Consider the following 114,078-nt stretch of genomic DNA (forward strand, 5'->3'; position numbering starts at 1 on the left):
ACCAGGAAGGCTTCAGTGGCGATCTCCTTGAACTTGTCGCTGCGGTAGTTGCGGAAGCCGTCGGCGATCGGTTCGAGCGCGGCGAAGGACTCGACATCGGTCTGTTCCTGCGTTGCATCCATGCGGCCCGGTGTGAACGGTACCTCCAGCGGGTGGCCGGCGTCCTTCGCGGCTTTCTCGACGGCCGCGCAACCGCCCAGCACGATCAAGTCGGCAAATGATACCTGCTTGCCGGCGGGCGCCATCTTGTTGAAGTCCGCCCTGATGCCTTCCAACGTCTGCAACACCTTCGCCAGTTGCCCCGGCTGGTTGACCTCCCAGTCTCGTTGCGGCGCAAGACGGATGCGCGCACCATTGGCACCGCCGCGCTTGTCCGAACCACGGAAGGTCGAGGCCGCGGACCAGGCGGTGTACACCAGTTCCCGCACCGACAGATCCGACCCCAGCAGCCGCTTCTTGATCGCACTGATTTCGTGGTCGCCGATCAGCTTGTGGTTGACCTTGGGAATCGGGTCCTGCCAGATCAGGTCTTCGGCCGGCACTTCCGGGCCGATGTAGCGCGCCTTCGGTCCCATATCGCGGTGGGTGAGCTTGAACCAGCCGCGGGCAAAGGCATCGGCGAACTCTTCCGGATGCTTGTGGAAGTGACGCGAGATCTTCTCGTACTCGGGGTCGTAGCGCAGCGCCATGTCGGCGTCGGTCATCATGATCGGCACCTTCTTGGAGGCGTTGTGTGCGGCAGGCGCCATGTTGCTGTTGGTGTTCTCTTTCGGCACCCACTGCTTGGCGCCGGCGGGGCTCTTGGCCTGCACCCATTCGTTGCCGAACAGCACATCGAAGTAGCTCATGTCCCATGTGACTGGCGTGGGCGTCCACGAGCCTTCGAGGCCGCTGCCGATCGCATCATCGCCCTTGCCGCTGCGGAAGCTGCTCTGCCAGCCGAGGCCCTGGGCCTCGATGCCCGCCGCTTCCGGCGCGGGCCCGACGTGCGTTGCACTGCCGGCGCCATGGGCTTTGCCGAAGGTGTGTCCGCCGGCGGTGATCGCCACGGTTTCATAGTCATTCATCGCCATGCGCGCGAAGGTTTCGCGCACTTCCTTGGCGGTCTGGATGGGGTCCTGATTGCCGCCCGGGCCCTCGGGATTCACGTAGATCAGACCCATCTGCACGGCCGCAAGCGGATTCTCCAGGTCGTTGCGACTGTTGCGCTTGTCGTCCATCCATTCCTTTTCAGAGCCCCAGTACACCGACTCGTCGGGCTCGTACACATCGGCGCGCCCGCCGCCGAAGCCAAAGGTCTTGAAGCCCATCGTCTCCAGGCCGCAGTTGCCGGCCAGCACGATCAGGTCGGCCCACGACAGCTGGTTGCCGTACTTCTTTTTGATCGGCCAGAGCAGGCGGCGCGCACGATCCAGCAGGACGTTGTCCGGCCAACTGTTCAGCGGCGCGAAGCGCTGCTGGGCCATGCCGGCGCCGCCACGGCCATCGCCGGTGCGGTAGGTGCCCGCCGCATGCCAGGCCATGCGCAGGAACAGCGGGCCGTAGTTGCCGTAGTCGGCCGGCCACCAGTCCTGCGATTCGGTCATCAGCGCATGGAGGTCCTTCTTCAGGGCCTTGTAGTCGATCTTCCTGAAGGCTTCGGCGTAGTTGAACGACGGCGCCATCGGGCTGGTTGCCGGCGCGTACTGGTGCAGGATCTTGAGGTTCAGTTGATTGGGCCACCATTCGCGGTTGGACTTCACTTCACTCGCCGCGGCGGTGGGTTGGGCAAACGGACATTTCGGTTGGGCGGACATCGGCTTTTTTCCTCGGATCAGGGGTTGTCCCTTGCGGGAACCCCACTGTGCGCGCCCCGGCCTGATATTCCCAAGACATTGTCTGTATGAATTTGATAACCTCGCCTTATGACCACAAACCGATCAACGACGCCGCGGCGACGGGCTGGCGCCAAGCGTTGCCCAGTGCCGACATGCCTCCACTTTTCCAGGTCGCACGGATAGCGCCGGCGGGCCACCCTACATGGCGAAGCCGGGGATCGGCACGCCGGCTGCACCGAGCAGGAGCACGCCGTTCAGCCCCAGCACGATGGCGGCGCCGGCCGCGGCGGTGAGCCGCAGTGGCCAGCCGATCGCGAACTCGCCCATCACCGCGCGGCGTGAGGCAAACCACAGCAGCGCCAACATCGGCACCGGCAGGGCCACCGACAGCACCACCTGACTCAGCACCAGTGCGCGTGTGGCATCGACGCCCCAGGCGACGACGGCAAACGCCGGCAGCATCGTCACCGCGCGGCGCAGCCAGATCGGGATGCGCCGGTGCACGAAGCCCTGCATGATGAGCTGCCCGGCCATCGTTCCGACCACCGAGCTGGAAATGCCCGATGCGATCAGGGACACCAGGAACGCGCCGGCCGCAAGACTGCCCAGCAGCGGCGTGAGCGAGTGATAGGCGGCCTCGATCCGGTCCACGTCGGGGTGGCCGAGATGGAAGGCCGCGGCGGCCATGATCACCATCGCCATGTTGACCATCCCGGCGACGCCAAGCGCGCCTACCACTTCGAGGTTGGAATAGCGCAGCAGCTTGCGCTTCTCGGCCGGCGTCGCATGCGGCACGCGTTCGGCCGCGAGGCCGGAATGCAGAAACAGCGCGTGCGGCATGATGGTCGCGCCGATGATGCCGACCGCGATCACCAGGGCGCCGAGATCGGCCAGCTTCGGCGTCACCATCCCCCGGCCCGCCGCCGCCCAGTCGACCGGCGCGATGAACACCTCGAGCAGATAGCACAGGCTGATGACGACGACGAAGCTGCCGATCATCCTCTCCATCGGCCGAAAGCCGCGGCTGCCGAGCACCAGGAGGAGGTAGGTGACGATCGCCGTCACCAGCATGGCCCAGACCAGCGGCAGCCCGGACAGCAGCGCGAAGCCCAGCGCGCCGCCGAGAAACTCGGCGAGGTCGGTCGCCATCGCCGCGACTTCGGAGATCAGCCACATGGCCCAGACCAGCCGGCGCGGCAGCCGGTCGCGGCTCACCTCGGCCAGGTTCTTGCCGGTGGCGATGCCCAGCCGCGCCGACAGCGCCTGGAACAGCATCGCGATCAGATTGGCGGCGATGACGACCCACAGCAGGCTGAAACCGTAACGCGCGCCGGCCTGGATGTTGGTCGCATAGTTGCCCGGGTCGAGGTAGGCAATCGAGGCGATCACCGCCGGGCCGAGAAACAGCAGCCGCGAGCGCAGCCCGCCGCGACCGGCGAGCGCGCTGCGGATGCGCGCCGAGGTGCGGGCGTTCGACGCCGTGTCCGGCGCGGCGGCGGCCGGCGCGAAAGCGCCGCGGATCGCATGTTCCAGCGCGGTCATGGTTCAAGGCCCGGCAAGGCTTGCACCCGTCCCGCGCGCGTCACGCGTGATCGGAATAGCCCGGATCTTGCACCCGGATCCACACGCCGCCGCGCAACCACGAGCCGGCCTTGGCGTGCGTGTCTGGCCCGCACGGCATCACTTCTCCAGCAGCGCGCGCAGCATCCATGCCGTCTTTTCGTGCGCCGCGAGGCGCTGGGTCAGCAGGTCGGCCGTGGCCTCGTCGCCCGCCTGGTCGGCGCGCGGAAAAAGTTCGCGCGCGGTGCGCGCCACCGACTCGTGGCCTTCAACCAGGATGCGCACCATGTCGAGCGCTTTCGGCGGTTCGGCGGGCACGTCGGGCAGTGACGACAGTTTGCTGAAGTCCGCATAGGACCCGGGCGCCACATGGCCCAGCGCGCGGATGCGTTCGGCGATCTGGTCGACCGTCGCCCAAAGCTCGGTGTACTGCGCCATGAACATCTCGTGCAGGGTGTTGAACATCGGGCCGGTGACGTTCCAGTGGAAGTTGTGGGTGGTCAGGTACAGTGTGTAGGTGTCGGCCAACAGGCGCGACAGGCCTTCGGCGATGGCGGCACGCTGGACCTCGCCGATGCCCATGTCGATGCGCGGCGCAGCGCCGATGGCCGAGGGTTTGAGATGAGCGGACATGATGTTTCCTCCTCTTTCGCGCCTCCACTGTGCGCGCCCTGGGCTGATATTCCCAAGACATTGTCTGTATGAATTTGATAACCTTGCCTTATGGAAATCGTTTCGCATCACCTGACCCTGCGGCAACTCCAGTACGCGGTTGCCGTCGCCGATTCGCTCAGCTTCCGCAAGGCCGCCGAGGGCTGTTTCGTCTCGCAGCCGGCGCTGAGTGCGCAGCTCGCGCAAATGGAGCAGGCACTGGGCGTACGGCTGTTCGAACGCGATCGGCGGCGCGTCATCCTCACCGGCCCCGGGCGGGAAATCATCGAACGCGCCCGGCTCATCCTGCGTGAAACCGGTGACCTCGAGGTGCTCGCGCAGCGCTCTGCCGATCCGCTTTCAGGCACCTTGCGCATCGGGGTCATCCCGACCGTTTCGCCGTACCTGCTGCCGCGCCTGAACACCGCGCTGCGCAAGACCTACCGGCGCCTGACCCTGCTCTGGACCGAAGAGAAGACCGCGCTGCTGGTGCAGCGCCTCGAAGAGGGTTCGCTCGATGCCGCGCTGCTGGCGCTCGAAGCCGAGATCGGCGACGTCGAATACGAGACCATCGGCACGGATCCGTTTGTGCTGGCGACGCCTGTGGGCCACCTGCTTGGGGCGAAGAAGGGTCTCGCCAAACCCTCGGAGTTGAAGAACGAGTGCGTGCTCCTGCTCGATGACGGGCACTGCTTCCGCCAGCAATCGCTCGCGTTCTGCTCGAGTGCGCAAGCCCGCGAACTCGCGTTCCGGGCCACGAGCCTTTCGACACTGGCGCAGATGGTCGCGACGGGCACAGGCGTGACGCTGCTGCCCGAGCTTGCCGTCGCCACCGAGGCGAAACACGCCGCGCTCTCGATCCGGCGCTTTGTCGCGCCCGCGCCCAAACGGACCATCGGGCTCATCTGGCGCAAGCGCTCGCCGCTGGCCCCGGCGCTTCGGGAGATCGCGGCCACGGCGCGTGAGGCGTACGACCAAGCGGCGGTGCCGAGCACGGGCAAGAGGCGCTTGCGCAAACGGGAAACGTCGCGTCGAGCCAGTTCAACTTCCGCTGCGCAACGCGCCGAATGACGTGAGGACACCATGTGATCTGGTCTGGTTTCCGCAGCATCCGCTTCGTGCGGATGGTGCCCTATACGCACTTGTATGGTATGCCGGCCATTCGCTGTGAAGGTCACGTGGCTAGACAGCGAATTCCTCGTTGCCCGCAACGAGCCCCGGTTGGCACAGATTTCGTCGTCCGGTCTGGGAGGCTGTCGAAGCAAAGGTAGACTCAGGCCAGTTAGCTACACAGCCATGAATTCAAATGCCACCGTCGAACGCATTCCAACCTACAGTCAAATCCGGATGCCCGCGGAAAACCCGTGTCGGGCAGCCGGCACGGGTTCTCTGCGATGTGACGTGAGGCTTTACGCGGCGACCACGCGCACCATCTCCAGGCACTTGTTCGAGTAGCCCCACTCGTTGTCGTACCAGCTGACCAGCTTGACGAAGCTGTCGTCCAGCGCGATGCCGGCATCGGCGTCGAAGATCGAGGTGCGCGCGTCGCCGCGGAAGTCGGTGGCCACCACCTTGTCCTCCGTGTAGCCCAGGATGCCCCTGAGGGCGCCTTCGCTCTGCGCCTTCATCTCGGCCTTGATTTCCTCGTAGGTCGCAGGCTTCTCCAGCTCCACGGTGAGGTCGACCACCGACACGTCGGAGGTCGGCACGCGGAAGCTCATGCCGGTGAGTTTCTTGTTGAGCTCGGGGATCACCACGCCGACCGCCTTGGCCGCGCCGGTGGAGGACGGGATGATGTTCTCCAGGATGCCGCGGCCGCCGCGCCAGTCCTTGTTGCTGGGGCCGTCCACGGTTTTCTGGGTGGCGGTGGCGGCGTGCACCGTGGTCATCAGGCCGCGCTTGATGCCCCACTTGTCGTTGAGCACCTTGGCCACCGGCGCCAGGCAGTTGGTGGTGCAGCTGGCGTTGGAGATGATCGCTTCGCCCTTGTAGGTCTTGTCGTTGACGCCGTAGACGAACATCGGCGTGGCGTCCTTCGACGGCGCGGACAGGATCACCTTCTTCGCGCCGGCGTCGATGTGTTTCTGCGCCGATTCCTTGGTCAGGAACAGGCCGGTGGATTCGATCACCACTTCGGCGTTCACCTCGTTCCACTTCAGGTTGGCCGGGTCGCGCTCCTGGGTCAGGCGGATGCGCTTGCCGTTGACCACCAGATGGTTGCCGTCGACCTTCACGTCGCCATCGAAGCGGCCGTGCACGGAGTCGTGCTTCAGCATGTAGGCCAGGTAATCGGGCTCCAGCAGGTCGTTGATCGCCACGATCTCGATGTCGTTGCCGAAGTTCTCCACGGCGGCGCGCAGCACGTTGCGACCGATGCGGCCGAAGCCGTTGATGCCGACCTTGATGGTCATGAGGGAACGTCCTCCTGAAGGATGCCGCGAGCGCGGCGGAAAGAACGCCGATTTTACCGCCATTTCCGGGTGCCTGCCTGCCCCGCGGGCCGTGGTGCGCGCCGGCGGCGGCAAAAAGCCGCAGTGCTCTGTGGCAGACTGCGGCGATCCCTCCCTTGCCGGAATGACTCGCATGAGCTTCGCCCGTCGCGCCACCACCGCCGTGCTCGCCTGCCTGCTGGTTACGCCGGCGCTGGCGTGGGGGCCGCTCGGCCACAGCGTGGTCGCCGAGCTGGCGCAGCGGCACTTGAGCCCCGCTGCGGAAGCCGAGGTCCAGCGCCTGCTGGCGCCGGAGCATACCGATTCGCTGGGCGACGTCGCCAACTGGGCCGACCAGATGCAGGACGATCCGGCCATGGCGAATCTGTGGAAGCAGACACGCAGCCAGCACTACATCAATTTCCGCGGTGGCCCCTCGTGCGACTACGTGCCGCCGCGCGATTGCCGCGACGGTCGCTGCGTGGTGGCGGCGCTGCAGTACTACGTGGGTGTGCTGGGCGACCGCAGCAAGCCGGACGCCGTGCGCCGCCGGGCGCTGAAGTTCGTGGTGCATTTCGTCGGCGACGTCCACCAGCCCTTGCATGCCGGCTATCGCGAGGACAAGGGCGGCAACACCTATCAGGTGCAGTTCGACGGCAAGGGCAGCAACCTACACCGGGTGTGGGACTCCGGCATGCTCTACACCCGTGGCCTGGACTGGCAGCAGTACGCGCAGCGCCTGGATTCGGCGGTGCCGGTGCCGTTGCCAGCGCCGAGTGCGCCGCTGGACAACCCCTACGCGCAGTGGGCGCAGGAGTCGTGCCGGATCACCGCCGAGGCCGGCTTCTACCCCGCCGGCCACAAGATCACCCCGGGCTACGTGTCCACCTGGCTGCCTGTGGCCGACCGCCGCCTGCGCGAAGCCGGCCGTCGCCTCGCGCAAGTGCTCAACCTGGCGCTCGGCGCCGGTTCCGCTGCGCGTTGAGCGTGGACCGGCGGCGCGGCGTGACGATTCTGCTAGGCTCAGCTGATGCTCATTTCCAAAATCCGCCGCACCAAGATCGTCGCCACCCTCGGCCCGGCCACTGACGCACCGGGCGCGCTGCGCAAGCTCATCGACGAAGGCGTCGACGTCGTGCGCCTCAACCTCTCGCACGGCGCGCCCGATGATCACCGCGCCCGCGCGCGGGCGGTGCGCGAAGCGGCCGAGGCTGCGGGCCGCGAGGTCGGCGTGCTGGCCGATCTGCAGGGGCCGAAGATTCGCATCGAGACCTTCGCCGACGGCCCGGTGCAGTTGGTCGAAGGCGCCGACTTCGTGCTCGATTGCCGCCCCGGCGTGCCGCCCGGCGACGCCACCCGCGTGGGCGTGAGCTATTACGGTTTGCCCGATGACGTGAGCGCCGGTGACGTGCTGTTGCTGGACGACGGCCTGGTGGGGCTCACCGTGCGCGAGGTGGTCGGCAGCGAAGTGCGCTGCGAGGTGCTGGTGGCCGGCAAGCTGTCCAACCGCAAGGGGCTCAACCGGCAGGGCGGCGGGCTTTCCGTCGACGCGCTGTCGGACAAGGACAAGGCGGACATCCAGCTGGCCGCCGAGATCGGCGCGGATTTCCTCGCCGTGTCCTTCGTGCGTTCGGCCGACGACATGCACCAGGCCCGCCGCCTGCTCAAGCTGGCCGGCGGGCGTGCCGCGCTGGTGGCCAAGATCGAGCGCGCCGACGCCATTCCGGTACTGGGCGAGATCATCGACGCCTCCGACGTGGTGATGGTGGCGCGCGGCGACCTGGGCGTGGAGATCGGCGATGCCGAGCTGCCCGGCCTGCAGAAGAAGATCATCCGCGAGGCAGTGCAGCGCAATCGCGCGGTGATCACCGCCACCCAGATGCTGCAGTCGATGGTGCGCTCGCCGATCCCGACCCGCGCCGAAGTGCTCGACGTGGCCAATGCCGTGATCGACGGCACCGATGCGGTGATGCTGTCGGAGGAAACCGCCGCCGGCGCGCATCCGGACAAGGCGGTGGCCGCGATGACGCGGATCTGCCTCGGCGCCGAGCGCCAGTTCGAGCCCAAGGACGACCTCTCCGCCGGCGGCCACCGGCTCGACCGCACCGACCAGGCGATCGCGCTGGCCGCGATGATGCTGGCCGGCCAGCTCGGCGTGCGGGCGATCGTGGCATTGACCGAATCCGGCGCCACCGCGCAATGGCTGTCGCGCTACCGCAGCGCGGTGCCGATCTACGGCATGTCGCCGTCGGCCTCCGCACGGCGGCGCATGCAGCTGCTGCGCGACGTGCAGCCGGTGGAGTTCAGCCACGGCGAGAAGCAGAGCATGGCCGCTTCCACCCGCGCCGCGGTGCGCCTGCTGTTCGAACAGGACAGGCTGGTCCAGGGTGACAGCGTGGTGATCACCTACGGCGACCGCGTCGGCCACGTCGGCGGCACCAACACGCTGAAGCTGCTCGCAGTCGGCCCCGACGGCACCATCGACAGCCTGCGCGACCTGTGAAGCCTGAACCGGCCGCGTCGCCGCGACATCGTTGACGCTGGCGCGGCATGCAGGCAGCTACACTGTGGCCATCGACACGTTGCCGGAGCCTGCCATGAACACCCCGTTTTCCTCCGTGTGCCGCGGCGTGCTGTTCGCGCTCGCCCTGGGCGTCGCAGCGCCGGTGCTGGCGCAGACGGTCAAGATCGACCAGCAGGACTTGTACCGCTACTGGATCCTGCTCAACACCCAGGTGCAGATGGATGCGCCCAACAGCGGCCTCAACCTGGACAAGCCCGGTTGCGTGGCGGTGACCTACACCATCGGTTCCGATGGCGTGCCGATGGACGTGCAGGTGGCCAAGGTGGAGCCGAAGAGCGACCTCGGCCCGATGGCGCGCAGCGCAGTGGCCAATTTCCGCTACGGCCCGTCGCTGAACAACAACATCCACCAGCCCGTGGCCACGTATTACATCGTGGTGTTCAACGGTCCCAAGGACCCGGCCGCGCGCGCCCAGCTGATGGCCCCGTGCAAGCTGCCCGGCTACCCGGCCTGAGCTGAGCCGGCAGTGCCTGCGGGGTGCGGCGTCGTTTCGGCCCGTCGTGGCCCCGATCTGGCCTATAATCGGCGTTTTTCACCATGCCGCTTCGTTCTCGAGGCGGCGCCCACCATGGGTGGCCGGGCATCGCCCCCACCATCGCGGAGTCACCAATGAGCATTGAAGATCTCGAAAGCGTCGCCCTGGCGATGGTTGCGCCCGGCAAGGGCATCATCGCGATCGACGAGTCGACCAACACCATCCGCAAGCGCTTCGAGGCCGTCGGCATCGAGAACACCGAAGAGAACCGGCGCGCCTACCGCGAGTTGCTGCTGACCACGCCGGGCCTGTCCGAGCACATCTCCGGCGCGATCCTGTTCGACGAGACGATCCGCCAGTCCACCAAGGACGGCGTGCCGTTCACCCAGGTGATGAAGAAGAACGGCATCATCCCCGGCATCAAGGTCGACAAGGGCCCGCAGCCGCTGGCCGGTTTCCCCGGCGACGTGGTCACCGAAGGCCTCGACGGCCTGCGCGAACGCCTGCAGGAATACGCGAAGCTGGGCGCCCAGTTCGCCAAGTGGCGCGCGGTGATCAACATCTCCGAGGAAAACCCCAGCTCCACCGCGATCGAGGCGAACTGCCACGTGCTGGCTCGTTACGCCGCGCTGTGCCAGGAGGCCGGCCTGGTGCCGATGGTCGAGCCCGAAGTGATCATGGACGGCGACCACACCATCGAAGTCAGCTACGAAGTGCACGAAGCCGTGCTGCGCAGCCTGTTCAATGCGCTGTACGAGCAGAACGTGATGCTGGAAGGCACCATCCTGAAGGTCAGCATGGTCATCCCCGGCAAGGATTGCGAGGAGCAGGCCGAGGTCGGTGAAGTAGCCGAGGCCACCGTGCGCGTGCTCAAGTCCACCGTGCCGGCAGCGCTGCCGGGCATCGTGTTCCTTTCCGGTGGCCAGAGCGACCAGCAGTCCACCGCACACCTCAACGCGATGAACCAGATCGGCCCGCACCCGTGGCCGCTGTCGTTCTCCTACGGCCGCGCGATGCAGCAGGCCGCGCTGCAGTTGTGGTCGAAGGACCTGAAGGGCAACGTCGCCGACGCGCAGAAGATCGTTCATGCCCGCGCCAGGGACAATGGCCTGGCGGCGCTGGGGCAGTGGAACGGCTGATTGCCCGGCCCGGGATTCGGGATTCCGGATTCGGGATTCGGAAAAGTGTAAAGAAATGGGCGCCGCGAGGCGCCCATTTCTGTTTCGAGTGGCGGGGCTTCAGAAGCGGTACTCGGCGCTCACCGTGTAGATGCGGTTGCCGATGTCCAGGCCCTGCTTGGAGATGCTGTAGTAATCGAAGTTGGCGCCGATGCTCCAGCTCTTGTTGATGTCGTAGCCGGTGCCGACGCCGGCATACCAGCCCAGCGACTGCCTGCTGGCCTTCTCGTTGAACGAGTTGGCCGGATCGCTGGACTGCGCCGTGCCGTGCAACTTCCACACGAAGGCGCCGCCGCGCGCGGAGATGTACCAGGCGTCGGTCGGGTTGAAGTGACCGTTGATGCCTGCGGTCCAGCCGTCACCCGAGAGCTTGGCGTAGGTGGTGCCATCGCGGCTGCTGATGCTGCCGAGGTCGGTGTAGCCCGCCTCGAAGCCGATGAACTGGGTGCGGTAGCCGGCATTGAGAATGACGGCCGTGCCGTGTTCGCTGCCGAGGTCGTAGTTGTCGAACGTGGCATGGTAGCTCACGCGACCGGCGCCGAGGTTGACGAAACCGCCGGTGAGATCCTTTGCCTGCACGCTGGCCGTGGCCAACGTCGCACCGGCCAGAGCGGCCAGCGTCAAGAGTGAGTTTTTCATTTGAAGTCCCCTGTTGTGGTGTTTCCCGATCTTTCCTGTCGCAGTCCTGCGCGTCGGGACGCAAGGCGCCAACCACGTATTTTATATGTGGCGCAGTTCGCATAAAGAAAGAGAGCGCCCTCAGGCGCCCTCTTCTTGTAGGTGAACATCCCGACGCGATGTCGGAATGGACCTCTGCAGATCAGAAGCGGTATTCCGCGCTGGCCGAGACCATGTCCGTGCTGAGGTTCACGTGGTCCTTGCTGGCGTCGAAGTAGTCGTAGTTCACGCCCACGCTGAGCTGCGGGGTGATGTTGTAGCCGATGCCTGCGCCGGCGTACCAGCTGTTGTCGTCCAGGCTCTTGCGGATCGGGTTCACGTCGTTGTTCATGCCGTGACCGGTCCAGCTGTACAGGCCCGCGCGACCGCTGAGGTACCAGTTCGGGGTCATGTCCAGCCGGGCGTTGGCGCCCACCGTCCAGCCGTGCAGCTGCGACTTGTTGTCGGCGATCACCGGGTCGCTGTTGAAGATGTTCTTGGCGTGGATGTTGCCCAGGTCGTTGTAGCCCACCTCGGCGCCCAGCGCGAAGTTCGGCGCCAGCGACCAACGGTAGCCGCCGTTCAAGGCATAGCCGGTGTCGTGGCCGTCGTACGGCCCATGGTTGATCGCGGTGCGGCCGATGTTGCCGTTGACGAACCAGCCGGCGTTGTCGGCGGGCGCGTTCTGCGCGAAGGCGGCGGGGACGGCCACCAGGCCGGCAGAGACGAGAGCGAGGGCGAGCAGTGTTTTCTTGGTTTTCATGGATGAGGCTCCAATGGTCAGGACAGTTGGCCCCGGATGGGGAGGGCCGTTTGTCGAATGCGCCCCGCCCAAGACGGGCGGCGACACGAAGACTTAGATGGGTGGTGCCCCGAAAGATTCAATACTCATTAGTTCAGTATTAAGCGCAGATTAAGCCGGCCGAATGCGGGCCGTGCCCCGGGCCGTGTCCGGCGCGCGACACCGCGCGACCGGATCGGCGACAATGGGCGCTTTTGCACCCTCCGGAGACGCCCGATGACCACCCGCCGCGAACTCGCCAACGCCGTGCGAGCCCTTGCCATGGACGCCGTGGAAGCGGCCAAGTCCGGTCATCCGGGCATGCCGATGGGCATGGCCGACCTCGCCGAGGTGCTGTGGAACGACTTCCTGCAGTTCAATCCGGCCAACCCGAAGTGGCCCAACCGCGACCGCTTCGTGCTGTCCAACGGCCACGGCTCGATGCTGCAGTACGCGCTGCTGCACCTGACCGGTTTCGACCTGCCGATGGACCAGCTCAAGCGCTTCCGCCAGCTGCATTCGAAGACCGCCGGCCACCCGGAAGCCAGCGAAACGCCGGGAGTGGAGACCACCACCGGTCCGCTCGGCCAGGGCCTGGCGAATGCGGTCGGCTTCGCGCTGGCCGAGAAGGTACTGGCGGCGCATTTCAACCGTCCGGGCCACGATGTGGTCGATCACCACACCTACGTCTTCCTCGGCGACGGCTGCCTGATGGAAGGCATCTCGCACGAAGTCGCCTCGCTGGCCGGCACCTGGGGCTTGGGCAAGCTGGTGGCGATCTACGACGACAACGGCATCTCGATCGACGGTGAAGTCCATGGCTGGTTCACCGACGACACCCCGGCGCGCTTCGAGGCGTACGGCTGGAACGTGATCCGCGGCGTGGACGGGCACGATGCCGAGGCGATCAAACAGGCGATCGCCAAGGCCACCACGCAGCACGACAAGCCCACCCTGATCTGCGCGAAAACCGTCATCGGCTTCGGTGCGCCGCACAAGCAGGGCAAGGAGGAAAGCCACGGCGCGCCGCTGGGCAAGGACGAGATCGCCGCCGCGCGCGAGCAGCTGGGCTGGAAGTACGCACCGTTCGAGATCCCGGCCGAGATCTATGCCGGTTGGGATCACAAGGCCAAGGGCGCCGCCGCCGAACAGGCCTGGAACGATGTGTTCGCCAAGTACGCCGCCGCGCATCCGGAACTGGCCGCCGAGTTCAAGCGCCGCATGCGCGGCGAACTGCCGGCCGACTGGGCCGCGAAGTCGCAGGCGTTCATCGACAAGCTGCAGGCCGACGGTCCCGAAGTGGCCTCGCGCAAGGCTTCGCAGATGAGCATCGAGGCGTTTGCGCCGTTGCTGCCGGAGCTGATCGGCGGCTCGGCCGACCTGGCCGGCTCCAACCTGACCAAGTGGAAGGGCAGCCTCGACGCCGGCAACGGCGACAGCGCCGGCGGCAAGGGCAACTACGTCTACTACGGCGTGCGCGAGTTCGGCATGACCGCGATCGCGAATGGTCTGGCCCTGCACGGCGGCTTCATCCCGTACGACGCGACCTTCCTGGTGTTCTCCGACTATGCGCGCAACGCGGTGCGCATGAGCGCGCTGATCCCGGCGCACGCGATCCACGTCTATACGCACGACTCGATCGGCCTGGGCGAGGACGGTCCGACCCACCAGCCGGTCGAGCACATGGCCAGCCTGCGCTACATCCCGAACAACCAGTTGTGGCGTCCGTGCGACGCGGTGGAATCGGCCGCGTCGTGGAAGGCGGCGATCGAGCGCAGGGGCGCGCCGTCCTGCCTGATCTTCTCGCGGCAGAACCTCAGGCACCAGCAGCGCAGCGCGCAGCAGGTCGCCGACATCCTGCGCGGCGGCTACGTGCTGTCCGATCCGCTGGACACGAAGTTCCAGGCGATCCTGATCGCCACCGGTTCGGAAGTGGAACTGGCGATGGAAGCCTCGCGCGCGCTGGCGCAACAGGGCGTGGCCGTGCGCGTGGTGTCGATGCCGTGCACCGAGGTGTTCGACGCGCAGCCGCTGGAATACCGCGAAGGCGTGCTGCCGCTCTGGTGCCGCGCGCGCGTGGCGGTGGAAGCGGCCACCGCCGACTTCTGGCGCAAGTACGTGGGCCTGGACGGCGAAGTGGTCGGCATGACCACGTTCGGCGCCTCCGCTCCTGCGCCGCAGCTGTTCGAGCACTTCGGCTTCACCGTGGCGCATGTGATCGATGCGGTGAAGCGCGTTATCCACTGAAACGCGTGTTGTTGTAGGAGCCCGCTCGCGGGCGATGCTTTTGCTCTGGATCTCTCAACCACTAGAGCAAAACATCGCCAGCGAGCGGGCTCCTACGCGATGCGCGGGCCGAGTATCAGTCGAGCAGTCCGGCCAGTTCGTCCGGCGTTGCCGCAATGGCGTGGGCGCCGGCCTGTTCCAGTTCCGCGCGGCTGCCGAAACCCCAGAGCACACCGAAGCCACGCACGCGGTTGGCGACGGCGCCGTCGATGTCGAAGTGGCGGTCGCCAATCATCACCGTGTCGGCAGGATCGGCACCGAAGTCCGCCAGTGCCTCGGCGATCATCGTGGCCTTCTCGCTGTGCGCGCTGTCCGGGTGCGGGCCGTACAGGCGCAGGAACGCGTCGCCGAACGGCAGGTGGGCGAGGATCGGCGCGGCGTGGCGGTGCGGCTTGCTGGTGACCACGGCGAGCTGGTGGCCGGCGCCGCGCAGCCGCTCGATCAGCAGCTCGATGCCCGGATAGATCTCGTGCTCGCGCCAGCCGAGCGTGTTGAAGCGCTCGTGGTAGTACGCCACCGCCGCCTCGATCCGTTCGGCGTCGTGATCCAGCAGCGGCGCGAAGCTGTGCCGCAGCGGCGGGCCGATCCAGCGGCGCAGTTCCGCATGTGCCGGCGCCGGCACGTCCAGCCGCGCCAGCGCATGCTTCACGCAGGCGGTGATGCCGTGCTCGGAATCGATCAGGGTGCCGTCGAGGTCGAACAGGCAGAGCATTACTTCGCGGCTCGCGCCTTCAGTGCGGTGACCGCCGGCAGTTCCTTGCCTTCGAGGAATTCCAGGAACGCGCCGCCGCCGGTGGAGATGTAGGAGACCTGGTCGGCGATGCCGTACTTGTCGACCGCGGCCAGCGTGTCGCCGCCGCCGGCGATCGAGAACGCGTTCGACGCCGCGATCGCGCGCGCCAGCGTTTCGGTGCCCTTGCCGAACGCGTCGAACTCGAACACGCCGACCGGGCCGTTCCACACCACCGTGCCGGCCTTGGCGATCAGGGCGGCGTAGAGTTCGGCGGTCTGCGGGCCGATGTCGAGGATCATCTCGTCCGCACCGACCTGGTCGACCGGCTTGATCGTGGCCGGGGCCTGCGCGGAGAACGCCGGCGCCACCACCACGTCGATCGGCATCGGCACTTCGGCGCCGCGTCGTTTGGCGTCGGCCAGCACCTTCTTCGCCGCGTCGAGCAGATCCATTTCCACCAGCGAGTTGCCGACCGAGTGTCCCATCGCGGCGATGAAGGTGTTGGCGATGCCGCCGCCGACGATGAGCTGGTCGACCTTGCCGATCAGGTTGTCCAGCAGGGTCAGCTTGGTCGACACCTTGGAGCCGGCCACGATCGCCAGCAGCGGATGCGCCGGGTGCTCCAGCGCCTTGCCCAGCGCATCCAGCTCGGCGCACAGCAACGGGCCGGCGGCGGCGACCGGGGCGTACCTGATCACGCCGTGGGTCGAGGCTTGTGCGCGATGCGCGGTGCCGAACGCGTCCATCACGAAGATGTCGCACAGCGCGGCATATTTCTTCGCCAGCGTGTCGTCGTCCTTGCCCTCGCCGACGTTCATGCGGCAGTTTTCCAGCAGCACCACCTCGCCGGCGGCCACCTCGACACCGTTGACCAGGTAGTCGGCCACCAGCCGCACCGGCTGGTCGAGTTTGCTGCTCAGCCACAGCGCCACCGGCGCCAGCGAGGATTCGGCGTCGAACTGGCCTTCCTTGGGCCGGCCCAGGTGCGACATCGCCATCACCTTCGCGCCGGCGTCGCGGGCGGCCAGGATCGTCGGGAGGGCGGCGTCGAGGCGCTGGGTCGAGGTGATCCGGCCCTGTTCGTCGATCGGCACGTTGAGATCTTCGCGGATCAGCACGCGCTGGTTGCGCAGGTCGAGGTCGCTCATGCGGATGACGGACACGGCACAACTCCGTTGGATGGTGGGGGCTAGCCAGAATCGGCTGCAACCGCCTATTGTCCGGTGGCCGCGGCAGTGATGCAAACGCGGCCTGGCGAGGCACGCCGGGCCGACGACACGCGGGCGCGCGCAACGGCTGCACTTGTGGCTAAACTGCAGGCTATCCACGCAGGGGGAGACCGCTCATGGCGACCGGCTTGGTGCTCTACAGCTACTGGCGTTCCAGTGCTGCCTATCGCGTGCGCATCGCGCTGAACCTGAAGGGCCTGGACTACGAGACGCGTCCGGTGCACCTCGTGCGCGACGGCGGCGAGCAGCACACGGCGCAATACCAGGCGCTGAACCCGCTCGAATCCGTGCCGGTGCTGTGCGACGGCGACCGTGTGCTGACCCAGTCACTGGCGATCATGGAATACCTGGACGAGATGCACCCGGAGCTGGAAACCGCGCTGCTGCCGGTCGACGCCCGCGGCCGCGCCCAGGTGCGCGCGCTGGCCATGGCGGTGTGCTGCGACATTCACCCGCTGGGCAACCTGCGCGTGCTGCAGCATCTGGAGAAGGACTTCGGCGCCAGCGAGGAGCAGCGGGCAGCCTGGTCGCGGCACTGGATCGATGCCGGCTTCAAGGCGATCGAGGCCATGCTGGCGGAGAGCGCCGCCACCGGCCGCTACTGCCACGGCGAAACCCCGAGCATGGCCGATGCCTGCCTGATCCCGCAGGTCTACAACGCCATTCGCTGGAAACTGCCGCTCGACGACTACCCCACCATTACGCGCATCCACGCCGCCTGCAACGAGCTGGAAGCGTTTCAGCGTGCGGCGCCGGAGGCGCAACCCGACGCACCGTAAGCCGGGAATAGGGAATGGGGAATAGGGAATAGGAACTGCAAGAGCAGGAGCCGCGCTCCGCGCTTGGTTTTTCCGATTCCCGATTCCCGATTCCCTATTCCCGATTCCCTATTCCCGATTCCCGATTCCCTATTCCCGATTCCCTATTCCCGGCCCTTCAGAACCCCATCCCGTACGGGTCGTTGCCGGCCAGTTCGGCGCTGCTGTTGCCGCCTTCGGCGAGGCGGATCTTGAGGGCGAGGCCATCGCGGGAGTCGGATTTGCTGAGGGCCTCGTCCAGTTCCACGCGGCCCTCCTTGTACAGCTTGTACAGCGACTGGTCGAAGGTCTGCATGCCTTCCTGCAGGCTGCGATCCATGGCGTCCTTGATCTCGTGGATCTGGCCGCGGCGGATCATGTCGCGGATCAGCGGCGTGTTCAGCAGCACCTCGGCGGCCGGGATGCGGCGGCCGTCCTTGCCGATCACCAGGCGCTGGCTGATCACCGCGCGCAGGTTCAGCGCCAGGTTCATCAGCACGTTCTTGTGCGCCGATTCGGGGAAGAAGTTGAGGATGCGCTCCAGCGTCTGGTCGGAGTTGTTGGAGTGCAGCGTGGCCAGGCACAGGTGGCCGGTCTCGGAGAAGGCAATGGCCGCCTCCATCGTGTCGGTGTCGCGGATCTCGCCGATCATGATGACGTCCGGCGCCTCGCGCATCGCGTTCTTCAGCGCCTCGTGGTAGCTGTGCGTGTCCAGCCCGACCTCGCGCTGGTTGACGATCGAGCGCTTGTGCCGGTGCAGGTATTCGATCGGGTCCTCGATGGTGAGGATGTGCCCGGGCGACTGCGAGTTGCGCTGGTCGATCATCGCCGCCAGCGTGGTCGACTTGCCCGAGCCGGTGGCGCCCACCACCAGGATCAGTCCGCGCGGCTCCATGATCAGGTCGCGGAAGATCGGCGGCAGCTGCAGCTGCTCGATCGAGGGGATCTCGCTCTTGATCGCGCGGATCACCATGCCCACTTCGCCGCGCTGCTTGAAGACGTTGATGCGGAAGCGGCCGGCTTCCTTCACCGCCAATGCCATGTTCAGTTCGAGGTTGCGTTCGAACTGCGGCACCTGGCCCTCGTCCATCAGCGAATAGGCGATCTTCTTGACCATGCCGCTCGGCAGGCCGGTATTGCCCAGCGGATAAAGCTTGCCCTCGACCTTGATGTTCACCGGGGCACCGGTGGACAGGAACATGTCCGACGCGCCCTTGTCTACCATGAGCTTGAGGAAGTAGCCGATGTCCACGTTTTACCCCTGGGTTCCCGATGTACATTGCATTGCACGATTATGCCTGCCCACAATACGCTGCAACACACCATGAGGACTGTGATGTACTTCTTTTCCCCATCGGCCGCGCTCGCGCGCCGCATGCGCGCGGCGGCCACCATGCTGGCGCTGACCCTGGCCGTGGCCGGTTGCGCCACGGCGCCGCCGCCGAATGACGCGATGAACCTGGCCCAATACCAGCTGCAGGCCGCCCGCGACGCCGGCGCGGCGGATTACGCGCCGGTCGACCTCGGTTTCGCGCAGGACAAGTTCCAGCAGGCGCAGGAGGCGATGGCGGCGCGCAAGTTTGCCGATGCCGCGAACCTCGCCGAGGAATCCGGCGCCGATGCCGAACTGGCGCGGGTCAAGGCGCGGCTGGGCGCGGCCCGTGCCGAGATGCAGGGCAAGCTGCAGGAAAACACCCGCCTGCGCAGCGAGGGCGAGCAACTGGCCGCCCGGCAGCAGCAGATGGAACAGGCGATCCCGGCACCCGCCGCCGACTATTCCGCGCCGTTGCCGGTGGGCGACATGCCGGCGCCTTCGGCCTCGGTGCTCTCCGCGCCGGTCGACGGCACGCCGATCCCCGGCAATGACGATCCCGCGGCCGCCAGCAGCATTCCCGGAGGCCAGCCATGAAGCGCCTTGCCCAACTGCTCGCTGGCGCCGGCCTGGCGCTGGCCCTGGTCGGTGCCGCGCAGGCACGCCAGGACGACATCGACATCAACCGCCTGCGCGGCAGCCTGGACCAGCTTGCCAACGATCCCGGCCTCGGCCATTACGCCCTGTCCGAACAGGCGCGAGCCCGCGAGGCGATCCGCGCGCTGGAGGAGGCCGGACGTGGCGACCGGCCGCATGCCTTGTACCTCGCCGAGCGCCGCGTCGACCTGGCCAAGACCGCCGCGCAGTTGCAGGACGCCCAGGTCAAGCTGAACCAGCTCGATCGCGAACACGACCAGATCCTGCTCGCCAACAGCCGCCGCGAGGCGGACATGGCCCGGCTGGAGCTGGCCCGGCAGCGCCTGCAGAACCAGTTGGCGCAGGAGGAGGCCGCGCGCCTGCAGCAGCAGGGCATCGAATATTCGCAGCAGGCCGAGCAGGCGCGGGCCGAAGCCGAGCGGGCCAAGAAGCTGGCCGCGGCACAGAGCAAGGTGGCGCGGGCGGCCCGCCGCGAGGCGGCGCTGGCGGCGCAGGCGGCCAAGGCGATGCGCGCGCAGATGGACGATGGAAACACCCCGCCACCGGCTCCCGCCGAGCAGAAAAAGCCCACCCGCAAGCACTCCGCGGGGCACTGAAACGGCGCCGGGCGGCGCTTTGCCGCAGCGCCTCCACGGGCTGCGGCCAGCCGCCGCCCAATGCCTGCAAAACACTGTTTTGACAGGTATTTAATGCACCGACCGAAGTGTGATCCGACGCCTTGCGCCGGCCAGATCGGCGGAGTAGGGTCAAAGCCCCGGGAGGCATCCAGGCCACCGGGGTCAACGACCTGAATCATGCGCCCATCCCACGTTCAGATCCCCACCTGCGTTCCGGTTGACCGGCGTGGGTCGCGGGTGTGCGCCGATTCAGCTGTCGGCGGTCCGCCAACGTGGCGGCAACCGTCCGTTCACTCGCAGGAGGTCGGATCATGTTCGAAAACCAGCAGCGCGATGATGTCGAGGCATTGATGAAGGCGGACGCGGAGTTCCGCCGGCTTTATCAGCACCATCGGGAGCTCGACAGCAAGGTGCACGACGCCGATATCGGCGTGCTTCCCATCGACGACGCCACCCTCGCCGGCATGAAGAAGGAGAAACTGCTGGCCAAGGCGCGGCTTGAACGCATGTGGGCCGACAGGGCGCACCTCATCCACTGACGCAACGGTTCGCTGGCGCGGCCCCGGGTCTTCCCTGAAACAGTCATCGGGAAGATTGCCGGGGCCGCAGCGTATCCGGCGGCTCGGTTATCATGGGGGTTCTGCGGCCACGGCTTTGCGCCGACGCCGCCACGCCAGCGACGGAGCCCCCATGACGGTTCACCAGAGTGTCCTCGAACTGATCGGACACACCCCGATGGTTCGCGCGAGGCGCCTCGATACGGGTGCGTGCGAATTGTTCCTGAAACTCGAGAGCGCCAACCCCGGCGGCTCGATCAAGGACCGCATCGGCCTGTCGATGATCGAGGGCGCCGAGAAGGACGGCCGCATCCGCCCGGGCGACATCCTGGTCGAGGGCACCGCCGGCAACACCGGCCTGGGCCTGGCCCTGGTCGCGCAGCAGAAAGGCTACCGGCTGATCCTGGTGGTGCCGGACAAGATGAGCCGCGAGAAGATCTTCAACCTCAAGGCGATGGGCGCCGAAGTGGTGCTGACCCGCTCCGACGTGGCCAAGGGACACCCCGAGTACTACCAGGACATGGCCGAGCGGATCGCCCGCGAAACGCCCGGCGCCTACTTCATCAACCAGTTCGGCAACCCCGACAACCCGGCCGCGCACATCGCCAGCACCGGCCCGGAAATCCTCGAGCAGATGGACGGCAAGGTGGATGCCGTGGTGGTCGGCTGCGGCTCGTCCGGCACGCTGAGCGGGCTGTCGAAGTTCTTCGCCGAACATTCGCCGCAGACCGAGCTGATCCTGGCCGATCCGGTCGGCTCGATCCTGGCGCAGTACATCAACGAGGGTACGCTCTCGACCAAGTCGGCGAGCTGGATGGTCGAAGGCATCGGCGAGGATTTCCTGCCCTCGATCAGTGACTTCACCCGGGTGAAGAAGGCCTACGCGATCTCCGACAAGGAGAGCTTCCTGACCGCGCGCGAGCTGCTGGCGAAGGAAGGCATCCTGGGCGGCTCGTCGACCGGCACTCTGCTTGCCGCGGCGCTGCGCTACTGCCGCGAACAGACCACGCCGAAACGCGTGGTGACCCTGGTCTGCGACACCGGCAACAAGTATCTGTCCAAGCTCTACAACGACTACTGGATGCTCGACAACGGCTTCATCGAGCGCGAGCAGCACGGCGACCTGCGCGACCTTCTGCTGCGCCCGTTCGCCCAGCGCGACACCGTGGTGGTCGGCCCCAACGAGCTGCTGATCACCGCCTACAACCGCATGAAGCTGTACGACGTGTCGCAGTTGCCGGTGATGGACGGCCGCAAGCTGGTCGGCATCGTCGACGAGTCCGACGTGCTGATGCACGTGCACGCCGACGAGACGCGCTTCCGCGACCCGGTGTCCACCGCGATGATCGCCGACCTGCACCGGCTCGACGTGCGCTCGCCGATCGAATCGCTGCTGCCGGTGTTCGAGCGCGGCCACGTGGCCATCGTGGTCGACGGCGACGATTTCCTCGGCCTGATCACCCGCATCGACCTGCTGAACTGGCTGCGCCGCAAGGTGAATTGACCGGCCGCGCCAGGCACTTTCAAAACAGCCCGGGGCGACCCGGGCCAGAACCGAAGGAAGCTCCGCCATGTGTGGAATCGTTGCCGCCGTAGCCCAACGCGACGTCGCCCCGCTGCTTATCGCCGGCCTGAAAGCGCTCGAATACCGGGGCTACGACTCCTCCGGCGTGGCCGTGCTCGACCACGGCGCGATCCGCCGCGTGCGCGCCAAGGGCAAGGTGCGCGAGATGGAGGCGCTGTACTTGGCCGACCCGCTGTCCGGCGGCACCGGCATCGCGCATACCCGCTGGGCCACCCATGGCGTGCCGAACGAGGCGAACGCGCACCCGCACATCGCCGGCCGGGTGGCGATCGTGCACAACGGCATCATCGAGAACTACGCCGGCCTGCGCGCCGAGCTGCAGGCCGCCGGCCACGTGTTCACTTCGGAAACCGACACCGAGGTGATGGCCGCGCTGATCGACCGACGCATCGGCCAGGGCCAGAACCTGCGCGAGGCGGTGCTGGCCACCGTGCGCGAGCTGGAAGGCGCCTATGCGATCGCGGTGCTCAGCAGCGACGAGCCCGATCGCGTGGTCGGCGCGCGCCGCGGCGCGCCGCTGCTGGTCGGCCTCGGCATCGGCGAGAACTTCCTCGGCTCCGACGCGCAGGCGCTGATCCAGGTCACCAACAAGATGCTGCACCTGGACGAGGACGACGTGGTGGAAATCACCCGCGACAGCGTGCAGGTGTTCGCGCTGGACGGCACGCCGGTCGAGCGCAAGGTGTACGAGAGCGAGCTGTCCACCGACGCGGTCGAGCGCGGCGAGTACCGCCACTACATGCAGAAGGAGATCTTCGAGCAGCCGCGCGCGGTGGCCGACACGCTTGAAGCGCGCATCGGCCCGCACGGCGTGCTGCCGAACATCTTCGGCATCGACAGCGAGGCGCTGCTCGCCGCCACCCGCGGCGTGCACATCATCGCCTGCGGCACCAGCTACCACGCCGGCCTCGTCGCCAAGTACTGGATCGAGGAATTCGCGCGCCTGCCGGTCGCGGTGGAGGTGGCCAGCGAGTACCGCTACCGCGAGACCGTGGTGCCGCCCGGCACGCTGTTCCTGGCAATCTCGCAGTCGGGCGAAACCGCCGACACGCTGGCCGCGATGCGCGAGTCGCGCCGACGCGGCTACCTCGGCACCCTGGTCATCTGCAACTCGCCGGAGTCGTCGCTGGTGCGCGAGGCCGACCTCAAGCTGATGACCCGCGCCGGCCCCGAGATCGGCGTCGCCTCGACCAAGGCGTTCACCACGCAGCTGGCCGGCCTGGCGCTATTGGCGCTGGAGCTGGCGCGCCGCAACGGCCTCGACGCGTCGCGCTACGCGGCGCTGTGCGAGGAGCTGCAGCGCCTGCCGCGCGCGATCGAGAACGCACTGAAGCTGGAGCCGGCGATCATCGACCTGGCCGGCGATTTCATCCATCGCCAGCACGCGCTGTTCCTCGGCCGCGGCGCGCACTACCCGGTGGCGCTGGAAGGTTCGCTCAAGCTCAAGGAAATCTCCTACATCCACGCCGAGGCCTACCCCGCCGGCGAGCTCAAGCACGGCCCGCTGGCGCTGGTCGACGAGAACATGCCGGTGGTGGCGGTGGCGCCGAACGGACCGCTGCTGGACAAGCTGAAATCCAACCTGCAGGAAGTACGCGCCCGCGGCGGTCGCCTGATCGTGTTCGCCGACGGCTCCGCCGGCATGGACGACACCGCCGGCAACGGCGTGACCCTGCGCGTGGAATCCGGCGGCAACTTCATCGCCCCCGCCGTGTTCACCGTGCCGCTGCAACTGCTCGCCTACCACGTCGCCGTGCTGCGCGGCACGGACGTGGATCAACCGCGCAACCTGGCCAAGTCGGTCACCGTGGAGTAGGGCCCGATCCGCCGGCGCTGCCCGGCGTGGCGGGTGGCGTGATCGTGGCGGCGGTGGCCGGCTTGGCCGCGACGGCTCCCGGTTGCCACACGAAGGTCGCCACGCTTTCCGCCGGCATGGTGTAGCGGAAGTCGAGCCCGCCCTGCTGCACGGAGACTTCGTGCGGCACGGTCTTGCCGTTGACCAGTATCAGCACGATCGATCCGCCGTCTGGGTTGCGGAAGGCGACGTTCTTGATGTCGTTGCCGGTGTCGGTGGACCAGATGCGCACGGCGCCGGGGTGGATGAAGCGGCTGTAATGGGCGAACGCATAGTACTCGTCGTTGCGGCTCACCGCGCCGCTGCGCGAGTCGATCGTGACGATGCCCTTGCAGGTATCGCAGCCGCCGAAGTGCGGGCCGTAGTTTTCGTCCAGCGCAAGGTTCCAGTACACCACGCCGCGCGCCCAGTTGCGCAGGCCGCCGAGCAGCAGGTCGCGCGCGAACCAGAGCAGTTCGCCGTGCTTGCTGGATTCCCAGTCGCCGCCGGAACACTCGGTGATGTAGGCGTCCTTGCGCGGAAAGGAGTGGTGCACGTCGCTCTGCGCGCCGGGCGTGCCGCGGTAGCAGTGCCAGGCGATGCCGTCCAGGTAGCGCGCGGCCTCGGCGTCGTAGAGCACGTCCAGCGGTTGCTGCGGTTCGTCCCAGTTGTGGTCCCAGCCGAAGATGTGCGTGGGCGGCTTGCGCCCGGCCAGCGCGGGGCCTAGGTACTGCGCGATGATGCGCGCGCGCTGCCCGGCGGAGAGCAGCATGCCGGGGTAGGTCAGCGGCACGAAGCCTGGCTCGTTCTGCAGGGTCAGCGCGAAGATCGGGATGCCGTAGCTGCGGTAGGTGTCGACGTACTTCACCAGGTACTGCGCATAGGCCGCCTCGTACTCTTCGAGCAGGCTGCCGCCGATCAGGTTGGCGCTGGTCTTCATCCACGCCGGCGCGCTCCACGGCGAGGCGATGATGCGCAGCTGCGGGTCGATCGCCAGCGTCTCCTGCACGGTGGGGATGAGGTAGGGCACGTTGGCCGCGACGTTGAAATGCTGCAGCTCGGGGTCGACCTCGCCGGCGGGCATGTCGTCCAGCGTGTACGGTTGCAGCGAGAAATCCGAGGCGCCGATGGTCAGCCGGACCATGTTGAAATCGAGCCCGGGCGGCGGGCCGAACAGTTCGAGCAGCAGCGCGTGGCGCGCCGGTGCGCTCAGCTTGTTCTGCAGCAGCCAGGCCGAGGCATCGGTCAGTGCCGCGCCGAAGCCGACGATGGACTGGTAGGTCTTGCTGGTGTCGATGACCACGTCGGCAGGCGTCGATGTCGCGTCGCTGGCCGGCACGTCGGCCTGTCGCGCCAGCCGCAGGCGGCGATCCTGCGTGCTCAGCCACAGCTCGATGCCGGGGCCGCTCGGTTGCGCGACCGGCGCGGCGGGGAGGACGATCGGCGCTGCCGGGCGCTGCGCCACCCGCAGCGCGAGCAGCGCCAGCAGCGAGATCAGCGCGAACGACGCGATGGCGAACCAGCGCGGGACACCGCGAGCGTCATCCATGCAGCATGCCGGCCGGAGGCGTGGTCTGGGGTGGCATGGGGGAGACGCCGGTCGTCACGGCGTGCCCGGCTTGGCACAGGCGTGGATCGCCGACGAGGTGGGCAGCGTTTCCACCTCGTGCGCCGCCGCGTAGCGCAGCCCGTAGCCGGGAGCGAACAGCCAGGCCCGGTCGTGGTCGGCGCTCTGGTACGGGCAGGGCAGGCCGGGCCAGGGCATCGGCAGCGTGCCGTGGAAATCGTGCGGCCCTGCGCCACCGGCGTGGGCGAACAGCACGTCCGCCACGCCGCCGCCTTCGGTGCCCGGCAGCCACGCCGCGACGAAGGCATCGGACAGGTTGAGCAGGTCGTTGACGAACAGCGGTCGCCCGGACACGAATACCGTCACCACCGGCTTGTGCGCCTTGGCCACGGCCTGCAGCACGGCGAGATCCTCCGGGTAGCGATCGCTGTGGCGCAGCGTGGCCGGCAACGTGATGTCGCCTGTCATCTCCGCGTACGGGGTTTCCCCGATCACCGCCACGATGGCGTCGAAGGGTGCAAGGTTGATGCCGGCGGCGGTCGGGCTGTAGCTGACGTTCGCGGCGCCGTCGGCGGCGCGGATGCCGGCGAGGATCGTCTCGCCGTGCGGGAAGTCGGCGTTGCCGTTGTCGTTGCCCTGCCAGCTCAGCGACCAGCCGCCGGCCTGATTCGGCAGGCTGTCGGCGCTCTTGCCGACCACCAGGATCTTCGCGCCGGCCCGCAGCGGCAGCGCGCGGTGGTTGTTCTTCAGCAGCACCAGCGACTCGCGTACCGCGCGGCGCGCCAGCTCGCGATGCTGCAGGGCGGTGGCGTCGCCGGCGCCTTGTCGCTGCGAGGGCCGCTTGCCGAACAGGCCCATGCGCAGCTTGGCGCGCACGATCCGGCTCACCGCGTCGTCGATGCGGCTGATCGGGATCTGGCCGTCCTCGACCTGCCGGGTGGTGTTGGCGATGAAGGCCTGCCAGTCGTCGGGCACCATCACCATGTCGATGCCGGCGTTGATCGCCTGCGCGCAGCTGGCGTTGTTGCAGCCGGGCAGCTGGCCGATCGCGTTCCAGTCGGATACCACGAAGCCGTCGAAGCCCATCTTCTCCTTGAGCACGCCGGTGAGCAGCGCGCGGGCGCCGGACATCTTGCCGTAGTCGATCCCGTCAGCCACGTCGTCCCAGCTGTTGTAGGACGCCATCACGCTGAGCACGCCGGCGCGCAGCGCGCCGAAGTAGCCGGCGCCGTGCACGTTGATCATGTCCTGCCGGCTGACCCGGGCCTGGCCCTCGTCGACGCCGTTCCAGGTGGCGCCGTCGCCGATGAAGTGCTTGGCGGTGGCCATCACGTGGTGATCGTCGAAGTCGCCCTGCAGCCCGGTGACATAGGCGCGCGCGTACTCGCGCACCAGCGGCGCCTCGCTGGAAAAGCTCTCGTAGGTGCGGCCCCAGCGCACGTTCTGCGCCACCGCCAGGGTCGGCGCGAAGGCCCAGTCGATGCCGGTGGCGCGCACCGCCCTGGCGGTGGCCCGGCCGATCGCCTCGACCAGCGCCGGGTCGTGCGCCGCGCCCAGGCCGATGTTGTGCGGGAACAGGGTGGCGCCGAACACGTTGTTGTCGCCATGCACCGCGTCGGTGCCCCAGATCACCGGGATCTGCACCTTCGCATCGGTGGCCATCGAGGCGTCGCGGTAACGGTCGGCCAGGGCGAGCCAGTCGCCGATGCCGGCGTGCTTGTTCTTCCCCGGCCAGGAACCGCCGCCGTTGAGCACCGAGCCGATGTAGTACTGCTTCACCTGCGCCGGCGTGATCGACTTGATCTCGGCCTGGGTCATCTGGCCGATCTTCTGCGCCAGCGTCATGCCGGCCACGATCGCGCGCACGCGCTGCTCCAGCGCCGGGTCGGCACCCGACGGGCCGCGTATCGACGGCCAGTCCCGGTAATGGGTCGGGCCGGGCGGGGCGTCGGCGACCGGCGCCTGGTGCGCTGGCGAGGGGCCGGTATCGGCGGCGGGGGCGCTGCCGGCGCAGGCCAGCAGCAGGGGCAGGGAGAAAAACCACGGGCAGCGGATACGAACCATGGGAAAGCCTCATCGCGTGGACCATCGCCCGGCAAGATCCTCGCGCGCGCGGCGCAGGCAGGGGAACGATGTCGTCAGCGCCACTTTAGCGCGCTCGCGGATCGACGGATTCGACGCTGCGTCACATCAGGCGCGCCCGATGGCGCAAGCAGGGCGCCGCCGGTGCGCGGCCGGTCACGCGCCATCGCCGCACCGACACGGCCGGTGCCCGGCATGAGCGGGGCACCGGTGTGTCGCGGATGGCTTGCGGAAGGCCTGGGCCACCGGCTTCTTGCTCGTCATTCCTGCGAGGGCAGGAATCCAGTGCCTTGACGCCGCATGGCTCGGATGCACTGGATCCCGGCCTGACCGGCCCTTCGGCCGTTGAAAAGCGCCTCGCCGGGATGACGAGCAAGATCAGGGCGTCCTCAGAAGTCCTGCTTGAAGCGGATGCCGATGGTGCGCGGCAGGCTGTAGCCGGTGTAGACCTGACCGTTCGGGTACTGCGCCACCACGCCGTGCGCGCCGCAGACGTCGACGCCGCACTCGGTGTACTTGTATTGCGCGGCGCGCTTGTCGAAGGCGTTGTTGATGTAGACGTCGGCCGACCAGCTGCCTTTCTGCACGCCGGCGGACAGGTCCAGCGTGTTGTACGCGGGCAGGTCGCCGAGCAGCGCGCGCTCGCTCAGGCGAAGGTCGGTCGTGCGCTTGCCGACGTGGACCAGCGCCGCCTGCACGAACGCATCGCTGTCACCGAGGGTGAAGCTGTAGTGCGCGATCAGGTTGCCCTTGAACTTCGGCGTGATCGGCAGCTGGGTGCCCTTGGGCGCCAGTGGCCCGGACACCACGCTGCCGTCTTGCGGATTGAGCGAGCCGGGCGGGCAGTCGGTGATCGGGCGTCCGCTGGCGTCGGTGAAGCCGCAATAGTTGGCGGTGAGCCGCGCGCGGTACAGCGCCCAGCCGGCGGTCAGCTGCAGGTTGTAGGTGGCCTGCCAGTTCAGTTGCGACTCGAGGCCTTCGATGCGCGCGGAGTTGGCGTTCTTGATTTCGGTGAGGCCGTTCGCGCCCAGGATCGGGAACTGGAAATCGTTCCAGGTTTCGCGGAACACCGCACCGTTGAAGGACACCCGGTTGTCCAGCCACGAGGTCTTCCAGCCCAGCTCCTGGTTGATCAGGAAGTCGGCGTGGTACGGCAGCAGGGTGCCGCGCCGGTTGACGCCGCCGGGGCGGAAGCCTTCCGAGCGGGTGGCGTAGATCATCTTGGTGTCGCTGATGTTCCAGGTCAGGTTGAACTTGGTGAGGTTGCCGCTCTCCTTCACCCGCTTGTCGAAGTCCAGGCACGGCGCGCCCATGAACGGCTCGGGCGACACGCAGGCGGCCTCGCCCTGGCTGGAGGAGAAGCCCGCGCCGTAGCCGAAGTAGCCGTACAGCTGGTTGCTGGTGCGGTAGTAGCGCTCGCCGACGGTGCCGGTGAGCACGTCGGGGATGAAATCCCACGACAGTTCGCCGAACAGCGCCTCGTCGCGGTCGTAACGCATCTGCCGGGTCAGCCAGATGGTGTCGTTCCAGCCGGTGACGGAGATCGCGTCGGCCAGGCCGTCGACCTGGTAGTTCTGCAGGATGTCGTGCTTCTGCTTCTGCCAGAAGGCGCCGGCGACCAGGCGCAGGCGATCGTCCGCCGGCGAGACCAGGCGCAGCTCGTGGCTGCTGTTGGTGTAGCCGTCGCGGTCGCTGATGTGCTGCGAAGGATTGACCAGCGCGCCGTTGTTGTCATAGAAGGACGCGCCGGAGCCGTACAGCGCGTCGTACCAGAAGCCGTAGTCGCTGTAGTCGGTCTGTTCCTCCTGGTTGCGCTTGAGGTGCGCGTAGGCATAGGTCAGGTCGAAGTTGCCGATCTTGCCCTGCACGGTCAGCGCACCCTGCCACCAGCGGTCGTTGACGCGCTCGGGGTAGAAGTGCGTGACGGCCAGGTCGCCCACCGCCGGGTCGCTGGCGAAGTTGCCGTGCGAGATGGTCTGCTGCCCCATCAGCATCGGCGTGATCGACCAGTTGTCGTCGAGATCGACCTTCAGCGCGGCGCGCGCGCCGGTGATATTGGCGTCGTTGTAATTGTCCTTGGCATGGCCGACGCACTGGAACGTCGACGAAGGCGAGGTTCCGCTCGCCGTGCAGTCGGGCGCGTTGCTGATGGTGATGCCCGAGGTGGGGAAGGTGCGCGAGCCGGCCTTGTTGTCGATGTAGCCGGCGTCGTGCTCGCGCCAGCCGACCAGGCGGATCGCGGCCTTCGAGTTGATCGGCAGGTTGAGCATGCCCTCGGCCGTGTAGCCGATGCCGCCGTGCGCGAGCGTGTCCACGCCCAGGCTGTAGCTGGCCGCGTAACCGCTGGGGTCGGGCTTGTTGGTGATGATGCGCAAGGCGCCGGCCTCGGCGCTGGCGCCGTACAGCGTGCCCTGCGGGCCGGCCAGCACCTCGATGCGGGCGATGTCGTACATGTGGATGTCGAGCGGACCCTGGATCGTCGTCACCGGCTGGTCGTCGAGGTACACGCCCACGCTCGGCTGCGAGCCGGAGTGGTTGGTATTGCCGCCGCTGGTCACGCCGCGCATGTAGATCGAGACGAAGCCGGGGCCGGTGGCGATGCCGCCGCCGCCCTGCTGGAACGTCACGCTGGGCAGGTACTTCACGTAGTCGTCGAAGCTCTTCACGTGCAGCGCTTCGAGCTGGTCGGTGGCCAGCACGTCCATGCTGATCGGCACCTTCTGCAGGTTCTCCGTGCGCTTCTGCGCGGTCACCGTGACCACGCCGAGCGTGGTGGTTTTCTGCTTTGTCGATGACGTGGTGTCGGGCGGCGTGGACTGCCCGGTGTCCTGCGCCACGGCGGGTGCCGCCATGGCGAGGCAGATGGCGGCTGCCAGCGGCAACCGGATCAACGTCGCCCGCCGGGCGTTCATGACCTGTCTGGACCTGCTTGTGTGCATGCGATCTCCCCTTGTCCGGTGAACGGCAAACCAACCAAACCCCCAACCTTTCAGATGAACCCTGGCACCTCGGGATAGCTGTGCAGCACCGGCCCGAGGGCGCGTTCCAGCGGCCCCAGCCACGGCGCAAACCGGCGCCAGTGGTCCACGCCTTCGCGATAGATCGGTCGGCGCACCTGCTCCGAACTGGCGGTGTGCACCGGCCGCGGGTTCTCGAAGAAGCGCAGGCACGCGTCCTCGAACGGCAGGCCGCAATAATCGAGCAGGCGGCGAACCTCGCCCTCGGTGTCCGCCACCATGCGCTCGTAGAACACGCGGTGGATGCGCCCGGGCAGCACCGTGTCGAAGTGCGCCATCAGGCGGACATAGTCGCGGTAGTAGCGCCCGACATCCTCGAGGTCGTAGCTGAAACTCTGCCCGCGCGCGAAGTGCTGCTTGAACGCCGAGAAGCAGCACGCCAGCGGATGCCGGCGCGCGTCGATGATCTTTGCATTCGGCAGCATGAGGTGGATCAGGCCGACGTGCATGAAGTTGTTCGGCATCTTGTCGATGAACAGCGGTGCCGCGGTTTTGCGCTGGATGCGGGTGTGCGCGAGGTAGTGCTCGCCGAGCGCGCGCAGCGCGTCGGCGTCGAGCGCGGCCAGCGCATCGTGGTAGGGCGTCGCGCTGTCGCCCTCGCCCTGCCGGCGCAGGCTGCGGGAGATCGAGGCGACTTCGGGCAGCTCCATCGTGCCTTCGACCTGGCTGTGGCTGGACAGGATCTGCTCGATCAGGGTGGAGCCGGCGCGCGGCAGCCCGACCACGAAGATCGGATCGCGCGCCGGGCAACCCATGCCCGCGCGCGCAGCGAAGAAATCGCCGGTGTAGTGCGCGCAGGCGTGGGCCACCCGCGCGCTGGTCTCGTCCGCGCTGTAGTGCAGTTGCGCGCGGCGGATCGCGTTGCCGCGCGCGTAGTGGGCGAAGGAATCCGCGCAGGCGTCGGCGTCCTAGCGCGCCTTGCCCATGGCGAACTCCAGGTGCAGGCGATCCTCGTCCGACAGGTCGGCGCGTGCCAGCTGATCGCTCATGGTGGCGAGGTCGGCCGCGCTGAAGCGGAAGGTCTTGAGGTTGGCCAGGCTCCACCAGACTTCGCCGAAGGAGGGCAGGCGTTCCACACTGTGCCGGTAGGCGGCGATCGCGCGGTCGCCGAACCCGGCGGTCTTCAGCGCGTGGCCGTAGCTCATCCACAGGCGCGGGTTGTCGGGGTAGCGCTGCACCAGGTCGGCGTAGATCGCGATGGCCGGCTCGTAATCGCCGATGCGGCACAACACCACCGCCTTGAGATTGCGGTAGGCCGGGTGCTGCGGGTCGTTCGCCAGCAGGTGTTCGATCTGCGCCAGCGCCTGCTCGGGCTGGTTGCTGCGATGCAGGACCATGGCGTAGTGCTGACGTGCGGCGTCGAAACCGGGGGCCAGTTCGAGGCAGCGTGCGAGCAGGTTCAGCGCATCCTCGTTGCGGCCCACGCGGGCGGCGACTTCGGCGAACATGCGGATCGCCGCGACGTCGGTGGGCGCCTGTTTGAGATGCTCGCGCAGCAGCGCCTCGGCCTGCGGGATGCGGCCTTCGGCGAGCGCCACGGCGGCGCCCATCAGGCGCGGGTCGTGGGTGGAATGCAGCACGTGCCTGGCGTAGGCGGCGTCGGCCGCGTCCTGCTCGCCGGCGGCCATCAGGTGGTCGCCGAGTTCGCGCCAGGCTTGCGGCAGGTCGGGTTTCAGCGCGACCGCGCGGCGCAGCGCGGCGATCGCCTCCTCGCCACGGCCGAGCCGGCCCAGCACCACGCCCAGGTCAAGCTGCAGCGCCGCCCATGTCGGTTGCGACGGCGCCAGCGGAAGCAGGATGTCGAGCGCGGCCTGGGCATCGCCCTGGCGCAAGTGCGCGGCTGCCAGCAGTTGCAGCGCCAACGGATGCGCGCCGACCACTTGCAGGATCTCCTCCAACTGCTCCACCGCCAGCGCGGGGTCGCGTTGCAGCAGCCGCTCCGCGTGCGCCAGCGCCTGTTCCAGCGTGCCGCTGGCCGACGCCGCGATCATGCGTCGCCTCGTCGCGGCGACGAAAACGGCCCACGCGGTGCGATGGGGCGAAGTGGCGACAGCAGTACGGCGCCTGGCATGGACGGCAGCGGCTTCTCGCAGGTTTCACCGCAATCTACAACCGAATCCGGCCGGTAGATAGGGGTGCCGGATCGTACCGGCCGGCCGGGCGTCAGTGCGGTTGCCGCCGGTTCGGCACAAGCGCTAGGCTCAGCGGGGCGCCCCTGCCGGGACGGGCGGGCGGCGCCGGCCGGGTTGTTTGCGGCCATCCAACCGGGGACAGCAATCCATGCACACCGACACCGTCGCTGAACCGCTCGACCGCGCGCACGCCTTGCCCGCGCGCTACTACGCGGGGGAGGCGATGCTCGCGATGGAGCAGCGCGCGGTGTTCGCGCGCAGCTGGCAACTGGTCGCGCAGCAGGGGCAGCTGACCGGGCCCGGTGACCACGCGGTCGAACAAGTCGCCGGCGTGCCGTTGCTGCTGGTGCGCGGCGAGGACGGCGTGCTGCGTGCCTTCCCCAATGTCTGCCGCCACCGCGCCGGTCCGCTGGCGCTGTGCGACGGCAAGGGCGCGCGGGCGCTGCACTGCAAGTACCACGGCTGGACCTACACCCTCGACGGCCAGCTGCGCAGCGCGCCGGAAATGCAGGGCGCCGCCGATTTCCGCGTGGAGGACATCCGCCTGCCGCCGTACCGCGTGCACGAGTGGCAGGGGCTGGTGTTCGTCGCGCTGGACGAGGAGGTGCCGCCGTTCGAGCAGGTCTACGGCGGCATCGCCGAGCGCATCGCGCCGATCGACCTGGCGGCGATGCGCTACCTGCGCCGCGACACCTACGACATCGACTGCAACTGGAAGGTCTATGTCGACAACTTCCTCGAGGGTTACCACCTGCCGCACGTGCATCCGGGCCTGTCGAAGGTGCTGGACTATCGCGCCTACGACACCGAGCTGTTCGCGTGGCACTCGCTGCAGTCCTCGCCATTGCGCAACAGCACCGACATCTACGGCGACGGCGAGGCGTTCTATTACTTCGTCTACCCCAACGTGATGCTCAACATCATGCCCGGCCGGCTGCAGACCAACCGCATCCTGCCGCTGGGTCCGGATCGCTGCCGCATCGTGTTCGACTACTACTACGCGCAGGACGCCGCGGCGCAGGCGCGCATGGAGGCCGACCGCAGCTTCAGCGACGAGGTGCAGAACGAGGACATCGGCATCTGCGAAGCGGTGCAGCGCGGGCTGGCTTCCGGCGCCTACCGTCCGGGCCGGCTCAACCCGAAGCGCGAGAGCGGCGTGTGGCATTTCCAGAACCTGTTGCGCGCGGCATACGCGGGACCGGCCGGCGAGTCGGCATGAGCGCGCCGGCCGTGGCGGTGGCGGGATGGAGCAGCTAGCCGCCATGCACGATCGCCAGCGAATCGGCTTCTGGACCTGTACCGCGCTGGTGGTCGGCAACGTGATCGGCATGGGCATCTTCCTGCTGCCGTCCTCGCTGGCGCCGTACGGGTTCAACGCGCTGATCGGCTGGGGCATCACCCTGCTCGGTTGTCTCACTCTGGCGCGGGTGTTCGCGCACCTTTCCGCGGCGCTGCCGGGCGCGGACGGTCCCTACGGCTACGTGCGCGAGACGCTCGGGGACCTGCCAGCCTACATGGCGATGTGGGCCTACTGGGTTTCGCTGTGGCTGACCAATGCCGCGCTGGCCACCGGCGTGGTCGGCTACCTCACCGTGGTGGTGCCCGGCCTCGCGGAGGTGCCGTCGATGGCGTTCGCACTGGCGCTGGTGTGGCTGTTCGTGCTGGTCAACCTGCTCGGCGTGCGCACCGGCGGCGTGGTGCAGATCGTCACCACGGCGCTGAAATTGCTGCCGATGCTGGCGATCGCCGCGCTCGGCGGCTGGGTGCTGCTCAGCTCGCCGGGCAGCTACGTGGCGCATCCGCCGACCACGCCGGTGAGCTTCGGCGGCGTGATGGCGGCCTCCACCATCGCGCTGTTCGCGATGCTCGGCATCGAATCGGCCAGCATCCCGGCCGAGCGCGTCGACGACCCCGGTCGCACGATTCCGCGCGCGACGATGGCCGGCGCGGTGGTGGTCGCGGCAATCTACCTGGTGGTCTGCGCGGTGCCGCTGCTGCTGATCCGGCAGGACGTGCTGGCCAGCGCCGGCGCGCCGTTCGCGTTGTTGATGGAACAGTTCGGCGCGGCCGGCTCCGGCCGCTGGCTGGCACTGTTCGTGGTGGTCAGCGGGCTCGGTGCGCTGAACGGATGGACCCTGCTGGCCGGCCAGCTGACCCGCACCATGGCTGCCAACGGCGTGCTGCCGTCGCTGCTCATGCGCGGCAACCGGCACGGTGCGCCGACGACCGCGCTGGTGGTCACCGGCGTGCTTGCCTCCGTGATGGTGTGGATGAGCTACAGCAGTTCGCTGGTGGCCGCGTTCACCTTCATCACGCTGCTGGTGACCGCAGCGAACCTGCCGCTGTACCTGGCCTGCGCGCTGGCGCTCGCGGTGTTGTGGCGGCGTGGTGCCGCGCCGTGCCGCGGGCGTGGCGTGCTGCTGGTCGCCGTGATCGCCACGCTGTACGTGGTCTATGCCTTCATCGGCATCGGCGGGGCGCCGTTCGTCTACGCCCTCGGCCTGATCGCGGCCGGGTTGCCCCTGTATTTCTTCATGCGACGTCGTGGCGCGACCGCGGCGACCAAGGCCTGAACCCATGCGCGACCCGCGTTACGACCTCCTGTTCACCCCGCTCAAGATCGGTCCGGTGACCGCGAAGAACCGCTTCTTCCAGGTGCCGCATTGCAACGGCATGGGCCACGCGATGCCGCTGGCGCATGCGGCGATGCGCGAGGTGAAGGCCGAGGGCGGCTGGGCGGTGGTCTCCACCGAGGAGTGCGAGATCCACCCCAGCGGCGATCTCACCCCGTACGTCGAGGCGCGGCTGTGGGACGACCGCGACATCCCCGCGCTGACGCTGATGTGCGACAAGGTGCATGCGCACGGCGCGCTGGCCGCGCTGGAACTCACCCACAACGGACCCACCGCCTCCAACCTCTATTCGCGCGAGGTGCTGATCGCGCCGTCGCACCAGCCGACCAAGTACGGCTACCCGCACCAGGCGCGGGCGATGACGCAACACGACATCCGCGAGTACCGCCGCTGGCATCGCGAGGCGGCGATCCGCGGCAAGCGCGCGGGCATGGACATCATCTACGTCTACGCCGCGCACGACCTGTCGCTGGCGATGCACTTCCTGCAGCGCCGGCGCAACCAGCGCAGCGACGCATACGGTGGCTCGCTGGAGAACCGCGTACGGCTGCTGCGCGAAGTGCTGGTGGATACGAAGGAAGCGGTCGGCGACACCTGTGCCGTGGCGCTGCGCTTCGCCACCGAGGAACTGCTGGGGCCGGGCGGCGTCGAACTGGCCGAGGCGAAGGAGATCGTCGCCATGCTGGCCGAGCTGCCCGACCTGTGGGACGTGAACCTTGCCGCCTGGTACAACGATTCGGTGCCCTCGCGCTTTGCCGCGGAGGGCGCGCAGGAGCCGTTCATCGACTTCGTGAAGCAAACCACCAGCAAGCCGGTGGTCGGCGTGGGCCGCTTCACCTCCCCCGACACCATGGTGTCGCAACTCAAGCGCGGCGTGCTGGACCTGATCGGCTGCGCGCGCCCGTCGATCGCCGACCCGTTCCTGCCGCGCAAGATCGAGGAAGGTCGCGTCGACGATATCCGCGAATGCATCGGCTGCAACATCTGCGTCTCCGGCGACATGACCATCTCGCCGATCCGCTGCACGCAGAATCCGACCATGGGCGAGGAGTGGCGCAAGGACTGGCACCCGGAACGCATCGCGCCGAAACGCTCGGCGGCGCGCGTGCTGGTGGTCGGCGCCGGCCCTGCCGGGCTGGAAGCGGCGCGTGCGCTGGGCCAGCGCGGCTACGAGGTGAGCCTGGCCGAGGCGCGCAAGGAACTCGGCGGCCGCGTCACCCGCGAATCGCGCATGCCGGGCCTGGCCGAATGGGCGCGCGTGCGCGACTGGCGCGTCGGCCAGATCCGCAAGCTGGCGAATGTGGCCGTCTATCTCGATTCCGCACTCACGGCGCAAGACGTGCTCGACTTCGGTGCCGACCACGTGGTGCTGGCCACCGGCTGCCACTGGCGCCGCGACGGCTACGGCCGCAGCCACGGCGCGGTCATCGACGGCTTCCCCGACAACCCGCGCGTGTTCACGCCCGACGACCTGATGGACGGCCGTCTGCCCGAGGGCCGCGTGGTGGTGTTCGACGACGACGGTTTCTACTACGCGGGCATCGCCGCCGAAACCTTGCGCCTGCGCGGTTGCGAGGTGACGTATCTGACGCCGGAAGACAGCGTCGCGCCGTGGAGCCAGCACACGCTGGACTACCGGCATATCCGCAAACGGATGGCCAAACTCGGCATCGAGGCGATCGTGTCGCACGACATCGTCGGCTACGCCGGCTGCACGCTCAGCGTCGAAAACGTGTGGGACCACCGGCACCGCGACCTGGCCTGCGACGCCATCGTCACCGTGACCGCCCGCATGCCGGACGATGCGCTGTACCAGCAACTGCTGGAGCGCGAAGCGGAATGGCCCGCCGCCGGGCTGCACTCGCTGCGCTGCATCGGCGACGCCGAGGCCCCCGGCCTGATCGCCCATGCGGTCTACGCCGGCCACCGCTACGCGCGCGAACTGGAAGAACCTGTTGCCGCCGGCGTCCCGTTCAAGCGGCACTTCCACGTCGCAGAGACATAGGGGCGCACTTTGTGCGCGTTGCCTTTGCGCACGTGACGAGGAGCATCGCGCACAAGGTGCGCTCCTGCAGAGTCCTGGGTGCCCTCACGCCCGGCCGTAAACGTCGTCGTAGCGCACGATGTCGTCTTCGCCAAGATAACTGCCGGATTGCACCTCGATCAGTTCCAGCGTCACCTTGCCCGGATTGCGCAGACGGTGCTTGCTGCCCAGCGGAATGTAGGTGCTCTGGTTTTCGCCGAGCAGGAACACCTTGTCGTCGCAGGTGACCTCGGCAGTGCCGGAGACCACGATCCAGTGTTCGGCGCGATGGTGGTGCTTCTGCAGGCTCAGCGAGGCGCCGGGCTTGACCTGGATGCGCTTGACCTGGAAGCGCTCGCCCGCCTCCAGCGAGTCGTAATTGCCCCACGGGCGATGCACCACGCGATGCAGCGAATGCTCGCTGCGGCCGGCGGCCTTGAGCTGTTCGACGATCTTCTTCACGTCCTGTGCCGCGTCACGGTGCGCCACCAGGGTGGCGTCCGGCGTGGTCACCACGATCAGGTCGTCGACACCGACGGTGGCAAGCAAGTGGCGATCGTGCGAGCGGAGCAGCGAGTTGCGCGTGTCCACGGTCAGCGTGTCGCCCTCGCGCAGGTTGCCCGCGGCGTCCTTGTCGCCGGTGAGCCACAGCGCCGACCACGAGCCGATGTCGCTCCATCCGCAGCTGACCGGTACCACGGCGGCGCGCGCGGTCTTTTCCATCACCGCGTAGTCGATCGAATTGTCCGGTACCTGTGCGAACGCGTCGCGATCGATGCGCACGAAGTCGAGATCGGCCGTGGCCTTGGCATGTGCTGCGCGCACGGCCTCCAGCATCGCCGGCGCGTGTGCGGCCAGCTCCTCCAGATAGCGTGACGCCCTGAACAGGAACATGCCCGAGTTCCAGTCGTAGCCGCCGTCGGCGAGGTAGGACCCGGCCTTGGCGAGACTGGGCTTTTCGACGAACTGCCCGACGCGGAAACCATGCCCGTCGATCGCCTCGGCGCGGCGGATGTAGCCGAAGCCGGTCTCCGGGCGATCCGGGCGGATGCCGAACGTGGCCAGCCAGCCGTCCTTCGCCAATGGCATTGCCTGCGCCACCGCCGCGGTGAATGCGGTGGTGTCGCCGATCAGGTGATCGGCCGGCAGCACCAGCAGCAATGCGTCGGGATCGTGCTGCAGTGCCTGCAGCGCGCCCAGCGCGATCGCCGGCGCGGTGTTCCGTGCCAGCGGTTCCAGCACGATCGTGGCGCCTTGGACGCCTGCTTCCAGCAACTGGTCGGCGGCGAGAAAGCGGTGATCCTCGCTGGCCACCACGATCGGCGCGGCCACCTCCGGCAGCGCGCGGGTGCGCGCGACGGTCTGCTGGAACAACGTGCCCTTGCCGGCCAGTTCGAGGAACTGCTTGGGCAGGTTTTTCCGCGATACCGGCCACAACCGGGTGCCGCTGCCGCCGCTGAGGATCAGGGGAATCAACATGAGCTCGACGTTCCTGGCCGGATGTTACGTGTAGGAGCGCACCCTGTGCGCGATGTTTCTTCATCACGTCACGAAAAGCGTCGCGCACAGGATGCGCTCCTACGCAGGGAGAGCTGTGCGGATTGCTCATTATGCCGCAACGTTCCCGCCGCGTAGGGCGGACACTGCCCGCCGGCAGGCCTTCGCGGGCCGGCGCGAAAGCGGCGGACAATGTCCGCCCTACGCGACAACGCGCGACAGCAATCGGATTACGGCGACCGGGGACCGTCGAACTTGCTGCCGAGCTGATCCATCACCCGGAGCATGCCGTCGCGCCAGTCCGGCAGCGGCGAGGCAAACCGCCGCTGAAAATCGGTGTTGTCCAGCAACGACCACGCCGGACGCACCGCCGGCGTCGGGTAGTCGGTGGTGGCGATCGCCACCACATGCGGCGGATTTGGAAGCAGCCCGCGTACTCGCGCTGCGTCGAAGATTGCACTGGCGAAACCGTGCCATGTCGTCGCGCCGCTGGCGACCAGATGATGCGTGCCGATGAGCGATTCACGTGCCGCGCGATCCGACGTCATCCAGCGATCCAGCGCGGCGAGCGTGCCGTCGACGATCAGCCCGGTATCGGTCGGTGCGCCGTGCTGGTCGGCAACCACGCGCAGCTCGTCGCGCTCGGCCCCGAGGCGCAGCATGGTGCGCAGGAAATTGTGCCCGTGCGCCGCGTAGACCCACGCGGTGCGGAAGATGAAATGGTCAGCACCGCTTTCCTGCAACGCCCGTTCGCCCGCCAGCTTGCTGCGGCCGTAGGCGCCGAGCGGGCCGGTGGGTGCGTCGACGGCGTAGGGTTGCGACTGGTGGCCGTCGAACACGTAGTCGGTGGAGTAGTGGATCACCAGCGCACCATGCGCTGCCGCCCAGCTGCCGAGCACGCCGACCGCCTCGCCGTTGACGCGAGTGGCCAGCGCTTCTTCCTGTTCGGCACGATCCACCGCGGTATAGGCGGCGGCGTTGACGATGACGTCAGGGCGCAGGTGATCGAGCACGGCGGGGAGCGATGCGGGGTCCGACAGGTCGGCGATCTTGCCGAGGCCGCCGGTCGTCAACACGCCATCACGGCATGCCGCGGCCAGCTCGCCGCGCGCGGCCAAACCGCCTTGATCGAGGAACGTACGGCCCAACTGGCCGTTGGCGCCGAGCAGCAGAATCTTCATGACACGTAGACCGGCAACCGCTCCGGCGGCACATCGGCAAGTAGCGGCGTCTTGCCGTCCTTGTCCGACAGCAAGGGCGCGCTGACCGGCCAGTCGATGGCCAGCGCCGCATCGTTCCAGCGGATGCCGGCGTCGGCCTTCGGGTCGTACAGCGCGGTGCACTGATAGGTGAAGGTGGCGAAGTCGGAGACCACGCAGAAGCCGTGCGCGAAACCTTCCGGTATCCAGAAGTGGCGGTGGTTGTCGGCGGTGAGCATCACGCCGACCGATTGTCCGAACGTGGGCGAGCCGCGGCGGATGTCCACCGCCACGTCGTAGACCTCGCCCTCGAGCACGCTGACCAGCTTGCCCTGCGGATTCGGCCACTGGTAGTGCAGGCCGCGCAGCACGCCGCGGGCCGAGCGCGAGACGTTGGATTGCACGAAGCGGTGGTCGACGCCGGCCGCGCGGTACTTCGCTTCGTTGTAGCTTTCGTAGAAGAAGCCGCGGGCATCGCCGAACACCTGTGGTTCGAGTACCAGCGCACCGGGTAGTGCCGTTTCAATGACCTTCATCGCGCCAGGCCCTGTTGTGTCAGCTGTTGCAGGTACTGTCCATAGCCGGTCTTGGCCAGCGGTGCGGCCAGCGCCAGCAACTGCTCGGCGTCTATCCAGCCGTTGAGGTAGGCGATCTCTTCCGGGCAGCACACCTTGAGGCCCTGCCGGTTCTCGATCGTCTCGATGTAGTTGCCCGCTTCCATCAGCGACTCGTGGGTGCCGGTGTCCAGCCAGGCGAAGCCGCGACCGAGTTGCTCCAGATGGAGCGAATTGTCGTTGAGGTAGCAGCGATTGAGATCAGTGATCTCCAGCTCGCCGCGCGGCGAAGGCTTCAGTGCGGCAGCGTAATCGCACACGCGCGCATCGTAGAAATACAGACCGGTGACCGCGTAGTGCGACTTCGGCTGCGCGGGCTTCTCTTCCAGGCCGACCACCTTGCCATTCGCGTCGAACTCGGCGACGCCGTAGCGTTCCGGGTCCCTCACCCAGTAGCCGAACACGGTGGCGCCGTGCTCGCGCGCGGCCGCACGCTTCAGGCGCTCGGTGAAGCCATGACCGTAGAAGATATTGTCGCCCAGCACCAGGCAGCTCGGCTTGCCATCGACGAAGTCGCGGCCGATGGTGAAGGCTTGGGCCAGCCCGTCCGGTGACGGCTGCACGGCATAGTGGATATCCAGCCCCCATTGCGAGCCGTCGCCGAGCAGGCGCTGAAACATCTCCTGCTCGTGCGGCGTGTTGATGATCAGCACTTCGCGGATGCCGGCCAGCATCAGGGTGGCCAGCGGGTAGTAGATCATCGGCTTGTCGTACACCGGCAGCAGCTGCTTGCTCACCGCGCGGGTGATCGGGTGCAGCCGGGTGCCGGAACCGCCGGCGAGGATGATGCCTTTCTGCGTTGTGCTCATGCGCCGAGTCGCTCCATGCGGTAGCTGCCGTCGAGTACGCGCTGTACCCATGGCTGATGCGAGAGATACCAGTCGACCGTCTGCGCGATGCCGCTTTCGAAGGTCTGCGAGGGCCTCCAGCCCAGCTCGGCCTGCAGCTTGCTGGAATCGATCGCGTAGCGGCGGTCGTGGCCGGGGCGATCCTTGACGAAGGTAATCAGGGACTCGCGCGCACGACCGTCGGCCAGTGGCCGGCGTGCGTCGAGCAGGGCGCAGATCGTCTTCACCACGGTGATGTTCTCGCGTTCGGCATTGCCGCCCACGTTGTAGGTTTCGCCCACCCGACCGGCTTCCAGCACACGGCGGATCGCACTGCAGTGGTCGCCCACGAACAGCCAATCGCGGATGTTCAAGCCGTCGCCGTAGACCGGCAGCGATTCGCCGGCCAGCGCCTTTGCGATCACCAGCGGGATCAGCTTTTCCGGGAATTGGTACGGCCCGTAATTGTTCGAGCAGTTGGTGGTGAGCACCGGCAGGCCGTAGGTATGGTGGAACGCACGCACCAGGTGGTCGGAGGCGGCCTTCGACGCGGAGTACGGTGAATTCGGTGCGTATGGCGTAGTCTCGATGAACTTGCCCTCGGCCCCGAGCGAGCCGTACACCTCGTCGGTGGACACGTGCAGGAAGCGAAAGGCCTCGCGGGCGGCGCCTTCGAGGCTGCGCCAGTAATCGCGCGCGCATTCCAGCAGTCCCAGCGTGCCGACCACGTTGGTCTGCACGAACTCGGCCGGGCCGTCGATGGAGCGGTCCACGTGCGACTCGGCGGCGAAGTTCACGATGGCGTCGGGCTTGTGCTCGTTCAGCAGCCGCGCCACCAAGGTACGGTCGCCGATGTCGCCGTGTGCGAAAACGTGACGCGCATCACCTTGCAGCGAGGCCAGCGTGTCGAGGTTGCCGGCGTAGGTGAGCTTGTCCAGGTTGACCACGTGCAGGTCGTCGGCCACGGCCTGCAGCACGAAATTCGCACCGATGAAACCGGCACCGCCGGTGACCAGAATGGTCTTCATGAGTCACTCATTCCTTGGGTGAGTAAACCTCTATTGTGTCACGCCGGCTGCTTCAGCCGGCAATTCGCGCAGCGACTGGCTGGCCACGCAGCAGTCAACGTTAAGGCAAAGCACGGCTGCACGGGTACAATACGCGATCCCTCACGCGGCGCCGGTCTTCACCGATGTCGCCCTGCCTGCGATGCCTGCCATGCCCAAGAAGACGCCTGCCACCCACCGCGGACTCGGAACGCGCGCGATCCACGCCGGCCAGCATCCCGACCCCAGCACCGGCGCCATCATGACGCCGATCTACGCCACCTCGACCTACGTGCAGGAGAGTCCGGGCAAGCACAAGGGCTACGAGTATTCGCGCACGCAGAATCCGACGCGGATGGCCTACGAACGCTGCGTGGCTGACCTGGAAGGTGGCGTGGCCGGCTTCGCGTTCGCCTCAGGCTTGGCGGCGGCGGCGACCGTGCTGGACCTGCTCGACTCGGGCAGCCACGTGATCGCGATGGACGACCTCTACGGCGGCACCTATCGCCTGTTCGAGCGGGTACGCCGGCGTTCCGCCGGGTTGGACTTCAGCTTCGTCGACCTGAACGACACGGGGGCGCTGAAAGCGGCCCTGAAGCCGAACACGCGGATGATCTGGGCCGAAACCCCGACCAACCCAATGCTGAAGCTGGTCGACCTGGCCAAGGTCGCCGCGTTCGCGAAGAAGCACGGCCTGATCCTGGTGGTGGACAACACCTTCTGCTCGCCGATGGTGCAGCGGCCGCTGGAATACGGCGCCGACCTGGTGCTGCATTCGGCCACCAAGTACATCAACGGCCACTCCGACATGGTTGGCGGCATTGTCGTGGCCGGCAGCAAGGAACTGTCCACCCAGATGGCCTTCCTGCAGAACTCGGTCGGCGCAGTGGCTGGCCCGTTCGATGCCTTCCTCGCCATGCGCGGCCTGAAGACGCTGCACCTGCGCATGCGCCAGCACTGCGCCAGCGCACTGGAACTGGCCACCTGGCTGCAGAAGCACCCGGCGATCGAGCGGGTGATCTACCCCGGCCTGAAAAGCCATCCGCAGCACGCGCTGGCCAAGCGCCAGATGCATGGCTTTGGCGGCATCGTCACGATCGAGGTGAAGGGCGGCCTGAAGAAGGCACGGCGCATGCTGGAGCGCTGCGAGCTGTTCGCGCTGGCCGAGTCGCTCGGCGGCGTCGAGAGCCTGATCGAGCACCCCGCCATCATGACCCACGCCTCAGTGCCCGCGGCGAACCGCAAGCGGCTGGGCATCAGTGACGGGTTGGTAAGGCTGTCGGTGGGCGTGGAGGACGTGGGTGACTTGCAGTGCGAGCTGCGGGCCGCGCTGGATTAATTCGGACCTGGCACGGGTCCGCCTCGCTTGTCCGCATTCCAATAGTGAAGCTGACGATCGCCCGTGGACTATCAGGTCAATGCAGTGACTGTTCTCATCAGCTAAAAAATCGAAGTCCCATTGGAAGATTTATGAACGTGGCCTATCGCCTGACAGACCCCTTGTCGCCATACCGCTCGTTATCCAGGCACTTTTCCCTGGTCGCGCAAATAGCGCGACGTGATGTTGCAAAGCGCTATCGTGGGTCGTTCGCAGGCCTGTTCTGGAGCTTTTTCAATCCCATGTTGATGCTCGTCATCTACACATTTGTTTTTGGTGTGATCTTCAGAGGTCGTTGGAATGATCAAGTCACGGGTCATTTCCAATATGCCATCGTGCTTTTTGCTGGTTTGAACATAAACGCCGTTTTCTCCGAATGCGCAAATCGGGCAACCTCGCTTATCGAGGAAAACGCAAACTACGTCAAGCGAGTGATGTTCCCGTTGGAGATATTGTCTTGGAGCACGGTAGGTGCGGCGTTGTTTCATCTCCTTATTTCGACTTTTGCTCTTCTAACTCTTTCATTGATTATCAATCAACATATACCGTGGACGGTGGTGTTGTTTCCTATTGTGGTGGCTTGCTTTTTGCCGTTTGTGGCTGGCGTCACCTGGTTATTGGCATCACTGGCCGTATATTTCAGGGACATCAGGCAAGTGGTGAGTCTGATCACGGTTGCGCTGATGTTCCTTGCTCCGATTTTGTATCCCAAGGAAATGATTCCGGAGGAGTATCGCTATCTGCTGTACTTGAACCCGTTGACCGTCATTGCTGAAGCTTCGCAGAACGTGCTTCTCTGGGGGAAGCCTCCGTTATGGTCGCATCTGGTCATCTATACTTTGGTGTCTTGTCTATTTGGTTGGGCCGCATTTGCCTGGTTCGAACAGACCAAAAAGGGATTTGCGGATGTCCTCTAAACGGGTTCGAATCCAAGTCGATGGATTGGCCAAGCGTTACGAGATGTATTCGCAGCCATCCGACCGACTAAAGCAGATGATTCTTCCCAGACTGCATCGCGCGGCGCGGCGTGCGCCGCGGAACTATTTCAATGAGTTCTGGGCTTTGCGTGACGTCAGTTTCGATGTATTCCATGGTGAGACCGTGGGTATCGTGGGACGCAACGGGTCGGGTAAATCGACCTTGTTGCAGATGATTTGTGGAACCATCAGGCCCACGCTCGGCAATTTGGTGATCGATGGGCGCATATCCGCGTTGCTTGAGCTGGGCGCTGGATTCAATCCGGAATTCACCGGGCGCGAGAACGTGCTGCTCAGTGGTTTGGTGTATGGCATTTCTGAAGTAGAGATCCGTGCAAAATATGATGAAATACTTGATTTTTCTGGTATAGGGCAGTTCATCGATCAGCCGGTGAAGACGTATTCGAGCGGCATGTATGTGCGGTTGGCGTTTGCTGTCGCCATCAGTGTTTCTCCTGACATTCTCGTTGTTGACGAAGCCTTGGCGGTTGGGGACGAGGCTTTTCAGCGGAAGTGCCTTGCACGTATCGAAGCGATCCGGGACGCCGGTGCAACTGTGCTTTTCGTATCTCATTCGGCGGGTACCGTGGTGGAGTTGTGCGATCGCGCCATTCTGCTCGACCAAGGTGAGATGCTGATGCAAGGCACCCCAAAAGATATCGTCACCACATACCAAAAGCTGCTCTACGCCCCCGCAGATCGAGCGGACCATATGAGGCGGGAGATCATGACTACCTATCGGGGTGGCCCCGAAAGATTCAGCAACGCCCGCCAGGATACTGAGTCTGGTACCGAGGAGGCTCATGACGGATGGCCTACGTCCGATACTGATCCTGCCTATTGGGATGAGGGCATGCAGTCCGGAAGTACGGTGGAGTATGAAAAACGGGGCGCGTGCATCGAAGATCCGCACATAGAAACCTTGGATGGACGCAAGGTAAACGTGCTGGCAACAGATCGCACGTATGTCTATACGTACAGAGTAGCCTTCGATCAGACGCTGGCCCGTGTGCGCTGTGGAATGATGATCAGATCCATGACTGGTGTGGAGATCGGAGGTGCGGCCAGCACGACGCCGCAATCCGCCATACCTTTGCTGGCGGCTGGCGAGGCCGTAACCGTGCGATTCACCTTCCGATGCTTGTTGCACCCGGGCGTCTACTTCCTGAACGCGGGGGTGCTGGCGGCCATAGCGGAGGGTGAGGAATATGTGGATCGCCGGATCGATGCCGTGATGTTTCGGGTCATGCCTTCCATGACGCGTCTGGCAACTGGGTTCGTTGACCTGCTCAGCGGTACCCCTGAGGTAGAAGTTGTCCCATGACTGAGCGTTCGCCAACTGCCATCCTGATTGTCGGCATGCACAGAAGCGGTACGTCCGCCCTGGCTGGACTCGTGGGCAAGCTAGGGATACCGCTGGGCGACCATCTGCTGGAAGCGGGAAGCGACAATCCCAAGGGGTATTGGGAACATCAAGACGTTGTCTTGGCGCACGAGCGTTTGTTGAGAAAGCTGGGTTCGCGGTGGGACGATGTGCGCGCACTCCCTGTGGACTGGCTGGGGAGTGAGGCAGCACGGGAAGCTTCCAAGGCCATCGAGGAGATCATTTCCAGGGATTTTTCTGCCGGCCCGGTCTGGGCTCTCAAGGATCCTCGTCTGTGCCGGGTGCTTCCATTGTGGCTTGAGGTGTTGCAGAAGATGCACATTCGGCCTGTCTTGCTGTTCATGGTCCGCAGGCCCAGTGAGGTGTCGGCTTCCATTGAGGCTCGAAATCAGTGGCATCCTCTTGTCGGAAAGCTGCTGTGGCTGCGCTACATGGCGGAGGCCATCGAGGCGAGCTCTGCGTCGTCGCGCGAGGTTCTCTTGTATGATGATGTGTTGGCTGACCCGATCGCATCAGTAACGACGGCGTTCTCCCGACTCGGCATCAAGATGGGTAAAGGGGTTTCGGTACAGCAGCGTAAAGCCGCTGTCGATTTCGTCGACGCCTCGGATCGGCACCACGTGACCCATGATGTAGAAAGGCCCGCGTCGACAATCGAGGTGATCGCGGAGAAGCTTTACGAGGCAATGGTTGTCGTTGCCCGTAGCGGTCATGGTTGGGACGCTGCCGACAAGGCGGTATCGGACTTCACACGAGAGTGGAGCAAGAGCGGCGCTTGCGTCGACGCCGTTGCGGATATGGCCGCCCGAATCGAAGCGAACCTTCAAATCACGGAGGTGAAGAGTAGTCAGCTCAGTTCCGCACTGATCGCCCAGACACGCTGGTCAGATGATGCGCAGGCGAAGTACGAGGCGTTGCAGGCGCAGAACGCCGAGGCGTTGTCGAAGCTGGATGCCCAGATACGCTGGTCGGACGAGGCGCAGGCGAAGTACGAGGCGTTGCAGGCGCAGAACGCCGAGGCGTTGTCGAAGCTGGATGCCCAGATACGCTGGTCGGACGAGGCGCAGGCGAAATACGAGGCGTTGCAGGCGCAGAACGCCGAGGCATTGTCGAAGCTGAATGCCTGGATGCGCTGGTCGGACGAGACTCGGGCGAAGTGCGAGGCGTTGCAGGCCGAGAAGGCGGAGATATCGTCGAAGCTGGACGCGCAGATGCTCCAGTCGGAATACGCGCAGACCAAGTGTGAAGCGTTGCAGGCGGAGAACGGTGAACTCTCCTCGAAGTTGAGTGCGCGGGCGCTCCAAGTGCAAGAGGCGCAAGTTAAATATGAAGCGTTGTTAAGAGAGAGCGCTGAACTGTCATCCAAACTGGCCGCCCAGATTCGCCAGTTTGAGGACGTCAGGGCGAAACATGAAGGTTTGATGACGGAGCACGCGGATTTGGCGGCGCAGCTGCTTGGCTACACGAGGAAATGCGAGCGCTTGGAACTCGACTTGGAGGCGGCGCGGATCAATGTTCGTGATCTGTCCGCTGGTTTGGAGAGATCAGAGGGCAAGTCGAGGCGACTGACGGAAGCGTTGAACAACGCCGTTGATGAGCGCGACCGGATTGCCGGTGAGCTTGAGCGAACGTCTGCGGCAAAGTTGGCGATAGCCTCCGAGTTGCGGAGCGTCTATGCTTCCGGCTCGTGGAGGGTAACGAAGCCTTTGCGATTTGCGTCGAGTTTTTTCAGTCGTCGGGATGCATTGGCTAATAGCTCAACAAGGAAACCACAGTGATCTTTTTTACCTCGATATGTTCGAACTATCTGCCCAAGGCGATGACTCTGGCAGAGTCGGTCAAACGCCATTGTATTGGTGCGAAGTTCGTGCTTTGCCTCGTCGAGCGCGAAGTACCGGATGTTGCGACTTCCTATGAACACTTTGACGAGGTTGTCCTCGCCAAGGATGCTGGGTGGGACAACTTTGACCGTTTCATGTTCAGGCATGCGATTGTGGAAGCCTCCACCGCTGTCAAAGCGCAGTTCATGCTGAATCTCCTCGAGCGCTTCCCCGATGAGTCTAAATTTGTCTATCTGGATCCGGACGTCCTTGTCTATAGCGACCTCACGGAGCTCGAGCAACTGCTGAATGATGAGTCGATAGTGCTGTGTCCCCACTTGCTGCGTCCCGGCAACATCGACATGGAAATCAGCTCATTGGCACATGGTTGCTACAACCTTGGTTTTCTCGGCATCAGCAGGTCGCAGAACTCGCACGCGTTCCTTACTTGGTGGGCCGAGCGTCTTTTTCAATTCTGCTACGACGATATTAGCCGAGGCATATTTACTGATCAGCGCTGGATCGACTTGGCGCCGTGCTTTTTTGATGTCTCGGTGCTAAAACATCATGGTTACGATTTTGCCACTTGGTCATTGCTGAATAGTGATCTGCGCGGGGTTGACGGTGCGTACCAAGTCAATGGAGATCCGCTGCGCTTCATTCATTTTTCCGGCCTGGACTCCGGCACCATCGATAAAGCCATCGGCTGGTGGCTGACAGACAGCAATCGCGATACATTCGTGAAGTTGTACGTAGAGTACAAGCAACTTCTCGTGGAACACGGACAGGAATCACTCGGCAAATCGCCGTGGACGTACGCGAATTACTCGGATGGCCGTAAGATCAGCAACGAGACGCGGGTTGCCTACCGCAACAGGGATCTATGGGATGCGGTTCCGTCGCCCTTTGAGTCCTCGGATCGCGAAATCAGCTCGTTGGCCAGCCCGAGAAAGGTCGAACGGGCTTCTGAACAGCCCTCGGTAGTAGTAGAGGCTTCTGAATTTGCGCCGCCCCCTAGCGTGCTCGATCGGGTGGCAGCGTCCGTTCGAACGGTCGGCGTTGGTCCGACCATGCTGAAAGCGATCAGAAAAGTGACGCGAGCGAAAGCGTCGAAGTGAACGGTGCAGCGGTAGGTGATAAGGGGGGCAAGGATGAACAAGGTGTCGGTGGTAATTCCCTGCTACAACGCGGGAGAGTTTCTGGATGAAGCGGTTCAATCTGCGCTTGCACAAACCTGGCAGAATCTTGAGGTAATTATCGTGGATGACGGCTCGACGGATCCGTCAACCTTACGTCTTCTGGAGGAGGCGCCTTGGCCCCGTACCCGCATCTTTCATCAACAGAATGCGGGTCCGGCTGCTGCGAGGAATCACGCTGTGCGCGAAGCGGGCGGGAGTTACATCCTGCCGCTGGACGCAGACGATACGATTGAGCCCCGCTACGTAGAGGAGGCTGCCAAGGTCCTCGATGCGCGACCGAACGTCGGATGCGTCTATTGCAAGGCAAGAAAGTTTGGTGCCGAGCAGGGACCCTGGAAGCTGCCCGCCTATACATTGCGCGAGTTGGTCATCGACAATGTGATCTTCGTGACGTCCTTGTATAGGAAGGCTGATTGGGAAAGCGTTGGTGGCTACAACGAAAAGCTGCGCCATGGTGTCGAGGATTATGATTTCTGGGTAAAAATCGTTCACCTTGGTCGCGATGTGGTACAACTAGATGACGACCTTTTCAATTACCGCATACAGGCGAGTTCAAGAACCTCTTCCTTCCAGGATCGGAGGGCAAAGGTGGTTGAAAGCTACGCCGAGATTTTTCGATCCAACATCGGCTTCTATACCGCCCACGCCGAGATGCTGTTCGAGCATAGGTTTGGACTGTACGACGAGCTGCAATACTGGAGATCGCGGTACCATACAGTGGATGCCTTTCTGACACGCCACCCACGAATTTCACGATTCGTCTGCGCTGTCAAAGGGGCACTATCCAAATACCGTCATCGTAAAAGCCGGTAGTAGACGTTTGCAAAGCGCGAGCAAGACCTGATGCCCGTGGTAACGACAACGATATGACAAAAGGGATGTAAGGCATGAACAAGAAATTGTTGATCACGCCCCTGTTAGTAGTGGCGGGCGCATTCGTGGGGTGTGGGCAGTCAGTAGGTGACAATGCACCCGCCGCGAACGTTGCCGCGGGAAGCGGGAGTGTTGCCGTTGTGCAGGAGACGACCGAATCATTGCCTGGGAGTGCTATCCAGCCGATGAGCGCCCAGTCATTGTCTGAAATCAAGATGGGTACTTCGCCTTGTTCATTTGATTCCGTCGATGGAAATTATTCCAAGACCGAAGCGAAGCTTGATCGGTCGAATTCCCACACTTTCCGAGGATGGGCGTTGACCGAGAACATGCAAGTGGTGAAGGACGTCAAGTTTGTACTGAAAGGTACCGACAGCTTCTCGATCATGGCGAAAACTGGCACTGAGCGGCCCGATGTCGCGAGCTATCTGAAAGATGCGAATCTGAGTTCCTCGGGGTTCAACTTCTCTACGACGCTGGAATCCGTGCCGGCAGGCGTGTACCAAGTACTTTTGGTAACGCGGTTTGGTGAGGTCCCTTATGCGTGTGAAACCAAGAAGAGCGTGACGGTATTTTAAGAAGTAACCTGCAGGTACATGCCGCTAACATGGCAGCTGACTGGACGAAGCTCAGCTTAACTTCCGTTCATTCGTCCCTCGACTTCGCTCGAGATCGCGAGCTGTGTTCAGTGGAACCATGACCGAGCGTCGGTACTAATCAGGTCGTGGCTATCTCAAAGTCCGGCGGCAGACGGCCTGTCAGTGCCATGCAAGCGCCATCGCTTTATTGACAGGCCATCTGAAGGAATGCGGAGCCGCGAAGTCATGATGGGCGTTGTATCGGGGTAATGCAGCTGGAATCTGAACCTGCTGTTTCGAGGTATTTGAGCGCTGAAGAGAAGCACGGGCATTACTGGATCGGCTGGATTAGTTGCTCCGACTCAACCCCGTGCCTATTCGCACGGCGGTTTCAAGGTCCACGTGCAACACCCCCATCGCTTGGTGACCAAAGGAGGCGGGGAATGGGGCTGTCAACAGCGCCACAGCGCTTGCGTAGCCGTTGACAGGCCCATTCCCCGCCGGATCATGGGCTTGGCCATGATGATGGGGGCGATCTACCGGAGTGTTGCACGTGGAGTTTGAACCGGCTCACCCAATTATCAAGATTGGCGGAACATCCGGTCCCAATTGCGCAACCATACTTGGAAATATTTATGGTACGCGGAGAATATCTGATGACAGGCTATGCATCGAGCCACAAGTATTTTATATTCTTCCTTATTGTCGTGGCCGTCGCCTTGTCACTGCATTCGCCTGGGGAGATTTCAATTGACTCGGGCAGACAGCTTCACGAGGCGGCGGTTGGCCGTTCGCTGAGCTGGAATCCACCGTTCATGTCGGCCTGGCTCCGTTTCCTTGGCGCGGGGATGGTGGCTAGTTCGCTATTTATCGCTGTCAACGCCTTGGTGACGTATTGCGGTTTTTCTGCAATTCTCAGCTGCTTGACGGCGGAGAGAAAGCTTTCGTGGTGGCGAGCCCCTGTTAGCCTGATTCTTCTTGCCAATCCGATATTCTTCTACTACGTCGGAATTGTCTGGAAGGACGTGCTGATCGGTACTGCTCTTGTCGCGCTAGTGGCACTGATGATTACCGCGACTCTACGTGTGGACAAGTGGCGTTACGGTCTCCTTGTACTTGCGATTCTACTTGCGTCTGTGCTGCCGTTGATGAGACAGCAAGGCATTTTTATCGCTCCCATTTTTGCCACTATTGGCTCCTATCTCCTCGTTCGCGAGGTTCACCCAAAGCGGTTAATTCGGTTTACACTTTTCGGCGTTCTTATGATCTCCAGCTTCGGAGTCTACAAGGCCGTGCAGCTGTGGACGACGAGCACAATAGCCGGATCCGCTAACAGGGATGTTTCGCAAGGGCTCTCTCTAATCATGGCATACGACGTTGCGGGTGTCATTGCGAATACCCCCGACGGGGAGGTGCAAAGTTTTTTCATGCCTGATCTCGTAGCGCGGCATTTTAAGGCTAGTTACAGCGCGCAGCGCGTGGATACGATGATGGCTGACCCCGTCGTGTCTCGATACTTGAACGGCGTTACGAAGATGGAGCTTCGCGAAGTTTGGATGCATGCACTGAAACTGCATCCGAGAGCCTATTTACGTCACAGAGTCGATGCTTTCTCGTGGCTGCTCGGCATGCACGACATAGAGTCGTGCGTACCGATATATATCGGTAAGTACACCTTGCCGGATGATGCGGCTGCGTCAGGGGGACAGGAATCGTACGACGATAGGGCGAGACTGCTCAAACATGGTGAGCGAATTTTGCAGGATACGCCGGTGTTTCGAAACTGGTTCTACATCCTTCTGCTTGCTGTGTTTTCTGCTGTCGTTATTTTTAAGGCTCGTGGGGACGGCAAGTTGATCGGGCTTGGTATTTCATGCTCTGCGTGGATTTATCTGTTGACCTTTGTACCAACCTCGATTGCTTGTGATGTCCGATATCTCTATCCAGTGGCTGTATTGAGCACTATAGGTTTAGTAGCTGTGGTACTTGGTTACGGCTTGGCCAACAACGCGAACGGTGAAGGAATCGCGAAAGACCATATTGAATAAACTGTTGTACTTCACCGCTCTGTATCGTCAATTGATTTTGAGGTACGAGGGGGATGTGCTGGTGTTTGCTTCAATCTCGGCCGATGCGGGGTTTAGAGTGTTAGCGCCCGTAGGTGACGGTTCGGGCGGACGTGGCTGCGCGAGGGATGGATCGTGAGACCCCGCCTCCGTCTGGCCGGATGCCGGGAGTGCCTGATCTCCAAATTCAACCAGTACCAGTGGCTATTGACGTAGTAAGCCACGGGCTGGCATACGCGAGGGCATACTTGCGGAGTTTCGCGGTGCCCGGGATCTGCGTCCGTAACCGGTTCCAGCCTCCGGCTGCGTAAGGAACGGCGACCGCAGTCTTCCTGCGGCCGGCATCGCAGTTCTCGTGCTCCATGAACCCCATTGTGAAAGGAACCAGCTGGACTATGAGCGTCGCGCGCCAAGGCATGTTTTTTCTCGTTGTGGGCTGCGGTCTGATCGTGCTTGACTGGATAGTCTTTGTTGCGTTGACGGCGGTCGGCGTGATGCCAGTTACGGCTAATATCGTCGGACGCGTTGCCGGAGCGGTGGTAGGCTTTTGGGCAAATGGTACCGTCACGTTCTCGACGTCTGGGTCCCCACGCTTGGGGGGGCGCCGATTAGCGCGTTATTCAGTTTTGTGGCTGTTGCTCACGTTACTCAGCACGGTGTTGGTTGCTGGGCTAGCCGAGCAACTCAATCTAGAAATTGCCTGGCTGGCCAAGCCGGTCGTCGAGGCAGGAATGGCAGTGTTGAGCTTCTTCGTTTCCCGTCACTGGGTGTATCGCTGACATGAGTCAAATATTAGAACCACGTATCGCTGTGGTCATACCCTGCTATCGCGTGGCCGTACACGTGCTGCCGCTGATTGAGCGCATTGGGCCAGAAGTGGGTTGGATCATTGCGGTGGACGATGCATGTCCAGAGCATAGCGGCGATGTCATCGAACGGGGCTGCCATGATCCGCGTGTGACCGTGCTGCGACATGCCGAGAACCAAGGCGTTGGTGGTGCCGTGATGACCGGCTATCTCGCGGCGCGTGGGTTGCCGGCCGATGTGGTAGTGAAGCTCGACGGCGATGGGCAGATGGATCCCGATCTCATCCCCGCGCTGGTTGCACCGCTGTTTCGCGGTCGCGCCGATTACGTCAAGGGCAACAGATTCTATCGGCTGGCAAATGTGTCGGGTATGCCGGCGATTCGGCTCTTTGGTAACGCAGTGCTGTCATTCCTGACCAAGTTGTCCTCAGGTTACTGGCAGTTATTTGACCCGACCAACGGTTTCACGGCGATCCACCGTACCTTGCTGTCAGAGCTGGATCTCGAACATATCGCCAAACGGTATTTTTTCGAGTCAGACTTGCTTTACCACCTCAACCAGCTGCGTGCCGTGGTGGTGGACATGCCGATGAAGGCAGCCTACGCAGATGAAACCTCCAGCCTGCAGCCGATGAGGATGATTGGGCCATTCTTGCGTGGTAATTTGCGCAATTTTGGTCGCCGGCTCCTCTACAGCTATTTTTTGCGTGGTTTTTCGGTAGCCACCGTGGAGCTGTTGCTCGGGGTCCCGCTGCTCCTGTTTGGTGTAATCTTCGGCGGATTCCATTGGTGGCAATCAATAGCCGACAATGTGACGTCCACTGCCGGGACCGTCATGCTTGCCGCGCTACCGATGATCATCGGGGTGCAGCTACTTTTGTCGTGGTTGGGTTTCGACGTCGCGGCGGAACCCCGTCAACCCGTGCACCCGACGCTGCAAGAGCCTCATGTGGGTACTTAGCCCAGCGCCGCTTCCAGCTCTGGAATGATCTTGAACAAATCCCCCACCAACCCGAAGTCGGCCACCTCGAAAATCGGCGCCTCGCCATCCTTGTTGATCGCCACGATGGTGCCGGCGTCCTTGATGCCGGTGAGGTGCTGGATGGCGCCGGAGATGCCGATGGCCATGTACAGCTCGGGAGCGATGATCTTGCCGGTCTGGCCGACCTGCATTTCGTTGGGGCAATAGCCGGCATCGACGGCGGCGCGCGAGGCGCCGACGGCGGCGCCGATCTTGTCGGCAAACTTGTAGATGATGTCGAAGTTTTCCTTCGAGCCGACGCCACGGCCGCCGGAAACGACCTTGCGGGCGCTCTGCAGATCGGGGCGGTCGCTCTTGCCCTGCTGCAGTTCGACGAAGCGGGTGTGGGTGGGCAGCGCGGTGTCGACGGTGATGGCCTCAACCGGCGCGCTGTTGCTGGCGCTGGCAGCGGCGGACCACGACGCGGTGCGGATGGTGGCGACCACGGTGTGTGCCGGGTCGGCCTCAACCGTGATGATCGCGTTGCCCGCGTAGATCGGCCGCTTGAAGGTGTGCGGGGCTTCCACGCTCATCACGTCGCTGACCTGGGCCACGCAGAGCAGGGCGGCCACGCGCGGCGCGAGATCCTTGCCGAAGGTGGTGGAGGGCACGAAGACGTGGCTGTAACCGGCGGCGGCCTTGGCGATCTGCGGTGCGAGCACGGCGGCCAGCGCATGCGCGTTCTCGGGCCGGGCGACGGTGAGTACGCGACTTACGCCGTCGATCTTCGCGGCTTCCGTGGCGATCGCGTCGGCGTTGTCGGCGAGCACCAGCACGTCGATCGCCTCGCCCTTCACGGCGACGGCGGCGCTCACGGCGCGCGCAGTGGAGGGGTTGAGTTTGCCGTCGAGGTGTTCGGAGATGACGAGAATCTTGCTCATGATGATTACCTTTGGCAGTACGTCGAACATGCCTTCGTGCCGTCATTCCCGCGAAAGCGGGAATCCATTTTCCGCACGCCTGAAAGACACTGGATTCCCGCTTTCGCGGGAATGACGGCAAGTGAAAGCGCGATGTTCATATGTGAGGATGGGCAGATCAGAGCAGACCTTTCTGCTTCAGCGCCGCGACCAGTTCGGCCGCGTCCTTCACCATCACGCCCTTGCTGCGCTTGGCCGGCGCGGCGTAGTGCGTGGTTTTCAGGTGGTCGTTCGCTGCCACGCCGAGCGAGCCGAACTCGATTGTGTCGATCGGCTTGGACTTCGCCTTCATGATGTCGGGCAGCTTGATGAAGCGCGGCTCGTTGAGGCGCAGGTCGGTGGTGATCACCGCGGGCAACTCGGCCTCGATCACTTCCAGGCCCGCATCGACCTCGCGGGTCACAGTGGCCTTGCCGTCGGCGATCTCCACCTTGCTGGCGAAGGTGGCCTGCGGGCGATCCCACAGCGCGGCGAGCATCTGGCCGGTCTGGTTGGCGTCGTCGTCGATCGCCTGCTTGCCCAGGATCACCAGCCCCGGCTGCTCCTTCTCGATCAGCTTGAGGAACACGCGCGCGGCGGTCAGCGGCTGCACGGCGTCGCCGGTGACCACGTGGATGGCGCGGTTCGCGCCCATCGCCAGGCCGTTGCGCAGGTGCGCGGCGAGATCGACCGGGCCGATGCCGACCACGATGACTTCCTCGGCCACGCCTTTCTCGCGCAGGCGCAGAGCCTCTTCCAGCGCGATGTCGTCGAACGGGTTGGCGGACAGCTTGACGCCGTCGGTGACCACGCCGCTGCCGTCGGGCTTGACCTGGATGCGCACGTTGTAATCCACGACGCGCTTGTAGCCCACCAGAATTTTCATCAGCTGTTCCTTTGAATTGCAGGGCGCCGAGACGCCGGGCGCGATGGATCAGTCCCGCATTCTAACCTGTCCGGGCTATCCATGCGGCAGCGTACGGAATGGGCGGGTTATGCCTTGTCCCGTGAACCACGCAGCCCGCCCGTGGAGCCGGGCGAGGCTCATGAAAGATCGCGGCGCATCGACACTATAGAATGCATGTATCCCCGGGCTGTGGGCCTGCCGGCAATGAAGGTGCTCGCAACGCGGCATCGCTTTCGCTGTCCGCCTGGCTTTCCGCGCCAACGAGCGACCATGACGCGATTGCGACTTTCCATCGTGCTTTGCACGTACAACGGCGCCGTCTATCTGCAGCCGCAGTTGGACAGCCTGTTGGCACAGACGCGCCTGCCCGACGAGATCGTGATCGGCGACGACGGTTCGACCGATGCCAGCGTGGCCATGCTGCAGGCGTTTGCGGCGCGGGCGCGGGATGCCGGCATCGAGGTGCAGCTATTGTGCCACCGGGAGAACCTGGGTTACGTCGACAATTTCTCGGCGGGACTGCGTGCGGCGCAGGGCGATGTGCTGTTCCTGTGCGACCAGGACGATGTGTGGCGGGCCGACAAGCTGGCGCTGATGGCCGAGCGGTTCGAGCAGGATTCGTCCTTGCTGTTGCTGCATGGCGATGCGCGGCTGGTGGATGCCGGGGGTCGTCCATTGGGGTGTTCGCTGTTCGACGTGCTGCAGATGACGCCGCAGGAACAGACGACCATCCACGATGGGCGCGCGTTCGACGTGATTCTACGCCGCAGTTTCGTGACTGGTGCGACGGCGGCATTGCGGCAAGAGCTGGTGGTAAGGGCATTGCCGGTGGCTCCCGGCTGGATACATGACGAGTGGCTGGCGGCGGTGGCTGCGGCGATTGGTCGGGTCGATTTTATCGATCTGCCCCTGATTGACTACCGCCAGCATGGCGCCAACCAGATCGGCATGCGCAAGCGCAACCTGGCGATGAAATGGCGGGATCTGCTGCGGCCGCGTGTGCAGCCGCTGGCTGATGAAGCGAAGCGGCTGCGCTTGCTGGAGGACTTCTTCCTGCAGGCGGGGTTTCACGGCAGTCGCGACCGTGCCGCGCAGGTGCGGGACAAGCGAACCCACTTCGAACGGCGGGTGGCGATCGGCCGCTTGCCGCGCTGGCGTCGGTGGTTGCCCGTGCTGCGCGAGGCGCGAGGCGGTTTTTATCGTCGTTACGGTACCGGCATCCGATCGGTGCTGCGGGATCTGCTGCGCCATGACTGATGCGACCGTCGGCGACGTGTGCGCGGTGGTGGTGAGCTACCGCCCTGAACCGGACGCGATGGTGCGACTGGTAGACGCGGTTATGCCGCAGGTCGGTGCGGTGGTGCTGGTCGACAATGCCAGTGATGGGGACTGGAACCAGGTGCTGGGCCGGCGCTTGTCTGCGCAAGGTGGCGCGATGCTGAGCCAGTCGCGCAACCTCGGTCTCGCCGCGGCGCAGAACGTCGGCATCGCGTGGGCGCGCGGGCACGGTTATCGCCACGTCTTGCTGCTGGATCAGGACAGCGAGCCGGCTGAAGGGATGGTCGCAGTCCTGCTGCGCGCGCTGCAGGAGCTGTCGCTGGCCGGACCGGTGGCGGCGGTGGGCCCGCGCTTCCACGACATGCGCGAGCGTCGCGCCGCGCCGTTCGTGCGCATCGGCTTTCCGTTCAATCGCAAGCTGTGGTGCGATGGTTCGACGCCGACCATCTCCTGCGATTTCCTGATCAGCTCGGGCATGCTGATTCCGCTGGCCGCGCTCGACCGGATCGGCGTCATGGATGCGGGCCTGTTCATCGACAATGTCGACCTGGAATGGAGCTTTCGTGCGCGGGCGCGGGGCTACTCGCTGCACGGCGTTTGCGCGTCGACCATGCGCCATCGCCTCGGCGACACCCGCCGCGCCTTGCCGCTCGGGCTGGGCCAGGTGGTGGTGCATGGGCCGCTGCGCCTGTATTACATGATGCGCAACCGGGTGCGGCTGTACCGGATGGCGCACACGCCGCGCGCGTGGGTCGCGCAGGACGTGCCGCGGGTGCTGGTCAAGCTGTTTCTTTTCGGCGTGTTGATCGGACCGCGTCGGCGCAATCTGCGCTGCATGCTGCGCGGGTTGGTCGACGGCATGCGTGGGCGTGAGGGCGAGGCGCCGGCCGACCTTCTTCACCGATGCAGCATGTGAACGACGAGCCAGCGATTGGCGCAAACGGATCGTCCCCGAGCCGAAGGAAGCTTGCTTCACGCGGAGAACCCCTCACTTCCCGTCACTACCAGCTTTCGCGGGGATGACGGCGGCAAGGAGGTGCCTCTTCCCTGGCGCGCCTACAGGTTCTGGTAATTCGGCCCCGAGCCGCCCTCCGGCGTGACCCAGGTGATGATCTCGTACGGGTCCTTGATGTCGCAGGTCTTGCAGTGCACGCAGTTGGCGGAGTTGATCTGCAGGCGCTTGCCGTGTGGCTGGGTTTCGTCGGCCACCATCTCGTAGACGTTGGCGGGACAGAAGCGGGTGCAGGGGTTGTCGTATTCCTCCACGCAGCGCGTGGCGCAGATGTCGGTGTCGGCCACGTGCAGATGGATCGGCTGATCCTCGTCGTGCTCGGTGGCCGCGAAGTAGACGCCGGCGAGGCGGTCGCGCGGCGGCAGTGTGCGCTGCACGTAGTCGCGCTTGGGCTCTTCGCATTCGCCGAGCTTGTGCAGGCTGGACCAGTCGGCCTTGTTCTTCAGCGTCCACGGCGACAGGCCGGCGGTGACGGTCTCCCAGGCGGCGTTGAGCAGGCCGAACCACAGGCCCTTCTTGAAGCCGGGCTTGACGTTGCGCACTTTCTTCAGCTCGGCCATCACCTCGGAGTCACGCAGTTTCGCGTCGAAGCCGGTGGCGTCGAGACCGCTGGCGGCGAGGTGTTCGGCGGCCAGCATGCCGCTCTTCAGCGCCTGGTGGGTACCCTTGATCTTCGGCACGTTGAGCAGGCCGGCGGTGTCGCCGATCAGGATGGCGCCCGGCATCTCGCACTTCGGCAGCGACTGCCAGCCGCCGGTGACGATGGCGCGCGCACCGGCCGAGAGGATGGTGCCGCCTTCCAGCAGCGATTTCACGCTCGGGTGGTTCTTCCATTGCTGGAACGCTTCCCACGGCTGGTACTTCGGGTCGCTGTAGTCGAGGCCGCTGATGTAGCCCAGCGCGATGCGGTCCTTGTCCAGGTGGTAGAGGAAGCTGCCGCCATAGGTATGCGTGTCGGCGGGCCAGCCGATGCTGTGCACGATCTTGCCGGGCGTGACGCGCCCGGCGGGTAGCTGCCACAGCTCCTTGATGCCGATCGAATAGCCCTGCGGATCGCTGCCGGCATCGAGCCCGAAGCGCTTGACCAGCTGCTTGGTAAGGCTGCCGCGGGCGCCTTCGGCCAGCACGGTGAGCTTGGCCTTGATGTCGATGCCCTCGGTGTAGCCGGGCTTGTGCGTGCCGTCCTTCGCCACGCCCATGTCGCCGATGCGCACGCCGGCGACAGAACCGTCCTCGTTGTAGATGTTGTCGGCGGCGGCGAAGCCGGGGAATACGTCCACGCCCAGCGCCTCGGCCTGCGGGGCCAGCCACGCGCACAGCGCGCCCAGCGAGACGATGAAGTTGCCGTGGTTGCGCATGCCGGGCGGCACCGGCAGCCGGGTGCCGCCGGTTTTCGACAGCAGCCAGAACTCGTCCTTGCCGGCCGGCACGCAGATCGGCGGCGGGTTGTCGCGCCAGCCGGGCAGCAGGGCATCCAGCGGCTGCGGCTCGATCACCGCGCCGGAGAGGATCTGCGCGCCGATGGTCGATGACTTCTCGATCACGCACACGCTCGTGTCCGGCTTCAGCTGCTTCAGGCGGATCGCGAATGCCAGGCCGGCAGGGCCGGCGCCGACCACGACGACGTCGTATTCCATGGTTTCGCGCTCGCTCATGGCGAACTCCTGCAGTGCGGGAAAGGGTGGCGTCTTCGATGCGTCATCGACGCACGATACCCTGCCGCATTGTCCGGGTTCGGGCCATGCAGGGCAACGCGTGCTGCGCCACCGCTTGCAATCGTCGCGGGTCGGGCGGTGATAATCGCAACCGTATTGCCAAGGAGCGTGGGTGGCAGAAATCTTCCGGGCTGCAAAAGCGGCTGCGTGGTCCGTATTTCCGCCGGTTCTTGACCCATGGAACCATCATGGGCCCGCGAACCGTCGAAAATCCGTCCTCGCGCATCCACTTTTTCGCCACGGAAGTTTCTACCACCCACGCTCCTAGGAGAGTTCATGAATTCGATGCCGCCGATCGCCGATATCGACCTGCGCCGCGCATCGCTGTGCCAACTGCTGCACTGGCTCGCCACGGGCAGGGTACGGCCGGAAGCCCTGGCCGATGTCTACCAGCAGGCCATCGAGCGGCTCGATCCCCGGCTCAACTGCTACGTCGACCAGCGCCCCGGGCTGATGCAGGAACAGGCGCACATGGCCGATCGGCGTCGCCGCGACGGCGTGATCGGCCGGCTCGACGGCATCCCGCTGGCGCTGAAGGACAACCTCGACATGGCCGGCTGGCCGACGCGCGCCGGCCTGCCCGGGCGGCGCAAGCCGGCGGCGAACGATGCCCACGTGGTGGCACGGTTGCGCGCGTCCGGCGCGGTGGTGATCGGCAAGACCAACATGGACGAGGGCGCGCTGGGCGCGGCCACCGACAACCCGCATTTCGGCGCCACGCACAACCCGCATCGCCATGGCTACAGTGCGGGCGGCTCTTCCGGCGGCGCTGCCGCGGCGGTGGCCGCGGGCCTGGCGGTGGCGGCGGTGGGTTCGGACAGCCTCGGCTCCATCCGCATCCCGGCAAGTTACTGCGGTATCTACGGGCTGAAGCCCACGCACGGCGAGATCTCCGCCCGCGGCCTGGTGCCGGCTGCGCGTCGGCTCGATTCGGTGGGCCTGCTGGCGCGCAGCGTCGAAGACCTCACCGTACTGCTGCAGGTGCTCGCCGGTTACGACGCCGACGATGCGCGCTCGCGTCGCCGCCGCGTGGCGTTCGCGTTGCCGGACTGGGACCCGGGCCACCTGCGCGCGGGCCTGCTGCCGGATCTGGCGGCGGTCGGCGTGCAGCCGGAGGTGGTCGAGCTGTTCGAGTCCGCGCTGGCCCGGTTGCCGCACGCGCTGAGCGACCGCCGCACGGTCGACTTCGACGACTGGAATTTCGCCCGCACCCGCCGCGCCGGCTTGCTGCTGATGGAGGCGGAAATGCTCGGCACGTTCGCCGAGGATCTTTCGCCTGACGCGAAGCATCCCGTGTCCGACCGCTTCCGGCGCATGCTCGGCTACGCCGCCGGCAAGAGCGCCGCGGATTACGCCACGGCCGACCGCGTGCTGGACGCGGCCACGTTGAAGATGCGCCGGCTGTTCGCCCAGGTCGACGTGCTGGTGCTGCCGACCACGCCGCAAGGCGCGTTTCCGCTGGATGGCCCGGCTCCGGATTCAGCCGCCGACCTCACCAGCTTCGCCAGCCTCGCCGGTTGTCCGGCGGTGAGCCTGCCGATGGGCAAGCTCTCCGATGGCCTGCCGGTGGGCCTCCAATTGGTCGGCCCGCGCGGCTCCGACCTGCGCCTGCTGGAGCTGGCCGCCGCCTGCGCCGCAACGCTGGATGCCGAGCCGGCCTACCCGGTGCTGGAATGATGCGCAGCGAGTAGGGCGGACACCCAACTGCCACCTCGATGCCATCGCCCCGGGCCATATCCATATGCGAACTCCTTTGGCCGTTGGTCCGGGGGCTGCCGTTCGCTCGATCTATACTGCGGGACTCCAGGATGTCGTTCGCCCGGCGGGCGACGTCGTTTCAGCCCTGCCTGCTGCCGAGTTCGCTACCCCATGACGGCTACTGCACCGCGTTCCCATCTCGACGATCTCGAGGCCGAAAGCATCCACATCTTCCGCGAAGTGCAGGCGGCGTTCCGTCATCCGGTGATGCTGTATTCGATCGGCAAGGATTCCTCGGTGCTGCTGCACCTGTTGCGCAAGGCGTTCTATCCGGCGAAGCCGCCGATGCCGCTGCTGCATGTCGACACCACCTGGAAGTTCCGCGAGATGATCGCGTTCCGCGAGCAGGTGGCTGCGGCGGGTGACGTGGAGGTGCTGGTGCACATCAACCAGGATGGCGTGCGCCAGGGCATCTCGCCGCTCACCCACGGCGCGGCCGTGCATACCGACGTGATGAAGACCCAGTCGCTGAAGCAGGCGCTGGACCAGCACGGTTTCGACGCCGCCATCGGCGGCGCGCGTCGCGACGAGGAGAAGTCGCGGGCGAAGGAGCGCGTGTTCTCCTTCCGCAACGCGCAGCATCGCTGGGACCCGAAGAACCAGCGGCCGGAGCTGTGGCGCAACTACAACACCTTCGTGCGCCAGGGCGAGAGCGTGCGCGTGTTTCCGCTGTCCAACTGGACCGAGATGGACGTGTGGCTGTACATCCAGCGCGAAAGCATCCCGCTGGTGCCGCTGTACTTCGCCAGGCCGCGACCGGTGGTGGAGCGCGACGGCGCGCTGATCATGGTCGACGACGACCGCTTCACCCTGCGCGAGGGCGAGAGCGTGCGAATGCGCGAGGTGCGCTTTCGCACGCTGGGCTGCTACCCGCTGACCGGCGCGGTGGAGTCGTCCGCCGACACCTTGCAGAAGATCATCGACGAGATGGCCGCCTCGCGCACCTCCGAGCGGCAGGGCCGGGTGATCGACCACGATCCCTCCGCGTCGATGGAGCACAAGAAGCAGGAGGGTTACTTCTGATGGCCGCACCGGAGAAGGGACTGCTGCGCTTCATCACCTGCGGCAGCGTGGACGACGGCAAGAGCACCCTGCTCGGTCGCCTGCTGTATGACGCCGGCATGCTGCCGGACGACCAGCTGGCGGCGCTGGCACGTGAAAGCCGCCGGCTGCATGCCGATGCCGACGAGGGCGTGCTCGATTTCGCCCTGCTCACCGATGGCCTGGACGCCGAGCGCGAGCAGGGCATCACCATCGACGTGGCCTACCGCTATTTCCACACCGCGCGGCGCAGCTTCATCGTGGCCGACTGCCCGGGCCACGAGCAGTACACCCGCAACATGGCCACCGGCGCCTCCAACGCGGAGCTGGCGGTGGTGCTGGTCGACGCGCGCAAGGGCGTGCTGACGCAGACGCGCCGGCACACTTATATATGCGGCCTGCTCGGCATCCGCCACGTGCTGCTGGCGGTCAACAAGATGGATCTGGTCGATTACCGCCAGGACGTGCACGAGGCGATCGCCGCCGAGTATCGCGAGCTGGCCCGCAGCCTGGGCATCGAACACGTGCATTGCCTGCCGGTGTCCGCGCTGAATGGCGACAACGTCGGCAGCCGCTCGCCGCGCATGCCCTGGTACGACGGCGGCAGCCTGCTGGAGCGGCTGGAGACCGAGGAAGTCGCGCGCTTCCGCGCCGCCGACTTCCGCATGCCGGTGCAATGGGTGAACCGCCCGGACCAGTCGTTCCGCGGCTACGCCGGTACCATCTGCGGCGGCAGCGTGGCGCGCGGCGACGAGATCGTGGTGCAGCCGGGCGTGCAGCGCGCGCGCATCGAGCGCATCGTGACCTTCGACGGCGACCTGGAGCGTGCCGACGAAGGCCAGGCGGTGACGCTGTGCCTGGATCGCGAACTCGACGCCAGCCGCGGCGACGTGATCGCCGACGCGCTGCGTCCGGCGCCGGTGGCCGACCAGTTCACCTGCCACCTCTTGTGGATGGGCGACGGCAACCTGCTGCCCAACCGCACCTACCGGCTGAAGATCGGCACGCGCACGGTCAACGCGCGGATCATGTCGATCAAGCACAAGGTCGACGTGAACAGCCAGGCGCAGCTGGCGGCACGTCATCTCGAACTCAACGAGGTCGGTTACTGCACCGTGGGCCTGGACGACGCGGTCGCGTTCGAGTCGTATGCGACCAATCGCGACCTCGGCGGCTTCATCCTGATCGATCGCCAGAGCAACGCCACCGTGGCCTGCGGCATGCTCGACTTCGCGCTGGGCCGCTCCAGCAACGTGCACTGGCAGCACGTGGACATCGACAAGCGCGTGCGCGCCGCCAGCAAGGGGCAGCACCCCCTGTGTCTTTGGTTCACCGGCCTGTCCGGCGCCGGCAAGTCCACCATCGCCAACCTGGTCGAGCGCAAGCTGCACGCGCTGGGTTACCACACCTACCTGCTGGACGGCGACAACGTGCGCCACGGCATCAACAAGGACCTGGGCTTCACCCCCGCCGACCGCGTCGAGAACATCCGGCGCATCGCCGAGGTCGCCCACCTGATGGTGGATGCCGGGCTGATCGTGCTGGTCAGCGCGATCTCGCCGTACCGCAGCGAGCGGCGCTCGGCGCGCGAGCTGTTCGGCAGCGGGGAGTTCGTCGAGGTGTTCGTCGACGCGCCGCTGGAGGAGTGCGAGCGGCGCGACCCGAAAGGTCTCTACCGCAAGGCGCGCGCCGGCGAGATCCGCAACTTCACCGGCGTCGACGCACCGTACGAGCCCCCGCTGTCGCCGGATGTGCACCTGCTCAGCGGCGGCCAGCGCGCCGAACAACTGGCCGAGCAGCTCACCGCGGAACTGCTGGCGGGCATCGACCGAAGCGGCGCCGGCGACTGAGCGTTTTGCCGCACGGCTTGGATTGCCCTGTGCCGACGGCGATAATGGCCCATTCCCCAATCAGCAGGGCGCCGCCGCGATGACCGAGAAGACCGTACTCAACGCCACCCATCGCGCGCTCGGCGCGCGGATGGTCGATTTCGGCGGCTGGGACATGCCGATCAACTACGGCTCGCAGATCGAGGAGCATCACGCCGTGCGCCGCGACGCCGGCATGTTCGACGTCTCGCACATGACCGTGGTCGACCTGCACGGCGCCCGCACGCGCGAATTCCTGCGCCACCTGCTGGCGAACAACGTCGGCAAGCTGAAGGTGCACGGCAAGGCGTTGTACTCGTGCATGCTCAACGAGCGCGGCGGGGTGATCGACGACCTGATCGTGTACTACCTCGGCGAGGAGTTCTTCCGGCTGGTCGTCAATGCCGCCACCCGCGCCAAGGACCTGGCCTGGATCGAGCGCCAGGCAAAGGCGTTCGACGTGCAGGTGAAGGAGCGCCCCGACTTCGCGATGATCGCCGTGCAGGGGCCGCAGGCGCGCGCGAAGGTGCTCGGCCTGCTGCATGAGGTCGACCGCCCGCGCATCGAGAAGCTGGGCAAGTTCGCCGCGGCCGCCGCGCAAGGTCCGCACGGCATGCCGCTGTTCGTGGCGCGCACCGGCTACACCGGCGAAGACGGGTTCGAGATCATGCTGCCGGCAGAGCACGCGGTGGCGCTGTGGGAAGCGTTGCTTGCCGCCGGCGTGAAGCCGGCCGGGCTGGGCGCGCGCGACACCCTGCGCCTGGAGGCCGGCATGAACCTGTATGGCCAGGACATGGACGAGGACGTGACGCCGTGGGAGGCCAACCTGGGCTGGACGGTGTCGCTGGACGAAGGCCGCGACTTCATCGGCCGCGCCGCGCTGGAGCAGCAGCAGGCCGCCGGCGTGCCGCGCGTGATGATCGGCGTGGTGCTCGACGACAAGGGCGTGCTGCGCCACGGCCAGAAGGTGCTGTCGGCGAACGGCGAAGGCGAGATCCTGTCCGGCAGCTTCGCCCCCACCCTGGACAAGGCGATTGCCTTCGCACGCGTGCCGGCCGGCGACAGCGGCGCGCTGCACGTGGACATCCGCGGCCGCGAGGTGGCGGTGCGCCAGGTGAAATATCCCTTCGTGCGCGACGGCAAGCCCTGCGACGGCATCTGATCGCGCGTTGCCCTTTCCCTTACGGCGAATGCCGCTAGAATCCCCACCCGTAACCGTATTTCCACCCAACCACTGGACCCGACCATGAGCGAGATTCCCGGCGATCTGAAGTTCCTCAAATCCCACGAATGGGCCCGCGTGGAAGATGACGGCCTGGTCCGGGTGGGCATTTCCGACCATGCCCAGGGCCAGTTGGGCGACCTGGTCTACGTGGAGCTGCCGGAGATCGGCGCCGCGGTGAAGGCCGGCACCGGCACCGCCGTGGTGGAATCGGTCAAGGCCGCTTCGGACATCTATTCGCCGGTGTCGGGCGAGATCGTCGAAGTCAACGAGCTGCTCAACGACAAGCCCGAGACGATCAACGAGGACGCCTTCGGCGACGGCTGGATCTTCCTCGTGCGTCCCAGCGATCGTGCCGAGCTGGACGAGTTGCTCGATGCCAACGATTACCAGGAACTGATCGAGAACGACGATCACTGACCAGTCCGCTTCGAACCGCGTCGAATGCTCCGGCCGCCATGTGCGGCCGGTTGCATTTCTGGAGCTCGCCTCGGCGTTCGGTGATGTCGATGGAGTGCTCTCTCGGGCGATGCATCGAACTGTCGGATCGTGTTTTCGGGCGAGCGGATGAGCTCGCCTTCGCGTCGCCCGTCGCGAGCATCGGTCGATGCGTTTCGTCTTCGCCCGTCGCGCTTCGGCGCGGCGATCGCCGCGATCGCGGTCATCGGCGCCACCGCCGGGCTCCCCTCGGTCGTGTTCCGTTCATTTGCCGGAGACGGCCGGGTCGGGTGGCAATCGAGTGCCTTGGCGGCACTGCGTTCGTCGGCGCAGTGCATTCGGCAGATAACGCCGCGATTTGCAAATATCGCCTGTTTCACGCGGTTTGAAGCGTGTTTCTTGAAATGAGCGATTGAATGGATGGACGTCTAGACGTCCGATGTTGAATATGGTCCTTGTCGGCGCGGCCTTGCCGGCTGCGGCCTGCCGCGGCCATGGCCGTTCGGGATGCCGCCGACGCGTGGCGAAAATCAATTGACAGTTGAAATCTTCGGGGATAGCTTTCGCAGCAGATCACGGGGAATGCGTTTTATGGCGACAACGAAATTCATCAAGCCCTATGTCGAGCACGGTGAAAAAGCCAATGCAGTTCGCAAGATCACTGTCTCGATTCCGCTGCATGTCCTGCGACGGCTTTCTGATTTGCGCACCCACCGACAGGTGAACAATCTTCGGCACGCGACGAACAGCGACTTGCTGGTTGAAGCGTTCCTGCATGCTTTTACTGGGCAACCACTGCCAACTGATGAGGAGCTGAGACGAACCATGGCCACTGCCAAGAAATCCGCTGCAAAGAAACCGGCTGCCAAGAAGGCCGCTGCCAAGAAACCGGCTGCCAAGAAGGTTGCCGCCAAGAAGCCGGCGGCCAAGAAGCCGGCTGCCAAGAAGCCGGCCGCCAAGAAGGCTGCCGCGAAGAAGGCCGTCCGCAAGCCGGCGGCTGCCAAGAAAGCCGCGGTGAAGAAGGTCGCGGTAAAGAAGGTCGCCAAGAAGCCGGCGAAGAAAGCTGCACCGAAGAAGGCTGCGGCGGCGAAGGTGGTCAAGGCCACCAAGACCGCAAAGCCGAAGGCCAAGACCAAGAAGTAAGCTACACGCAACACGCAACAAGGCGACACCCACAACAAGATATGCCATCGACTTCTCCCCCCGCGGTGCCCAGCGCGGGGGGAGCACTTCGAGAAAGTTCGTCCCGGCCTGGCCGGGACGCTTCATTTCCGGGGTACGCAATGAGGCGGGCGACCGTGTCGCCGCCCCTGCCATCTTCGCCGCGCCGACGCGCGCCCGCCCGGGGACGCGGCATTGCCGTGCTGCGCCATTGGAGTTACCTTCTGCACATCCGCGCCGCGGCGTATCCGGGGGATCGCCGCTCCTACAGGGGGAAAAAGCGCGGGTATCTGTCGACACTCAGTGAGAGACCATGGATACCCGATATTCACTTCAGACGCGCCGGCGCGCGCGTGGGGCCGTCCGGCCGACCTACATCGCGATCATTGCCGTCTTTGTGCTGCTGGCCATCGGCGCGTGGTTTCTCATCCTCAAGCCGCATCAGGAACTGATGCTGGCCGATTCGGGCGGGCATCCGTCGACGCCGGTCACCGCAGTGACGCGGGCGACGCCGCCGCCGGTCAACGTGGCGGGGATGGACATCAACCAGCTGGTGGATGAAGCGCGTTCGGCCATGGGCCAGCAGCGTTATCTGGCGCCGGCCGGCAACAACGCATTCGAGTTCTACCTGCGTGTGCTGGAGAAGGACCCGGGCAACAAGGTGGCCTCCGATGCGCTGCGCGAGACCTTCCCGTTCGCGGCCAACCAGGCCGAGCAGGCGATCAACTCGCGCGACTTCGGCGAAGCGCAGCGCGAGATCGATCTGCTCTCCAAGGCCGATCCGACCAACTTCACGCTGACCATCCTGCGCTCCAAGCTCGACGCCCAGCGCAAGACGCTGGATCAGCAACAGCAGCAGGCGCTGGATCAGCAGAAGGCTGCCGCGCTCGCGGCGCAGAAGGCCGCCGCCGACAAGGCCGCCGCCGAGCAGCTCGCGCAGCAGCAGGCAGCCCAGGCGGCCCAGCAACAGGCAGCGCAGACGACACAGGCCAAGCCGGCGCCAGGCACGGCGCCGTCGGGCAACAACGCCTCGACGGAGACGGCCGCAGCGGCGCCCACAGGTCAGACTTCCGAAGCAGTGCTGGTGAAGGCCATCGCCCCGCACTATCCACCTTCGGCCGTGCGTGCGCGGCAGCAAGGTTGGGTCGTGGTGGCGTTCCAGATCGACGCGGATGGCACCACCAGCGACATCAAGGTGGTCGACTCCGAGCCGCGGCGCATCTTCGACCGGGCGGCCATGGAAGCCGTGGCGCGCTACCAGTTCACGCCGGCGATGCGAAATGGCGTGCCGGTGGCCAGCCAGCGTACGCAGCGGATCGAATTCAAGCTCTGAGAGGCGGCAAGCCTTTCAGCCTCGAAGCCGGGCGTCACACGCGCGAGCACAGCTCCTCCCCCTGCTTGCAGGGGGAGCCTGGCGACCGAGGGAAGTTCCCCGCGTGAGGGCAAAGCTCTTGTCCTTGTTGCTGGCCTGGTCGTAGTTCCTGGCCTGGTCGGAGCGACCCCATCCGGATTCTCCCCGGCGAGGATGAGAGGGACACAAGCTTCAGGACGTGAGTCGCCCTGCGCGGTCGGGCGCGTTCGACGCTATGCGCTGCCTGCCTGACGTGATTCAGTGCCGCCGGTGCGTCGCCTTGCGAACCTTCCTGCGCGGCGTGGCTTTCTTTGGCGGGCTCTCGATCTGCGCCCAGTCCACGTGCGGCAGGCCGAGCAGATCGTCGAACACCATCGGCATCAGGCCGCTGGGCGTCGGGCCGGTGGAGTTCCACAGGGTGACCACGCCGACGTTGTACTTCGGGAAGAAGCCGATCATGGTGCGATAACCGGCCACTGCACCGGCGTGATAGATCAGGGTTTCGCCGCCGTAGCGGTAGACGCGCCAGCCGAGCGCGTAGTGCGCGTCGGTCAGCCGCGCGCGGCGCCACGGGGAGGAGTGCAGTTCGCTGGGCGTGCTGACGCCGGGTGCGTGCAGCACGTCGAGCAGCGAGCCAGGCAGCACGTCCGGTCGCCCGCCCATCTGCGCGATCAGCCATTTCTCCATGTCGCGCAGGCTGGCGTTGACGCCGGCCGCCGGCGCCACGCGGTAGTAGGTTTCGTTCGGTTCGAACGGTACCCAGCCGTGGCGCGACGCATGGTGTGGACGCGCCCAGCTCTTGCTCGACTCCAGTCCGGCGCGACCGTAGGTGGCCGTGGTCATGCCCAACGGGTAGAACAGGCGTTTGTCGACCAGGTGGTAAAAGAAGTCGCCGGTGCGCGCGAGCACCACGTCGCCGATCATGCTGAAGGCCACGTTCTGGTAGCCGTAGCATTGGCCGACGCCGCAGGTCATGTCCACCTCGTCCAGCTTGCGCACCAGTTCCTGGTAGGGAATGTCACCCTCGAGCATGTTGTCGAAGGTGTTGCGCGGCAGGCCGATCTTCTGCCCGAGAATGTCGCTGACCGTGGCCTGGTCCGCCTCCTGCATGTTCTTGAGCTTGAAGTAGGGCAGCACGTCGATCAGGCGGGTGTCCCAATCGAGCTTGCCGTCGTCCACCAGCAGACCGGTGATCGCGGTGGCGAAGGCCTTGGACAGCGAGGCCAGTCGGAACACCGTGGTCGGCGTCACCGGTTCGCGCGTGGCGGCATCGGCGTAGCCGACGGTGCCTTCGAACACCACTTTGTCGTCGACCACCACGGCGGTGACCAGGCCGGCGACGGCGTCGCGCTGGCCCAGCAGATTGAGCCACCGCTTGTAGTCGTCCAGGGTTTTCCGGATGCGTGCCGGCGGCAGCGTCGTCGTGCCCGCCGATGGCGCCGGCGCGGTGGCGGGCATGGCGGTGAGCGGGCGGCAGTAGAGCACGCAGGACAGGCCGAGGCCGCCGGCGATCACGAGGAAGATCTTGCGAAACGGCATGGTATTCTGGCGGTGTTCCGGCGTGGGGATACGCCTCTGGGTGGAGAACTTGTCGATGGGCCTGATCATTTTTCTGGTTGTCGTCGTCCTGATTGTCTTGTACTTCGTGGCGATCTACAACGGACTGGTTACCTCGCGTAACGGCTACAAGAACGCCTTCGCGCAGATCGACGTGCAGTTGACGCGCCGACACGACCTGATCCCGAACCTGGTCGAAACCGCCAAGGGCTACCTCGCGCATGAGCGCGGCACGCTCGAGGCGGTGGTGCAGGCGCGCAACGCGGCCGTCAGCGGCCTGGCCGGTGCCAAGGCCAATCCCGGCGATCCGGCGGCGATGCAGCAACTGGCCAGCAGCGAGAACGCGCTGACCCAGACCCTGGGCCATCTGTTCGCCTTGCAGGAGGCCTATCCGGACCTGAAGGCCAACCAGACCATGATGCAGCTCTCCGAGGAACTCACCTCGACCGAAAACCGCGTGGCGTTCGCGCGGCAGGCGTACAACGACTCGGTGCTGACCTACAACAACAAGCGCGAGGTGTTCCCCGCGTCGTTCGTGGCCAACAGCTTCGGGTTTGCCGCCGCCGAGCCGTTGAAGATCGAAGATCCCGCCGTGCGCGAAGTGCCGAAGGTCTCGTTCAGCTGATCGTCGCGGCATCGCGGCCGCGACGCCGCTGACCGTCCGTCGGAGCCTCCATGGATTTCTTCGCCCAACAGGCGCGCGTGCGCGGCAGCAGCCGGCGGCTGGTGATCCTGTTCGTGCTGGCGGTGATCGCCATCGTGGCGGCGATCGACGCGGTGGTCTGGTTTGCGCTGGGCCAGCACCCGGCGCCCGGTGAGCCGCCCGCGTCCAACCTGAACCTGCTGCTGGGCAGCAGCGTGATCGTGCTGGCCGGCATCGGGCTCAGTTCGCTGTTCCGCATCATGAGCCTGTCGGGTGGCGGCAAGAGCGTGGCCGAAAGCATGGGCGCGACGGTGGTGCCGCCGGACACGTCTGATCCCGCGCTGCGCCGGCTGCGCAACGTGATCGAGGAAGTGGCCATCGCCGCCGGCGTGCCGGTGCCGGACATCTACCTGATGGCCGACGAGCCGGGCATCAACGCCTTCGCTGCCGGCTACTCCGCCTCCGATGCGGCGGTGTGCGTGACGCAGGGTTGCCTGGACAACCTCACGCGTGACGAACTGCAGGGCGTGATCGCGCACGAGTTCAGCCACGTGCTCAATGGCGACATGCGGCTGAACATCCGCCTGATGGGCTTGCTGTTCGGCATCCTGGTATTGGCGGTCGTGGGGCGCCGGGTGATCTGGTTCGGCGGTGGCCGCAGCAATCGTCGCGGTGGCGGACAGGTGTGGATGATCGGCCTGGCGCTGATCGTGGTCGGCTACATCGGCTATTTCTTCGGGCGGCTGATCCAGGCCGCGGTGGCGCGCTCGCGCGAGTCGCTGGCCGACGCATCGGCCGTGCAGTTCACCCGCCAGGCCGACGGCATCGCCGGCGCGCTGAAAAAGATCGCGATCCTCAGCGAGGGTTCGCAACTGCAGGCAGCCAACAAGCAGGAGGTGGCGCACATGCTGTTCGGCGAGGCCGGCAGTTTCAACGCGCTGTTCGCCACCCATCCGCCGCTGCTCGAGCGCATCCGCGCGCTGGAACCCGGCTTCAAGGAGGCCGACCTGGCGCGCATGGCGGCGGGGATGCAGCGCGAAGCGGCGTCGCCGCCGGCGAGCGCACCGACCGCCGCCTCGGGCGTGCCGGGGTTGTCGTTGCCGCCGGTGCTGACCGGCGTGCTGGCCGGCGGCGTGGCGGCGGCTGCTCCGGCCTTCCGGCGTGCCGCGGCCGTGCAGCAGGCGATGCCGGCGAGTTTGAACGATGCCGTGCAGCAGCCGGAATCCGCGCTCGCGGTGATGCTGGCGCTGGCGCTGTCACCAGCGGCCGAGTTGCAGCCCGCGCAGCGCCGGATCGTCGCCGATGCGTTCGGCGATGACGTGCAGCGCGCCGTGCAGGCGCAGGCTTCCGCCGTGGCCGCACTGGCGCCGATCGCCCGCCTGCCGCTGGTTTCGCTGGCGTTTCCCGCGCTCAGGCAACTGCCCGACGGGCGCCAGCAGACCCTGGTGCGCACGCTCGACGATCTGGTCAAGGTGGATGGCCGTGTCGACATCAACGAGTACTGCCTGGCGCGGCTGCTGCGCATTCAGCTGAGCGAGGCACGCGCGCCGCGCAGCGCGCCGGTCGATGGCGTGAAGAAACTGCCGGCCGCGCGTGACAGCGTGATCCTGGTGTGCACCGTTGTCGCCGCGGCCGGCTGCTCGGACGAGGCCGGCGCAAGGCGCGCGTGGCTGTTCGCGATGCAGCAGGCGTTCCCCGGCGAGGCGATCGAGTGGGTGCCGCCACCGGCGGCCTGGCAGGCGTCGTTCGAGCGCGCGCTGGACGATCTGGACGGCCTGAGCCCGATGGCCAAGGAACTGGTGATCCAGGCCTTGCTGCGCGCGGTCCATGCCGACGGCCAGATCAGCGTGGAGGAGGCGGAACTGCTGCGGGTGATCTGCGCCAGCCTGCATTGCCCGCTGCCGTTGTAGGGACGCGCCGACGCGCGCGATGCCCGTTGCCTTTGCAGGAGCGCGCTTGCGCGCGATGCCCTTCGTCACGTGACGGAAAGCATCGCGCACAAGTGCGCTCCTGCGGTGCTCAGCGGAGGATCAACGCGCTGGCGCGCTCGGCGATCATGATGGTGGGTGCGTTGGTGTTGCCGGTCGGCAGGGTGGGCATCACCGAGGCGTCGACCACGCGCAACCCATCCACGCCGCGCACGCGCAGCTCGCTGTCGACCACGGCGCGATCGTCCTTGCCCATGCGGCAGGTACCGACCGGGTGGTAGATGGTTTCGGCCTTGCGCCGGATGAAGTCGGCGTATTCCTCGTCGGTGTGGATGCGTCGCTCGGGGAACACCGGCGCGCCGCGGTGCGCGGCGAACGCCGGCTGGTCGAGGATCTCGCGCGACAGCCGTGCTGCCTCGATCATCATTTTCAGATCGTGGCCTTCCGCGTCGCCGAGGTAGTTGGCGTGGATCGCGATCGGTTGTGCGGGATCGGCCGAGTGCAGGCGCAATCGGCCGCGGCTGCGCGGGTGCAGATGGCATGCATGCAACGTGTAGCCGTAGCCGGGCAGGCGGTGGCGGCCATGGTCGTCGAGCAGCGCCGGCACGAAATGGAACTGCAGGTCGCAGCGCGCGTCGACGGCGAAGCGGCTGCGCACGAAGCCGCCGGCCTCGGCCACGTTGGAGCTGCCCGGTCCGTCGCGGTGGCGCAGCCAGCGCCAGCCGGCGGACAGTTCGTTGAGATGGTCGTAGCTGAGCTTGCCGGGGTTGCCGTCCAGCGTGCAGATATCCAGGTGATCCTGCAGGTTGGCGCCGACGCCGGGCAAGTCGGCGTGCACTGCGATGCCGTGCTCGCGCAGGTGATCGGCGGGGCCGACGCCGGACAGCATCAGCAGCTGCGGCGAATTGATCGCACCGGCGGCCAGGATCACCTCGCCAGCTTCGATCCGCTCCGCTTCGTGCCGGCCCTGGCGCAGTTGCACGCCGACCGCGCGTCCATGGTCCAGCAGCACCCGCTCGACCAGCACGCCGGTACGCACATGCAGGTTCGTCCGCTGGCGCACCGGTTTCAGGAACGCCGCGGCACTCGAGCAGCGCGCGCCGTTGCGCTGGGTCACCTGGTACAGGCCGAAGCCGGCCAACTGCTCGCCGTTGAAGTCGTCGTTGCGCGGATAGCCGGCGCTGCCCGCCGCATCGATCAGCGCGATGGACAACTCGTTGCGATGGCGCAGATCGGACACCCCCAGCGGGCCGCCGCTTCCGTGCAACTCGCTGGCGCCGCGGCTGTTGTCCTCGCTGCGCAGGAACCACGGCATCACCTCGCGCCACGACCAGCGCGGATCGCCGCTGGCTTCGGCCCAGCCGTCGTAGTCGGCTGCCACGCCGCGGATGTAGCACATCGCATTGATCGAACTGGAACCGCCGAGGGTCTTGCCGCGCGGCCACCACAAGCGGCGCTGGTTGAGCGCGGGCTCCGGTTCGGTGCGGTAGTTCCAGTTCAAGGCGCGGTTGTTGGCCAGCCGCGCGATGCCTGCCGGCATGTGGATCAGCGGGTGCCAGTCCGTCGGCCCGGCTTCCAGCAGCAGCACGCGCTTGCCCGGGTCGGCGCTGAGCCGGTTGGCCAGCACGCAACCGGCCGAACCGGCGCCGGCGATGATGAAGTCGTAATGGTCCAAGTCTTCCCCCTGCGCCTGCCTGGCGATGCGCGATCGCATGCTAGGCTTGCCGCGCCCCACGCTGGATGTGCCCGTGAGTTTGCCCCGCCAAGCCGTTGTGGAACAAGCCGCCGCGCCGCTGCTGTCCGCGCTGGCGTTCTTCTTCGTGATGACGTCGTATTACATCATCCGGCCAGTCAGGGACCAGCTGAGCGGCGCCGTGGGTTCGCAGTCGCTGCCGCTTTTCTACGGCGCGGTGCTCGTGGTGATGCTGCTGATCACGCCGGTGTTCGGCATGCTGGTGGCGCGCTTCCGCCGCCGTTCGCTGCTGGTGTGGAGCTACAGCTTCTTCATCGCCTGCCTGCTCGCGTTCGTGCCCGCGTTCATGGCGCAGGCGCAGATCGGCGCGCGCACGTTGGGCGTGGTGTTCTTCGTCTGGGTCAGCGTGTTCAACCTGTTCGTGGTGTCGCTGTTCTGGAGCTTCATGGCCGACATCTTCTCCAGCGGCCGGGCGCGCCGGGTGTTTTCGTTGATCGCACTGGGCGGCATGTTGGGCGCCATCTTCGGGCCGCTGGTGACCAAGCTGCTGGTGCACCTGGTGGGCGTGGCGCCCCTGCTGGTGGTTTCGTCGCTGTCGCTGGCATTGGCGCTGGGCCTGCTGCTGCACCTTTCCGCCACCCACGACAGCCAGCCCGGCAGCAGCGGCAACGAGGTGATCGGCGGTTCCTTGTGGGCCGGCCTGCGGCAGCTCTGGTCGCGGCCTTTCTTGCGTTACATGGCGTTGCTGATGCTGTTCGGCGACGGCATCGGCACGCTGGCCTACGCGCTGGTGGCCGACTACGCGAAGGCCCATTTCGCCGACGCGGTGGCGCGCACGGCCTTCTACAACAATCTCGATCTCGCCACCAACCTGCTCGGTATGGGGCTGCAGTTGAGCGTGACGCCGTGGTTGCTGATCCGCCGCGGTGCCGGCTGGGGCCTGGTGCTGCCGTCGCTGGTCAACCTGTTGCTGCTGGGCGCGGTGGCCCTGATCGGCAGCGGCAGTGTTTCCTTCTTCGGCTACAGCGTTCCGTTGCTGCTGGCCGTGATGCTGGTGATCACGCGCGGCTTTGCCTACGGCATGACCAAGCCCGCGGTGGATGCGCTGTACACGCGGGTGCCGCGCGAGATGCGCTACAAGGGCAAGAATTTCGTCGAGACGGCGGTATGGCGTTTCGGCGACCTCGTGGTGACCAGCGCGGTCAACGGCCTGCGCGCAGTGGGCCTGGGCGTGGGCGGACTGGCGCTGGCCGGTGCCGGCGTGGCCGCGCTGGCTACCATGGTGGCGCGCCGTGCCGGCTGGTCGCCGGATCTGGCCCCGGATGGCCGCGTGGCCGCGGACAGGGAAGCGAAAGCACCGACTTGAGGCGATGCTTCGCGAAATGGACCCGGAACGCGGACCTCAGCCCGTGATATAGCGCTCCAGATGCTCGATCTGCTCGGCCTGCGCGTCGATCACCGCCTTGACCAGATCGCCGATCGAGATCACGCCGACCAGCTTGCCGTCCTCGACCACCGGCAGGTGGCGGATGCGACGGTCGGTGCACAGGCGCATGCAGTCGAACACGTCGGTGTCCGGGCCGACCGTGATCGGCGTGCCGGACATGATGTCCGACACGGCGGTCTGCGAGGAGGACTTGCCCTGCAGGATCACCTTGCGCGCGTAATCGCGTTCGGAGACCACGCCGACCAGTTCGCCGTTGGCCAGCACCAGCAACGCGCCGATGCGGTGTTCGGCCATCTGCTTGATCGCCTCCAGCACCGGGGCATCGGGTGCCACGCTGAAGATGGTGCTGCCCTTGGTTTGCAGCAGGTGCCTGACTTGACTCATCTCGGGTCTCCTGGCGGTGGCCTTCGGTTGTCCGGGTCGAGTCTATCGCGCGGCGGCGTTGGCGTGTAGTGACGGGCCTTGGCGCTATTTCGGCGGCGGCGCGTCGAGGTAGTCCGGTCCGCCCAGTTGCTGCATCTGCTGCTCGATCCATGCGGTGCGGCGCTGCACGTACGCGCTCGGGCGGTCGACGTGCAGCCGGCGCGGGCTGGGCAGCACCGCCGCCAGGCGTGCGGCCTGCGCCGGCCCCAGGCGCGTGGGCGAGGTATGGTAGTAAGCCTCGCTGGCCGCGCCCACGCCGTAGATGCCGTTGCCCAGCTCGGCGATGTTCATGTACACCTCGAGGATGCGCCGCTTCGGCCAGGTCAGCTCGATCAGCACGGTGAAGTACGCCTCCAGTCCCTTGCGCACGAAGCTGCGGCCGTTCCACAGGAACAGGTTCTTGGCGGTCTGCTGGCTGATCGTGCTGGCGCCGCGCAGGCGCTTGCCGTCGTCGGCCGCGTCGATCGCCTTGTTGATGGAGTCGAAATCGAAACCGTGGTGGTAGGGAAACTTCTGGTCCTCGCCGGCCACCATCGCCAGCGGCACCCAGGGCGAGACCCGCTTCCACGGCACCCAGTGCTGGCGCAGGCGGAAACTCATGTCCCCGTGCAGCCATGCGCCGACCTGGCGCTCGACCATCACCGCCGAGGTCAGCGGCGGCACGAAGCGCAGGATCAGCACCGCCAGCCAGGTCGATCCCAGCCACGCCATGGCGAGGATGCCCAGCCAGCGAAGCAGCTTGCGCCATCGGAGTCGGCGTGACGGTGAAGACATGGATGCAGTATACGAGGCGTTGTGCCGGTGCCGTGCCGACCCCATCTGTGCCGTTTCCCTGCCTGCCTCCGCGAGAACCGATCATGCCCGTGCCGTCCGACGACGACGTGATGTACCGCTTCCTGCTGCCGCGTGCCGGCGTGCGCGGCGCGCTGGTGCGCCTGGGCGCGTCATGGCGCGAGGTGGCGGGCCGTGCCGACTATCCGACGGCGTTGCGGGCGCTGCTGGGCGAGACGCTGGTGGCCAGCGCGCTGCTCACCGGCAACATCAAGCTCGATGGCGCGTTGTCGATCGAATTGAAGAGCGCGTCCGCACTGCGCCTGCTGTTCGCCGAGTGCGACGACGCCGGACGCCTGCGCGGGCTGGCACGCTGGCGCGAGCCGTTGCCCCAGCCGCTGGCGCTGAACGACCTGGCCGAGGCGATCATGGCGATCACCATGGGCAACGTCGAGCGCGGCCAGCGTTACCAGGGCCTGGTCGAACTGCGCGACGCCGGCCTGGCCGCGTCGCTGGAGAACTACTTCCGGCAGTCCGAACAGTTGCCCGCGCGATTCCTGCTGGCCAGCGATGCGACGCAGGCGGTCGGCCTGATGCTGCAGAAGATGCCCGACGAGGGCGGCCACGCCGCGGACATCGACGAGGACGCCTGGAACCGCGTGCTGCAGCTGACCGCGACGCTGGGCGTCGACGAACTGCTGGCCACCCCGGCCGAGCCGCTGCTGTTTCGCCTGTACCACGAGGAGTCCGCGCGCCTGCTCGAAAGGCGCGCGCTGGCGTTCGGTTGCAGCTGCAGCCGCGAACGGGTCAGCGCCATGCTGCGTTCGCTCGGGCGCGACGAAGTGGAGGCCGCGCTGGCCGCGCGTGACGGCGAGATCGAGGTGGTCTGCGAGTTCTGCGCGCAGCGCTATGCGTTCGACCGCATCGACGCCGAGCACCTGCTGAGCGACAGCGCCGCCCCCGGCGCGCCGGGCACGGCGCAGTAGGGACTCCGCTCAGGCCGGCAGCAGCGGGCTGTTGGCGGCCAGCCAGGTGCTGGCCGGCTGCGGCGAGGCGAACAGGAAACCCTGGCCGTAGCGGCAGCCGACCCGCAGCAGCGCCTGGCGCTGCGACTCCTGCTCGATGCCCTCGGCGATCACCTTCATGTGCAGCGAATCGGCCAGCACCTGGATGGCGCGCACCAGGGCCAGGCCCTGGGTGTCGCTGTCGTCCGGCGGCAGCTCGACGATGAAGGAGCGGTCGATCTTCAGGCTCTCGAACGGGTACTGGTGGAGATAGCTCAGCGAGGAATAGCCGGTGCCGAAATCGTCCAGCGCGATGCCCACGCCGTGGTTGCGCAGGTTTTTCAGGATGCGCTTCACCTGGGTGGGGTTTTCCAGCAGCGCATGCTCGGTGACTTCGATGCGGATGCAGTGGCTGGGCACGGCGTACTGGTCGAACAGCGCGAGCAGGCGCTGGTCGAGGTCGACCGAACGGAAGTGCCGCCCGGACACGTTGATGCTGATGAAACCCTCGGTGCCGATCAGGCGCACCGCCTGGATGCACACCTGCTCGAAGATCTGCCAGTCGATCGCCTCGGCGCAGCCGCATTCCTCGGCGATCAGCAGGAAGTCGTGCGGCGGCAGCAGGCCGCGCTGCGGATGGTGCCAGCGCAGCAGCGCCTCGTAGCCGACGATGCGGCCGTCGGAGAGCTCGACGATCGGCTGGTAGTACGGCTCGAACTCGTTGCGGCCCAGCGCGTGGCGCAGGTCGCTCTCCATGTCCAGCAGGGACAGTGCCTCGCGGCGCAGGCGGTCGTCGAACATCGCCGCGCGATGGCGGCCACCGTCCTTGGCGTTGTACATCGCCGCGTCGGCGTCGCGCAGCAGTTCCTCCGGCTGGCGATAGTGCGGGGCGGCAAGCGCGATGCCGATTGAGGCGGAGGTGAAGATCTCCTTGGTGCCCAGCCGGAACGGCGTCTGCAGCTCGTGGATGATGCGTTCGGCGATCAGCGAGGCCTTGTCGGTCTCGGTAATGCCCTCCAGCAGCACCGCAAACTCGTCCCCGCCCAGCCGCGCGACCACGTCGCGGGTCTTCAGGCAGGCGCGGATGCGGCCGCCGACCTGGAACAGCAGGTCGTCGCCGATCAGATGGCCGACCGAGTCGTTGATGACCTTGAAGCGGTCCAGGTCGATGAACAGCACCGCGAACCGCTCGTCACGGTTGGCCGCGTAGCGCTGCATCGCCTGTTCCAGCCGCTGCAGCAGCAAGGTGCGATTGGGCAGGCCGGTAAGCGAGTCGTGCAGGGTCTCGTACTTCAGCCGGCGCTCGACCCGCTCGCGTTCGGCGATCTGTTCGCGCAGGTCGCGGTTGGCCAGCGCCAGCGCGCGGGTGCGCTCGGTGACGCGGCGCTCGAGCCCGGCGTTGGCCTGCTTGAGCGAATGGGCCGCCTGCTTGCGCTGCAGCGCGTTGGCCACGTGGTAGCTGACGAAGGTCAGCAGCTCCTGGTCGCGCTCGCTGTAGTTGTGCGCCGGCGAATAGCTCTGCAGGGTAAGCACGCCCTTGGCCTTGCCGCCCCAGATCAGCGGCACGCCCAGCCAGCACACCGATGGCGCGCCGAAGTGGGCGATCTCGCCTGCGGCGTGCAGCTTGTCGATCAGCTCGGGGGTGGCCAGCAGCGGGCGGGCGGTGCGCAATACGTACTCGGTGGCGCCGCGGCCGTGCACGCGCGCCGGGCGCACGCGATCGACCTCGTCGACCGAATAGGGGAACGTCAGCTGGTCGGTCTCCTCGTCCAGCAGCGCGATGTAGAAGTTGCGCGCGTACAGCAGGCCGCTGATGACCTGGTGCACGGCGGCGTAGAACTTGTCCAGGCTTTCCGAGGTGCTGGCCAGTTCGGCGATGCGAAACAGCGCCGCCTGCAGGCGCTCGCCGCGCTGGCGCTGCAGCACCTGCTGGCGCAGCACGCGATTGGCCTCGCGCAGCGCCGCGGTGCGGTCGGTGACGCGGCGGCCCAGCTCCAGGTGCGCCTCGCGCCGTTCCAGCGCGGTCTGCACGTGTTGCGCCACGTAGTTGAGCAGCTCCATGTCGTGCCGCGAGTAATGCGTGTCCGAGCGGTAGCTCTGCACCACGATGCCGCCCGCCACGTGCCCGTCGCGCAGCATGGGCACGCCCAGCCAGTCCTCGCAGCGCGCGCCGAACAGGCGGAAACGATCGCCGATCTGCTGTACCAGGTCGTCGAGCGAACCCATCATCGGACGCCCTTGGCGCAGCAGGTTCCAGGTCAGGCTGTATTCCATCTCCTGCAGCGGCATCGGCTGGTTGAGCACGGGAAGGTCGGTGTCGACGATGTCCACGCAGTAGGTGAAGCGGATCTGGTCGGTGGCCGGGTCGTACAGCACGATGTAGAAGTTTTCCGCGTACATCAGGCTGCTGACGATCGCGTGCAGCGAGCGCATCATCTGCGGCATGTCGTGCTCGGCGCTGGCCTGGTCGGCGATTGCGTACAGCGCGCGCTGCAGGCGTTCGGCCAGCGCCAGACGGGAGATCGCCTCGTACAGGCGGCTGGTCTCGGCCAGCTGGCGCAGGCGGATGTCCGCCAGGCGGCCCAGCCATAGCAGCGAGTCGCGCGCAGCGGGAGGCGGCGGGGTCTCGTCCCACGTCATCGACAAGGTGCGCGTGGCCTGCGGGTCTTCGGCCAGGTCCAGCCATTTCTCGTCGGGGGCGCCATCTTCGTCGCGGGCGCGCCAGTGCAGGCGGCCGCGGATGCCGAGCTGGTCCAGCATCAGCTCGCAGATTTCCATCACCCCGGTGGCGTCGACTGCCTCGAACAGGCGTTCCACGGCGCCGTTCAGGGTCGCGACATCCCGGGCCGCGTGCGGCGGCTGGGAGGGTCGGATCGTCGGGCTGGCGCTCATGGCTGGTGGTCGATTCCGGAACGATTTGACGCGTCGACGTCAAAAGGCCTTTATACAGGGTGGGCCGCCGCTCCTGCCAGCGGGATCATAGCGGGAACCTGGCCCGGTCGAACGGGTCAAAGCTTGACACAGCAACCCATGCAACTGTGCGCTGGGGCGGGTTTTGGGCTGTTAGCAAAACGTAAAATGCGCTACCATCCCGATCGCACGACATCATCAATGCGAGCCGTGTTCGGATGATGGTTCCATCAGTCTTGGAGTTTCGTTCAAAAGCCATGCGTCGCCTGCCTGCCATGCTGTCGATTTTCCTGCTGCCGCTTGCGGCCGCCGGGCAATCCGTGGGCGGCGATGCGGCGCAGGCCGCGCAGTTGCTGGCGCAGCCGCAGAACGGGGCGCAGTTGACGAATGCCGACCCGGCCAGTTCCGGCGTGAACGTCCCGTTGTGGCGTGACAGCCATGGCCGCATGCTGATGCTCAAGGCCGATCGCGGCACCACGAACGACTCCGCCACGTCCCTGTATTCGCCGCTGTTGCTGCAGCCGCTCGATGCCGGCAACGCGATGGCCGCCGGCCTGCAGTACGGCGTCGGCCCGTTGCAGGCGCATGCGCAGGTCAGCCAGCGCTCGTGGCTCAACCACGGCACGCGGGTGTTCGGCAGCGAAGTGGGTGCCACCTACGACGCCGGCGATTACAGCGTCGGCGTGAGCGTGGGCGCCACCAGCACGCCCCACCGCAATGCGCCGCTGCCGCGCGTGCTGCCGGGTGCGGCGCCGGGCGGCCTGTACAGTTTCGACAGCAGCAACCAGCTCAATGCACGGGGCCGGCTGGCCCTGGGCAAGCAGACCGGCATCGACCTCGGCGCCAGCGTGGGCCGCGTGCATCTGCTGCCGGGCAACCTGCTGGGTGTCAACGTGCTCGACCAGAAGGCGCTGAGTTTCGGCGTCGACCACGGCCCGTTGAGCGGCATGCTCACCGGTCGCACCATGCAGCCCGAAGCCGGCGTGCCCGGCAGCCTGTACGGCGATCGGCGCTGGAACAGCATCGACCTGGGCGTGACCTGGCGCCTGCCGTGGCGCGGCTCGTTGAGCGTCGGCGCGCAGAACCTGTGGTCGTCCGGCACGCCGGCGAACACGCCGGTCGGCCCGGAGCCGGACCAGTCGCGCACGCCTTACGTGCAATATCACCAGGATCTCTGAGGCAGGAGTGAGCGGAGAGGAGTGAGAAACGAGAGAAATGCGCGCAAGCTGCAGCTCTTCTCTCACTTCTCACTTCTCACTTCTCACTTCTCACTTCTCACTTCTCACTTCTCACTCCTATCCGCTCACTCCTGCTTCTTGACGCGCAGGTCGCCGCTGAAGGTCTCGAGGTGGATCTTGCCGTCGCCGGCGCCGATGCTCGTGTCGAGCGAACTGCCGGGGCCGCGCTCGGCTTCGATCGGCTTGCCGAAGTCGCTGCGCAGGTCGCCGCTGAAACTGCTGGCGTGCAGCTTGGCCGAGGTGTCGGCCGGCAGGCGCAACTGCACATCGCCGCTCATGCTGTCGATGTCGATGCTGCCGCCGGCGGCCAGCTTGCCGGACAGCTGCACGTCGCCGGAGACGGTGCTCAGGGTGAGCGTCTGCCACGGCCCGCCGCCGGCCTGGATGTGGCCGGAGATGGTTTCCAGCTTGGCCGTGCGGCCCAGGGCCGGGGCCAGGATCTCGCCGCTCACGGTTTGCAATGCGGCCTTGTCGGCCTGTCCGGAAAGCTCGATGCCGCCGCTGACACTGTCGACGTCCAGCGCAGGCGTGTTCGCGTGGATGCGGGCGTTGCCGCTGATGGTGTTGACCTTGATGTCGCCGCCGGCAAGGCCGTCGATCACCAGCGGCGCGCTGATCACCTTGACGTCCAGCGACGCGCCGCGCGGCACGTGCAGTTCCAGCGTGGTGGGCGCCATGCGGCTGTCGCCGCCGAAGTTGAACCAGCCCGAGCCCGAACCGCCGCGCGGTTCGACCTTGATCGACAGCCGGTCGTTGTCGCCGGTGATCTGCAGCGGTTTGGCGCCGTCGCCGAGTTCGCCGCCGACCTGGACTTCGTTGCGATCCCAGGCGGTGACATTCACCGAGCCGGCGATATTGCTGATGCTGATCCGCGTATCGGCGCTGGCGGCGTGCTGCAGTTGGATCGGCGTGCCGGCCAGTGCATCGCCGATGCACAGGCACAACAGCAGGGGCAGGCAGTGGGCGGTTTTCATGGGTTCTCCTCGGATGGTCATCAGCCGGCGCGGTCGGCCAGCTGGCGCAATTGCGCCTGTTGTCGTTCGGTGTGGCGCAGGAGCCGTTGCAGTGCCGCGGAATCCGGTGCCTGTTCGATCGCCAGCTGCAGTTCGAGGCGAGCGGCGTCCAGTTCGATGGCGGCGCCGGCCAGGCGCGGATCGGCGGGCTTCCAGCTGGCCTGGCGGGTCGTGCCGGCCGATTCGGCAGGTGCGGTGGGTGTGAACCACTGATGCCAAGCCATACCCACGACCAGCAGCAGCGATGCCGCCACGGCAGCGCCCGCCAGCATGCGCCGCCATGTCGCCCGGGCGGGCGGATCGGCGACGGCCTGGTCCAGCGCCGCGTCGATCGCCGGCCACAGGTCGCGGCGCGGCACATGCGGTTGCTGCAGCTCGCGCATCTGGCGGCGCCATTCGAATTCGTTCATGCGTTTTCTCCCAGCGTCTTGCGCAGCAGCTGGCGTGCGCGATGCAGTTGAGCCTTCGAGGTGCCCACCGCCATGCCCAGTTCGTCGCCGATGTCCTCGTGCCGCCAGCCTTCGATGTCGTGCAGTACCAGTACGGCGCGGGCGCGCGGCGGCAGCCTGCCGATGGCTTGTTCCAGTTCGTGTCGCTCGGCCGCGCAGAACGGCGTCTCGCCACTGTCCGGCAGGTGCTCGTCGTCCACTACGCGCACCGGATCGGCGCCGCGCGCGCGGATGTCCATCAGCGCCACGTTGACCGCCAGGCGATACAGCCAGGTGCCGAAGGAGCTTTCGTGGCGGAAGCCGGGCAATTTCTGCCAGGCGCGGATGAAGGCGTCCTGGGTGAGATCCTCCGCCCGCGCGTGGTCGTAGCCGGCCAGCCGGTGCAGCGCGCCGTAGACGCGGCCGACGTGCAGCGCGTACAGGCGCTGGAAGGCGCGACGGTCGCCCGCGGCTGCGGCGCGCACGTCGTCGCCGTCATGCGCGGCGCTGGAGACAGGCGGCATCAGGCTTCCGGAGGCAGGGCAGGCGGCGATCATCTTGCCAGCTTGGATGCCGCGGGGTGCGAAAGGGTTTGAAGCGGACGGGCCGCGCGGGCCCGTCCTTCGGGAGCGGCGAGGAAAACCACGAGCGTGGTTTTCCCGGTCGCGAGTCCGGTACGTGCCCGGACTCGCGCGTGCATCAGGACACGGCGGCCCGCCGCGCCGGCTTGGCGGTATCGGCCTGCAGCGCCTGCGCCACGCGTTGCTGCTCGCGGCGCAACCGCTCCGGCAGGCGCGGCGCGAAGGTTTGCAGGTAGGCGTCGATGGCTTCCAGCTCCGCCTGCCATCCGGCTACGTCGACCGCGAGCAATTCGTCCAGTCGCGCAGGCTCCAGCGCCAGTCCTTCCAGCTTCAGTTCGCCGGCCGCCGGCACGATGCCGATCGGGGTCTCGACGCCTTGGACATGGCCTTCGGCGCGGTCGATCATCCACTCCAGCACGCGCAGGTTCTCGCCGAAGCCCGGCCACAGGAACTTGCCGTCGGCGCCCTTGCGGAACCAGTTGACGTGGAACACCTTCGGCAGCTTCGCGCCGGGCCGGTCGAACGACAGCCAGTGCGCGAAGTAGTCGCCGTAGTGATAGCCGCAGAACGGCTTCATCGCCATCGAGTCGCGACGCAGCACGCCGACCGCGCCGGTGGCGGCGGCGGTGGTTTCCGAGCCCATCGCGGCGCCCATCAGCACGCCGTGGCTCCAGTCGCGCGCCTCCATCACCAGCGGCAGCAGCGAGGGGCGGCGGCCGCCGAACACGATCGCGCTGATCGGCACGCCTTGCGGCGCCTCGGCCTGCTCCGACCAGGTCGGGCACTGTTTCGCGCTGACCGTGAAGCGCGAGTTCGGGTGCGCGGCCGGGCCGTTGGCCGGGTCGTACGGACGTCCCTGCCAGTCGGTGACCGGGGTGCCGGGCAGGCCTTCCCACCACGGCTGGTTGTCGGCGGTGACGGCGACATTGGTGAAGATGGTGTCGTGCGAGATGCTCTGCATGGCATTGTGGTTGGTGGCGTCGCTGGTGCCCGGCGCCACGCCGAAGAAGCCGGCTTCCGGGTTGATCGCGTACAGCCGCCCGTCCGCGCCGGGGTGCATCCAGCAGATGTCGTCGCCGACCGTCCACACCTTCCAGCCGTCACGCCGGTAGCCTTCCGGCGGAATCAGCATCGACAGGTTGGTCTTGCCGCAGGCGGAGGGGAACGCGGCGGCGACATAGTGCGTCTCGCCGCGCGGGTTCTCGATGCCGACGATCAGCATGTGTTCGGCCAGCCAGCCTTCCGTGCGCGCCTGGTTGCTGGCGATGCGCAGCGCGTGGCACTTCTTGCCCAGCAGCGCGTTGCCGCCGTAGCCGGAGCCGTAGGACTTGATCGAGAGTTCGGCGGGGAAGTGCATGATCCAGCGACGCTCGGGATCGAGCTCACCGACCGAATGCAGCCCCTTCACGAACGTACCTTCGCGCTCGATCCGCGCCTGCGCGGCGGCGCCCATGCGGGTCATGATCTTCATGTTGGCGACCACGTACGGGCTGTCGGTGATCTCCACCCCGCAACGCGACAGCGGCGAGTCGATCGGGCCCATGCAATACGGGATCACGTACATCGTGCGGCCTTCCATGCAGCCGTCGAACAGCGCGTCGATCTTGGCGTGCGCCTCGGCCGGGTCCATCCAGTGGTTGTTCGGGCCGGCGTCCTCGCGCTTGGGGTGGCAGACCAGGGTCAGCTGCTCGACGCGGGCCACGTCCTTCGGATCGGAGCGGTGCAGGTAGCACCCCGGATGGGTGGTCTGGTTCAGTTCGATCAGGGTGCCGTCGGCCAGCATCTGCTGCACCAGCGACTGATATTCGTCCTGCGACCCGTCACACCAGTGAATCCGCGCCGGGCGGGTCAGTGCCGCCACCTGGTCGACCCATTGGGTAAGCGCTTCCAGCTTGCTGGTCATCATGTCCCTCGAAAGGCTTGTTGAAAAACGGAAGCGGCACGGTAGTTTGCGTGCACTGGTATTGCAAGGATGGGCGCAGCAACGGCAGCGCCGGAGGGCGCCGCGTGGCCGTTTGCGCAGGGCTACACCGGGGTGAGCGTGGCGATCATGTGTTCGACGTAGGCGTCGAACTCCTCGTGACTCAGGCGCGGCAGGCCCAGCGTGAAGTTCAGTTGCAGGAAGCCGACGTAGGCGGCATAGGTCAGCCGCGCGCGGTTCAGTGCCTGTGCCGGCGGCAGGCCGGCCTCGCGATACACGGTGGTGAGGAACTCCATGCGTCGCTGCGAGACGCGGGCCATCACCGGCACCACCTGCGGATGGTCCAGTGCCTTGAGCAGCGCGGCATAGACGCGATGCGGCTGCAATTCGTGCGCGACCCGGCGGAACAGCTCGGGCAGGCGCTGGCGCGGGTCGGCGATCTGCTCGATCTGGCCGATGATCTCGCGTTCGCCGTACTGTTCCCAGCGTTCCATGGCCGCATTGAGCAGCGCTTCGCGGGTACGGAAATGCCAGTAGAAGCTGCCCTTGGTCACCCCGAGCTGGCGCGCGAGGGCTTCCACTGCCAAGGCTCCGACGCCCTGGTCGGCGATCATCTGCAGGGCGGCCAGTTCCCAATCTTCGGCCGACAGGCGCGTGCGTTCCGGCTTGCTGCTGACATTCATGTCCGTATGGTAGCGACAGCCCGGGCATTTGTAATGGGGCGGCGTCGATCGGCGTGCGCCGCGGCCCGGCGAGCGGTTGACGGCCATCGCACAGGCAATCCATACTCTCCCGTATGGTCAATCCGATCCCGATGCCCCCTACCGTCGAACGCGTCGCTGCAGGCGACCTGCGCCTGGCGGTGGAAACCTGGAACCCGCAGGGGACGCCGGGCCTGCTGTTCGCGCACGGCTTCGGCCAGACCCGCGGGGCGTGGAACGCCGCCGCCGCGGCGCTCGCCCGGACGGGTTGCCGCTGCGTCACGTTCGACGCCCGCGGTCATGGCGAGAGCGATCGCGTGGACGCCGCGACCGGCTATCACATGGACCAGTTCGCCGACGACCTGTTGCGCCTGGCCGCCGCGCAGCCGCAGCCACCGATCCTGGTGGGCGCCTCGATGGGTGGCCTGCTCGGCATCGTGCTGGCCGGCGAACGGCGACCCTCACCGTTCCGTGCGCTGGTGCTGGTCGACATCACGCCGCGCTGGGAAACCGCAGGCGTGCAACGCATCCTCGCCTTCATGCAGGCTCACCCGGACGGCTTCGCCAACTATGCCGACGCGGCCGAGCAGGTAGCCGCCTACCTGCCGCAACGGCGCGAACGCAAGAGCGCCGAGCAATTGCGGCCGCTGCTGCGCGAGGGTGCCGACGGCCGGCTGCGCTGGCATTGGGACCCGGCGTTGCTGGCCGGCGACCTGGTGCAGGAGAGCGAGCGCTACCAGCCGCGCCTGCTGGCCGCGGCGGCGAACATCGACGTGCCGGTGCTGCTGCTGTCCGGTGGCCGCAGCGACGTCGTCTCGCGCGGCACCGTGGACGAGTTCCTGCAGCTGGTGCCGCAGGCGCGCCATGTCGAGCTGGCGCACGCCACGCACATGGTGGCCGGCGACGCCAATGACGCCTTTGCCAATGAAGTGATCCACTACGTGCACCACCTTGAAATCCCCGTGACGCCGCGTACCGCCGGCGCCGCCCCCTGACCCTGAGAGGTGTCGAGATGTCCGTGTTGCTTACCTTGCTGGCGGCGTTGATTGCCTCCGGCGTCTGCGCCTATCACCGCACCAGCCTGCGTACCTGGGCCATCGTCACCGTCGCCGCCACTCTCGTGGTGGGTCTGCTGGTGCGCGCGCCGGCCACGATGGTGATCCAGCTCCTCATCGAGCTGGCGATCGCGCTGCCGCTGCTGATGGTGGACTTCCGCCGCAAGCAGATCAGCGCGCCGCTGCTGAAAATGTTCGCGAAAGTCACGCCGAAGCTTTCCGAAACGGAACAGACCGCGCTGGAAGCCGGCACCGTGGGTTTCGAGGGCGAGCTGTTCTCCGGCAAGCCGGACTGGCATGAACTGCTGAAGCAGCCCAAGCCCGAGCTCTCCGTGGAGGAGCAGGCCTTCATGGACGGCCCGGTGGAAGAGCTGTGCGCGATGATCGACGACTGGCAGATCACGCACGAACTGGCCGACCTGCCGCCGAACGTGTGGGAGTTCATCAAGAAGAACAAGTTCTTCGGCATGATCATCCCCAAGCAGTACGGCGGCCTGCAGTTCTCCGCGCTGGCGCACTCGGCGGTGCTGCAGAAGCTGTCCACGATGTCGGCCACGGTGTCCTCGACCGTGGCGGTGCCGAACTCGCTGGGCCCGGCCGAGCTGCTGCTGCACTACGGCACCGACGAGCAGAAAAACCACTACCTGCCGCGCCTCGCCGTCGGCGAGGAAATCCCCTGTTTCGCCCTGACCGGGCCGTATGCCGGCTCTGATGCCACCTCGATTCCCGACGTGGGCATCGTCTGCAAGCAGATGGTCGACGGCGTGGAAACGCTGGGACTCAAGCTCACCTTCGACAAGCGCTACATCACGCTGGCGCCGATCGCCACGGTGGTCGGCCTCGCCTTCCGCATGTACGACCCCGAGCACCTGCTGGGTGAAGAAGAGGATCTGGGCATCAGCCTGGCACTGCTGCCGCGCTCGACGCCGGGGCTGCAGATCGGCCGCCGCCATTTCCCGCTGAACATCCCGTTCCAGAACGGCCCGGTGCACGGCAAGGACGTGTTCGCGCCGCTGTCGGTGCTGATCGGCGGACCGAAGATGGCCGGCCACGGCTGGCGCATGCTGGTCGAGGTGCTGTCGGTGGGCCGCGCGATCTCGCTGCCGTCCAACGCCACCGGCGGCATGCGCGCGTCGGCGCTGGCCACCGGCACCTACGCGCGCTTGCGCAAGCAGTTCGGCCTGGCGGTGGCGCGCTTCGAGGGTGTCGAGGAGGCGCTGGCGCGCATCGGCGGCCTGGCTTACGCCACCGCCGCGCTGTCGCGCGCCACGGCGGCGGCGGTCGATCGCGGCGAGAAGCCGGCGGTCACCTCGGCGATTGCCAAGTACCACGCCACCGAGTGGGCGCGCCAGGTGGCGGCCGACACGATGGACGTGCACGGCGGCAAGGCGGTGCAGCTCGGGCCGAAGAACTACGCCGGCCGCGGCTGGTCGGCGGTGCCGATCGCGATCACGGTGGAAGGCGCCAACATCATGACGCGCAGCCTGATGATCTTCGGCCAGGGCGCGATCCGCTGCCATCCGTACGTGCTGAAGGAAATGCAGGCGCTGTCGATCGCCGACCGCGGCGAGCAGCTGAAGACGTTCGACCGGTTGCTGTTCGGCCACCTCGGCTTCGGCATCTCCAACGCGGTGCGCAGCTTCGCGATGGGCCTCTCCGGCGCGCGCATCGGCGAGGCCGCCGGCGATGCCTACACCCGCCGCTACTATCGCAAGCTCGATCGCTACTCCGCCGCGCTCGCGCTGTGCGCCGACGTGTTCATGGGCGTGCTCGGCGGCAAGCTGAAGTTCAAGGAGAAGCTGTCGGCCCGCTTGGGCGACGTGCTGAGCTACCTGTACATCGCCAGCGCCATGCTCAAGCAGTACGAGGACAACGGCCGGCCGGAAGCCGACCGCCCGTTCCTGGCCTGGGGTTTCCACGAGTGCATGTGGCTGATCCAGAATGCGCTGGACGGCGCGATCCGCAATTTCCCGGTGCGCCCGGTGGCGTGGCTGCTGCGCGTCCTGGTGTTCCCGCTGGGCCGCCGCGAGGTGCCGCCGTCCGATCGTCTGGGCCGCCGCGTCGCCGCGCTGCTCACCGCGCCGAACGAGGCGCTCGACCGCCTCACCGACTGGGTCTACACCACGCCCACGCCGAACAACACGATCGGCCGCATGAAGGCGCTGCTGCCGGACGTGATCGCCGCCGAGCCGGTCGACCGCAAGTTCGGCAAGGCGCTCAAGTCCGGTCAGTTCAGCTCGCACGACTATCTTGACCAGCTCGTCGAAGCACAGCAGGCCGGGGTGATTTCCGAAGCGGAGGCGGAGCTGCTCAGGCGCGTGCGCGAGGGCGTGTTCGAGTTCATCTCGGTCGACGATTTCGATACCGACGAGATGCGTGCGTTCAAGACGCGCGCGGACGCCGGGTGAGCCGTGCGGACCGGTTCCATTTTGGAGGGTGACCGGTGAGCGCCTCGGTGCTGTCGCTGTATCGGCGCATCACGCGCTGGCCCGCGGGCCACTGGCTCTTCTCGCGGCTGATCTGCCTGAAGGCGCCGTACTTCACCACCATCGCGCCGCGCTTTGTGACATTGCAGCCGGGCCGCTGCGAGGTACGCATCCGCGATCGCCGGCGCGTGCACAACCACATCGGCACGGTGCACGCGATCGCGCTGTGCAACCTGGCCGAGCTCGCTGCCGGCATGATGGCCGAGGCGACCGTGCCGGCGGACATGCGCTGGATACCCAAGGGCATGAGCGTCGAGTACCTGAAGAAGGCGGTCGGCTCGATGCACGGCACGGCAACGCCGGAGGCGGCCGCGCCTGCCAGCGGCGCGAGCCAGGAGTGGCCGGTCAAGGTCGAGGTGGTCGATGACGCGGGCGAGACGGTGTTCCGGGCGCGCGTGCTGATGTGGCTGTCGCCGCGCAAGCGCAGCTGAGCTTTACGGATTCCGACGCCGCCAGCACGGCGGCACGATGCTGCCGCGGCGCAGGGCGAACAGCAGCAGGCCTAGCGTACACAGCGTACACAACGTCAGCGCGATCACCGACGCCTCGGCGCCGAACACGCCGCCGCTCAGCCAGTCCGGGCCGCTGCGGGTGGATACCAGCCAGCCGTCCGCCGGCGAGCCCGAGACCGGAATGCCGTAGATCGTGCCCTGGGCGAAGTTCCATGCCGCGTGCACGCCCATGCATGTCGGCAGCGAGCGCGTCACGTGATAGAGCAGGCCGAACAGCAGGCCCGCCTCGATCGCGATGGCCGCCGAGCTCCACAGCGTGGCGCCGGGATTGGCGATGTGCACCGCGCCGAACAGCAGGGCCGAGATGGCCAGCGCCCACCAGGTGCCCAGGCCTTCCTCGACGATGCGGAACAGCACGCCGCGGAACATGATCTCCTCGCCGATGCCGGCGCCCAGCCCCACCACCAGCAACGCACCCAGCCAGGGCGCATCCGCGCGGATGGCCTCCACGTGGTAGCTGCCGGCCAGCCACAAGGCCGCCACCACGGCGCTGAACAGGACCAGCCCGATCAGCACGCCAAGCAGGCCTTGCGGCAGCAGCGTGCGCGGGGCCAGCTCGGCGAGCGGCCGGCGTTCGATCAGCCTCACCAGGATCAGATATGCCGCCAGCGGTACCAGCGCACGCAGGACGAACTGCGCCAGGTCGCGCTGCAACACCGGCGTGTCCTTGTCCAGGCCGAGTGCGAAGAAGACGAACTGCACCGCCACCATGAGACCCACCAGCCAGGCCACGAAGATCGCGATCCGCGCCGGCGGGGAAAACAGCAGCCAACGCTTCCACCGAGGTGCCGTGGCCGGTGTGGAAAACGCCAACGTCTGTTGTTGCATGCAGCCTCCCCTTGTGCGAACGCCCAAGGTAGCGGCGTGCCGGCGCGCTGGCCAGTGGGGCAGGGTGGCTTTGCTCAGGCTTCCACGGAGGCGGCATGCTCGCGGGTGGCGGCGAAGCGCACCTGCGGCCAGCGCTCCTGCGCCAGCTGCAGGTTGACCCGCGTCGGCGCGATGTAGACCAGCTCGCCGGCACCGTCGATGGCCAGGTGCATCGCGTTCTTCTCGCGAAACTCATCCATCTTCTTCTCGTCGTCGCAATGCACCCAGCGCGCGGTGCTCACGCCGACCGGCTCGAAGCTGGCGTCGACGTTGTATTCGTCCTTCAGTCGGTACGCCACGACCTCGAACTGCAGCACGCCGACCGCGCCGAGGATCAGGTCGTTCGACATCAGCGGGCGGAAGAACTGCGTGGCGCCTTCCTCGGAGAGCTGAGCCAGGCCCTTGTGCAGCGCCTTCATCTTCAGCGGGTCGCGTAGCCGCGCGCGGCGGAACAGCTCGGGCGCGAAGTTCGGGATGCCGGTGAAGGTGACCAGCTCGCCCTCGGTGAAGGTGTCGCCGATGGTGATGGTGCCGTGGTTGTGCAGGCCGATCACGTCGCCCGGGTAGGCGGTCTCGACGATCTCGCGGTCGGAGGCCATGAAGGTCAGCGCGTTGGCGATGCGCACTTCCTTGTGGGTGCGCGTCTGGATCATCTTCATGCCGGCCGTATAGGTGCCCGAGCACACGCGCATGAAGGCCACGCGGTCGCGATGCGCCGGGTCCATGTTCGCCTGGATCTTGAACACGAAGCCGGACAGCTTCTCCTCCTCCGGCTGGATCTCGCGCGTGGTGGTGGCACGCGGGCGCGGGCTGGGCGCGTGCTCGACGAAGAAATCCAGCAGCAGCTGCACGCCGAAATTGTTCACCGCCGAGCCGAAGAACACCGGCGTCTGCCGGCCGGCCAGGTACTCGTCGATATCGAAGGAGGGCGCGGCGCCCTGCACCAGCTCCAGTTCCTCGCGCAGCTCGCGCATCGCCTCCGCACCGATCTTCTCTTCCAGCCCCGGTGCATCCAGGCCCTTGAAGATGGTCGAGTCCTGCCGCGTGAAGTTCTTGCCCGGCTCGAAGATGTGCACCTCGTCCAGCGCCAGGTGGTACACGCCCTTCAGCCGCTTGCCCATGCCGATCGGCCAGGTCAGCGGCGCGCAGGCGATGCCCAGCACCGACTCCACCTCGTCCAGCAGTTCGATCGGCGAGCGGCCCTCGCGGTCGAGCTTGTTGATGAAGGTCATGATCGGCGTGTCGCGCAGCCGGCACACTTCCATCAGCTTGATCGTGCGCTCCTCCACGCCCTTGGCGCAGTCGATCACCATCAGCGCCGAATCCACCGCGGTCAGCACGCGGTAGGTGTCCTCGGAGAAATCCGCGTGTCCCGGTGTGTCGAGCAGGTTGACGATCTTGCCGTCGTACGGGAACTGCATCACCGACGAGGTCACCGAAATCCCGCGCTCCTTCTCCAGCGCCATCCAGTCCGAGGTGGCGCTGCGCGACGTCTTGCGACTCTTCACCGAGCCGGCCATCTGGATCGCGCCGCCGAACAGCAGCAGCTTCTCGGTCAGCGTGGTCTTGCCCGCGTCAGGATGGCTGACGATGGCGAAGGTGCGGCGGCGGCGGGTTTCGTCGAGATGGGTGGACATGGGGAGCGGGTCGGCTTGAGCGCGAACCGGTCATTGTAGCGTGGATATGTTGATTGCCCTATGACTCCCTAGAGTGCGATGCACGTTTCCTGCTGGGCGCAATCGAGAGAAGGGCTGATTTTGGTAAGCCGACGTCGTGCTCGGGCTCACGGCCCGACGGCTGTGCTGACGGCGCAAACAACGTCTTCAAGATCGTTGAAGATAGGCGCTCACGTAAGGCTGATGCTTGGGCTCAGTCTTTTGTACGGATTCCTCGATGCGCTTTATCTGATCGGGGGACAAGGGTTCTACCCCGATTCTGCGGACACTTTCACTAAGCCCCATACTGGGCCAGAGGAGTGTCCATGTCCAAGCGCAAGCGTTACAGCCCTGAATACAAACGGGAGATCGTCGAACTGGTTCGGCGGTCGAAGTCGAGCTGCCGCCAGGTCGCCCTGGAGGTCGGCGTCAATCCGAACATGCTGACCCGGTGGGTGCGGGAGGCCGAGGCGGGAGGTGGCAAAGCTTTCCCCGGAGGCGGCACCCCGCGTGACGAGGAGCTCGCTCGGCTCAAGCGCGAACTGACGCGCGTGACCAAGGAACGGGATTTTTTAAAAGACGCGGCAGCGTACTTCGCGAAGCAATCACCGAACGGTACGCGGTGATTGAGCGCTGCCGCAGCGACTATCCCGTCGGGATGATGTGCCGCTGCCTTGAAGTTTCAACGAGTGGTTTCTACGCTTGGGTCGGGCGCAAGCCGGGCCCGCGTGCGCGGGCCAACGCGGGCCTGCTGGAGCGCATCCGGGAGATCCACGAGGACAGCAAGGGCGTCATCGGCGCCCCACGCATGCAAGAGGACCTGGTCGATGAGGGCATGCATGCCAGCGTCAATCGGGTGGCTCGACTGATGGCCCGCGCTGGCCTGCAGGGCTGGCCACGGCGAACCCGGCGCCGTTTTGGCGGCAAGCCGGGCGCCCGGCCCGTGGGGATCGAGAACCGGCTGGAACGTGACTTCCAAGCCTCCGAACCGGAGACGAAATGGGTAACCGACATCACCGAAGTCGCGACGCAGGAAGGCAAGTTGTACCTGTGCGTCGTGGTCGATCTGTACAGCAAGCTGGTGGTGGGCTGGTCGATGCATCACCGCCAGGATCGCCACATGGTGGTGCGGGCGGTGCAAATGGCGGTGTGGCAGCGGCAAGGCAGCTCGGAGGTCATCCTGCACTCCGATCGCGGTGGCCAGTTCATCAGCGGCACGTATCAGAAGTTCCTGGGCGGGAATGCCCTGGTGAGCAGCATGAGTGCGGTTGGCCACTGCGCCGACAACGCGGCGTGCGAGGGCTTCTTCGGGATGCTCAAACGAGAGCGGGTGCACCATCGCTGCTACCGGACTCGCGACGAGGCGCGGGCCGATCTGTTCGATTACCTTGAGCGGTTCCACAACCCGCGCATGCGTCGTAGAGTTGCCCGGCGCGACCGGGAGTTTTCAGCCTTAATCAAACCGTCCGTGGAAACGGGGTAGAACCCGGCTCGTTCTTGAAAGCTTCGGTATACAGCTCGTCGTAGTAAAACCGCTTGAAGCGGTCAACAACATCTTCAAGCGTGAAGTTCGCTGGATCAACCCGCCAGCTTGGATCTTCGCTGATCAGTCTACGTCGGAGATCATTTGCAAGGCTGGACACTGAGCGATTGTTGAGAGAACCAAGTCCGAAAGTCAGTGCGCCAACGGGAAGTCCGTTGACGTGCATCAATTTTTCTGTATTGAAATATGAGTTGTGGTACTCGGTCGCGGTGAAGAGCGTCGAGGCGCTATCTGCCCCAAGTACGAGTCCATCACCTACCTTCAATGCGACAACGATTGTCATCCCTGTTCCCCTGATACATCCGCGTGGCTGACTGTACACCCAACCCGAACGGGCATATTGGTGTCAGGTCCGGACTCGGTACGGACGCCGCTGAGTGGCGAGCGACGTAACAGCCACAGGGTCTTTCGTCGACGCTTCATTTTGCCAGCTGCACCAGCACTCGATGCCAGAACTCCAACCCCGCCGCGACTTCCGACGCCGGCAGCCTCTCGTTGAGGCCGTGGGCAAACGTGTCGTCGGGTTTGGTGAAGGCGGCATCGATGCCGTAGCTGGGGACGCCGGCGGCGCGGAAGTGCTTGCTGTCGGTGGCGCCGGCGGACATGCTCGGCACCACGTCCACGCCAGGGAAGCGGGCGTGCACGGCGTCGGCGACGGCCGCGATCACCTCCGGGCGCAGCGGCGAGGCGGCGTTGGGCACCGGCGGGGTGGACACCCGGGTCACGCTGGCGGACTTGTCGTCGATCACCTTGACCAGGGTGTCGCGCACGCTGTCGACCGACGTGCCCGGGAAGATGCGGCAGTTGATGTTGACGCTGGCGCGCTGCGGCAGCGCGTTGACCGCGTGGCCTCCTTTGAGCATGGTTGCCACGCAGGTGGTGCGGATCTGGCCGACGTAGGCGGGGTCGGCGGAGATGGTGGCCGCCGCGGCGGCATCGTCGGGATGGGCGGCGAAGCGGGTCATCGCCGCGCCCAATGGGCCGGGGATGTGGGCGCCGAGCGCACGCAGCGAGGCGAGCGTGATCTCGTTGTTTTCCGTCGGAAACTGGTGGGCGGCGACGCGGTCGATGATGCGCGCCAGCCGGTAGATCGCGTTGTCCGCGCCGGGTTCGCTGGAGTGCCCGCCGGGCGAGGTCAGGGCGATCTGGAAGTCCGCATAAGTCTTCTCGGCGGCCTGGATCTGGTACAGCAAGGGCTTGCCGGTCTCGGCGTCGAGGGTACCGCCGCCGGCGTCCGCGTTGAACAGGAATTCGGCGTCGTGGTAGCGCTTCGCCAGCTCGCGGGTCGAGGCCATCGCGGTCTCCTCGTCGCCGGACAACAGCAGGATCAGGTCGTGGCGCGGCGTGAAGCCTTCGCGCTTGAACCGGATCAACGTTTCGACCAGCACCACCGCAGCGGCTTTCATGTCTGCCACGCCGCGGCCGTAGAGATAGCCGTTTTCCTCGACCAGGGTGAACGGGTCGCGGGTCCAGTCTTCGCGCTTCGCCGCCACCACGTCCATGTGCCCGGACAGCAGGATCGGCCGGCCTCCGCCGGTGCCGCGGTAGCGCGCCACGAGCGCGGCGGTGTCGTCCACCGGAATGATTTCGACGTCGCCGTCGGCAAAGCCGGCAGCCTTGAGCTTGCCGGCCAGGTATGCGGCCAGCACCGGCACCTGGCGTTCGCCCTCGACCGTGCGGATGCCGACCGCATGTTTCAGCATCGCCATCGTTTCAGGCAGTGCCTCGGTGGCGGTGTTGGCGCGGGCCGGACCGATGCCGGTGCAGAAGATCAGGGCGGCCACCGCGGCGGGGCCAAGCGCTCGTGCTGCTCTCATTCGAAATCCCCTTGCATGCCTTGAACGAAGCCCCAGTATGCGCGACGGCATGCCCGTCTGCCTGTGCCGGGCCCGCTGCGCCGTTGTGCTAACCTTGCCGCCGCGCTGCGGGCTTTGCCGGCAGCGCAACATCCCTTGGGGAGTAGCCTGCCTCGCTGCGGCGAGGCGTCTCCGTCAACATGCTCGGCGTCCATCCGCCGTGGCGAAGACACCGATCCTGGTTGGCGAGACCAACGGCTCACGGCGCCACTGCGGTCGGGCGCGTCGTGGTGCCGTTGCGCCTGGCCCGACCGAATGGCTGCTCATGAACCCCGTCTCCATCCTGTTGCTTGGCTTTGCCATGTCCACCGACGCGTTCGCCGCGGCGATCGGCAAGGGCGCGGCGATGACGCGTCCACGGCTGACCCAGGCGCTGCGCGCCGGCGCGATCTTCGGCGTGATCGAGGCGATCACGCCGGTGGTCGGCTGGCTGCTGGGCAAGGGCGCGGCGCGCTACATCGAGGTGTGGGACCACTGGATCGCGTTCGGTCTGCTGCTGGCGTTGGGCCTGCACATGATCTGGAACGGGCTCAAGCCCGAGCCGGACGAGCCGGTTGATGAAGCGAAGCGGCACGGCTTCGCCGCGCTGGCCATCACCGGGCTGTCCACCAGCATCGACGCGCTGGCGGTGGGCGTGGGGCTGGCCTTCGTCGATACGCCGATCGCGGTGGTCGCGGTGGTGATCGGCCTGTGCACCTTCAGCATGGTCACGCTGGGCATCATGCTTGGTCGCGCGCTGGGCGAGGTGGTGGGCAAGCGCGCGGAGATGATCGGCGGTTTCATCCTGATCGGGGTGGGCGTGGTGATTTTGTACGAGCACCTGGCCGGGTGAGGCGACGCCCACCCCGCCGGCATGGTCGCGCCGAGCGGCTTACTTCGCCAGCTTCGTCAGCAGGCTGTGCCAGAAATCCAGCGCGGCCGGGACCTCGGAGGCCAGCAGTTTTTCGTTGAGGCCGTGGGCGAAGCTGTCGCCGGGTTTGCCGAAGTTGGGCGAGACGCCGTAGCTGGGCACGCCGGCGTTGCGGAAGTGCAGGCTGTCGGAGGCGCCGGCGGACATGCCGGGCACCACGTCCAGCCCCGGGAAGCGCTCGTGCACGGTGGCGGTGACGGCGGCCACGATGTCCTCGCGCAGCGGCGAAGCCGGGCTTTGCACGGGCGGCGGTTGTTGCACGGTGATCTTCACGCTGGGGTCGGCCACCACCTGGTGGAGCGTGGCCTCGACGGCGGCGACGCTGGTGCCGGGGAAGATGCGGCAGTTGATGTTGGCGCTGGCGCGTTGCGGCAAGGCGTTGAGTGCGTGGCCGCCGTCGAGCATGGTCGCCACGCAGGTGGTGCGCAGCTGGCCGACGTAGGCGGGGTCGGCCGAGATGACCGCGGCGGCCCGGGCGTCGTCGGGGTGGGCGCTGAACTGCAGCATGGCCTGCGCCAGCGGGCCGTGGCTGTGCTCGCCCACCGCCTTCAGCGAGGCCAGGGTGATCTCGTTGTGCTGCACCGGGAAGGCGTAGCCGGCGACGCGATCGAGCGCCTGGGCCAGCCGGTAGATCGCGTTGTCGGGCGTCGGTTCGCTGGAATGGCCGCCGGGCGAGGTGACGGTGAGCAGGAAGTCCGCATAGGTCTTCTCGGCGGCCTGGATTTCATAGTCCACCGGCTTCAGCTGGTCGTCGAAGGTGCCGCCGCCGGCATCCGCGTTGAGCAGGAACTCGGCGTCGTGGTAGCGCCTGGCCAGCTCGCGGGTGGAAGCCATCGCGGTCTCCTCGTCGCCGGAGAACACCAGGATCATCTCGTGGCCGGGCACGAAGCCCTCGCGCTTGAAGCGCATCATCGTGGCGACCAGGGTGACGAGGCTGGTCTTCATGTCGGAGGTGCCGCGGCCGTACAGGTAGCCGTTCTCCTCGATCAGCGTGAACGGGTCGCGGCTCCAGTCCTTCGGGTTGGCCGCCACCACGTCCATGTGCGCCGAGAGCAGGATCGGCTTGCCCTTGCCGCTGCCGCGGTAGTGCGCGACCAGCGCGGCGGTCTCGCCGACCGGGATGACCTCGATGTCCGACTTGGCGAAGCCGGCCGATTCCAGCTTGCCGGCGAGATAGCGCGCGAATGCCGGCACCTGGCCCTTGCCTTCCACCGTCTGCGCGGCGATGGCATGGCGCAGCATGGCCATGGTTTCGGGCATCAGCTGTGCGGTGGTTTCGGCGCCTGCGCTGGAAGGTTGCACAAGCGCCAACGCGAGGCCAACACAGGGCAACAAGTGGCGCATCGACATGGCGGCATTCCAGGCAGTGGCGTTGAATGCCGAGTATATCTGCCAGTGCACGCCCATCAGCCAGTGGCGGCAAGGATTTCAGCTGGGTGCGGATTCGTCGCCGCTGCCGTCCAGGAAACGGTAGCCTATGCCCGGCTCGGTCTTCAGCCAGCGTGGCGCGGCGGGATCATCGCCCAGCTTCTGGCGCAGGCGGCCCAGCACGATGCGCAGGTAATGCGTGTCCTGCACATGCGTCGCCCCCCACACCTCGCGCAGCAATTGCTGCTGGCTGATCACGCGGCCGGCATGGCGCAGCAGCAGGGAGAGCACGGCGTACTCCTTGCGGGTCAGCGCGATCTGTTTGCCATCGAGGCTGACTTCGCGACGGGCCAGGTCGATCGCCAGATGGCCGTCGGCATACCGCGGCGGCACGTCGGCCGCGCCGGTGGCGGGATGGTGGCGCAGCAGGGCACGAAGCCTGGCCATCAGTTCCTGCATGCCGAACGGCTTGGTCACGTAGTCGTTGGCGCCGTTGTCCAGCGCGCGCACCTTCTCGCTCTCGGCGCTGCGCACGGACAGCATCAGCACCGGCACCGAGCTCCATTGGCGCAATTCGGCCAGCACTTCATGGCCTTCGCGGTCGGGCAGGCCCAAGTCGAGGATGACCAGATCGGGCGATTGGGTAGCGGCCAGGGCCAGCCCTTCGGCAGCGTTGGCCGCCTGCAGCACCTGATAACCCCCGGCACGCAGGCCGATGTCGAGGAAGCGACGGATCTGCATCTCGTCGTCTATCACCAGCACGCGTGGCGCGGAAGTGTTCAAGCGCTGCTCTCCGGTGCGGGTGGCAGGGGCAGGGTGATGCGGATGGTGGTGCCGCCGCCAGCGGTAGCCAGCGCTTCCACGCTGCCGCCGTGCGCGCCGATCATGCCGCGACAGATCGACAGGCCCAGCCCGGTGCCATTGTTGCCGCGATCGCCACGCGAGACCGAATGGAACATGTCGAAGATGCGCGCCCGCTCATCCGGCGGAATGCCCGGCCCGTGATCGATCACCTCGATCTGCAGCTGTTCGCCGATCACCGCCGCCTCCAGGCGCACGGCCTCGTCGGGCGGCGAGAAGTGTGCGGCGTTTTCCAGCACGTTGAACAGCGCCTGCTCGATCAGCGCCGGGTGCACATAGAGCAGTACCGTCTCCTGCGGCAGCGCGGTCTGCACGGCGAGTGCCGGGAAGAACCGGCGCAGCCTGTCGGTGGCGGTCACCAGCACTTCGGTCGCATCGACCCAGTCGCGATGCAGCTTGAGCGCGCCATGGCCGAGCCGGGTCATGTCCAGCAGGTTCTGGATGTAGCGGTCCAGCCGCTGGCCCTCATGCACGATCGACTGCAGCAGCTCCTGCCGTTCGTCCCGCGGCAGCTGCGTTTCGTACATGGCTAGGGTGTCGGCGGCACCGATCATCGAAGCCAGCGGCGAGCGCAGGTCGTGCGAGACGGAGGAGAGCAGGGCATTGCGCAGCCGCTCGGTTTCGCCCTGCACGCGGGCCTGCTCGAGCTCGTGCGCCAGTCGGGCGCGTTCCAGTGCCAGTGCGATGTCCTGGCTCATCGCGAGGGCCAGCTCGCGCCGCTCGGCATCGGGTTCGTCCGAACCTCGCGTGGCAAACACCACCGTGCCGTGGCCGTGGGCGCCGACGGTCAGCGGAACCACCCACTCGCCGCCGGACTCACCGTTTCGATCGACGGCGGATGCTTGCTCGGCAGGGTTGATGTGGACGGTTGCGCCGACCGCCTGCGTCAATGCGCGAGCGCCGACCTCGCGAATCGCCGCGGCACCGGCGGCGGTGGCCAGTTGCCTGCCCAGCTGCAACAGCGTGCGCGTGCGCTGCTGCGCGGTTCGCAGGGAGGCGATCTGGTCGGAGAGCCGGGTGGCCATGCGGCTGCAGACGAGCGCGACGATCAGGAACAGCACGATCGCCAGCACGTCGTCGCCGTTGGCGATGGCCAGCGTGTACCGCGGGCGGGTGAAGAAGAAGTTGTAGCCGAGGAAACACAATACGGCCGTATAGACGGCTACCGCCATGCGCTTGCGTACCGCGACGGCGAGCACCCCGGTCAGAAGGATCAGCGAGAGATTGGCGATCGACAGGTAGCGGTCGGCAACGAAAGTCAGCGCAAAAGCCGCCAGCGTGACCGCGGTGGCGAAAAGGTAGTCGGCCGCGGCCGCGTCGTGCGGGCGGCGTGGCGCCGGCTCATGCATGCGGAAGGTGTTCCCGGCGATGGGTCGATGGCCGATGTCGTGTCATATCTCCACCTCCGATCCCAGTTCGATGCGCCGGTTGCCGGGAATCCGGAAGAACGCGGTCGCGGACAGCGCATTGTGCGCCATGAAGGCGAACAGGCGGTCACGCCAGGCCGCCATGCCGTGGGCATGCCGGCCGGCCACGACGGTCTCGCGGGACAGGAAGAAGGTGGTATCCATCATGTCGAACGGCAGGCCGTGATGGCCGCACTGTGCCAGTCGCAGCGGTATGTCCGGGTCCTCGCTGAAACCGAAACGCAGGCGCAACCGGGTGAAGCCCTGGCCCAGCGCAGTCCATTCAAGTCGTTCCGGAGGTTCGGCCCGGGGCGTATCCAGTGTCTCGACGGTAAGCAGCACATTGCGCTCGTGCAGCACCTTGTTGTGTTTGAGATTGTGCAGCAACGAGCTGGGAATCGCCTCGGCATTGGCGGTCAGGAACACCGCGGTGCCAGGCACGCGCACCAGCGGATGATCCGCCAGGTTGCGGATGAACGGCGCCAACGCCACGCCGCCTTGCTGGATTTCCCGTACCACCAATTCGCGTCCGCGGCGCCAGGTCGTCATCACCGCGAACACGCACAGGCCCAGCGCCAGCGGAAACCAGCCGCCGTGTTCCACCTTGACCAGGTTGGCGCTGAAGAAGGCGACGTCCACCGTGAGAAGGGCAGCGCCGGTGGCGATCACGGCCGGCAGGCGCCAGCGCCACTGGTAGCGCGCCACCACCAGTGCCAGCAGGGTGGTGGTGACCATGGTGCCGGTGACGGCGATGCCATAGGCAGCGCCCAGGTTGTCCGACGAGCGGAAGCCGAGCACGGCCGCCACGATCAGGATCAACAGGATTCGGTTGATCCACGGCACATAGATCTGGCCGGCCATCTCCGACGAGGTGTGCACCACCCGCATGCGCGGCATGTAGCCCAGCTGCATCGCCTCGCGCGTCATCGAAAACGCGCCGGAGATCACCGCCTGCGAGGCAACCACGGTGGCGGTCGTGGCCAGCGCGATCATCGGATACAGCATGAAGCGCGGCACCAGGTGATAGAACGGATTGGCCACCGCGGCGGGGTCGTGCAGGATCAGCGCGCCCTGGCCGAAGTAGTTCAGCACCAGCGCCGGCAGCACGAAGTTGAACCAGGCCAACTGGATCGGGCGCCTGCCGAAGTGGCCCATGTCCGCATACAGCGCCTCGGTGCCGGTAACTGCCAGCACCACTGCCCCGAGCGCGAAGAACGCCTCGGCGTGGTTGCGCAGGAAGAAGTCGATGCCGTAGGTCGGACTGAGCGCCCGCAGAACCTCCGGATGGCGCGCGATGCCCAGCACGCCGAGGCCGGCGATGCTGATGAACCAGATCACGCAGACCGGGCCGAACACGGCGCCGATCCGATGCGTGCCGTGCTTCTGCAGCCAGAGCAGCCCGATGATCACCCCGACGGTGATCGGCAGCACCCAGGGCTCCAGCCCCGGTGCGGCGACCTTCAGCCCCTCGACCGCCGACAGTACCGATATCGCCGGCGTGATCACGCCGTCACCATAGAACAGGGCGGCACCGAACAGGCCGAGCACGATCAGGCCCATGCGCAGATACGGCACGTCGCGCGCGCTGCGCTGGGCCAGCGCCAGCAAGGCCATGATGCCGCCTTCGCCGTTGTTGTCGGCGCGCATGATGAACACCACGTACTTGATCGACACCACGATGATCAGCGACCAGAACACCAGGCTCAGCGCGCCCAGCAGGTTCGCCGGCGTGACCGGTACGCCATGCTCGCCGAACACTTCCTTCAACGTGTAGAGCGGGCTGGTGCCGATGTCGCCGTAGACCACGCCCACGGCGCCCAGTGCCAGGGCGGCGAGCCGGCGCCTTTGCGACGGGTTGTTCATGCGTCATGGCCGATGGCGATGGGCCCGGCGGATGCCGGTGCGACGGGAAGAACGACGAGGTGAAACATCTGCACTGCCTGGAATGGATCAGGCGCGCAGTCTGGGCGTCGGGCCGTAACAGCGGCATAGCGCCACGCGCTGACGGCATAAAATTCGCGTAAAAATTGCCGTGGTCGCCGCGAGCAGCCACCAACGAAAAGGCCCGGGATGCCAGCTCCCGGGCCTGCTCCATGTGTCGCGGTGGTTCTCGCCGCAGCGGCTGTCGGACCTACTTCGCCTCCTTCTCCATCAGCTTCTCCACCATGCTGGCGGGCACTTCCTGGTAGTGGTCGAAGATCATGCTGAAGTTGCCGCGGCCGCTGGTGGCCGAGCGCAGGAAGTTGATGTAGCCGAACATCTCCGACAGCGGCACGAAACCCTGCACGAAGGCCGACGTGCCTTTCTGGCCCTGGTCGGAGATGCTGCCGCGGCGACGGTTGATGTCGCCGATGATGTCGCCGAGGTAGCTCGCCTCGGTGACCACCTCCAGGCTCATGATCGGTTCGAGCAGCTTCGGCTTGCTGAGCTTCTGCGCCTCGCGGAAGCAGGCGCGCCCGGCGATCTCGAAGGCCAGTGCGGAGGAGTCCACGTCGTGGTACTTGCCGTCGATCAGGCGCGCCTTGAAATCCACCACCTCGTAACCGGCCACCTGGCCCTGGCGCGATTCGACCTCGATCGCGTGCTGCACCGCGGGGATGTATTCGCGCGGCACCCGGCCGCCGACCACCTCGTCGGAGAACACCACGCCCGAGCCCGGCTCGCCCGGCTCGAAGATGATCGTCACCTCGGCGAACTGGCCGGAGCCGCCGGACTGCTTCTTGTGCGTGTAGGTGTGCTCCACCGTCTGCCCGAACGCCTCGCGGAAGCTGACCTTGGGCTTGCCCATGTTCGCTTCCACGCCCAGCTCGGTGCGCATGCGGTCGATGGTGATTTCCAGGTGCAGCTCGCCCATGCCCTTGAGCACGGTCTGGCCGGTTTCCTGGTCCACCTCCATGCGCAGCGAGGGGTCGGCCTTGACCATCTTGTAGAGCGCGGTGGAGAGCTTGTCGACGTCGTTGCGGTTCTTCGGCTCCACCGACACGCTGATCACCGGGTCGGGGAAGCGCATGCGTTCGAGCAGGGCCGGGTGCGCCGGGTCGCTCAGCGAGTCGCCGGTCTCGGTCTCCTTCATCGAGACGAAGGCGCAGATGTCGCCGGCGCGGGTCTCGTCGATCTCGCGGGTGTGGTCGGCCTGCACCTCGACGATGCGGCCCACGCGCTCCTTCTTGCCGCGGGTGACGTTGAGCAGGGTGTCGCCCTTCCGGATCACGCCGGAGTAGATGCGGCAGAAGGTCAGCGTGCCGAACTGGTCGTTGATGACCTTGAACGCCAGCGCGCGCGCGGGCGCATCGTCGGTGACCGGCTGTTCGCCGATGGCGTTGCCGTCCTCGTCGACGATGGAGATGCCGCCGTTCTCGCCCGGGTAGGGCATGTAGTCGACCACGGCATCCAGCAGCTGCTGCACGCCCTTGTTCTTGTACGAGGAGCCGCACAGCACCGGCACCAGCTTGCCGCTGACGCAGCCCGTGCGGATGCACTTCTTCAGCACTTCCGGGTCGTGCTCGCCGGTTTCGATCAGGCGCTCGAAGGCGTCATCGTCCATCGCCAGCGCGTGTTCGAGCAGCTCCTGGCGCAGCGCGGGCAGTTGCGAGAGCCACTCGTTGTCGGCGGCCGTGGCGAACTTCAGGCGCTGCTGCGCCTCCTCGAAGGAGACCGTCTCCCACTTGCTGTCCTTGTCGTCGGACTGCCAGATCAGCGCCACGCCGGCGACCAGGTCGGCCATGCCGCAGAACTCGTCGCTGCTGCCCAGCGGCACCTGGCACAGCAGCGCCGGCGCGTTCAGGCGTTCGCGGATGCCCTTCACGCAGTGCGCGAAGTTGGCGCCGATGCGGTCCATCTTGTTGACGTAGCACAGCCGCGGCACGTGGTACTGGTCGGCCAGGCGCCAGTTGGTCTCGGTCTGCGGCTCCACGCCGGCGACGCCGTCGAACACGACCACGGCGCCGTCCAGCACGCGCAGCGAGCGGTTCACCTCGATGGTGAAATCGACGTGGCCCGGGGTATCGATCAGGTTGATCTGATGGCCCTTCCACTCCGTGGTCACCGCCGCCGACTGGATCGTGATGCCGCGCTTGCGCTCCTGCTCCATGTAGTCGGTGGTGGTGGAGCCCTTGCCGTCCTTGGTCTCGTGCGTGTTGACGATCTGGTGCTTGCGGCCGGTGTAATACAGCACGCGCTCGGTCGTGGTGGTCTTGCCCGCGTCGATGTGCGCGATGATGCCGATGTTGCGGAAACGTTGCAGAGGTTTGCTGCGAGCCATGACGCGCGTCCATTGGAGAGGGCCGGAAGCGCAGGATGCGACCGGCGATCCGCCCATTGTAGCGAGGAGGGACGTGCAGGGATCAGGGCGTGGCCGGGCACGGGTGGCGGTGCGCCACGCGCTGCCGCTCCCCCGGGGATGGGGAGGGTGAGGGGATGAGGTTCTTGTTCTCGCTCCTCGTTTGCCGGGAGCGAGCCACCCGACCCTCCCCCGCAAGCCGGGGAGGGGGCGCAGGCTCAGCCCGCGACGATGCCGTAGTGCGGGTCGTTGCGCGCCGGTTCGCCCAGTTGGCTGAGCAGGATCGCGGTGCGGATGGTGAAGTCGTTCCAGCTCGGCAGCGCGGCCAGTTCCAGCCAGTCGGTCCATTCGGGCGCGAGTGAGCTGTCGTTGCGCCGTGCGGCGGCCTTGCGGCCGTCCAGGATGGCGTCGCGGATCGCCGGCATGCACGACATGAAGTGGCGCATGGTGTCCTTCTCCGTCACGGACAACCGGCTTGCCGGCGACTCCACCAGCCAGGTGCCGGCGGCTTCCATTTCCCACTGGTATTCGCCGGCCAGGAACCAGGTGAACACGTCGCCCTCGGCTTCGCCGGCGGCGACCGCGCGGGCGTGCTCCATGAAGCGGCGCACGGTCTGGTCGTGTCGATCTGACGTATCGGCGGAGTCGGTTGTAGTGGCCAGCATGTGCGTGTCCTCGTTCCCCAGTGGCGACGACCCGGCGAATGGGGCGCGTCGCGTTGCCTGCCTTGGCTCATGCACGAGCGGTGCCAAAAGTCTTGTCCACGCCGCCGGCCGCGCCAGCGCGGGCAGCGCCGGCCCAGGCTGCGCCTGCCTCGGCCGGTCGCGCTGCCGGCGGCCAGCGACGCGATGCGTCAGCTTGTGACCGGCGCGACCCTCAGCTCAGGCGGTTGCCCTCGAGCAGGTCTTCGTGGAAGGCGCCGAAGGGTTCGCTCGGGTGGGCGAGCTGGATCTCCAGTATCCACAGGCCGCTGGCCGGCACGCGGTCGAGGTCGCCGAGGTCGCCGCCGTGGTGGATCGCATGCGGAAAATCGCTGACCCGGTGGCCCTTGATCGCCTGGTTGAAACGCCAGCCCATGGCCGCGGCGCGTTGGGTGGCGAAGGCGTACAGGGCGCGGCCGCTCAGGCCGTCGTGGCGCCAGGCGTAGGCCACCTGCCGGAACAGGGCGCGCGCCGCGTCGGCGCAGGCCTGGCGTTGCGGCGCGTGACCGACCACGAAGGTATCGCCCACGTCGCCTTCGTGGCCGTCGAAGACCAGTCCGAGGTCGATGAAGTAGCTGTCGTTCTCGCCCAGCCGCACGCCCGGCTCGGAAGGCTCGCGGAACCCCTTGGTGGTGTTGCGGCCGATGCGGATCAGCGGCCGGTGCCACAACCGCTCGCTGCCGAGTTCGGCGAACACCTCGTGGGCGAGCGCCACCGCCTCGGGTTCGCTGATGCCCGGCTGCATGCGCGCGCGAATCGCCTGCAGCGCCGCCCAGCTGCGCTCGCGGGCGCGCAGCATCAGCGCCGGATCAAAGCGCGCCCCCACCGCTTCCCGGGCGGGGCCCTGCGCGCGGCTCAAGCGAGCACCAGCAGCAACGCGACCGCGGCCGGCAGTGCCTGGAACCAGAGGATCTTGCGCGCCGCGGTGAGCCCGCCGAACACGCCCGCGGCGAGCACGCAGCCAAGGAAGAACACCTTGATGGCGAACCCGTCCGGACCCAGCCACACGCCCCAGATCAGCCCGGCGACGAGGAAGCCGTTGTACAGCCCCTGGTTGGCCGCCAGCGCCCGCGACTGTTCGGCGAACTCCTCGCTGAGGCCGAACGCGCGGCGACCGGAAGGTCGCGTCCACAGGAACATCTCGAGGATCAGGAACCACAGGTGCAGCAGCGCGATCAGGACGATCAGGAGGTTGGCGACGAGGGGCATGGCGTGCTCGCGATGAGGCCGTTCGGTGATTGTCGCAGCGGCCGATTCGATGGCGCAAATGGCCGCCGGCGAGGTGCGCTCAGGCGCCGGGGGACGCCGGCGCGGCAGCGCGAAAGGTCACCACCAGCACATCGCGATGCGACGCTTGCGCCGGGTCGATCGGGGTGACCGCGGTGACGCCATGGCTGACGCGGGCATCGATGACCATGGCCGCGTCCAGCGGATGGGCCAGAGTGAAACTGCCCAGCAGCGCGCCGTCATCGGCGTGGATGGTGGTGGTGCCGCTCTCGATGTTCTGGCGGTCGATCAGCAGCACCAGCACGTAGTCGACGCCGTCGTGGTGGACGCCCTCCGGGGTGGGCTCGCCAGGCTCGTCGGCGCGCGCCTCGATGCGGAACTGGTGCGTCTCGACATGCCAGCGGCGCGGCCCGCCGACCGCCATCGGGGCGAACAGCGCATGCGCAAACTGCAGGATGCAGCGCATGCTGGCGCCACCGGCCAGCGCCGGCCGGATCGGCAGGAACCAGCGCTGGATGTCACCCTGCAACGGGTTGTAGCGCGCACTCTGCCAATGCGGCTGGTGCGGCTGGCGCTGCAGCGTGCCGTCCGGCTCGATCGCGAACGTGGCGTGGCGCCGGCTGCGATGCCGACCTACCGCCGCCAGGTAGGTGTCGGGTGCCAGGTCGTTCCAGCTGGCGCGAAAGGCCGGCCAGTCGTCCATCTCCGGCATCGGCAGCAACTGGCGCATGTGTTCGGCGGTGACGAAGGCGAAGCCGTCGCGATGCAGGCGGGCCTGCAAGGCGGGGCGGTCGAGAGGGGGAGTCATGGGGCGACACGGTAGCAGCATCCCCCGCGGCCGGACAGTGCGCCACCCCGGCAATGCACACGGCGGGCACTGCCCGCCGATGCCTCTCGAAGTGTCCATGCGATGAATTTCGCCCATATAAACGTTTAGATGTTTAGACGTCTATTGACACAAGGCGTTCCAGGCGCCACCATCCGCCCACTCATCGAGACCGGCTGAGGGACAGGCCCTTTGAAGCCGGGGCAACCTGCGGAGCGTTTCCGTCAAGGTGCCAACTCCTGCGGAGGTGCGCGGTGCACCTGCCGGTAGATGGGCGTCACCCGTTTCGCGGCCTGCGCCGCCGAGTCACGGGCGGCGGCCACTCCGGTCCCCCGCGGGGCGATGCCGACCGGAGCCACTGGCATGACCTTGCAGTCCCAAGCCCGATGTATCGACACCCCGCACGACGCGTTCGTGCCGTCGGCGGAACCGTGCCTGCGCCTGGCCGCCCGGCGCGACAGCCGCCGGCTGATCCTGCAGCCGAAGTACGGCAGCGGCCCGCGCGAAGTCGAGGTTGGCTACGCGTGGCACGGCGCGGTGGGCGGACCCACGGTGATCGTGCAGGGCGGCATCTCGGCCGATTGCGATGTCAGCGGTGCGGCCGGCTGGTGGCGGGAGTTGGCCAGCGACGGCGGGGCGATCGACCTGACGCGTTGCCGGGTGCTGTCGATCGACTGGCTGGACAGCGCGCAACTCGGCGCCGAGGCGGTCTCCAGCGAGGACCAGGCCGATGCGCTGGCTGGCCTGCTGCGCGCGCTGGGCATCGCCCGCGCGCATGCCTTCGTCGGCTCGTCCTACGGTGCGATGGTGGCGCTGGCCTTCGCCGCCCGCCATCCGCGTGCGGCAGACCGACTCGTGCTGCTGGCCGGTGCCCACCGGCCGCACCCGCTCAGCACCGCCCAGCGCAGCGTGCAGCGCGGCATCGTGCGGCTGGGCCAGGCCAGCGGCCATGTCGACGAGGCGCTGGCGCTGGCGCGGCAGCTGGCGATCACCACCTATCGCGGCAGCGCCGAATTCGGTCGCCGCTTCGCCGGCGCGCCCGAGCAGCGCGCGGAACGCTTCCATTTCCCGGTCGAGGATTACCTGGAGCACCAGGGCCGGCGTTTCGTCGAGCGCTTCGACGCCGATCGCTTCCTCGCCCTGTCCGAATCGATCGACCTGCACCAGGTCGAGCCCGAGCAGGTGGCCGCGCCGGCGACGCTGATCGGCTTTCCGTCCGACCGGCTGGTGCCGCTGGCCGACCTGTGCGAGTTGCAGCGCCGCCTGCGCGGCCCGGCAACGCTCGAAGTGGTCGAGTCGCCCTACGGCCACGACGCCTTCCTGAAAGAACCCGAACAACTCGCGCCGCTGCTGCGCGAGGCGATAGCCCTGTAGGGCAGTGCCCGCCCTGCGACTTCACCGATTGCCGAAAGACCTGGAGATTGAGATGACCTCACCCGCCCCCTGTACCCGCGCCGTGCGCGCCGGCATCGAAAGCGACACCCAGCACGGCGCGGTGGTGCCGGCGCTGCACCTGTCGACCAACTACAGCTTCGAGGGCTTCGGTCGCAAGCGCGCATACGACTATTCGCGCAGCGGCAATCCCACCCGCGACCTGCTGGCCGAGGCGCTGGCGGAGCTGGAGCAGGGCGCCGGCGCGGTGGTCACTTCCAGCGGCATGTCGGCGGTGGCGCTGGCGCTGGAACTGGTGCCGCCCGGCGCCACCGTGCTGGCGGCGCACGATTGCTACGGCGGCAGCTGGCGCCTGCTGGATGCGTGGGCAAAGAAGGGGCGCTTCGCGGTCGAGTTCGCCGACCTCACCGACAACGTGGCACTGGCCGCGGCGCTGGCGCGCAAGCCGGCGCTGGTATGGGTGGAGACGCCATCCAACCCGCTGCTGCGGATCACCGACATCCGCCACGTCGCGCAAGCCGCGCATGCGGCCGGCGCGCTGCTGGTGGTCGACAACACCTTCCTGTCGCCGGCGCTGCAGCAGCCCTTGCTGCTCGGCGCGGACGTGGTGGTGCACTCGACCACCAAGTACATCAACGGCCACAGCGACGTCGTCGGCGGCGCGGTGGTGGCGCGCGACGCGGCGGTGGCCGAGCAGCTGAAGTGGTGGGCCAACTGCACCGGGCTCACCGGCGCGCCGTTCGACAGCTACCTCACCCTGCGCGGCCTGCGCACGCTGGGCGTGCGCCTGCGCCAGCACCAGGAGAACGCTGCGCGCCTGGCCGAGCGGCTGGACGGCCATGCTGCCGTGCGCAAGGTCTACTACCCGGGCCTGGCCGGCCACCCCGGCCATGTGCTGGCGGCGCGCCAGCAGCTCGGCTTCGGCGCCATGCTCAGCTTCGAACTGGACGGCGACGTGCCGCAGATCGAGGCCTTCGTCGACGGGCTGGAATATTTCTCGCTGGCCGAATCGCTGGGCGGCGTGGAAAGCCTGATTGCGCACCCGGCGACCATGACGCACGCCTCGATGGCGCCGGAGGCGCGGCGCACGGCGGGCATTTCCGACAGCCTGCTGCGCGTGTCGGTAGGCATCGAGGACGGCGACGACCTGCTGCGCGACGTCGACGCCGCACTGGCCCGCGCCGAAGCGGTACGGACGTCCAAACGCCGGGTGCCCGCATGAGCGCGGTGCTGGCCGAGCACGCGCTCCACGCACGCGGCGCGGCGGCGTCGACCACGGCGATCGTGCTGCTCGGCACCGGCGTGGTGGGTGGTGCCTTGCTGAAGCTGCTCAACACCGACGCGGCCCGTTCGCTGCGCCTGGTCGGTGCGGCGAACTCGCGGCGCCAGCAGACCGATCCGGACCGGCTGGCCCGGCGCGGCCTGCGCGACCAGCTCAACCAGCATGGCGCGCCGCGCGACAACGCGGGCCTGCTCGCGGCACTGGATGCCAGCGGGGCGGTGGCGAAGGTGATCGTCGACGCCACCGCCAGCGCGACGCTGGCGGCGCGCCATGCGGAATGGCTGGCGCGCGGCTATCACGTGGTCACCGCGAACAAGGCGCTGGCCGGCGGCGAGTTGTCCGGCTGGCGTGCCTTGCAGGCGGCGCTGGATGGCGGCGGTCGTTACGGCGATTCGGCGACGGTCGGCGCGGGCCTGCCGGTGCTGTCCACGCTGCGTCGGCTGCGCGCGTGCGGCGATCACCTGCTGACCCTGGAAGGTGTGTTCTCCGGCTCGCTGTCGTGGCTGTTCAACCAGTACGACGGCAGCCGGCCGTTTTCCGAGCTGCTGCGCGAGGCGCGCCGGCTGGGCTACACCGAGCCCGATCCGCGCTCGGACCTGTCCGGCGAGGACGTGGCGCGCAAGCTGCTGATCATCGCGCGCAGCGCCGGCTTCTCGCTGGGCAGCGACGAGGTGCAGGTGGAAGGCCTGGTGCCCGAGGCGCTGCGCTCGCTCGATGCCGACGCGTTCCTGGCGCGACTGGACGAGCTGGACGCGCCGCTCGCCGCGCGTCACGCCGACGCGGCCTCGCGCGGTTGCGTGCTGCGCTTCCTCGCCCGCCTCAACCAGCGCGGCCTGGCCCGGGTGGGCCTGGCCGAAGTACCGCTGACCCACCCGGCCGCGCGCCTGTACGGCACCGACAACCAGTTCGCCCTCACCACCACCCGCTACAACACCCAGCCGCTGGTGATCCAGGGCCCGGGCGCCGGACCGGAGGTGACGGCGCAGGCCTTGCTGGGGGACGTGCTGGCGCTGGGGTGAGGGCGCGTCTTACTTGACCGCAATCGCCTCGACCTGGATGCGCAGCGTCACGTCCATGTTGAAGCCGTAATCCCTGCCGGCATCGATGCCGAAGGTGTCGCGCCGGAACGTGGCCAGTGCATCGGCGCCGCAGACTTCGCGCTTGAACACCGGATGCGGCATGCACTTGAAGCTGTTGATCTTGAGATCCAGCGGATGGGTGGCGCCGTGCAGGGTCAACTTGCCGGCGACCCGCGTCGGCGCACCGTTGACGAAGTCGACGAGCTTGCCGGTGTAGGTCGCCTGCGGGTAGCGGCTGCTTTCGAACAGGTCCTTGCCCTGCGCGCTCCGGTTCAAGGCGTCCAGGCCGAAGTCGGCACTCTTGATGTCGACGGTGACATCCACCGTGCCGGTGCCGGCGGTCTTGTCCAGCGTGACCGTGCCGCGAGTGTGATTGAACTTGCCGCGCCACACCGACAGCCCGCCCATGTGATCGGCCTCGAAGCTGGGGTAGGTGTGGTCTGGATCGATCCGGTAGGTCACCGCGGCGGCGACGGCGCTGCCACTGGCGGCAAGCAGCAGAGTGGTGGTGATGATGGCGGTGCGTATGGAAAGCATGGCGGACTCCCGTTCGATGTGCAGCCGAAAGTGGATGCATGTCAGGGCGACGAACCGGCCGCCGCGTTTTCGACACGGCCGGGAACGCATGAACGAAAACGCACGGCCTGGGCCGTGCGTTTCGTCGATTGAATGAGGCGGGCTCAGCGGCCGGTGATGCGCTCGGCGCTCTCTTCGTCCGGCGGCACCTGCAGCTCACCCGGATGCTCGTGCGCCTCGAGGCGTACGGCTTCCACCGACGGCGTGCGCCAGCCGGATTTCACGCCCCACAGGTAGAACACCAGGCCGATCACCGCCACCAGCGCCAGGTCCCAGCCGTAGGACAGGTAACCCTTGCCGCCGAACATCGTGCTCCCCGCCCACGACACCAGCGCCAGCGTGGGCAGATAGCAGACCAGCCACCAGGCGCCCTTCATCTGCCGGCCGAAATCGTGCCAGCCGGCCTTGGCCTGGTAATAGAAGTACACCGGCAACGCGACCACCATCAGCACGATGATCTCGCCCGTCAGCGGCCACCTGGCCCAGTACAGCAGTTCGGTGGACATGATGAAGGCGACGCCGGCCAGGATCGGCAGGCCGGCAAGGCGGAACGGGCGGTTCAATTCCGGCGCGGTCCGCCGCAGCGTCATCACGCTGACCGGGCCGGTGAGGTAGGAAATGATCGTGGCCACCGAAATCACCGCCGCCAGCGCACCCCAGCCGCGGAAGAAGAACAGGAACAGGAACGACACCGCCAGGTTCACCCACATCGCCGGCCGCGGCACGCCCCACTTCGGATGCACGGTGCCGAGGATCTTCGGCAAGGTGCCGTTGCGCTCCATGCCGTACAGCATGCGCGCGGTGGTGGCGG

The 114,078-nt window shown here is 66.6% G+C and carries 95 protein-coding genes and 1 riboswitch (2 of these 96 cut by a window edge); of the genes, 48 read left to right on the plus strand and 47 right to left on the minus strand.

Going from position 1 to position 114,078, the window contains the following annotated elements; genetic code table 11:
* From katG to ACVCMB_RS15415, 3 genes are all read right to left on the minus strand, one after another.
* On the minus strand, nt 1-1,796 hold the 5' portion of the coding sequence (gene katG, locus ACVCMB_RS15405) for a catalase/peroxidase HPI (RefSeq protein WP_447105598.1). 394 nt of this gene lie to the left of the window's left edge; the window shows 1,796 of its 2,190 coding nt (coding positions 1-1,796); its start codon is at nt 1,794-1,796; its stop codon lies beyond the left edge, outside the window.
* Between the two features lie 219 nt (nt 1,797-2,015).
* Complete coding sequence (locus ACVCMB_RS15410; RefSeq protein ID WP_447105599.1) at nt 2,016-3,359, minus strand: Nramp family divalent metal transporter; 1,344 nt, start codon at nt 3,357-3,359, stop codon at nt 2,016-2,018.
* A 138-nt stretch (nt 3,360-3,497) separates the two neighbouring features.
* Nucleotides 3,498-4,010, minus strand: coding sequence for a Dps family protein (locus ACVCMB_RS15415; protein ID WP_447105600.1), 513 nt, complete (start codon nt 4,008-4,010; stop codon nt 3,498-3,500).
* A 90-nt stretch (nt 4,011-4,100) separates the two neighbouring features.
* Here ACVCMB_RS15415 and ACVCMB_RS15420 point away from each other — a divergent pair, with 90 nt between their 5' ends.
* Nucleotides 4,101-5,099, plus strand: coding sequence for a LysR substrate-binding domain-containing protein (locus ACVCMB_RS15420; RefSeq protein WP_447105601.1), 999 nt, complete (start codon nt 4,101-4,103; stop codon nt 5,097-5,099).
* A 338-nt stretch (nt 5,100-5,437) separates the two neighbouring features.
* On the opposite strand, the gene gap is transcribed toward ACVCMB_RS15420, so the two are convergent.
* On the minus strand, nt 5,438-6,439 hold the full coding sequence (gene gap, locus ACVCMB_RS15425) for a type I glyceraldehyde-3-phosphate dehydrogenase (RefSeq protein ID WP_447105602.1): 1,002 nt from the start codon (nt 6,437-6,439) through the stop codon (nt 5,438-5,440).
* A 172-nt stretch (nt 6,440-6,611) separates the two neighbouring features.
* Here gap and ACVCMB_RS15430 point away from each other — a divergent pair, with 172 nt between their 5' ends.
* The 4 genes from ACVCMB_RS15430 (at nt 6,612) to ACVCMB_RS15445 (ending at nt 10,655) form a co-directional block, all read left to right on the plus strand.
* Nucleotides 6,612-7,442, plus strand: a complete 831-nt coding sequence (locus ACVCMB_RS15430) for a S1/P1 nuclease (RefSeq protein WP_447105603.1) — start codon at nt 6,612-6,614, stop codon at nt 7,440-7,442.
* Nucleotides 7,443-7,487: 45 nt separating this feature from the next.
* Complete coding sequence (gene pyk / locus ACVCMB_RS15435) at nt 7,488-8,960, plus strand: pyruvate kinase (RefSeq protein WP_447105604.1); 1,473 nt, start codon at nt 7,488-7,490, stop codon at nt 8,958-8,960.
* A 94-nt stretch (nt 8,961-9,054) separates the two neighbouring features.
* Nucleotides 9,055-9,495, plus strand: coding sequence for an energy transducer TonB (locus tag ACVCMB_RS15440; protein ID WP_447105605.1), 441 nt, complete (start codon nt 9,055-9,057; stop codon nt 9,493-9,495).
* A 155-nt stretch (nt 9,496-9,650) separates the two neighbouring features.
* Nucleotides 9,651-10,655, plus strand: a complete 1,005-nt coding sequence (locus tag ACVCMB_RS15445; protein WP_447097189.1) for a class I fructose-bisphosphate aldolase — start codon at nt 9,651-9,653, stop codon at nt 10,653-10,655.
* Between the two features lie 99 nt (nt 10,656-10,754).
* On the opposite strand, the gene ACVCMB_RS15450 is transcribed toward ACVCMB_RS15445, so the two are convergent.
* Both ACVCMB_RS15450 and ACVCMB_RS15455 read right to left on the minus strand, forming a co-directional pair.
* Nucleotides 10,755-11,333: an outer membrane protein gene (locus ACVCMB_RS15450; protein ID WP_447105606.1), complete on the minus strand. Its 579-nt coding sequence runs from the start codon at nt 11,331-11,333 to the stop codon at nt 10,755-10,757.
* Nucleotides 11,334-11,514: 181 nt separating this feature from the next.
* On the minus strand, nt 11,515-12,114 hold the full coding sequence (locus ACVCMB_RS15455) for an outer membrane protein (RefSeq protein ID WP_395116464.1): 600 nt from the start codon (nt 12,112-12,114) through the stop codon (nt 11,515-11,517).
* 255 nt (nt 12,115-12,369) lie between these two features.
* On the opposite strand from ACVCMB_RS15455, the gene tkt reads away from it, so the two are divergent.
* Complete coding sequence (gene tkt, locus ACVCMB_RS15460; RefSeq protein WP_447105607.1) at nt 12,370-14,379, plus strand: transketolase; 2,010 nt, start codon at nt 12,370-12,372, stop codon at nt 14,377-14,379.
* 115 nt (nt 14,380-14,494) lie between these two features.
* Here tkt and ACVCMB_RS15465 read toward each other — a convergent pair whose 3' ends face one another.
* Together ACVCMB_RS15465 and ACVCMB_RS15470 are read right to left on the minus strand one after the other, a co-directional pair.
* Nucleotides 14,495-15,130 carry an HAD hydrolase-like protein gene (locus ACVCMB_RS15465; RefSeq protein ID WP_447105608.1) on the minus strand — a complete coding sequence of 212 codons (636 nt, stop codon included), beginning with the start codon at nt 15,128-15,130 and terminating at the stop codon, nt 14,495-14,497.
* The gene (locus ACVCMB_RS15470; RefSeq protein WP_447105609.1) at nt 15,130-16,314 is read right to left on the minus strand and encodes a phosphoglycerate kinase; all 1,185 of its coding nucleotides are present in this window, start codon (nt 16,312-16,314) and stop codon (nt 15,130-15,132) included. Before ACVCMB_RS15470 ends, ACVCMB_RS15465 begins: the two co-directional genes overlap by 1 nt.
* Nucleotides 16,315-16,496: 182 nt before the next feature.
* Between ACVCMB_RS15470 and maiA the strand changes: the two genes are divergently transcribed.
* Nucleotides 16,497-17,159, plus strand: a complete 663-nt coding sequence (maiA, locus tag ACVCMB_RS15475) for a maleylacetoacetate isomerase (protein ID WP_447105610.1) — start codon at nt 16,497-16,499, stop codon at nt 17,157-17,159.
* 157 nt (nt 17,160-17,316) lie between these two features.
* Here maiA and ACVCMB_RS15480 read toward each other — a convergent pair whose 3' ends face one another.
* Nucleotides 17,317-18,429, minus strand: a complete 1,113-nt coding sequence (locus tag ACVCMB_RS15480; RefSeq protein ID WP_395116475.1) for a PilT/PilU family type 4a pilus ATPase — start codon at nt 18,427-18,429, stop codon at nt 17,317-17,319.
* 72 nt (nt 18,430-18,501) lie between these two features.
* Here ACVCMB_RS15480 and ACVCMB_RS15485 point away from each other — a divergent pair, with 72 nt between their 5' ends.
* The 5 genes from ACVCMB_RS15485 to glmS all read left to right on the plus strand — a co-directional run bounded on the left by ACVCMB_RS15485 (nt 18,502) and on the right by glmS (nt 23,721).
* Complete coding sequence (locus ACVCMB_RS15485) at nt 18,502-19,086, plus strand: DUF4398 domain-containing protein (RefSeq protein ID WP_447105611.1); 585 nt, start codon at nt 18,502-18,504, stop codon at nt 19,084-19,086.
* A complete protein-coding gene (locus tag ACVCMB_RS15490; RefSeq protein ID WP_395116479.1) occupies nt 19,083-19,742 on the plus strand; it encodes a hypothetical protein in 660 nt (219 codons plus the stop codon). Before ACVCMB_RS15485 ends, ACVCMB_RS15490 begins: the two co-directional genes overlap by 4 nt.
* A 332-nt stretch (nt 19,743-20,074) precedes the next feature.
* Complete coding sequence (locus tag ACVCMB_RS15495; RefSeq protein WP_136257589.1) at nt 20,075-20,302, plus strand: YdcH family protein; 228 nt, start codon at nt 20,075-20,077, stop codon at nt 20,300-20,302.
* Nucleotides 20,303-20,453: 151 nt separating this feature from the next.
* Nucleotides 20,454-21,824, plus strand: coding sequence for a pyridoxal-phosphate dependent enzyme (locus ACVCMB_RS15500; protein ID WP_447097185.1), 1,371 nt, complete (start codon nt 20,454-20,456; stop codon nt 21,822-21,824).
* A 67-nt stretch (nt 21,825-21,891) separates the two neighbouring features.
* Nucleotides 21,892-23,721: a glutamine--fructose-6-phosphate transaminase (isomerizing) gene (glmS, locus tag ACVCMB_RS15505; protein ID WP_447097184.1), complete on the plus strand. Its 1,830-nt coding sequence runs from the start codon at nt 21,892-21,894 to the stop codon at nt 23,719-23,721.
* On the opposite strand, the gene ACVCMB_RS15510 is transcribed toward glmS, so the two are convergent.
* The 5 genes from ACVCMB_RS15510 to ACVCMB_RS15530 all read right to left on the minus strand — a co-directional run bounded on the left by ACVCMB_RS15510 (nt 23,708) and on the right by ACVCMB_RS15530 (nt 32,396).
* Nucleotides 23,708-25,288, minus strand: coding sequence for a glycoside hydrolase family 30 protein (locus tag ACVCMB_RS15510; protein ID WP_447097183.1), 1,581 nt, complete (start codon nt 25,286-25,288; stop codon nt 23,708-23,710). The two genes, glmS and ACVCMB_RS15510, sit on opposite strands and share 14 nt — an antisense overlap.
* A 54-nt stretch (nt 25,289-25,342) precedes the next feature.
* On the minus strand, nt 25,343-27,370 hold the full coding sequence (locus ACVCMB_RS15515) for a glycoside hydrolase family 3 protein (RefSeq protein ID WP_447105612.1): 2,028 nt from the start codon (nt 27,368-27,370) through the stop codon (nt 25,343-25,345).
* Between the two features lie 407 nt (nt 27,371-27,777).
* Nucleotides 27,778-30,327: a TonB-dependent receptor gene (locus tag ACVCMB_RS15520; protein WP_447105613.1), complete on the minus strand. Its 2,550-nt coding sequence runs from the start codon at nt 30,325-30,327 to the stop codon at nt 27,778-27,780.
* 50 nt (nt 30,328-30,377) lie between these two features.
* On the minus strand, nt 30,378-31,214 hold the full coding sequence (locus tag ACVCMB_RS15525; protein WP_447105614.1) for a sulfotransferase family protein: 837 nt from the start codon (nt 31,212-31,214) through the stop codon (nt 30,378-30,380).
* Between the two features lie 99 nt (nt 31,215-31,313).
* Complete coding sequence (locus ACVCMB_RS15530) at nt 31,314-32,396, minus strand: tetratricopeptide repeat protein (protein WP_447105615.1); 1,083 nt, start codon at nt 32,394-32,396, stop codon at nt 31,314-31,316.
* A 289-nt stretch (nt 32,397-32,685) separates the two neighbouring features.
* Between ACVCMB_RS15530 and ACVCMB_RS15535 the strand changes: the two genes are divergently transcribed.
* Genes ACVCMB_RS15535 through ACVCMB_RS15545 form a run of 3 tightly spaced genes read left to right on the plus strand, consistent with a single transcriptional unit; the run spans nt 32,686 to nt 37,175 of the window.
* Complete coding sequence (locus ACVCMB_RS15535) at nt 32,686-33,756, plus strand: aromatic ring-hydroxylating oxygenase subunit alpha (RefSeq protein WP_447105616.1); 1,071 nt, start codon at nt 32,686-32,688, stop codon at nt 33,754-33,756.
* Nucleotides 33,757-33,799: 43 nt separating this feature from the next.
* Nucleotides 33,800-35,110, plus strand: coding sequence for an amino acid permease (locus ACVCMB_RS15540; protein ID WP_395116495.1), 1,311 nt, complete (start codon nt 33,800-33,802; stop codon nt 35,108-35,110).
* Nucleotides 35,111-35,114: 4 nt separating this feature from the next.
* Nucleotides 35,115-37,175, plus strand: a complete 2,061-nt coding sequence (locus ACVCMB_RS15545; RefSeq protein WP_447105617.1) for an oxidoreductase — start codon at nt 35,115-35,117, stop codon at nt 37,173-37,175.
* 84 nt (nt 37,176-37,259) lie between these two features.
* Here the strand turns inward: ACVCMB_RS15545 and ACVCMB_RS15550 are convergent, their stop codons facing one another.
* The 5 genes from ACVCMB_RS15550 to rfbB form a co-directional block, all read right to left on the minus strand.
* Nucleotides 37,260-38,672, minus strand: coding sequence for a mannose-1-phosphate guanylyltransferase/mannose-6-phosphate isomerase (locus ACVCMB_RS15550; RefSeq protein WP_447105618.1), 1,413 nt, complete (start codon nt 38,670-38,672; stop codon nt 37,260-37,262).
* 248 nt (nt 38,673-38,920) lie between these two features.
* Entirely contained in the window at nt 38,921-39,871 is a 951-nt protein-coding gene (gene rfbD / locus ACVCMB_RS15555; RefSeq protein ID WP_447105619.1) for a dTDP-4-dehydrorhamnose reductase, read from the minus strand.
* Nucleotides 39,868-40,425, minus strand: a complete 558-nt coding sequence (rfbC, locus tag ACVCMB_RS15560; protein ID WP_447097174.1) for a dTDP-4-dehydrorhamnose 3,5-epimerase — start codon at nt 40,423-40,425, stop codon at nt 39,868-39,870. The genes rfbD and rfbC overlap by 4 nt, the downstream gene beginning before the upstream one ends.
* Entirely contained in the window at nt 40,422-41,312 is an 891-nt protein-coding gene (rfbA, locus tag ACVCMB_RS15565; protein WP_447105620.1) for a glucose-1-phosphate thymidylyltransferase RfbA, read from the minus strand. The genes rfbC and rfbA overlap by 4 nt, the downstream gene beginning before the upstream one ends.
* Entirely contained in the window at nt 41,309-42,358 is a 1,050-nt protein-coding gene (gene rfbB / locus ACVCMB_RS15570) for a dTDP-glucose 4,6-dehydratase (protein WP_447105621.1), read from the minus strand. The genes rfbA and rfbB overlap by 4 nt, the downstream gene beginning before the upstream one ends.
* Nucleotides 42,359-42,548: 190 nt before the next feature.
* Here rfbB and ACVCMB_RS15575 point away from each other — a divergent pair, with 190 nt between their 5' ends.
* From ACVCMB_RS15575 to ACVCMB_RS15620, 10 genes are all read left to right on the plus strand, one after another.
* A complete protein-coding gene (locus tag ACVCMB_RS15575) occupies nt 42,549-43,715 on the plus strand; it encodes a trans-sulfuration enzyme family protein (protein WP_447105622.1) in 1,167 nt (388 codons plus the stop codon).
* A gap of 131 nt (nt 43,716-43,846) precedes the next feature.
* Nucleotides 43,847-44,671 (plus strand): ABC transporter permease, encoded by an 825-nt coding sequence (locus ACVCMB_RS15580; protein WP_447105623.1) that lies wholly within the window; start codon nt 43,847-43,849, stop codon nt 44,669-44,671.
* Nucleotides 44,661-46,055 carry an ABC transporter ATP-binding protein gene (locus ACVCMB_RS15585; RefSeq protein WP_447105624.1) on the plus strand — a complete coding sequence of 465 codons (1,395 nt, stop codon included), beginning with the start codon at nt 44,661-44,663 and terminating at the stop codon, nt 46,053-46,055. The genes ACVCMB_RS15580 and ACVCMB_RS15585 overlap by 11 nt, the downstream gene beginning before the upstream one ends.
* Nucleotides 46,052-47,893: a hypothetical protein gene (locus ACVCMB_RS15590; protein WP_447105625.1), complete on the plus strand. Its 1,842-nt coding sequence runs from the start codon at nt 46,052-46,054 to the stop codon at nt 47,891-47,893. The genes ACVCMB_RS15585 and ACVCMB_RS15590 overlap by 4 nt, the downstream gene beginning before the upstream one ends.
* On the plus strand, nt 47,890-49,053 hold the full coding sequence (locus ACVCMB_RS15595) for a hypothetical protein (RefSeq protein WP_447105626.1): 1,164 nt from the start codon (nt 47,890-47,892) through the stop codon (nt 49,051-49,053). The genes ACVCMB_RS15590 and ACVCMB_RS15595 overlap by 4 nt, the downstream gene beginning before the upstream one ends.
* A gap of 33 nt (nt 49,054-49,086) precedes the next feature.
* A complete protein-coding gene (locus ACVCMB_RS15600) occupies nt 49,087-49,947 on the plus strand; it encodes a glycosyltransferase family A protein (RefSeq protein WP_447105627.1) in 861 nt (286 codons plus the stop codon).
* 74 nt (nt 49,948-50,021) lie between these two features.
* Nucleotides 50,022-50,585, plus strand: a complete 564-nt coding sequence (locus tag ACVCMB_RS15605) for a hypothetical protein (protein WP_447105628.1) — start codon at nt 50,022-50,024, stop codon at nt 50,583-50,585.
* Between the two features lie 656 nt (nt 50,586-51,241).
* Nucleotides 51,242-52,633 carry a hypothetical protein gene (locus ACVCMB_RS15610; protein ID WP_447105629.1) on the plus strand — a complete coding sequence of 464 codons (1,392 nt, stop codon included), beginning with the start codon at nt 51,242-51,244 and terminating at the stop codon, nt 52,631-52,633.
* 413 nt (nt 52,634-53,046) lie between these two features.
* Entirely contained in the window at nt 53,047-53,430 is a 384-nt protein-coding gene (locus ACVCMB_RS15615) for a GtrA family protein (RefSeq protein WP_447105630.1), read from the plus strand.
* 1 nt (nt 53,431) lies between these two features.
* Entirely contained in the window at nt 53,432-54,418 is a 987-nt protein-coding gene (locus tag ACVCMB_RS15620; RefSeq protein ID WP_447110574.1) for a glycosyltransferase family 2 protein, read from the plus strand.
* Here ACVCMB_RS15620 and ACVCMB_RS15625 read toward each other — a convergent pair.
* Nucleotides 54,415-55,359 (minus strand): electron transfer flavoprotein subunit alpha/FixB family protein, encoded by a 945-nt coding sequence (locus tag ACVCMB_RS15625; protein ID WP_447105632.1) that lies wholly within the window; start codon nt 55,357-55,359, stop codon nt 54,415-54,417. The two genes, ACVCMB_RS15620 and ACVCMB_RS15625, sit on opposite strands and share 4 nt — an antisense overlap.
* A 157-nt stretch (nt 55,360-55,516) precedes the next feature.
* Nucleotides 55,517-56,263 carry an electron transfer flavoprotein subunit beta/FixA family protein gene (locus tag ACVCMB_RS15630; protein ID WP_447105633.1) on the minus strand — a complete coding sequence of 249 codons (747 nt, stop codon included), beginning with the start codon at nt 56,261-56,263 and terminating at the stop codon, nt 55,517-55,519.
* A 291-nt stretch (nt 56,264-56,554) separates the two neighbouring features.
* Between ACVCMB_RS15630 and ACVCMB_RS15635 the strand changes: the two genes are divergently transcribed.
* On the plus strand, nt 56,555-57,541 hold the full coding sequence (locus tag ACVCMB_RS15635; protein ID WP_447107185.1) for a glycosyltransferase family 2 protein: 987 nt from the start codon (nt 56,555-56,557) through the stop codon (nt 57,539-57,541).
* Complete coding sequence (locus ACVCMB_RS15640) at nt 57,534-58,478, plus strand: glycosyltransferase family 2 protein (protein ID WP_447105634.1); 945 nt, start codon at nt 57,534-57,536, stop codon at nt 58,476-58,478. The genes ACVCMB_RS15635 and ACVCMB_RS15640 overlap by 8 nt, the downstream gene beginning before the upstream one ends.
* Before the next feature lie 140 nt (nt 58,479-58,618).
* Here the strand turns inward: ACVCMB_RS15640 and ACVCMB_RS15645 are convergent, their stop codons facing one another.
* Entirely contained in the window at nt 58,619-60,229 is a 1,611-nt protein-coding gene (locus ACVCMB_RS15645; RefSeq protein ID WP_447105635.1) for a 4Fe-4S dicluster domain-containing protein, read from the minus strand.
* 336 nt (nt 60,230-60,565) lie between these two features.
* On the opposite strand from ACVCMB_RS15645, the gene ACVCMB_RS15650 reads away from it, so the two are divergent.
* From ACVCMB_RS15650 to ACVCMB_RS15685, 8 genes are all read left to right on the plus strand, one after another.
* The gene (locus ACVCMB_RS15650; protein ID WP_395116538.1) at nt 60,566-61,966 is read left to right on the plus strand and encodes an amidase; all 1,401 of its coding nucleotides are present in this window, start codon (nt 60,566-60,568) and stop codon (nt 61,964-61,966) included.
* A gap of 192 nt (nt 61,967-62,158) precedes the next feature.
* Nucleotides 62,159-63,070 (plus strand): sulfate adenylyltransferase subunit CysD, encoded by a 912-nt coding sequence (cysD, locus tag ACVCMB_RS15655; protein ID WP_395116540.1) that lies wholly within the window; start codon nt 62,159-62,161, stop codon nt 63,068-63,070.
* The gene (gene cysC / locus ACVCMB_RS15660) at nt 63,070-64,938 is read left to right on the plus strand and encodes an adenylyl-sulfate kinase (protein WP_447105636.1); all 1,869 of its coding nucleotides are present in this window, start codon (nt 63,070-63,072) and stop codon (nt 64,936-64,938) included. Before cysD ends, cysC begins: the two co-directional genes overlap by 1 nt.
* 79 nt (nt 64,939-65,017) lie before the next feature.
* On the plus strand, nt 65,018-66,118 hold the full coding sequence (gcvT, locus tag ACVCMB_RS15665; protein ID WP_447105637.1) for a glycine cleavage system aminomethyltransferase GcvT: 1,101 nt from the start codon (nt 65,018-65,020) through the stop codon (nt 66,116-66,118).
* Nucleotides 66,119-66,202: 84 nt separating this feature from the next.
* Nucleotides 66,203-66,598, plus strand: coding sequence for a glycine cleavage system protein GcvH (gene gcvH, locus ACVCMB_RS15670; RefSeq protein WP_395116546.1), 396 nt, complete (start codon nt 66,203-66,205; stop codon nt 66,596-66,598).
* A gap of 129 nt (nt 66,599-66,727) precedes the next feature.
* On the plus strand, nt 66,728-67,024 hold the full coding sequence (locus ACVCMB_RS15675; RefSeq protein WP_447110575.1) for a hypothetical protein: 297 nt from the start codon (nt 66,728-66,730) through the stop codon (nt 67,022-67,024).
* Nucleotides 67,025-67,207: 183 nt separating this feature from the next.
* Entirely contained in the window at nt 67,208-67,759 is a 552-nt protein-coding gene (metJ, locus tag ACVCMB_RS15680; protein ID WP_395116550.1) for a met regulon transcriptional regulator MetJ, read from the plus strand.
* 331 nt (nt 67,760-68,090) lie between these two features.
* Complete coding sequence (locus tag ACVCMB_RS15685) at nt 68,091-69,110, plus strand: energy transducer TonB (RefSeq protein ID WP_395116552.1); 1,020 nt, start codon at nt 68,091-68,093, stop codon at nt 69,108-69,110.
* A 276-nt stretch (nt 69,111-69,386) separates the two neighbouring features.
* Here the strand turns inward: ACVCMB_RS15685 and ACVCMB_RS15690 are convergent, their stop codons facing one another.
* Nucleotides 69,387-70,667 (minus strand): serine hydrolase domain-containing protein, encoded by a 1,281-nt coding sequence (locus ACVCMB_RS15690; RefSeq protein WP_447105638.1) that lies wholly within the window; start codon nt 70,665-70,667, stop codon nt 69,387-69,389.
* 55 nt (nt 70,668-70,722) lie between these two features.
* Between ACVCMB_RS15690 and ACVCMB_RS15695 the strand changes: the two genes are divergently transcribed.
* Both ACVCMB_RS15695 and ACVCMB_RS15700 read left to right on the plus strand, forming a co-directional pair.
* On the plus strand, nt 70,723-71,310 hold the full coding sequence (locus ACVCMB_RS15695) for a LemA family protein (RefSeq protein ID WP_447105639.1): 588 nt from the start codon (nt 70,723-70,725) through the stop codon (nt 71,308-71,310).
* Nucleotides 71,311-71,360: 50 nt separating this feature from the next.
* Nucleotides 71,361-73,238: a M48 family metallopeptidase gene (locus tag ACVCMB_RS15700; protein WP_395116559.1), complete on the plus strand. Its 1,878-nt coding sequence runs from the start codon at nt 71,361-71,363 to the stop codon at nt 73,236-73,238.
* Nucleotides 73,239-73,347: 109 nt separating this feature from the next.
* On the opposite strand, the gene ACVCMB_RS15705 is transcribed toward ACVCMB_RS15700, so the two are convergent.
* Nucleotides 73,348-74,970, minus strand: a complete 1,623-nt coding sequence (locus tag ACVCMB_RS15705) for a GMC family oxidoreductase (protein ID WP_447105640.1) — start codon at nt 74,968-74,970, stop codon at nt 73,348-73,350.
* Nucleotides 74,971-75,049: 79 nt separating this feature from the next.
* Between ACVCMB_RS15705 and ACVCMB_RS15710 the strand changes: the two genes are divergently transcribed.
* The gene (locus tag ACVCMB_RS15710; protein WP_447107186.1) at nt 75,050-76,315 is read left to right on the plus strand and encodes an NTP/NDP exchange transporter; all 1,266 of its coding nucleotides are present in this window, start codon (nt 75,050-75,052) and stop codon (nt 76,313-76,315) included.
* 36 nt (nt 76,316-76,351) lie between these two features.
* Here ACVCMB_RS15710 and ACVCMB_RS15715 read toward each other — a convergent pair whose 3' ends face one another.
* Nucleotides 76,352-76,780: a CBS domain-containing protein gene (locus ACVCMB_RS15715; RefSeq protein ID WP_395116563.1), complete on the minus strand. Its 429-nt coding sequence runs from the start codon at nt 76,778-76,780 to the stop codon at nt 76,352-76,354.
* Nucleotides 76,781-76,864: 84 nt separating this feature from the next.
* Nucleotides 76,865-77,593: a monofunctional biosynthetic peptidoglycan transglycosylase gene (gene mtgA, locus ACVCMB_RS15720; protein WP_447105641.1), complete on the minus strand. Its 729-nt coding sequence runs from the start codon at nt 77,591-77,593 to the stop codon at nt 76,865-76,867.
* Between the two features lie 83 nt (nt 77,594-77,676).
* Between mtgA and hslO the strand changes: the two genes are divergently transcribed.
* Nucleotides 77,677-78,576 (plus strand): Hsp33 family molecular chaperone HslO, encoded by a 900-nt coding sequence (gene hslO / locus ACVCMB_RS15725; RefSeq protein ID WP_395116567.1) that lies wholly within the window; start codon nt 77,677-77,679, stop codon nt 78,574-78,576.
* Between the two features lie 9 nt (nt 78,577-78,585).
* Here hslO and ACVCMB_RS15730 read toward each other — a convergent pair whose 3' ends face one another.
* Nucleotides 78,586-81,486: a bifunctional diguanylate cyclase/phosphodiesterase gene (locus ACVCMB_RS15730; protein WP_395116569.1), complete on the minus strand. Its 2,901-nt coding sequence runs from the start codon at nt 81,484-81,486 to the stop codon at nt 78,586-78,588.
* Between the two features lie 275 nt (nt 81,487-81,761).
* On the opposite strand from ACVCMB_RS15730, the gene ACVCMB_RS15735 reads away from it, so the two are divergent.
* Nucleotides 81,762-82,682, plus strand: coding sequence for a hypothetical protein (locus tag ACVCMB_RS15735; protein WP_395116571.1), 921 nt, complete (start codon nt 81,762-81,764; stop codon nt 82,680-82,682).
* Between the two features lie 125 nt (nt 82,683-82,807).
* Here ACVCMB_RS15735 and ACVCMB_RS15740 read toward each other — a convergent pair whose 3' ends face one another.
* From ACVCMB_RS15740 to ACVCMB_RS15760, 5 genes are all read right to left on the minus strand, one after another.
* Nucleotides 82,808-83,716, minus strand: a complete 909-nt coding sequence (locus ACVCMB_RS15740) for a DUF4097 family beta strand repeat-containing protein (protein ID WP_395116573.1) — start codon at nt 83,714-83,716, stop codon at nt 82,808-82,810.
* 20 nt (nt 83,717-83,736) lie between these two features.
* Entirely contained in the window at nt 83,737-84,165 is a 429-nt protein-coding gene (locus ACVCMB_RS15745) for a hypothetical protein (protein WP_395116575.1), read from the minus strand.
* Nucleotides 84,162-84,707, minus strand: a complete 546-nt coding sequence (locus ACVCMB_RS15750; RefSeq protein WP_395116577.1) for an RNA polymerase sigma factor — start codon at nt 84,705-84,707, stop codon at nt 84,162-84,164. The genes ACVCMB_RS15745 and ACVCMB_RS15750 overlap by 4 nt, the downstream gene beginning before the upstream one ends.
* Before the next feature lie 175 nt (nt 84,708-84,882).
* Nucleotides 84,883-86,667: a phosphoenolpyruvate carboxykinase (GTP) gene (locus ACVCMB_RS15755; protein WP_395121341.1), complete on the minus strand. Its 1,785-nt coding sequence runs from the start codon at nt 86,665-86,667 to the stop codon at nt 84,883-84,885.
* A gap of 122 nt (nt 86,668-86,789) precedes the next feature.
* On the minus strand, nt 86,790-87,368 hold the full coding sequence (locus ACVCMB_RS15760; protein WP_395116579.1) for a TetR/AcrR family transcriptional regulator: 579 nt from the start codon (nt 87,366-87,368) through the stop codon (nt 86,790-86,792).
* 131 nt (nt 87,369-87,499) lie between these two features.
* Here ACVCMB_RS15760 and ACVCMB_RS15765 point away from each other — a divergent pair, with 131 nt between their 5' ends.
* From ACVCMB_RS15765 to ACVCMB_RS15775, 3 genes are read left to right on the plus strand one after another with little or no spacing between them, the layout of a single operon-like run.
* A complete protein-coding gene (locus ACVCMB_RS15765; RefSeq protein WP_447105642.1) occupies nt 87,500-88,381 on the plus strand; it encodes an alpha/beta fold hydrolase in 882 nt (293 codons plus the stop codon).
* 17 nt (nt 88,382-88,398) lie between these two features.
* Nucleotides 88,399-90,849: an acyl-CoA dehydrogenase gene (locus ACVCMB_RS15770; protein WP_447105643.1), complete on the plus strand. Its 2,451-nt coding sequence runs from the start codon at nt 88,399-88,401 to the stop codon at nt 90,847-90,849.
* Between the two features lie 35 nt (nt 90,850-90,884).
* Entirely contained in the window at nt 90,885-91,358 is a 474-nt protein-coding gene (locus ACVCMB_RS15775; protein ID WP_447105644.1) for a hotdog fold domain-containing protein, read from the plus strand.
* 3 nt (nt 91,359-91,361) lie between these two features.
* On the opposite strand, the gene ACVCMB_RS15780 is transcribed toward ACVCMB_RS15775, so the two are convergent.
* Complete coding sequence (locus ACVCMB_RS15780; RefSeq protein WP_447105645.1) at nt 91,362-92,267, minus strand: CPBP family intramembrane glutamic endopeptidase; 906 nt, start codon at nt 92,265-92,267, stop codon at nt 91,362-91,364.
* A gap of 74 nt (nt 92,268-92,341) precedes the next feature.
* Nucleotides 92,342-93,943 carry a peptide chain release factor 3 gene (locus tag ACVCMB_RS15785; RefSeq protein WP_447105646.1) on the minus strand — a complete coding sequence of 534 codons (1,602 nt, stop codon included), beginning with the start codon at nt 93,941-93,943 and terminating at the stop codon, nt 92,342-92,344.
* A gap of 344 nt (nt 93,944-94,287) precedes the next feature.
* Here ACVCMB_RS15785 and ACVCMB_RS15790 point away from each other — a divergent pair.
* A protein-coding gene (locus ACVCMB_RS15790; RefSeq protein ID WP_447105647.1) for an IS3 family transposase occupies nt 94,288-95,444 on the plus strand; the annotation gives its coding sequence in 2 pieces (ribosomal slippage) (nt 94,288-94,537 and nt 94,537-95,444; 1,158 coding nt in all).
* On the opposite strand, the gene ACVCMB_RS15795 is transcribed toward ACVCMB_RS15790, so the two are convergent.
* On the minus strand, nt 95,419-95,787 hold the full coding sequence (locus ACVCMB_RS15795; protein WP_447105648.1) for a hypothetical protein: 369 nt from the start codon (nt 95,785-95,787) through the stop codon (nt 95,419-95,421). The two genes, ACVCMB_RS15790 and ACVCMB_RS15795, sit on opposite strands and share 26 nt — an antisense overlap.
* Before the next feature lie 136 nt (nt 95,788-95,923).
* Entirely contained in the window at nt 95,924-97,321 is a 1,398-nt protein-coding gene (locus tag ACVCMB_RS15800) for a M20/M25/M40 family metallo-hydrolase (protein ID WP_447105649.1), read from the minus strand.
* 304 nt (nt 97,322-97,625) lie between these two features.
* Between ACVCMB_RS15800 and ACVCMB_RS15805 the strand changes: the two genes are divergently transcribed.
* Nucleotides 97,626-98,192: a manganese efflux pump MntP gene (locus tag ACVCMB_RS15805; protein WP_447105650.1), complete on the plus strand. Its 567-nt coding sequence runs from the start codon at nt 97,626-97,628 to the stop codon at nt 98,190-98,192.
* A gap of 39 nt (nt 98,193-98,231) precedes the next feature.
* Here ACVCMB_RS15805 and ACVCMB_RS15810 read toward each other — a convergent pair whose 3' ends face one another.
* From ACVCMB_RS15810 to ACVCMB_RS15850, 9 genes are all read right to left on the minus strand, one after another.
* Entirely contained in the window at nt 98,232-99,677 is a 1,446-nt protein-coding gene (locus ACVCMB_RS15810; RefSeq protein ID WP_447110576.1) for a M20/M25/M40 family metallo-hydrolase, read from the minus strand.
* A gap of 21 nt (nt 99,678-99,698) precedes the next feature.
* Complete coding sequence (locus tag ACVCMB_RS15815; RefSeq protein WP_395116602.1) at nt 99,699-100,421, minus strand: response regulator; 723 nt, start codon at nt 100,419-100,421, stop codon at nt 99,699-99,701.
* Nucleotides 100,418-101,848: a sensor histidine kinase gene (locus tag ACVCMB_RS15820; protein ID WP_447105652.1), complete on the minus strand. Its 1,431-nt coding sequence runs from the start codon at nt 101,846-101,848 to the stop codon at nt 100,418-100,420. Before ACVCMB_RS15820 ends, ACVCMB_RS15815 begins: the two co-directional genes overlap by 4 nt.
* 42 nt (nt 101,849-101,890) lie before the next feature.
* Complete coding sequence (locus ACVCMB_RS15825; protein WP_447105653.1) at nt 101,891-103,768, minus strand: potassium transporter Kup; 1,878 nt, start codon at nt 103,766-103,768, stop codon at nt 101,891-101,893.
* Between the two features lie 268 nt (nt 103,769-104,036).
* Nucleotides 104,037-106,166: an elongation factor G gene (gene fusA / locus ACVCMB_RS15830; protein WP_395116608.1), complete on the minus strand. Its 2,130-nt coding sequence runs from the start codon at nt 106,164-106,166 to the stop codon at nt 104,037-104,039.
* A gap of 236 nt (nt 106,167-106,402) precedes the next feature.
* Nucleotides 106,403-106,849 carry a hypothetical protein gene (locus ACVCMB_RS15835; RefSeq protein WP_395116610.1) on the minus strand — a complete coding sequence of 149 codons (447 nt, stop codon included), beginning with the start codon at nt 106,847-106,849 and terminating at the stop codon, nt 106,403-106,405.
* A 211-nt stretch (nt 106,850-107,060) separates the two neighbouring features.
* Nucleotides 107,061-107,744 carry a M24 family metallopeptidase gene (locus ACVCMB_RS15840; RefSeq protein ID WP_447105654.1) on the minus strand — a complete coding sequence of 228 codons (684 nt, stop codon included), beginning with the start codon at nt 107,742-107,744 and terminating at the stop codon, nt 107,061-107,063.
* The gene (locus ACVCMB_RS15845) at nt 107,741-108,094 is read right to left on the minus strand and encodes a DUF1304 domain-containing protein (protein ID WP_447097126.1); all 354 of its coding nucleotides are present in this window, start codon (nt 108,092-108,094) and stop codon (nt 107,741-107,743) included. Before ACVCMB_RS15845 ends, ACVCMB_RS15840 begins: the two co-directional genes overlap by 4 nt.
* Nucleotides 108,095-108,173: 79 nt before the next feature.
* Nucleotides 108,174-108,920, minus strand: a complete 747-nt coding sequence (locus tag ACVCMB_RS15850) for a 2OG-Fe dioxygenase family protein (RefSeq protein ID WP_447105655.1) — start codon at nt 108,918-108,920, stop codon at nt 108,174-108,176.
* A 178-nt stretch (nt 108,921-109,098) separates the two neighbouring features.
* A riboswitch (SAM riboswitch) is annotated at nt 109,099-109,215 on the plus strand.
* Between the two features lie 86 nt (nt 109,216-109,301).
* On the opposite strand from ACVCMB_RS15850, the gene metX reads away from it, so the two are divergent.
* From metX to ACVCMB_RS15865, 3 genes are read left to right on the plus strand one after another with little or no spacing between them, the layout of a single operon-like run.
* Nucleotides 109,302-110,312: a homoserine O-succinyltransferase MetX gene (gene metX, locus ACVCMB_RS15855; protein ID WP_447105656.1), complete on the plus strand. Its 1,011-nt coding sequence runs from the start codon at nt 109,302-109,304 to the stop codon at nt 110,310-110,312.
* Between the two features lie 40 nt (nt 110,313-110,352).
* Nucleotides 110,353-111,552, plus strand: a complete 1,200-nt coding sequence (metB, locus tag ACVCMB_RS15860) for a cystathionine gamma-synthase (RefSeq protein ID WP_447107188.1) — start codon at nt 110,353-110,355, stop codon at nt 111,550-111,552.
* Nucleotides 111,549-112,631: a homoserine dehydrogenase gene (locus tag ACVCMB_RS15865; RefSeq protein ID WP_447105657.1), complete on the plus strand. Its 1,083-nt coding sequence runs from the start codon at nt 111,549-111,551 to the stop codon at nt 112,629-112,631. Before metB ends, ACVCMB_RS15865 begins: the two co-directional genes overlap by 4 nt.
* Nucleotides 112,632-112,640: 9 nt before the next feature.
* On the opposite strand, the gene ACVCMB_RS15870 is transcribed toward ACVCMB_RS15865, so the two are convergent.
* Both ACVCMB_RS15870 and ACVCMB_RS15875 read right to left on the minus strand, forming a co-directional pair.
* Complete coding sequence (locus tag ACVCMB_RS15870; RefSeq protein ID WP_447105658.1) at nt 112,641-113,228, minus strand: YceI family protein; 588 nt, start codon at nt 113,226-113,228, stop codon at nt 112,641-112,643.
* 143 nt (nt 113,229-113,371) lie between these two features.
* Nucleotides 113,372-114,078, minus strand: partial view of an APC family permease gene (locus ACVCMB_RS15875; protein WP_447105659.1) — the final stretch only. It continues 958 nt past the right edge of the window; 707 of the gene's 1,665 nt are visible here — the last part of the coding sequence; its start codon lies off the right edge, out of view; its stop codon occupies nt 113,372-113,374.

Source organism: Rhodanobacter sp. UC4443_H10 (assembly GCF_052978325.1).

Bases quoted from the DNA above. Each gene is read 5' to 3' on its own strand.
- ACVCMB_RS15410 (WP_447105599.1), bottom strand. From the start codon at position 3,359: ATGACCGCGCTGGAACATGCGATCCGCGGCGCTTTCGCGCCGGCCGCC.
- ACVCMB_RS15415 (WP_447105600.1), bottom strand. From the start codon at position 4,010: ATGTCCGCTCATCTCAAACCCTCGGCCATCGGCGCTGCGCCGCGCATC.
- ACVCMB_RS15420 (WP_447105601.1), top strand. From the start codon at position 4,101: ATGGAAATCGTTTCGCATCACCTGACCCTGCGGCAACTCCAGTACGCG.
- gap (WP_447105602.1), bottom strand. From the start codon at position 6,439: ATGACCATCAAGGTCGGCATCAACGGCTTCGGCCGCATCGGTCGCAAC.
- ACVCMB_RS15430 (WP_447105603.1), top strand. From the start codon at position 6,612: ATGAGCTTCGCCCGTCGCGCCACCACCGCCGTGCTCGCCTGCCTGCTG.
- pyk (WP_447105604.1), top strand. From the start codon at position 7,488: ATGCTCATTTCCAAAATCCGCCGCACCAAGATCGTCGCCACCCTCGGC.
- ACVCMB_RS15440 (WP_447105605.1), top strand. From the start codon at position 9,055: ATGAACACCCCGTTTTCCTCCGTGTGCCGCGGCGTGCTGTTCGCGCTC.
- ACVCMB_RS15445 (WP_447097189.1), top strand. From the start codon at position 9,651: ATGAGCATTGAAGATCTCGAAAGCGTCGCCCTGGCGATGGTTGCGCCC.
- ACVCMB_RS15450 (WP_447105606.1), bottom strand. From the start codon at position 11,333: ATGAAAAACTCACTCTTGACGCTGGCCGCTCTGGCCGGTGCGACGTTG.
- ACVCMB_RS15455 (WP_395116464.1), bottom strand. From the start codon at position 12,114: ATGAAAACCAAGAAAACACTGCTCGCCCTCGCTCTCGTCTCTGCCGGC.
- tkt (WP_447105607.1), top strand. From the start codon at position 12,370: ATGACCACCCGCCGCGAACTCGCCAACGCCGTGCGAGCCCTTGCCATG.
- ACVCMB_RS15465 (WP_447105608.1), bottom strand. From the start codon at position 15,130: ATGCTCTGCCTGTTCGACCTCGACGGCACCCTGATCGATTCCGAGCAC.
- maiA (WP_447105610.1), top strand. From the start codon at position 16,497: ATGGCGACCGGCTTGGTGCTCTACAGCTACTGGCGTTCCAGTGCTGCC.
- ACVCMB_RS15485 (WP_447105611.1), top strand. From the start codon at position 18,502: ATGAGGACTGTGATGTACTTCTTTTCCCCATCGGCCGCGCTCGCGCGC.
- ACVCMB_RS15490 (WP_395116479.1), top strand. From the start codon at position 19,083: ATGAAGCGCCTTGCCCAACTGCTCGCTGGCGCCGGCCTGGCGCTGGCC.
- ACVCMB_RS15495 (WP_136257589.1), top strand. From the start codon at position 20,075: ATGTTCGAAAACCAGCAGCGCGATGATGTCGAGGCATTGATGAAGGCG.
- ACVCMB_RS15500 (WP_447097185.1), top strand. From the start codon at position 20,454: ATGACGGTTCACCAGAGTGTCCTCGAACTGATCGGACACACCCCGATG.
- glmS (WP_447097184.1), top strand. From the start codon at position 21,892: ATGTGTGGAATCGTTGCCGCCGTAGCCCAACGCGACGTCGCCCCGCTG.
- ACVCMB_RS15510 (WP_447097183.1), bottom strand. From the start codon at position 25,288: ATGGATGACGCTCGCGGTGTCCCGCGCTGGTTCGCCATCGCGTCGTTC.
- ACVCMB_RS15515 (WP_447105612.1), bottom strand. From the start codon at position 27,370: ATGGTTCGTATCCGCTGCCCGTGGTTTTTCTCCCTGCCCCTGCTGCTG.
- ACVCMB_RS15520 (WP_447105613.1), bottom strand. From the start codon at position 30,327: ATGCACACAAGCAGGTCCAGACAGGTCATGAACGCCCGGCGGGCGACG.
- ACVCMB_RS15530 (WP_447105615.1), bottom strand. From the start codon at position 32,396: ATGATCGCGGCGTCGGCCAGCGGCACGCTGGAACAGGCGCTGGCGCAC.
- ACVCMB_RS15535 (WP_447105616.1), top strand. From the start codon at position 32,686: ATGCACACCGACACCGTCGCTGAACCGCTCGACCGCGCGCACGCCTTG.
- ACVCMB_RS15540 (WP_395116495.1), top strand. From the start codon at position 33,800: ATGCACGATCGCCAGCGAATCGGCTTCTGGACCTGTACCGCGCTGGTG.
- ACVCMB_RS15545 (WP_447105617.1), top strand. From the start codon at position 35,115: ATGCGCGACCCGCGTTACGACCTCCTGTTCACCCCGCTCAAGATCGGT.
- ACVCMB_RS15550 (WP_447105618.1), bottom strand. From the start codon at position 38,672: ATGTTGATTCCCCTGATCCTCAGCGGCGGCAGCGGCACCCGGTTGTGG.
- rfbD (WP_447105619.1), bottom strand. From the start codon at position 39,871: ATGAAGATTCTGCTGCTCGGCGCCAACGGCCAGTTGGGCCGTACGTTC.
- rfbC (WP_447097174.1), bottom strand. From the start codon at position 40,425: ATGAAGGTCATTGAAACGGCACTACCCGGTGCGCTGGTACTCGAACCA.
- rfbA (WP_447105620.1), bottom strand. From the start codon at position 41,312: ATGAGCACAACGCAGAAAGGCATCATCCTCGCCGGCGGTTCCGGCACC.
- rfbB (WP_447105621.1), bottom strand. From the start codon at position 42,358: ATGAAGACCATTCTGGTCACCGGCGGTGCCGGTTTCATCGGTGCGAAT.
- ACVCMB_RS15575 (WP_447105622.1), top strand. From the start codon at position 42,549: ATGCCCAAGAAGACGCCTGCCACCCACCGCGGACTCGGAACGCGCGCG.
- ACVCMB_RS15580 (WP_447105623.1), top strand. From the start codon at position 43,847: ATGAACGTGGCCTATCGCCTGACAGACCCCTTGTCGCCATACCGCTCG.
- ACVCMB_RS15585 (WP_447105624.1), top strand. From the start codon at position 44,661: ATGTCCTCTAAACGGGTTCGAATCCAAGTCGATGGATTGGCCAAGCGT.
- ACVCMB_RS15590 (WP_447105625.1), top strand. From the start codon at position 46,052: ATGACTGAGCGTTCGCCAACTGCCATCCTGATTGTCGGCATGCACAGA.
- ACVCMB_RS15600 (WP_447105627.1), top strand. From the start codon at position 49,087: ATGAACAAGGTGTCGGTGGTAATTCCCTGCTACAACGCGGGAGAGTTT.
- ACVCMB_RS15605 (WP_447105628.1), top strand. From the start codon at position 50,022: ATGAACAAGAAATTGTTGATCACGCCCCTGTTAGTAGTGGCGGGCGCA.
- ACVCMB_RS15610 (WP_447105629.1), top strand. From the start codon at position 51,242: ATGACAGGCTATGCATCGAGCCACAAGTATTTTATATTCTTCCTTATT.
- ACVCMB_RS15615 (WP_447105630.1), top strand. From the start codon at position 53,047: ATGAGCGTCGCGCGCCAAGGCATGTTTTTTCTCGTTGTGGGCTGCGGT.
- ACVCMB_RS15620 (WP_447110574.1), top strand. From the start codon at position 53,432: ATGAGTCAAATATTAGAACCACGTATCGCTGTGGTCATACCCTGCTAT.
- ACVCMB_RS15625 (WP_447105632.1), bottom strand. From the start codon at position 55,359: ATGAGCAAGATTCTCGTCATCTCCGAACACCTCGACGGCAAACTCAAC.
- ACVCMB_RS15630 (WP_447105633.1), bottom strand. From the start codon at position 56,263: ATGAAAATTCTGGTGGGCTACAAGCGCGTCGTGGATTACAACGTGCGC.
- ACVCMB_RS15635 (WP_447107185.1), top strand. From the start codon at position 56,555: ATGACGCGATTGCGACTTTCCATCGTGCTTTGCACGTACAACGGCGCC.
- ACVCMB_RS15640 (WP_447105634.1), top strand. From the start codon at position 57,534: ATGACTGATGCGACCGTCGGCGACGTGTGCGCGGTGGTGGTGAGCTAC.
- ACVCMB_RS15645 (WP_447105635.1), bottom strand. From the start codon at position 60,229: ATGAGCGAGCGCGAAACCATGGAATACGACGTCGTCGTGGTCGGCGCC.
- ACVCMB_RS15650 (WP_395116538.1), top strand. From the start codon at position 60,566: ATGAATTCGATGCCGCCGATCGCCGATATCGACCTGCGCCGCGCATCG.
- cysD (WP_395116540.1), top strand. From the start codon at position 62,159: ATGACGGCTACTGCACCGCGTTCCCATCTCGACGATCTCGAGGCCGAA.
- cysC (WP_447105636.1), top strand. From the start codon at position 63,070: ATGGCCGCACCGGAGAAGGGACTGCTGCGCTTCATCACCTGCGGCAGC.
- gcvT (WP_447105637.1), top strand. From the start codon at position 65,018: ATGACCGAGAAGACCGTACTCAACGCCACCCATCGCGCGCTCGGCGCG.
- gcvH (WP_395116546.1), top strand. From the start codon at position 66,203: ATGAGCGAGATTCCCGGCGATCTGAAGTTCCTCAAATCCCACGAATGG.
- metJ (WP_395116550.1), top strand. From the start codon at position 67,208: ATGGCGACAACGAAATTCATCAAGCCCTATGTCGAGCACGGTGAAAAA.
- ACVCMB_RS15685 (WP_395116552.1), top strand. From the start codon at position 68,091: ATGGATACCCGATATTCACTTCAGACGCGCCGGCGCGCGCGTGGGGCC.
- ACVCMB_RS15690 (WP_447105638.1), bottom strand. From the start codon at position 70,667: ATGCCGTTTCGCAAGATCTTCCTCGTGATCGCCGGCGGCCTCGGCCTG.
- ACVCMB_RS15695 (WP_447105639.1), top strand. From the start codon at position 70,723: ATGGGCCTGATCATTTTTCTGGTTGTCGTCGTCCTGATTGTCTTGTAC.
- ACVCMB_RS15700 (WP_395116559.1), top strand. From the start codon at position 71,361: ATGGATTTCTTCGCCCAACAGGCGCGCGTGCGCGGCAGCAGCCGGCGG.
- ACVCMB_RS15705 (WP_447105640.1), bottom strand. From the start codon at position 74,970: ATGCGATCGCGCATCGCCAGGCAGGCGCAGGGGGAAGACTTGGACCAT.
- ACVCMB_RS15715 (WP_395116563.1), bottom strand. From the start codon at position 76,780: ATGAGTCAAGTCAGGCACCTGCTGCAAACCAAGGGCAGCACCATCTTC.
- mtgA (WP_447105641.1), bottom strand. From the start codon at position 77,593: ATGTCTTCACCGTCACGCCGACTCCGATGGCGCAAGCTGCTTCGCTGG.
- hslO (WP_395116567.1), top strand. From the start codon at position 77,677: ATGCCCGTGCCGTCCGACGACGACGTGATGTACCGCTTCCTGCTGCCG.
- ACVCMB_RS15730 (WP_395116569.1), bottom strand. From the start codon at position 81,486: ATGAGCGCCAGCCCGACGATCCGACCCTCCCAGCCGCCGCACGCGGCC.
- ACVCMB_RS15735 (WP_395116571.1), top strand. From the start codon at position 81,762: ATGCGTCGCCTGCCTGCCATGCTGTCGATTTTCCTGCTGCCGCTTGCG.
- ACVCMB_RS15740 (WP_395116573.1), bottom strand. From the start codon at position 83,716: ATGAAAACCGCCCACTGCCTGCCCCTGCTGTTGTGCCTGTGCATCGGC.
- ACVCMB_RS15745 (WP_395116575.1), bottom strand. From the start codon at position 84,165: ATGAACGAATTCGAATGGCGCCGCCAGATGCGCGAGCTGCAGCAACCG.
- ACVCMB_RS15750 (WP_395116577.1), bottom strand. From the start codon at position 84,707: ATGCCGCCTGTCTCCAGCGCCGCGCATGACGGCGACGACGTGCGCGCC.
- ACVCMB_RS15755 (WP_395121341.1), bottom strand. From the start codon at position 86,667: ATGACCAGCAAGCTGGAAGCGCTTACCCAATGGGTCGACCAGGTGGCG.
- ACVCMB_RS15760 (WP_395116579.1), bottom strand. From the start codon at position 87,368: ATGAATGTCAGCAGCAAGCCGGAACGCACGCGCCTGTCGGCCGAAGAT.
- ACVCMB_RS15765 (WP_447105642.1), top strand. From the start codon at position 87,500: ATGCCCCCTACCGTCGAACGCGTCGCTGCAGGCGACCTGCGCCTGGCG.
- ACVCMB_RS15770 (WP_447105643.1), top strand. From the start codon at position 88,399: ATGTCCGTGTTGCTTACCTTGCTGGCGGCGTTGATTGCCTCCGGCGTC.
- ACVCMB_RS15780 (WP_447105645.1), bottom strand. From the start codon at position 92,267: ATGCAACAACAGACGTTGGCGTTTTCCACACCGGCCACGGCACCTCGG.
- ACVCMB_RS15785 (WP_447105646.1), bottom strand. From the start codon at position 93,943: ATGTCCACCCATCTCGACGAAACCCGCCGCCGCCGCACCTTCGCCATC.
- ACVCMB_RS15795 (WP_447105648.1), bottom strand. From the start codon at position 95,787: ATGACAATCGTTGTCGCATTGAAGGTAGGTGATGGACTCGTACTTGGG.
- ACVCMB_RS15800 (WP_447105649.1), bottom strand. From the start codon at position 97,321: ATGAGAGCAGCACGAGCGCTTGGCCCCGCCGCGGTGGCCGCCCTGATC.
- ACVCMB_RS15805 (WP_447105650.1), top strand. From the start codon at position 97,626: ATGAACCCCGTCTCCATCCTGTTGCTTGGCTTTGCCATGTCCACCGAC.
- ACVCMB_RS15810 (WP_447110576.1), bottom strand. From the start codon at position 99,677: ATGGGCGTGCACTGGCAGATATACTCGGCATTCAACGCCACTGCCTGG.
- ACVCMB_RS15820 (WP_447105652.1), bottom strand. From the start codon at position 101,848: ATGCATGAGCCGGCGCCACGCCGCCCGCACGACGCGGCCGCGGCCGAC.
- ACVCMB_RS15825 (WP_447105653.1), bottom strand. From the start codon at position 103,768: ATGAACAACCCGTCGCAAAGGCGCCGGCTCGCCGCCCTGGCACTGGGC.
- fusA (WP_395116608.1), bottom strand. From the start codon at position 106,166: ATGGCTCGCAGCAAACCTCTGCAACGTTTCCGCAACATCGGCATCATC.
- ACVCMB_RS15835 (WP_395116610.1), bottom strand. From the start codon at position 106,849: ATGCTGGCCACTACAACCGACTCCGCCGATACGTCAGATCGACACGAC.
- ACVCMB_RS15845 (WP_447097126.1), bottom strand. From the start codon at position 108,094: ATGCCCCTCGTCGCCAACCTCCTGATCGTCCTGATCGCGCTGCTGCAC.
- ACVCMB_RS15850 (WP_447105655.1), bottom strand. From the start codon at position 108,920: ATGACTCCCCCTCTCGACCGCCCCGCCTTGCAGGCCCGCCTGCATCGC.
- metX (WP_447105656.1), top strand. From the start codon at position 109,302: ATGACCTTGCAGTCCCAAGCCCGATGTATCGACACCCCGCACGACGCG.
- ACVCMB_RS15865 (WP_447105657.1), top strand. From the start codon at position 111,549: ATGAGCGCGGTGCTGGCCGAGCACGCGCTCCACGCACGCGGCGCGGCG.
- ACVCMB_RS15870 (WP_447105658.1), bottom strand. From the start codon at position 113,228: ATGCTTTCCATACGCACCGCCATCATCACCACCACTCTGCTGCTTGCC.